General features: G+C 39.9%; 83 protein-coding genes. 30 read left to right on the top strand and 53 right to left on the bottom strand.

Annotated elements, in window-relative coordinates; all coding sequences use genetic code 11:
• Positions 1-440 precede the first annotated feature (440 nt).
• Together Q0590_RS27855 and Q0590_RS27850 are read left to right on the top strand one after the other, a co-directional pair.
• Complete coding sequence (locus Q0590_RS27855) at positions 441-656, top strand: hypothetical protein (protein WP_302040929.1); 216 nt, start codon at positions 441-443, stop codon at positions 654-656.
• A gap of 413 nt (positions 657-1,069) precedes the next feature.
• Positions 1,070-2,206 (top strand): hypothetical protein, encoded by a 1,137-nt coding sequence (locus Q0590_RS27850; RefSeq protein WP_302040928.1) that lies wholly within the window; start codon positions 1,070-1,072, stop codon positions 2,204-2,206.
• A 38-nt stretch (positions 2,207-2,244) separates the two neighbouring features.
• On the opposite strand, the gene Q0590_RS27845 is transcribed toward Q0590_RS27850, so the two are convergent.
• On the bottom strand, positions 2,245-3,015 hold the full coding sequence (locus Q0590_RS27845; RefSeq protein ID WP_302040927.1) for an alpha/beta fold hydrolase: 771 nt from the start codon (positions 3,013-3,015) through the stop codon (positions 2,245-2,247).
• Positions 3,016-3,081: 66 nt separating this feature from the next.
• Positions 3,082-4,125, bottom strand: a complete 1,044-nt coding sequence (gene selD / locus Q0590_RS27840) for a selenide, water dikinase SelD (RefSeq protein WP_302040926.1) — start codon at positions 4,123-4,125, stop codon at positions 3,082-3,084.
• 377 nt (positions 4,126-4,502) lie between these two features.
• Between selD and Q0590_RS27835 the strand changes: the two genes are divergently transcribed.
• Positions 4,503-7,832, top strand: a complete 3,330-nt coding sequence (locus Q0590_RS27835) for a TonB-dependent receptor (protein ID WP_302040925.1) — start codon at positions 4,503-4,505, stop codon at positions 7,830-7,832.
• Positions 7,833-7,921: 89 nt separating this feature from the next.
• On the opposite strand, the gene rfaD is transcribed toward Q0590_RS27835, so the two are convergent.
• Positions 7,922-8,887, bottom strand: coding sequence for an ADP-glyceromanno-heptose 6-epimerase (gene rfaD / locus Q0590_RS27830; protein ID WP_302040924.1), 966 nt, complete (start codon positions 8,885-8,887; stop codon positions 7,922-7,924).
• 123 nt (positions 8,888-9,010) lie between these two features.
• Between rfaD and Q0590_RS27825 the strand changes: the two genes are divergently transcribed.
• From Q0590_RS27825 to lpxB, 4 genes are all read left to right on the top strand, one after another.
• Positions 9,011-9,925 (top strand): ABC transporter substrate-binding protein, encoded by a 915-nt coding sequence (locus Q0590_RS27825; protein WP_302040923.1) that lies wholly within the window; start codon positions 9,011-9,013, stop codon positions 9,923-9,925.
• Complete coding sequence (locus tag Q0590_RS27820; protein WP_302040922.1) at positions 9,922-10,926, top strand: FecCD family ABC transporter permease; 1,005 nt, start codon at positions 9,922-9,924, stop codon at positions 10,924-10,926. Before Q0590_RS27825 ends, Q0590_RS27820 begins: the two co-directional genes overlap by 4 nt.
• A 160-nt stretch (positions 10,927-11,086) precedes the next feature.
• Positions 11,087-11,506 carry a 6-pyruvoyl trahydropterin synthase family protein gene (locus Q0590_RS27815; protein ID WP_302040921.1) on the top strand — a complete coding sequence of 140 codons (420 nt, stop codon included), beginning with the start codon at positions 11,087-11,089 and terminating at the stop codon, positions 11,504-11,506.
• 63 nt (positions 11,507-11,569) lie between these two features.
• The gene (gene lpxB / locus Q0590_RS27810) at positions 11,570-12,688 is read left to right on the top strand and encodes a lipid-A-disaccharide synthase (protein ID WP_302040920.1); all 1,119 of its coding nucleotides are present in this window, start codon (positions 11,570-11,572) and stop codon (positions 12,686-12,688) included.
• A 19-nt stretch (positions 12,689-12,707) separates the two neighbouring features.
• Here the strand turns inward: lpxB and Q0590_RS27805 are convergent, their stop codons facing one another.
• From Q0590_RS27805 to Q0590_RS27795, 3 genes are read right to left on the bottom strand one after another with little or no spacing between them, the layout of a single operon-like run.
• Positions 12,708-13,475, bottom strand: coding sequence for a TIGR03915 family putative DNA repair protein (locus Q0590_RS27805; protein ID WP_302040919.1), 768 nt, complete (start codon positions 13,473-13,475; stop codon positions 12,708-12,710).
• 52 nt (positions 13,476-13,527) lie between these two features.
• On the bottom strand, positions 13,528-14,346 hold the full coding sequence (locus Q0590_RS27800) for a metallophosphoesterase (RefSeq protein ID WP_302040918.1): 819 nt from the start codon (positions 14,344-14,346) through the stop codon (positions 13,528-13,530).
• Positions 14,347-14,365: 19 nt separating this feature from the next.
• The gene (locus tag Q0590_RS27795; protein WP_302040917.1) at positions 14,366-15,616 is read right to left on the bottom strand and encodes a putative DNA modification/repair radical SAM protein; all 1,251 of its coding nucleotides are present in this window, start codon (positions 15,614-15,616) and stop codon (positions 14,366-14,368) included.
• A gap of 175 nt (positions 15,617-15,791) precedes the next feature.
• Here Q0590_RS27795 and Q0590_RS27790 point away from each other — a divergent pair, with 175 nt between their 5' ends.
• A complete protein-coding gene (locus Q0590_RS27790; protein WP_302040916.1) occupies positions 15,792-16,874 on the top strand; it encodes an Ldh family oxidoreductase in 1,083 nt (360 codons plus the stop codon).
• Positions 16,875-17,345: 471 nt separating this feature from the next.
• Here Q0590_RS27790 and Q0590_RS27785 read toward each other — a convergent pair whose 3' ends face one another.
• The 13 genes from Q0590_RS27785 to Q0590_RS27725 form a co-directional block, all read right to left on the bottom strand.
• A complete protein-coding gene (locus Q0590_RS27785) occupies positions 17,346-18,326 on the bottom strand; it encodes an SDR family oxidoreductase (protein ID WP_302040915.1) in 981 nt (326 codons plus the stop codon).
• A gap of 81 nt (positions 18,327-18,407) precedes the next feature.
• Positions 18,408-19,457, bottom strand: coding sequence for a dTDP-glucose 4,6-dehydratase (gene rfbB / locus Q0590_RS27780; RefSeq protein ID WP_302040914.1), 1,050 nt, complete (start codon positions 19,455-19,457; stop codon positions 18,408-18,410).
• 56 nt (positions 19,458-19,513) lie between these two features.
• Positions 19,514-20,554, bottom strand: coding sequence for a UDP-glucose 4-epimerase GalE (gene galE, locus Q0590_RS27775; protein WP_302040913.1), 1,041 nt, complete (start codon positions 20,552-20,554; stop codon positions 19,514-19,516).
• A gap of 108 nt (positions 20,555-20,662) precedes the next feature.
• Positions 20,663-21,952 (bottom strand): nucleotide sugar dehydrogenase, encoded by a 1,290-nt coding sequence (locus Q0590_RS27770; protein WP_302040912.1) that lies wholly within the window; start codon positions 21,950-21,952, stop codon positions 20,663-20,665.
• 68 nt (positions 21,953-22,020) lie between these two features.
• Complete coding sequence (locus Q0590_RS27765) at positions 22,021-22,959, bottom strand: UDP-glucuronic acid decarboxylase family protein (RefSeq protein ID WP_302040911.1); 939 nt, start codon at positions 22,957-22,959, stop codon at positions 22,021-22,023.
• A 98-nt stretch (positions 22,960-23,057) separates the two neighbouring features.
• On the bottom strand, positions 23,058-24,389 hold the full coding sequence (locus tag Q0590_RS27760) for a UDP-glucose dehydrogenase family protein (protein WP_302040910.1): 1,332 nt from the start codon (positions 24,387-24,389) through the stop codon (positions 23,058-23,060).
• Positions 24,390-24,937: 548 nt separating this feature from the next.
• Entirely contained in the window at positions 24,938-26,281 is a 1,344-nt protein-coding gene (accC, locus tag Q0590_RS27755; RefSeq protein WP_302040909.1) for an acetyl-CoA carboxylase biotin carboxylase subunit, read from the bottom strand.
• Positions 26,282-26,382: 101 nt separating this feature from the next.
• Positions 26,383-26,877 carry an acetyl-CoA carboxylase biotin carboxyl carrier protein gene (accB, locus tag Q0590_RS27750; RefSeq protein ID WP_302040908.1) on the bottom strand — a complete coding sequence of 165 codons (495 nt, stop codon included), beginning with the start codon at positions 26,875-26,877 and terminating at the stop codon, positions 26,383-26,385.
• Between the two features lie 110 nt (positions 26,878-26,987).
• Entirely contained in the window at positions 26,988-27,551 is a 564-nt protein-coding gene (gene efp / locus Q0590_RS27745) for an elongation factor P (protein ID WP_302040907.1), read from the bottom strand.
• A 70-nt stretch (positions 27,552-27,621) separates the two neighbouring features.
• A complete protein-coding gene (locus Q0590_RS27740) occupies positions 27,622-28,623 on the bottom strand; it encodes a beta-ketoacyl-ACP synthase III (protein ID WP_302040906.1) in 1,002 nt (333 codons plus the stop codon).
• Positions 28,624-28,687: 64 nt separating this feature from the next.
• Complete coding sequence (plsX, locus tag Q0590_RS27735; RefSeq protein WP_302040905.1) at positions 28,688-29,629, bottom strand: phosphate acyltransferase PlsX; 942 nt, start codon at positions 29,627-29,629, stop codon at positions 28,688-28,690.
• A 96-nt stretch (positions 29,630-29,725) separates the two neighbouring features.
• A complete protein-coding gene (gene rpmF, locus Q0590_RS27730; RefSeq protein WP_302040904.1) occupies positions 29,726-29,920 on the bottom strand; it encodes a 50S ribosomal protein L32 in 195 nt (64 codons plus the stop codon).
• A gap of 78 nt (positions 29,921-29,998) precedes the next feature.
• Positions 29,999-30,511, bottom strand: coding sequence for a YceD family protein (locus Q0590_RS27725; protein ID WP_302040903.1), 513 nt, complete (start codon positions 30,509-30,511; stop codon positions 29,999-30,001).
• A gap of 459 nt (positions 30,512-30,970) precedes the next feature.
• Here Q0590_RS27725 and Q0590_RS27720 point away from each other — a divergent pair, with 459 nt between their 5' ends.
• Both Q0590_RS27720 and Q0590_RS27715 read left to right on the top strand, forming a co-directional pair.
• On the top strand, positions 30,971-31,417 hold the full coding sequence (locus tag Q0590_RS27720) for a response regulator (RefSeq protein WP_302040902.1): 447 nt from the start codon (positions 30,971-30,973) through the stop codon (positions 31,415-31,417).
• 47 nt (positions 31,418-31,464) lie between these two features.
• Positions 31,465-32,049: a DUF3347 domain-containing protein gene (locus Q0590_RS27715; protein ID WP_302040901.1), complete on the top strand. Its 585-nt coding sequence runs from the start codon at positions 31,465-31,467 to the stop codon at positions 32,047-32,049.
• Positions 32,050-32,121: 72 nt separating this feature from the next.
• On the opposite strand, the gene Q0590_RS27710 is transcribed toward Q0590_RS27715, so the two are convergent.
• The gene (locus tag Q0590_RS27710) at positions 32,122-33,543 is read right to left on the bottom strand and encodes a dihydrolipoamide acetyltransferase family protein (RefSeq protein ID WP_302040900.1); all 1,422 of its coding nucleotides are present in this window, start codon (positions 33,541-33,543) and stop codon (positions 32,122-32,124) included.
• 391 nt (positions 33,544-33,934) lie between these two features.
• Positions 33,935-35,179: a competence/damage-inducible protein A gene (locus Q0590_RS27705; RefSeq protein WP_302040899.1), complete on the bottom strand. Its 1,245-nt coding sequence runs from the start codon at positions 35,177-35,179 to the stop codon at positions 33,935-33,937.
• Between the two features lie 186 nt (positions 35,180-35,365).
• Between Q0590_RS27705 and uvsE the strand changes: the two genes are divergently transcribed.
• Complete coding sequence (gene uvsE, locus Q0590_RS27700) at positions 35,366-36,271, top strand: UV DNA damage repair endonuclease UvsE (protein WP_302040898.1); 906 nt, start codon at positions 35,366-35,368, stop codon at positions 36,269-36,271.
• Positions 36,272-36,462: 191 nt separating this feature from the next.
• Positions 36,463-37,602 (top strand): acyl-CoA dehydrogenase, encoded by a 1,140-nt coding sequence (locus Q0590_RS27695; protein WP_302040897.1) that lies wholly within the window; start codon positions 36,463-36,465, stop codon positions 37,600-37,602.
• 60 nt (positions 37,603-37,662) lie between these two features.
• Here Q0590_RS27695 and Q0590_RS27690 read toward each other — a convergent pair whose 3' ends face one another.
• The 3 genes from Q0590_RS27690 to upp form a co-directional block, all read right to left on the bottom strand.
• On the bottom strand, positions 37,663-38,652 hold the full coding sequence (locus Q0590_RS27690) for an NAD(P)H-quinone oxidoreductase (RefSeq protein ID WP_302040896.1): 990 nt from the start codon (positions 38,650-38,652) through the stop codon (positions 37,663-37,665).
• Between the two features lie 16 nt (positions 38,653-38,668).
• Positions 38,669-39,118 carry a small multi-drug export protein gene (locus Q0590_RS27685; protein ID WP_302040895.1) on the bottom strand — a complete coding sequence of 150 codons (450 nt, stop codon included), beginning with the start codon at positions 39,116-39,118 and terminating at the stop codon, positions 38,669-38,671.
• 190 nt (positions 39,119-39,308) lie between these two features.
• The gene (gene upp, locus Q0590_RS27680) at positions 39,309-39,953 is read right to left on the bottom strand and encodes a uracil phosphoribosyltransferase (RefSeq protein WP_302040894.1); all 645 of its coding nucleotides are present in this window, start codon (positions 39,951-39,953) and stop codon (positions 39,309-39,311) included.
• Between the two features lie 236 nt (positions 39,954-40,189).
• Here upp and Q0590_RS27675 point away from each other — a divergent pair, with 236 nt between their 5' ends.
• The 3 genes from Q0590_RS27675 (at position 40,190) to Q0590_RS27665 (ending at position 43,251) form a co-directional block, all read left to right on the top strand.
• A complete protein-coding gene (locus Q0590_RS27675; RefSeq protein ID WP_302040893.1) occupies positions 40,190-41,503 on the top strand; it encodes an alpha/beta hydrolase family protein in 1,314 nt (437 codons plus the stop codon).
• A gap of 175 nt (positions 41,504-41,678) precedes the next feature.
• Entirely contained in the window at positions 41,679-42,188 is a 510-nt protein-coding gene (locus Q0590_RS27670; protein ID WP_302040892.1) for a phosphoribosyltransferase family protein, read from the top strand.
• A 142-nt stretch (positions 42,189-42,330) separates the two neighbouring features.
• Positions 42,331-43,251, top strand: coding sequence for a mechanosensitive ion channel family protein (locus Q0590_RS27665; protein ID WP_302040891.1), 921 nt, complete (start codon positions 42,331-42,333; stop codon positions 43,249-43,251).
• Between the two features lie 33 nt (positions 43,252-43,284).
• Here Q0590_RS27665 and aroC read toward each other — a convergent pair whose 3' ends face one another.
• From aroC to cmk, 14 genes are all read right to left on the bottom strand, one after another.
• Complete coding sequence (aroC, locus tag Q0590_RS27660; RefSeq protein WP_302040890.1) at positions 43,285-44,361, bottom strand: chorismate synthase; 1,077 nt, start codon at positions 44,359-44,361, stop codon at positions 43,285-43,287.
• Positions 44,362-44,484: 123 nt separating this feature from the next.
• A complete protein-coding gene (locus Q0590_RS27655) occupies positions 44,485-45,930 on the bottom strand; it encodes a BatD family protein (RefSeq protein WP_302040889.1) in 1,446 nt (481 codons plus the stop codon).
• Between the two features lie 649 nt (positions 45,931-46,579).
• Entirely contained in the window at positions 46,580-47,017 is a 438-nt protein-coding gene (locus tag Q0590_RS27645) for a YbjN domain-containing protein (protein WP_302040887.1), read from the bottom strand.
• 83 nt (positions 47,018-47,100) lie between these two features.
• Entirely contained in the window at positions 47,101-47,763 is a 663-nt protein-coding gene (locus Q0590_RS27640; RefSeq protein ID WP_302040886.1) for a PspA/IM30 family protein, read from the bottom strand.
• Positions 47,764-47,913: 150 nt separating this feature from the next.
• Positions 47,914-49,155: a 3-phosphoshikimate 1-carboxyvinyltransferase gene (locus Q0590_RS27635; protein ID WP_302040885.1), complete on the bottom strand. Its 1,242-nt coding sequence runs from the start codon at positions 49,153-49,155 to the stop codon at positions 47,914-47,916.
• A 104-nt stretch (positions 49,156-49,259) separates the two neighbouring features.
• Positions 49,260-49,856 (bottom strand): hypothetical protein, encoded by a 597-nt coding sequence (locus Q0590_RS27630; protein ID WP_302040884.1) that lies wholly within the window; start codon positions 49,854-49,856, stop codon positions 49,260-49,262.
• Complete coding sequence (locus tag Q0590_RS27625; RefSeq protein WP_302040883.1) at positions 49,843-50,424, bottom strand: DUF502 domain-containing protein; 582 nt, start codon at positions 50,422-50,424, stop codon at positions 49,843-49,845. The genes Q0590_RS27630 and Q0590_RS27625 overlap by 14 nt, the downstream gene beginning before the upstream one ends.
• 87 nt (positions 50,425-50,511) lie before the next feature.
• On the bottom strand, positions 50,512-51,129 hold the full coding sequence (nqrE, locus tag Q0590_RS27620) for an NADH:ubiquinone reductase (Na(+)-transporting) subunit E (RefSeq protein WP_302040882.1): 618 nt from the start codon (positions 51,127-51,129) through the stop codon (positions 50,512-50,514).
• A 28-nt stretch (positions 51,130-51,157) separates the two neighbouring features.
• Complete coding sequence (locus tag Q0590_RS27615; RefSeq protein WP_302040881.1) at positions 51,158-51,835, bottom strand: NADH:ubiquinone reductase (Na(+)-transporting) subunit D; 678 nt, start codon at positions 51,833-51,835, stop codon at positions 51,158-51,160.
• A 2-nt stretch (positions 51,836-51,837) separates the two neighbouring features.
• Positions 51,838-52,575, bottom strand: a complete 738-nt coding sequence (gene nqrC / locus Q0590_RS27610; RefSeq protein ID WP_302040880.1) for an NADH:ubiquinone reductase (Na(+)-transporting) subunit C — start codon at positions 52,573-52,575, stop codon at positions 51,838-51,840.
• Positions 52,562-53,779 (bottom strand): NADH:ubiquinone reductase (Na(+)-transporting) subunit B, encoded by a 1,218-nt coding sequence (locus Q0590_RS27605; RefSeq protein ID WP_302040879.1) that lies wholly within the window; start codon positions 53,777-53,779, stop codon positions 52,562-52,564. Before Q0590_RS27605 ends, nqrC begins: the two co-directional genes overlap by 14 nt.
• Before the next feature lie 15 nt (positions 53,780-53,794).
• On the bottom strand, positions 53,795-55,159 hold the full coding sequence (locus Q0590_RS27600) for a Na(+)-translocating NADH-quinone reductase subunit A (RefSeq protein WP_302040878.1): 1,365 nt from the start codon (positions 55,157-55,159) through the stop codon (positions 53,795-53,797).
• A gap of 164 nt (positions 55,160-55,323) precedes the next feature.
• The gene (locus Q0590_RS27595; RefSeq protein ID WP_302040877.1) at positions 55,324-56,205 is read right to left on the bottom strand and encodes a 4-hydroxy-3-methylbut-2-enyl diphosphate reductase; all 882 of its coding nucleotides are present in this window, start codon (positions 56,203-56,205) and stop codon (positions 55,324-55,326) included.
• 96 nt (positions 56,206-56,301) lie between these two features.
• Positions 56,302-57,003, bottom strand: a complete 702-nt coding sequence (cmk, locus tag Q0590_RS27590; protein ID WP_302040876.1) for a (d)CMP kinase — start codon at positions 57,001-57,003, stop codon at positions 56,302-56,304.
• Positions 57,004-57,706: 703 nt separating this feature from the next.
• Between cmk and ade the strand changes: the two genes are divergently transcribed.
• On the top strand, positions 57,707-59,338 hold the full coding sequence (ade, locus tag Q0590_RS27585) for an adenine deaminase (RefSeq protein ID WP_302040875.1): 1,632 nt from the start codon (positions 57,707-57,709) through the stop codon (positions 59,336-59,338).
• Between the two features lies 1 nt (position 59,339).
• Here the strand turns inward: ade and Q0590_RS27580 are convergent, their stop codons facing one another.
• On the bottom strand, positions 59,340-60,545 hold the full coding sequence (locus Q0590_RS27580) for a helix-turn-helix domain-containing protein (RefSeq protein ID WP_302040874.1): 1,206 nt from the start codon (positions 60,543-60,545) through the stop codon (positions 59,340-59,342).
• A gap of 157 nt (positions 60,546-60,702) precedes the next feature.
• On the opposite strand from Q0590_RS27580, the gene Q0590_RS27575 reads away from it, so the two are divergent.
• Positions 60,703-63,492 carry a glycosyl hydrolase gene (locus Q0590_RS27575; RefSeq protein WP_302040873.1) on the top strand — a complete coding sequence of 930 codons (2,790 nt, stop codon included), beginning with the start codon at positions 60,703-60,705 and terminating at the stop codon, positions 63,490-63,492.
• A 20-nt stretch (positions 63,493-63,512) separates the two neighbouring features.
• On the opposite strand, the gene Q0590_RS27570 is transcribed toward Q0590_RS27575, so the two are convergent.
• The 3 genes from Q0590_RS27570 to Q0590_RS27560 form a co-directional block, all read right to left on the bottom strand.
• The gene (locus tag Q0590_RS27570) at positions 63,513-65,171 is read right to left on the bottom strand and encodes a hypothetical protein (RefSeq protein ID WP_302040872.1); all 1,659 of its coding nucleotides are present in this window, start codon (positions 65,169-65,171) and stop codon (positions 63,513-63,515) included.
• A complete protein-coding gene (locus Q0590_RS27565; protein WP_302040871.1) occupies positions 65,165-65,707 on the bottom strand; it encodes an RNA polymerase sigma factor in 543 nt (180 codons plus the stop codon). Before Q0590_RS27565 ends, Q0590_RS27570 begins: the two co-directional genes overlap by 7 nt.
• 82 nt (positions 65,708-65,789) lie before the next feature.
• Positions 65,790-66,479 carry an Ig-like domain-containing protein gene (locus Q0590_RS27560; protein ID WP_302040870.1) on the bottom strand — a complete coding sequence of 230 codons (690 nt, stop codon included), beginning with the start codon at positions 66,477-66,479 and terminating at the stop codon, positions 65,790-65,792.
• 504 nt (positions 66,480-66,983) lie between these two features.
• Between Q0590_RS27560 and Q0590_RS27555 the strand changes: the two genes are divergently transcribed.
• On the top strand, positions 66,984-69,050 hold the full coding sequence (locus tag Q0590_RS27555; RefSeq protein WP_302040869.1) for a PKD domain-containing protein: 2,067 nt from the start codon (positions 66,984-66,986) through the stop codon (positions 69,048-69,050).
• 782 nt (positions 69,051-69,832) lie between these two features.
• On the top strand, positions 69,833-71,104 hold the full coding sequence (locus Q0590_RS27550; RefSeq protein WP_302040868.1) for a glycosyltransferase family 61 protein: 1,272 nt from the start codon (positions 69,833-69,835) through the stop codon (positions 71,102-71,104).
• Positions 71,105-71,324: 220 nt separating this feature from the next.
• Here the strand turns inward: Q0590_RS27550 and Q0590_RS27545 are convergent, their stop codons facing one another.
• The 4 genes from Q0590_RS27545 to Q0590_RS27530 form a co-directional block, all read right to left on the bottom strand.
• Entirely contained in the window at positions 71,325-73,901 is a 2,577-nt protein-coding gene (locus Q0590_RS27545) for a polynucleotide kinase-phosphatase (RefSeq protein WP_302040867.1), read from the bottom strand.
• A 149-nt stretch (positions 73,902-74,050) separates the two neighbouring features.
• Positions 74,051-75,451, bottom strand: coding sequence for a 3' terminal RNA ribose 2'-O-methyltransferase Hen1 (locus Q0590_RS27540; protein WP_302040866.1), 1,401 nt, complete (start codon positions 75,449-75,451; stop codon positions 74,051-74,053).
• Between the two features lie 229 nt (positions 75,452-75,680).
• Complete coding sequence (locus Q0590_RS27535) at positions 75,681-78,074, bottom strand: ribonucleoside-diphosphate reductase subunit alpha (RefSeq protein WP_302040865.1); 2,394 nt, start codon at positions 78,072-78,074, stop codon at positions 75,681-75,683.
• A 244-nt stretch (positions 78,075-78,318) separates the two neighbouring features.
• Positions 78,319-79,299 carry a ribonucleoside-diphosphate reductase small subunit gene (locus Q0590_RS27530; RefSeq protein ID WP_302040864.1) on the bottom strand — a complete coding sequence of 327 codons (981 nt, stop codon included), beginning with the start codon at positions 79,297-79,299 and terminating at the stop codon, positions 78,319-78,321.
• A gap of 316 nt (positions 79,300-79,615) precedes the next feature.
• Between Q0590_RS27530 and rplU the strand changes: the two genes are divergently transcribed.
• The 4 genes from rplU to Q0590_RS27510 all read left to right on the top strand — a co-directional run bounded on the left by rplU (position 79,616) and on the right by Q0590_RS27510 (position 82,247).
• Positions 79,616-79,927: a 50S ribosomal protein L21 gene (gene rplU, locus Q0590_RS27525; RefSeq protein WP_302040863.1), complete on the top strand. Its 312-nt coding sequence runs from the start codon at positions 79,616-79,618 to the stop codon at positions 79,925-79,927.
• 32 nt (positions 79,928-79,959) lie between these two features.
• Positions 79,960-80,238: a 50S ribosomal protein L27 gene (gene rpmA, locus Q0590_RS27520; protein WP_302040862.1), complete on the top strand. Its 279-nt coding sequence runs from the start codon at positions 79,960-79,962 to the stop codon at positions 80,236-80,238.
• A gap of 191 nt (positions 80,239-80,429) precedes the next feature.
• The gene (locus tag Q0590_RS27515; protein WP_302040861.1) at positions 80,430-81,020 is read left to right on the top strand and encodes a NifU family protein; all 591 of its coding nucleotides are present in this window, start codon (positions 80,430-80,432) and stop codon (positions 81,018-81,020) included.
• Positions 81,021-81,245: 225 nt separating this feature from the next.
• On the top strand, positions 81,246-82,247 hold the full coding sequence (locus Q0590_RS27510; RefSeq protein WP_302040860.1) for a DUF1570 domain-containing protein: 1,002 nt from the start codon (positions 81,246-81,248) through the stop codon (positions 82,245-82,247).
• A 112-nt stretch (positions 82,248-82,359) separates the two neighbouring features.
• Here Q0590_RS27510 and cysN read toward each other — a convergent pair whose 3' ends face one another.
• Entirely contained in the window at positions 82,360-83,625 is a 1,266-nt protein-coding gene (cysN, locus tag Q0590_RS27505) for a sulfate adenylyltransferase subunit CysN (protein WP_302040859.1), read from the bottom strand.
• A gap of 515 nt (positions 83,626-84,140) precedes the next feature.
• Here cysN and Q0590_RS27500 point away from each other — a divergent pair.
• The 4 genes from Q0590_RS27500 to pbpC all read left to right on the top strand — a co-directional run bounded on the left by Q0590_RS27500 (position 84,141) and on the right by pbpC (position 95,031).
• Entirely contained in the window at positions 84,141-90,443 is a 6,303-nt protein-coding gene (locus tag Q0590_RS27500) for a HAMP domain-containing protein (protein ID WP_302040858.1), read from the top strand.
• A gap of 100 nt (positions 90,444-90,543) precedes the next feature.
• A complete protein-coding gene (locus Q0590_RS27495; protein WP_302040857.1) occupies positions 90,544-92,040 on the top strand; it encodes a sensor histidine kinase in 1,497 nt (498 codons plus the stop codon).
• 44 nt (positions 92,041-92,084) lie between these two features.
• Positions 92,085-92,513 (top strand): response regulator, encoded by a 429-nt coding sequence (locus Q0590_RS27490; RefSeq protein ID WP_302040856.1) that lies wholly within the window; start codon positions 92,085-92,087, stop codon positions 92,511-92,513.
• A 184-nt stretch (positions 92,514-92,697) separates the two neighbouring features.
• Positions 92,698-95,031, top strand: coding sequence for a penicillin-binding protein 1C (gene pbpC, locus Q0590_RS27485; protein WP_302040855.1), 2,334 nt, complete (start codon positions 92,698-92,700; stop codon positions 95,029-95,031).
• 42 nt (positions 95,032-95,073) lie between these two features.
• On the opposite strand, the gene Q0590_RS27480 is transcribed toward pbpC, so the two are convergent.
• Entirely contained in the window at positions 95,074-96,351 is a 1,278-nt protein-coding gene (locus tag Q0590_RS27480; RefSeq protein WP_302040854.1) for a PAS domain-containing sensor histidine kinase, read from the bottom strand.
• Between the two features lie 360 nt (positions 96,352-96,711).
• On the opposite strand from Q0590_RS27480, the gene Q0590_RS27475 reads away from it, so the two are divergent.
• Positions 96,712-97,251, top strand: a complete 540-nt coding sequence (locus tag Q0590_RS27475; protein WP_302040853.1) for a hypothetical protein — start codon at positions 96,712-96,714, stop codon at positions 97,249-97,251.
• A 57-nt stretch (positions 97,252-97,308) separates the two neighbouring features.
• Here the strand turns inward: Q0590_RS27475 and recO are convergent, their stop codons facing one another.
• The 4 genes from recO to Q0590_RS27455 all read right to left on the bottom strand — a co-directional run bounded on the left by recO (position 97,309) and on the right by Q0590_RS27455 (position 101,423).
• Entirely contained in the window at positions 97,309-97,995 is a 687-nt protein-coding gene (recO, locus tag Q0590_RS27470) for a DNA repair protein RecO (RefSeq protein ID WP_302040852.1), read from the bottom strand.
• 103 nt (positions 97,996-98,098) lie between these two features.
• Positions 98,099-100,408, bottom strand: a complete 2,310-nt coding sequence (porZ, locus tag Q0590_RS27465; protein WP_302040851.1) for a type IX secretion system anionic LPS delivery protein PorZ — start codon at positions 100,406-100,408, stop codon at positions 98,099-98,101.
• A 17-nt stretch (positions 100,409-100,425) separates the two neighbouring features.
• The gene (locus Q0590_RS27460; protein ID WP_302040850.1) at positions 100,426-101,034 is read right to left on the bottom strand and encodes a thymidine kinase; all 609 of its coding nucleotides are present in this window, start codon (positions 101,032-101,034) and stop codon (positions 100,426-100,428) included.
• A gap of 68 nt (positions 101,035-101,102) precedes the next feature.
• Positions 101,103-101,423: a 2Fe-2S iron-sulfur cluster-binding protein gene (locus Q0590_RS27455; RefSeq protein WP_302040849.1), complete on the bottom strand. Its 321-nt coding sequence runs from the start codon at positions 101,421-101,423 to the stop codon at positions 101,103-101,105.
• A gap of 147 nt (positions 101,424-101,570) precedes the next feature.
• Between Q0590_RS27455 and Q0590_RS27450 the strand changes: the two genes are divergently transcribed.
• Positions 101,571-102,692 (top strand): DUF8457 domain-containing protein, encoded by a 1,122-nt coding sequence (locus Q0590_RS27450; RefSeq protein WP_302040848.1) that lies wholly within the window; start codon positions 101,571-101,573, stop codon positions 102,690-102,692.
• A gap of 26 nt (positions 102,693-102,718) precedes the next feature.
• The gene (locus tag Q0590_RS27445) at positions 102,719-103,957 is read left to right on the top strand and encodes a sterol desaturase family protein (protein WP_302040847.1); all 1,239 of its coding nucleotides are present in this window, start codon (positions 102,719-102,721) and stop codon (positions 103,955-103,957) included.
• A gap of 11 nt (positions 103,958-103,968) precedes the next feature.
• Here Q0590_RS27445 and Q0590_RS27440 read toward each other — a convergent pair whose 3' ends face one another.
• Positions 103,969-104,817, bottom strand: coding sequence for a UDP-2,3-diacylglucosamine diphosphatase (locus Q0590_RS27440; RefSeq protein WP_302040846.1), 849 nt, complete (start codon positions 104,815-104,817; stop codon positions 103,969-103,971).
• Positions 104,818-105,499 lie beyond the last annotated feature (682 nt).

Raw genomic sequence — 105,499 nt, 5'->3', positions numbered from 1 at the left:
CCTATCAAAACAATTGGGATGGCACTTTTCAGGGAAAGCCCTTGATGGCCGAAGCCTATTACTTTGTTATTAAATCCAGTAAAGAAACGATTAAATCAGGTACTGTTACTATCATCCGGTAAGTGTTGTTGCTTTAGGTACGTCTGATTGAATTAAATATAAAATACAGCAGCCTTATATAAGGCTGCTGTATTTTATATTTATGAAAGAAGCCTAGTAAACTGAAGAAGCTACTAACCTATAAAATTCTATTTATTGAGTAAGAACATACACATACGCACGTACAGAGCACAACTAAAATTTATTGTATATTTGAGATGATTCAGCAGTACTTAATTGTATCTTCTATAAAAACGAATGCTATAAATATTTGCCAAATTATCTCTGTTTCTTTACACGAAAAATAGTAAATTTCTACCTAGCGACGTTACATTCATCACATGAAAAAAACGGTATCTTTCAAAAATATAGGCAAGAAAATTCAGGATTATCACTGGATTTATGTGAATATCAGCCCACAAGTAGCTAAGAGTTCGCTGGAGTCTTCTTATGGTAAAGATGCAGAGGAGATATTCAAAGGTCTGGAAGTATACCATCAATATGGGATGGACGTATATATGCGGCCAGGTGAAGATAAAGAATCTAATTCTCAATAGATTTATATTGTTCTTTTTCAGTGGGAAGTTGTATTTTACTGCTGATAGAAATAATTCGCGCAGGTTGTTTGTTTGGTGACAATAAATACCTACTGTACTATTCCCTTCATAAGCCATAGCCCTTATCACAATTACAGGTAACAGCAAATTCCTGTATTAGTTTATCTCAAGGATTTTATACAAAGCTGAATGCATCTAAAAAATCTAACCACCATAGCTTTGCATGAGAAATACGTAAAGTAAGGTATTCAGAAAAAGTAGATATATAGGAGAAAGTAATATATTTTGCCGCCAATATCTTAACTGCTTATTGATAGGTTATTCTATACTTAATTGGATAAAATTTCATTTTACAGCATTTTTCAGCAGAAAACTATCTTCGCTGTATAAGATTAGTAGAAAGAAGCTGCATCATGAAAAAGTTAATTCCATTTTTTGTATTACTCGCACTATTTGCCTGTAGTTCTGGCAAACAAGCGCTGCAAAAAGGCAACTACGAAGAATCTGTATTAAAAGCAATTAATAGACTCCGCAGTAATCCGGGACATAGCAAAGCCCGTGAAACCCTTAAAGAAGCATATGCCCTTACGCAGCAATATCACCTGGAACGTATAGCAACGCTAAAAGTATCCTCAGAGGCATTTCGATGGGAAAGTATACTTAATTCTTATACCACCCTTACATCGCTCCACAATGAAATTCAACGCTGCCCTGCCTGTTTGCAGATTACACCTAGCAGTAGATCTTACTTAAATGAAGCCAATCAGGCCAGATTCGAGGCCGCTGCTGAGCGTTATGAGGTAGGAAAAATAGTTTTTAAGCGTGACAATTCCAGGCAGAGTGCCAAAGAAGCTTATTTGCATTTTAAACGTGCGGCTGAACTGGTGCCGGATTATCAGGATGTACGGCAGCAGATGGATGATGCTCTATACTACGCTACACTCAAAATAGTATTGGAACAAATTCCGGTGCATTCCCGCTCGATGGGGTTGAGCAATGAGTTTTTTCAAAACAAAATAAATGAATTCGTTTCAAGCGCACGTATGAATGATTTTGTGCGATTTTATACACCGCAAGAGGCGAAGGCAGTTAAAGTTAAACAACCGGATCATGTAGTACGGCTTCAGTTTGATGATTTTGTAGTCGGGCAAATTTATATGAAAGAAAGTACAGAGAAAATCTCGCGCGATAGTGTAATTGTTGGCCAGGTAGAAGTAGAAGGTGTGAAGAAGAATGTATATGGTACAGTAACAGCTGAACTTACTACATTTAAAAAAACAGTGAGCTCTAAGGGATTACTTGATCTGCAGATATATGATCCTCTCGCACAGCGGATAATAAACCAGCAAAAAATGCCGGGTGAATTTGTATGGGCATCAGAGTGGGCCAACTTTAAAGGAGACGAACGGGCACTTACCAAAGACCAGATTGCCCGCTGTAAATTAAAAGAGGTACCACCACCGCCGCCACAAGATTTATTTCTGGAGTTTTGCAAACCTATCTATGGGCAGGTTACCAGCCATTTAGAGCGTTTTTACAGGTCATACTAACCTACCTGATTTTTATTGAGATGCCACAAAAACTGTTACTATGGCATCTCAATAAAATTATTGATAATGGAGAGGAATTCTTCGGGTTTTTCAGCATGCACCCAATGACCTGCCCCTGAAATTGTTTCTACGACAGCTCCTGGAAAAAACTGGTGAATAAGTGCTGTATCTTCCTTATTAATATAGTCAGATTTTGCCCCATTAATAAAAAGCACCGGCCGTTCAAACACATTATTTGTCTGGATGGCTTCGCCCACGTTTTCTATCTGATCGTTAATAACAGGCAAATTCAACCGCCAAGCAAAATTACCTTCCTCCGTACGATATAAATTCTTTAACAAAAACGCACGAACAGTAGAACTACGTTCGTATCTGGCTAGCTGCTCATCGGCTTCCTGACGGGAGGTAATAGTATGCAGGTTAATAGAAGTTAATCCTTCCAGGATACGATCATGGTGAACAGGATAATATTTAGGACAGATATCTACTACAATTAGTTTACTTAGCAAATGTGAATATTCCAGTGCTACATGCATAGCTACTTTACCCCCCATAGAATGGCCCATTAGTATGGGTTGTTCTATTTGATGCTGTTCTATAAATTTATGTACCTCTTCACGCATGACTTCATAGGTAAAGTTATCTGTATGTAGAGAGCGGCCATGGTTAGGAAGGTCTACTAAATAAACTTTAGATCGTTCACTAAGTACTTTGCCTATATTCTGCCAGTTATCAGACGAACCAAACAGACCATGAAGTATAATAATGGATTTTTCCCCGTTCCCAAGTTCTTTATGAAATAATTCCATGTATTGCTGTAGTAATTAAAGTAAAAGAAAATACAAATTAAGATTGGAAAAGCTTTATTATGTCCGCTAATCCTTTATTTCAATAAACACATCGCCAGCAGTATGCTCTGTTAAGTAGCCAAATGATTCCAGAGACAAATTTTTGCTGTGTAGCCATTTTTCAAATTCCTGCTGGTTGCTTTCTTCCACGGCTATTAACAGCCCGCCGCTTGTTTGTGGATCAGCTAAGATGAACTTATGATAATCACTAATTTTACCGATTTTATGTCCATAGCTATCCCAGTTACGGTGGGTACCGCCAGGTATACATTTTTGTTCAAGATATTCGGCCAGTACCGGAATTTTCGGGACTTTATTAAAATCAATAAATGCTTTCACTTTACTTCCTTCACAAACTTCGGATAGGTGTCCCAGTAAACCAAAGCCAGTAACATCAGTAAGTGCTTTTATATAGGGTAGTTTGCCCAGTTCGGCTCCTATTTTATTCAGTTGCACCATTTGCCGGGGAGCAATGGAAGCATGTTCGGCTTTCAACAAACCTTTTTTCTGGGCTGTGGTAAGTATGCCTACGCCTAATGGTTTTGTTAAATATAAGCGACACCCAGAAGTAGCTGTGTTATTCTGTTTTAAGTTACTAACTGCTACTTTGCCAGTAACAGCCAAGCCAAATATAGGTTCTGGACTATCAATACTGTGACCACCAGCCAGCGGAATACCCGCTTCGCGGCATATACTACGGCTACCTTCCAAAATTTGACGGGCAATTTCTGGAGGAAGTTTATCTATAGGAAAACCCAGGATTGCAATGGCCATTATAGGTTCGCCACCCATCGCATATACGTCACTGATGGCATTAGCAGAAGCAATGCGGCCGAAGTCAAAAGCGTCATCTACAATAGGCATGAAAAAATCCGTAGTACTGATAATAGCCTCACCATTGCCCATATCTAATACTGCAGCATCGTCTTTACTCTCGTTACCCACCAATAAATTATTGAAAGAGTCAGGAGTGAATTCAGACTTAAGAATAGCGTCTAATATTTTTGGTGAAATTTTACAGCCGCAGCCCGCGCCATGACTATATTGAGTGAGCCTGATAGTTTGCGTCATTAATTTTATAGAATAGAATTTTATTTGGATAAAATTGTAATAGCTAGAGTATTATTGTAAATAATTATAATTATTTTCTGAAAAACCAAATATTTTATATCATCAATTGTTTACTATTTCGTAATCTTGTTAGCAAATATTTAATAGTTTTCCTTTAAAAGTACGTAAGAATACCCATAAATTTGCACCGCAAAATAACGGGTTGAAATTAATTAACGTGAACCAGCCTTAGTTAATCTTCAATTACACTTAACCTACTATGCTGCTGATAAAACACATTACAACAGCTAAATGCCAGCTAAACAAGAACATCCAGCTCTCCGTTCATTCTATTAGCTTACCCTTACTTAACCTAATTAAACTTTAACCAATTTAACATGTACAAAAAAAATTTACTAGTAAGTTTATTGTTTCTGTTAGCAAGTACCTTAGGCAATTATTTATTTGCACAAGGAGTAACTACTGCTTCATTAAACGGAACAGTAACAGATGGGAGTGGAGAAACTTTACCTGGTGCTACAGTAATTGCTGTGCATACGCCAACAGGTACCCAGTACGGAACCGCCACTCTGCCAAGCGGGAGATATAATCTGCCTAACGTCCGTGTGGGAGGGCCTTACACCATTACTGTTAGCTATATAGGCTATCAAGATATTAAAAGAGAAGGCATTAACCTGTCGTTGGGTCAGAACCTGACTCTAGATTTTCAGTTACAAAGTTCTGATGTTCAATTAAGCGAAATAGTAGTAAGTGGCGACCGGAATAGTGTAATCAGTTCTGACCGTACAGGAGCAGCCACTGGTATTTCTAATGAGCAAATTACCCGGCTTCCTACGCTTAACAGAAGTTTTGATGATTTTACCCGGTTAGATCCCAGAGCCAATGGACAAAGCTTTGGCGGTAGAAACGGAGGGTATAACAACATTACTATTGATGGAGCACTATTTAACAATGCTTTTGGTTTAGCTTCTACGGTAGGTGGCCAGGCAAATGCACAGCCAATTAGTTTGGATGCCATAGAGGAAATACAAGTAAGTATAGCTCCATACGACGTACGTCAGGGAAGTTTTACAGGTGCAGGTATTAATGCAGTAACCCGTAGCGGTACAAATGAATTTAGCGGATCTGCCTATTACTTTACAAGAAACCAGAATTTTGTAGGCAAAAAAGTAGAAGGGCAAGAGCAGCCAATTGCAAAATTCAATCTGTATAATACCGGATTCAGAGTAGGTGGACCTATTGTAAAAAATAAGGTTTTCTTCTTTGTCAACGCTGAGATGGAAAGAAGAAATGACCCGCCAGTGGGTGGTTTCATAGCTTCCCGTCCAGGTTTAACAGCCTCCAACGTTTCGCAAGCCAGTGCTCAAGATTTAGAAGGCTTAAGTGCATTTCTGAGTGAGAGATACGGATACAATACCGGACCGTTTGAGAATTATGATTTAGAGCAGAATAGCGACAAAGCAACCGCCAGATTAGACTGGAACATTAACCAGAATCATAAACTGAATGTTAAATACAATTACCTGAAATCGTACCGCGATGTAAACCCCAGTACCAGTGGTGCCTTAGCAAATGGTGGTAATCCAACGAATACACACCTACCTTATTTAGCAGCCTATTATCGCATTAATAACAACCTGAACTCCGTTATTGCTGAATTAAACAGCAACTTCAGTAATAAATTTGCCAACAGCTTTACTGTAGGGTACAGCGGATTCAGGGATTTCAGAGAAAGCAGTGGTGGAGTATTTCCATTAGTGAATATTGGAAATGGTGCCGGCCAATCCTTTACTACTTTTGGGTATGAGCCTTTTTCAGCAAACAACATCTTAAATACGGATGTGTATCAGATATCTGACAATTTTACCATGTATGCTGGGAAACATGTATTCACACTAGGTACTTATAATGAATTCTACAAATTTGTGAATGGCTTTGCGCCAAACTATTACGGTGCCTACCAGTTTGCTTCACTAGCCGATTTCTACAGCAGTGCTACACAAATGCCAAATCCGGCTACAGGTACTATCGCTAATCCTACTCAATACCAGATCCAGTATTCTGCCTTGCCAGGTGGAGATTTTCCATTTGTGGATATAAAAGCGAGCCAGCTTGGATTTTATGCACAAGACGAATATTCTGTACTCAATAACTTAAAAATAACAGGTGGGCTACGAATAGATGTTCCTATTATCAACTCTGAAATTGGCCAAAATGAAGCGGCTGCCGCCTTAACTTTCCGCGATGGTGTACGGTTAAACACAGGCGAAGTTCAGAAAACTTCCATACTCTGGTCCCCAAGAATTGGTATCAACTACGATGTATTTGGCGATAAGAAAACACAAGTTCGTGGAGGTACAGGTATATTTACCGGACGGGTGCCATATGTATGGATATCTAATCAAGCAAGTAACAATGGGTTATTATTTGGTAGTGAATTCCTGACTAACCCTGCCAACAGGCCATTTACAGGGGATGTAAATGCCTACCGGCCTGTTGGTGCGGCAGCAAACACTTCTTATAACTTAGCTGTTACGGAACCAGGATTTAAGTTTCCACAAGTGTGGCGTTCTAATTTTGCTATAGACCAAGTATTACCATGGGGTTTAATTGCTACATTAGAAGGTATTTACACAAAAGATATAAATGGAGTGTATCATCAGAATGTAGCCTTACCTAATTCTCAAGTAACTGCAGCAGGACCTGATAACCGGCCTATTTATTACAGTGTAAATGCGGATGGAATTCCTACTTCGCCTAATAATACGTTATACCCACGTATTTCTGCGAACCAAGGAGGTAATACTGCAGCAAATCCAAATATTACCAATGCTATTCTGATGAGAAATACGAACAAAGGCTATAGTTACTCCTTTACTGGCCAATTGCAAAAAACATTTAGCAGTGGTTTATATGCAAGTATTGCCTATACGTATTCAGACTCCCGCTCAGTAAATGATGGTGGGTCTATTGCACAATCTATCTGGAGAGACAGAGTGGTTTCCGGAGATCCAAATCAGGATGTATTATCATATTCTAACTTCTTGCAGCGGCACAGAGTAGTGGGTGCAGCTTCTTACCGCAAAGAGTATTTAGGTTTTGCAGCTACTACCATCTCTTTGTTTTACACCGGAGCCCCGTATAATGTTAACTTTAGCACACGGTATTCTTACACATATTCCGGAGATATGAATGGCGATGGTAGTGGCGGTGGTGGTAACGACCTGATCTATGTGCCAAGAGACCAAAGCGAAATTGTATTGGAAGATATAGTTGCCAATAACAACGTAGTATTCTCAGCTGCTGAACAATGGACAGCTTTAGATGCATATATTGCCCAAGACAAATATCTGAGCAAAAGAAGAGGACAATATGCTGAGCGGAATGGTGCTGAAAATCCGTTCTTATCTACACTTGACCTGAAGTTGCTACAAGACTTTTATGTTAATGTAGGTGGTAAAAGAAATACTATCCAAGTAAGTCTTGATATTTTCAACTTTGGCAATATGCTGAATTCTAAATGGAGTGTTCCGCAAGAGCCATCTAGAAGGGCTTTATTAAACTTCAGAAGATATGATGGTCAAGGCCGTCCTGTATTTCAGTATGCGTTAAATAACGGTGAACCTTTAACTACCACTTTCCGTCCGCGAAGTGATATAAATGCCCGTTGGCAGATGCAGTTTGGTGTTAGATATATTTTTAACTAATAAAACAGTTTATAATACTGCACAATAAAAAAACCGGGGTTTTTAGCTCCGGTTTTTTTATTGTGCAGTATTCTTGTTATGATAAATAATTAATAATACTTCTGTTCAGCTAAATAATGTGCTACATAATCTTTTACTCCCGCTTCTAGTGTGTGAAAAGGTTTGCTATAACCAATAGAAAGTAGTTTACCCATGTTAGCCTCAGTAAAATACTGGTATTTGTCACGAATGTCTGCAGGAGTATCTATAAAGCTGATTTGCGGTTCCAGATTCATGGCATAAAATGTATTTTTGACTAAGTCAAGAAAAGTACGGGCCTTGCCGCTGCCTAAATTATATATACCAGAATTACGTCGGTGATGCATCAGGAACATACACACCTCTACCACATCTTTTACATACACAAAATCCCGCATTTGTTCACCATCTTTAAATTCCAGCTTATGTGAGCGGAATAATTTCATCTGCCCGGTTGATCTGATCTGATTATACGCATGGAAAATAACAGAGGCCATACGGCCCTTGTGGTATTCGTTAGGTCCGTAGACATTAAAAAATTTAAGTCCTGCCCAGAAAAAAGGTTTTTTTTCTTGGTTTAAAGCCCATATATCAAACTCATTTTTAGAGTCGCCATAAGGGTTTAAGGGTTTTAACTGTGGAATTAGGGTTTCATTGTCATTGTAACCCAATTCTCCCAGACCATAAGTAGCTGCGGAAGATGCATAGACCAGAGGTATTTGGTAGTCTATACATTTTTGCCAGATGGTTTTGCTGTAGTTTACATTCAAGGTATCGAATATAGCTTTATCAAACTCAGTAGTATCAGTGCGGGCACCAATATGAAAGATAAATTCTACATGCTGGTAATTTTTGTCGAGCCAGTCGAATAACTGATTACGGTCTACGCGTTCTTTTATTTTCTTGCCTTGCAGATTTATATTTTTCTTTTCATCGGAAAAAGAATCAACGGCAATTATATGATTAAAATTATCGGCATTTAACCGGCTAATAAGGCAGCTTCCAATAAATCCTGCGGCTCCTGTTACAATTATCATAGTATTGAATAAGTAGTAAAGACTAGTGATTAATAATACGTTGTTTGCATGGTCAATCTTTAGTAATCATTCGTCAATATTTAAAGTTTGGTATAAATTTACAAAAATAAGAATCCCTGCTTCATGAAAAGCTGCTTATATTACTGGATAGGCTTTTGGTTACTTTCTTTTTCTGCCTGTTCCTCTTCTTCAGATCAGCAATCTCAAGACAAAAAGATTATCTATGTGGATGACCTGCATAGGCAATTAGTAGTCAGTAACCCTCCAAAAAAGGTAATGGCTCTGGCACCCTCCATGACGGAGGTCTTATTTGCTATCTGCGATACCAATCAGATAGTGGCTATAACCCAAAATTGTAATTTCCCGGAAGCAGTAAAGACTAAACCTATAGTCAATAACTATCCTATGGATTATGAGGCGTTACTGCAGGTTAAACCAGACATGATTTTTACAGTAGAAGGTATTACGCCTGTAACCGATGCAGAACGGATGGCCCAGATGAACATTCCAGTATATTACCAGACGTATACAACCGTAGAGGATATATTGGAAGGAATGATTCGTATAGGAGAAATAATGGGCAGACAAGAACAGGCACAATCCCTGGTAGATTCATTGCGATCTATCAAACAGGAAATTAGCGGCAGAACCTCATCCCTGGAAAAACCCAGTGTACTAGCCATTACCTGGCAAGACCCTATTTATGCCTACGGTAAAAATACCATCTTTACCGATAAACTCCATATTGCCGGTGCTATAAATGCCATAGATACCGTTTTTGAAGCACCTTTCCCGGCATTAACCCGGGAGTACATTTTAAAGATTAATCCCGATGTACTTCTGGGAGGAAGTTTTGAGCATATGGATAGTACTTTCTTTCGTCTGTATCCGGAGTTGAGGAAGATAAATGCTTATAAAAGTAAAAAAATATATGCTGTTACGGATGATTTACAATCCCGCCCCAGTCCAAGGGTAATGCAGTCTATTTTGGAGATAGAACAACTAATACATCCAACTACTGCTACTACACTCAAGTGAAAATCTACCTGATTATTATCTTACTGGCTTTACTCACCCTTTTATTAGTACTGACTGGCTTATTTATCGGCAGTTTTGAAACAAGTCTGGAAACCATTAAGCAAACTATTTTCAATTTTAACCCGGATGATTCCACACAGTACGTAATTAGGTACTTGCGTTTGCCTAGGGTAGTAATGGCTTTTCTGGTAGGAGGGGCACTGGCATTGAGTGGGTATATTATTCAGGCGTTAGTAAATAACCCATTGGCAGATCCTTACATTCTGGGCACTGCTTCCGGTGCAGCCTTAGGAGCCAATATTGTATTTTTTGGTATAGTGCCCATTTCGTTAGCTGGTATATATCTGCCGCCAGTATTTGCTTTTTTAGGAGCTTTCGGCATAACATTTACTGCTATTGCCATTGCGTATAAGAAAGGGCGTATCATTCCTTCACAACTCCTGTTAGGGGGCATAGCTCTGTCCTCGCTGCTTACAGCTATTACAAGTCTGCTCACGTTCCTGTCAGATTCAGAAGGCAAACTAAAGACTATTATTTTTTGGACGCTAGGAAGCTTTGAACGTTCCCAGTGGGCAGATGTTCCGCTTTTAGGTATAGTCACTTTCTTTTTTGCACTATTATTTACCTTGCTTCATAAACAGATAGCTATTCTTTTATTAGGGGAAAGCCGGGCTTATCATCTGGGCCTAAATATTAGCCGCTTACGGTGGGTTATACTTACAGCCATGGCCTTAACTACAGGTGTGGCAGTAGCCACTGTTGGAACCATTGGTTTTGTAGGGCTGGTAATTCCGCATATTGTACGGGGAATTTTTGGTGCCAGCCACCGGTATAACGTCTTGTTTTCTACATGGATAGGTGGCATATTTATGTTAGCCTGCGATTTAATTACCAGAGTAGTATACCCACCTGCCGGATTGCCTATCGGTATTATTACCTCATTTATGGGGGTTCCCTTTTTTCTGTATTTGCTTTTGAAGAAAGATTACCGGTTTGAATAACTATTCTCTAGCATTGAATAGTCTATTTGTTAAAGACAGAAGGCTGCAGGCAATCGGGTAGCCATGTTGTTTTCCAGAGAATATCCCCGTAAATTTGCGGCCAGGTTTGAGTAGTATATTGCATTTCTCTTATTACTCTTACGATACTATTTATTCTACAATGGTTTACATCAGCAGAAAAGAGCATTTTAATGCAGCTCATAAATTGTACAATCCTAACTGGTCGCCGGAGAAAAACGCGGAAGTATTTGGCCCGTGTGCCAATGCTAACTGGCATGGCCATAACTTTGAGCTGATTGTAACTGTAAAGGGCAAACCTAATCCGGATACTGGTTTTGTAATGGACTTAAAAGAACTAAGCACCCTTATTAAAGAACTGGTAATCGACAAGGTAGATCACAAGAATCTGAACCTGGATGTAGAGTTTATGTATGGGAAAATGGCCAGCTGTGAAATATTCATCATGGAAATATGGAATATTCTGGCACCGGCCATTCAGCAAGCGGCTCCCTCTGCCCGTTTGCATAAACTCAAATTGTATGAGACTCCCCGCAACTTTGTTGAATACTATGGCGAGTAAACTTTTTCCTTAGCCCGCTAAACCTATACACGTGTCAGATTCAGTTTCTCAATCTTCAACCTAATGAAATATTATATTATAGCTGGCGAAAGATCGGGCGATTTACATGCTTCTAACTTAATAAAATCCATTAAGCAGGAAGATCCAGAAGCGCAGATACGTGCCTGGGGAGGAGATATGATGCAACAAGCCGGGGCTACGCTAGTGAAGCATTACAAAGATTTAGCTTTTATGGGCTTCTGGGAGGTAGCAAAAAATCTGCCCACCATTATGGGCTTTATGAAAGAATGCCAGAGAGATATAGTAGCCTATCAGCCGGATGTGGTGGTACTAGTGGATTATGCAGGTTTTAATATGCGTATTGCTAAGTTTGCGAAGAAGCAGGGCATACGGGTGTTTTATTATATTTCTCCCAAAGTGTGGGCCTGGAACCAATCAAGAGCATATAAGATCAAAGAAAATGTTGACCGGCTATTTGTTATCTTTCCTTTTGAAGTGGAATTTTTTAAAGGGTATGAGTATGAAGTAGACTATGTAGGAAATCCTTTATTAGATGCTATAGCTGCGTTTCAACCCAATCCTTTATTCAAGCAGGAAAATAACCTACCCGATAAACCAATTATTGCTTTATTGCCTGGAAGCCGCAAGCAAGAGGTAGAGAAGATGCTGGAAGTAATGTTGGGAGTTGTTTCTAAATTTAACCAGTTTCATTTTGTAATAGCCGCCATACGCAATCTGCCGGAATCTTTTTATGAACCATTTTCCAGAGTGCCTCATGTAAGTGTAGTATACGAACAAACATACGATCTACTGGCCCATGCAGAGGCTGCACTGGTTACCTCAGGTACGGCTACGCTGGAAACAGCTCTTTTCGAAGTACCCCAGGTAGTTTGTTATAAAACAGGTACCATTACGTATACCATAGCCAAATCATTAATTCAGATAGGATACATTTCTCTGGTGAATTTGATTGCAAATAAGGAGGTAGTAAAAGAATTGATTCAGGAAAATTTCAATGTGCCTGCTTTGGCCTATGAGCTAAAAAAAATTCTACCTGGCTCTGAGTATAGAACAGAACAGCTGACTGAATATAGTAAAATAAAACAGAAAATGGGGCAACCTGGTGCTTCAGAAAAAGCAGCAAAACTCATGGTATCCTATTTAACCGCAGGCCACAGGTAGTAAATAGTCTGGTGAAATGTTAATGAGGTTTCTTTTCTATAAGATATTTCCAGTACCGTACAGGCACGTTTTTCTTGTGTAGCTTCATGTTTCGCCTGGCAGGTATGTTTACATTCTTAAAATAGATTTTCCATAACAGCTGGTATAAGTCCTCCTGCTGATCCTGTATTTCGTCGGGTGCTTCTCTGTGTTTTGTCATTACTTCAAATTCAAAATATACTTCCTGTACCTGCTTTGTATCATAATGTATTCCATATTGCCGCCTTACATCATAAATAATCCATTCCTGGTCTGCGTAGCGACGCACAAAATGAGCTGTAATAAGGGGAATTACATTGAAGTCAGGATCAATATAGGCATAGAAAATACCATCCTGTAGTTTCTGAAAACGGACAAAGGCTTCAAAGCGATGTTTTTCGCGGAAAAGTTGCTTGCCAATTTGGGCTACCCGTAGTACAGCATGCGAACCATAGTTTTCCTCTACATTGTCAGCCGAAGCAAAAACTTCTCTGAAAAAGCCAAGCAGAATCTCCTCTGCTTCGGGTAGCTCCGATAGAAACACCGAATACACATTCACCAATGAAGAAACGGATACTTTTTTCTGTAAGCCTTTCCATACCCGGTTAGCTTTTGTAGCATCCGTACATATGTTCACTTGCTCACTGAATATATCAGGCAGAAAGATTTTATTGGAAACAATGCGGGCTTTCTCTGCTTTGCGTTCATATACTTCAAACACTGCTGTAAGCAAGCCTTCAAAAGTGCCATCATAGATGAATTGAATCATATAAACTTAAACAGTAAAATATATGAGTAGAATAACCTTATTTGTTTACAGATCATATATGAAATATAGTTATCTCGGCTCTTGCGCCAAAACGGATAGGCAATATACTTGTACCTACTCCTTTAGACACGTACAAATGGGGTGTAGTTGCTTTGTACCATCCACTCAGATAGTTGCCGCTGCCTGGTGGCACAAAAGGTGCAAAACCGAATAAGTTAACCTGTCCGCCATGCGTATGCCCTGATACTATTAAATCTATTCTCTCCTCTTTCTGTAATAGCTGAATTTGGTCTCTGTATTCAGGGCAATGATTTAACACGATATGGAAATCATTCTCTACCAAGCTTTTTCTCGCCAGCTCATAATTTGCCTGTCCGCCTATATAGTCATCAATTCCGGTAACAGAAATAGCTTTATTGCTAAACATGTATTTCCTGGATGCATTGATTAACAGCTCTCCATTGTATTTGTTGTAAAGCGAAGTAAGTTTATCTAAGTTAACTCCTCCCCAATATTCCCAATTGCCAAGAATAGCCACCTTTTTTATATTCAACTTGATTCCAGAAAGAAATTCTTCAAGCAATGGTAAGTTTTCATTCTTATCGATAGAATCGCCTGTAAAAAATACCAAATGCGGATTTATTTCATTTATCTTCTTGATGATGTACTGATGAGGATAGTTTATGGAAGTTAGATGCAAATCAGAGATTTGAACCAACAACAAACCTTGAAGTTTGCCACCAGATGTGGGTACAACGTATTCGTTTACTCGAACAAAAAACTTTTCTGCCCAAAAACTATCCGTCAGTAAAAGTCCGGTGCTTAGAAGAAAGCTATTTCTGATGAATTTTCTTCGGGTGTTTTTGCTCAAGTTCTCCTACTTAAAGATTTCAAAATAAGCTTAACTGCTGTGTTGGGGCAAACTTACTTTGGGATATGGATAGAATTTTGTTTTTAATTTTCTCCTCCGTCAGGTCACGGGTTTCGTACCCTTTGCTTTCGCATACCAAAAAGTATTTGGCTCTGTTAAGCATAACACCAAATTTTCGTAAATGCTCCATCCTTAGCTTTCCAAACTTACGGGCTGCTACAATTTTTTTAGCCGATTTTACGCCTAAACCAGGTATACGCAGAATTAGCTCATAATCTGCTTTATTTACATCCACTGGAAAAACGTGCATATTTCGTAGTGCCCAGGCTAATTTAGGGTCCATTTCCAATTCAAGATTCGGATGAGCTTCGTTTAACAGTTCATTCAGAGAAAATCCATAAAATCGTAAGAGCCAATCGGTTTGGTACAGGCGATTTTCGCGGATAACGGGTGGGGGAGTAGCTAAGGCAGGTAAACGAGCATCATTGCTTACCGGAACGTAGCCAGAATAATATACCCGCTTCAAATGAAAACTTTTATACAATTCATCCGCTTTTTGCATAATCTGCTGATCAGATTCAGGAGAAGCGCCAATAATCATTTGAGTACTTTGTCCGGCTGGAACAAAAAGGGGAGCTTTTTTATATACCTGAATTTCATGCCTGTTCTCCTCAATAGTCTTGCTGATATACGACATGGGCTTAATAATATCCGCTGTGTTTTTTTCTGGAGCTACCCGTTTTAAGCTCAGTTCAGAAGGCATTTCTATATTTACACTTAACCGATCTGCATATAGGCCGGCTTCCCTCATCAGTTCATCACTAGCGCCAGGAATAGATTTTAAGTGAATATAGCCGTTAAAATTATGTTCGGTACGCAGTTTTTTTGCTACTCGCGCCAAGCGTTCCATGGTATAATCCGGATTTTTAAAAATACCTGAGCTTAAAAACAAACCTTCAATATAATTTCTGCGGTAAAAATTAATTGTCAGATTTACTACCTCTTCTACTGTAAATGCTGCCCGTTTAATGTCATTACTTTTGCGGGTTACACAGTAGGCACAGTCATATATGCAGTAATTAGTCAGCAAAATCTTAAGCAGCGAAACACAGCGTCCATCTTCTGTAAACGAATGGCAAATTCCCATGCCAGTAGCATCTCCTAGGCCTTTGTTTTTATTTTCACGCTTACTTCCACTGGATGAACAAGAAACATCATATTTGGCAGCGTCTGCCAGAATCTCCAGCTTTTCCTGAATTCTATCGGACATGAACTATGTTAGAAAGTTTGTAAAATGAAGATAATCAATTAAAGAAGGAAGAGAGTATGGTAAGATAACAACAGAGTTGGTGATACGGTTTATAAAAACATGTATTTTTTCGCCTGAAAACTATAATAATTACTCAAATTAAAGTAATCTTGCCTGCCAAACGGCGAATACAAGCATGTATACGTATACCGAATTACAAGAATTTACCAGGCAGGTTTTTGTGAAAATGGGTTGCCCAGAGGAGGATGCCAGGCTGGCCGCTGAAATATTAGTTTCAGCTGATTTGCGTGGTATCGATTCGCATGGCGTAGCCAGGTTACCAGGGTATGTCAGGTTACAATCGTTGGACCGGGTAAATCCCAAACCAAACATCCGTATTGTACACCAGACACCTAGCACAGCCGTGATAGATGGAGATGCCGGTTTAGGATTGGTTGTGGCTCCAAAAGCTATGGAAATTGCCATTGAAAAAGCGCAACAAGTAGGTACAAGCTGGGTAGCTATACGGAACTCTAACCATTTTGGTATTGCCGGATATTATGCCATGATGGCTTTACAACACGATATGATTGGCTTGGCTATGACACATGCCGGGCCTTTGGTAGCGCCAACTTTTTCTCAAGATAAATTACTAGGTACCAATCCAATTGCCATTGCCATTCCGGCTGATAAGCAACCCCCTTTTGTAGCTGATTTTGCAACTACCACTGCTGCTTATGGTAAACTTGAGATACTACAGCGGAAAAGCCAGCCCACACCCACAGGCTGGGTGCAAAATGCGGAGGGAAAGCCTAGTACAGATGCCCATGCAGTAAAGAATGGCGGAGCGTTATTGCCTTTAGGCGGTGACCGGGAGCATGGTAGCCACAAAGGGTACTGCCTGGGTGCTATGGTAGATATTTTGTGTGGTGTATTATCGGGCGCAAACTACGGTCCGTGGGTGCCTCCGTTTGCTACTGCCGGATTTATGGGAACTGCTACACAGCTGGTAGGTGCTGGTACTGGGCATATGCTGGGAGCTATGCGTGTAGATGCTTTCCGCCCGGCTCAGGAATTTAAAGAGCACATGGATAACTGGATTAATACCTTCAGAGCAGCTAAACCTGTAGAAGGAGAGGCGTGTGTACAAATTCCGGGCGATGCAGAACGGATGATGGAGGCAGAAAGAAAAGAGAAAGGTATCCCTGTATTAGCTCCAGTGATAGAGAGTTTAAATGAAATAGCTACTAAATTCGGTTTACCTTTTAAACGTAACTGAAAAATTTAAAAATATTTTAAATTTTTTTTAAATCTGCGGTTACCTTTATTTACTTACATAGTATTAAGATTTGAATAATTCAGATTATTCATACACCTGTTTAACACTTATTTAGTAATTGAAAACCCTTTTCTGCTTGGAAAAGGGTTTTTTTATGTATGCAAAGCATAATCCGGAAATTTGTTTCATGTGTTAGTCAGGGTTATTTCTTTTGGTGATAAAAAAGTTTAACCAAACATTTACATTACCTTACATACTTTGTTAAAGGTGTTACCTTATCTTTTTGAGTGGTAACTATTATTTTTTTAGTTGATCTGCTGATAGAATTGAATATACTAGTTGATCCACCTAAAAAGTAAGCAAGCACTAGGGGGACTGCAGAAATAGTTATAGGTACATCTGGCTATAATAAATATTTCAGAAACTGTAGAAAAATTATCTGTAGACAGATACAGATACCTTTACTCATGTCTAAAGTTGAGTAAACCATTCAAACGTTCTTTGTAATCCCTCCTTTATTCTCACCTTTGGACTATAGCCTAAAAGAGTTTGGGCTTTTGAAATATCTGCTAAACTATTACGAATATCGCCTGAACGTTCTGGTACATATTGCGGAGTAATAGAGGATTTAGCTAATTGCTGGATATAATAAAATAATTGATTTAAAGATGTGCTCTCTCCTACGGCAATGTTATATACCTGATTGGTGGAAACGATGGGTGAAAAAAGAGCTTTTATATTAGCTTGTACTACATTTTCTACAAAGGTAAAATCTCGGGTTTGCTCTCCATCTCCATACATGGTAGGTTGTTTGTTTTCCAGCAAAGCTTGTATAAATAATGGAATAACGGCAGCATACGCTCCTTTGGGACTTTGCCTTGGGCCAAATACATTGAAATAGCGTAAACCAATAACTTCGAGCCCATAGGTTTTAGCAAATACATCTGCATAGAGTTCATTTACTAGTTTAGTCACTGCATAGGGAGATAAGGGTTTGCCAATGCGTGCTTCCACTTTGGGCAGTTCCTGGCTGTCGCCATAAACAGACGAAGAGGCTGCGTACACAAAACGTTTAACCTGGTTATCTTTGGCTGCCACCAGCATATTCAAAAAACCGTCAATATTTACCGCATTGGTTGTAGCAGGATCTTTAATGCTTCGGGGTACAGAGCCTAGCGCAGCTTCATGAAAAACGAAATCTATATTGCGGCAGGCTTGTTGGCAAGTTTGTACATTACAAATACTTCCGTTAATAAATTCAAGTTGCGGATTATTGGCAAAGCTGGCGAGGTTTTGTTGAAAGCCGGTAGATAAATCATCTAACACGCGTACTTTGCCTGCTTTGTGTTGCAGCAGGTATTCTACTAGATGTGAGCCAATAAAGCCTGCGCCTCCTGTTACTAAAAACTGATATTTGCTTAAATCTTCTACATGAAATGCGTTGTAGTACATACTTTTCTGCCCTTATACTGAATTTATACTTTGATGAGGGCTTGAAGTTACTGAAGATTACCGGCTATCACTGCATCAAGTTTATTTATATTGTTGTGCATAATAATTCTGGTAAGCTCCTGAAGTTACACTTTCAAGCCAGTTAGTATTAGTGAGGTACCAGTCTACCGTTTTTTCTAGCCCTTCTTCAAATTGTAGTGAAGGTTTCCAGCCTAGTTCATTCATTATTTTAGAAGCGTCAATGGCATAACGCAGGTCATGACCGGCTCTGTCTGTTACAAATGTGATTAATTTAGCAGATTCGCCTGCTGTTCGGCCCAACTTTTTATCCATTACCTGACAAAGCAAATGCACAATGTCGATATTACGCCACTCGTTAAATCCACCTATATTATAGGTTTCTCCCACTTTGCCCTTATGAAAAACGGTATCAATAGCACGGGCGTGATCTATTACATATAACCAGTCGCGGACATTTTCACCTTTCCCATACACAGGCAAAGGCTTGTTATTCCTTATATTATTAATACATAAAGGCAATAATTTTTCAGGAAACTGATTGGGGCCATAGTTATTAGAGCAGTTGGTAATAACAACTGGTAACTTATATGTATTATGATAAGCTCTTACTAAATGGTCGGAAGATGCTTTAGAGGCAGAATAAGGAGACTGAGGGTCATAAGGTGTTTGTTCAGTAAAAAACTCATCAGGATTGTGCAAAGATCCATACACTTCATCAGTAGACACATGGTAAAATAAATGATCAGCACTTGAGTTTTTCCATATAGCTTTTGCCGCATTTAGCAAGTTGGCCGTACCTACCACATTTGTATAAATGAAATCCATCGGATTACTGATAGACCGGTCTACGTGTGATTCTGCTGCTAGATGTATTACTGCATCGAATTGATGAGTAATAAATAATTCACTAACAAAATCAGCATCTACTATATCTCCTTTTACAAAGACATAGTTGGGCATGTGCTCTATATCTGAAAGGTTAGCCAGATTGCCTGCATAGGTAAGCTTATCCAGATTATATACCTGGTAATCTTCATAGCGGTTTACAAATAATCTAACAACATGCGATCCAATAAAGCCTGCGCCTCCGGTAATAAGGATTTTTTTCACTCTATGATAAATATAACTTTTAATTACTTTTAAAAGTAGACATATTAGCAATGAAATTATGTAGCTGTTTGCTCAGCTTTTTCTTTTAACTTCTGTTGCCAGTTCCACGCATCTTTTAAAGCATCGCGGAGAGTCAGACTTGACTGCCAACGAAGAACATCTCTGGCTTTATCTACTTCCGCATAAATTTGCTCAATATCCCCAGGTCTTCTTGGGCCAATTTTGTAATTTACTTTACGGCCTGTAACCATTTCAAAAGTTTTGATTACTTCAAGCACTGTATTGCCTGCACCAGTACCTACATTGAATACATCGTAGAATGGCGAAAGAGAAGTCCGGTCAAGCAACTCTAAGGCTTTTACATGTGCTTTAGCTAAATCTACTACATGTATATAATCACGAACACAGGTGCCATCTGACGTATTATAATCATTACCAAATACAGTCAATTGCGGCCGATGACCAGCAACAGTTTGCGTAATAAAAGGAATCAGGTTTCCAGGCGTACCTATGGGCAATTCGCCAATATTTCCTGATGGATGTGCACCTACCGGATTAAAATACCGTAACGCCACAGATTTTAATGGTTTGCCTGCCAGACCAATCTGCGCAAGTATATTTTCGCACAGTTGCTTGGTATTGCCATAGGGAGATTGTGCTGGCAATATGGGCGAATTTTCATTCACCGGTAATTTTTCAGGTTGACCATATACTGTACAAGAGGATGAAAATACCAAGTTTGGCACATTGTATTTCAGCATCATTTCAATAATCACCAGCAATGAATTTATATTATTCCGGTAGTATTTGATGGGCTGTTGTACAGATTCACCCACTGCTTTAAAAGCAGCAAAATGTATCACGCCTGTAATATCCTTTTCTCTAGCAAATATAGTTTCCATAACCTGCTGATTGTTGCAATCTGCCGGGTACCAGGAAACACTATCTCCAATTGTATTTTCTATGCCTTTTATAACGGATTGTTCAGAATTTGAAAAGTCATCTATAATAATAGGTTCAAAACCTGCCCGGTATAACTCTACCACTGTATGTGATCCTATAAATCCGGCACCTCCGGTTACTATGATTTTACTCATGATAAAATTTATTAAGTGAGATAAGCAATATTGCGTGCCTTACAGTAACATTATTAAAAGTATGAAGCAAACCATTTTAAATCGCAGTCTGAAGACCTGTTTGTATTTTTATAAAGACCAATAACGCAAATGCTTAATTTTATCTCTATAAATACCTTTGATATCAACAAACACAGCATCAGGCGCAGCTAAATTCTGAAAATAGCTTTCAGCACAGTTACTATATTCTTTGTGGCTTACAGCTAAGATAATAGCATCATAAGATGTATGTAACTGTTGAGTCAAACTAAATCCATATTCGTGCCTTAACTCTTCAGAGTCAGCATGAGGATCTATAACGTCAACTTTCACACCGAAGCTGAGCAATTCATTTACTACATCAGCCACTTTAGAGTTGCGTATATCTTCTACATTCTCTTTAAAGGTGGCACCCATTACTAACACCCTTGACTTTATGATGTCTTTACCCATTTTAGCCATCAGCTGGATGGTACGTTTAGCTACGTATGCTCCCATAGCATCATTTATATGCCGTCCACTGAGAATCACTTTAGGATCGTGGCCTAGTTCTTTGGATTTATAAGTCAGATAATATGGATCAACACCTATGCAATGGCCACCCACCAAACCCGGAGAAAATTTCAAGAAGTTCCATTTTGTGCCAGCTGCTTCTAATACTTCATACGTATTTATTTTAAGCTTGTCAAAAATCATTGACAATTCGTTCATCAACGCTATATTTAAATCACGCTGGGTATTTTCAATAATTTTAGCTGCTTCTGCTACTTTAATAGAGGAAGCTTTATGTACGCCTGCTTCTACTACTAATTCATATACTTTTGCTATTGTTTCCAACGACTCAGGGCCACAACCAGAAACTACCTTTGTGATTTTAGCTAATGTATGTTCTCGATCTCCCGGATTAATTCTTTCAGGTGAATACCCTACCTTAAAATCTTTCCGGAGAGTTAAACCTGATTCCTGCTCTAAGAGAGGGATACAATCTTCTTCTGTACAGCCAGGATACACAGTAGATTCAAAAACTACATAATCCCCCTTTTTTAATGCCTTACCTACTGTTCGGCTGGCTGATAGTAACGGTTTTAAGTCTGGCATTGAATGTGCGTCTATTGGAGTAGGCACAGCTACTATAAAAAATGAGGCTTCGCGTAAATCCTGAGGTTCATAAGTAAAAGAAATATCTGAGTTTTCAAAGTCAGTAGCAGATAATTCCCCACTTGGGTCAACGTTTTTACGCATTAATAGTACTCTGTCTTTGTTAATATCAAACCCAATAACTTTAATTTTCTTTGCAAAAGCCAGAGCAATGGGTAAACCCACGTATCCTAAACCAATAACGGCTAACCTTGCTTGTTTATTAATAAGTTCGTGAATCATATAAAATAAAAAACATTCAAGGCAAAGTTAGAGCCTTGAATGTTTAATTTACTATAAAAATTCAAATATTATTTCTTAACAGTGTTCTTAAAAAAATCGTAAGTAATTTTCAATCCTTCAGCTCTTGATATTTTTGGCTCCCAACCTAGAATTTCTTTAGCTCGGGTAATATCTGGTCTGCGCTGTTTAGGATCGTCTTTGGGTAATGGCTTATATGAAATTTTTTGAGTTGTTCCTGTTAGCTTTATTATTTCTTCAGCAAATTCTTTAATAGTGATCTCATCAGGATTTCCTATGTTTACCGGATATGAGTAGTCACTTAGCAGTAAGCGGTAAATTCCCTCTATCAGGTCATCTACATAGCAGAAAGAGCGTGTTTGGGAGCCATCACCAAATACAGTTAAATCCTCACCACGTATAGCCTGACCAATAAAGGCAGGAAGCGCCCTACCGTCGTCTAGCCTCATTCTGGGGCCATACGTATTAAAAATTCTGATGATACGGGTTTCTAAGCCATGATAGGTATGATAGGCCATAGTCATAGCTTCCTGGAAACGTTTTGCCTCATCGTATACGCCACGTGGGCCAATTGGATTAACGTTCCCCCAGTAATCTTCATTTTGCGGGTGTACATGAGGATCGCCATATACTTCTGAAGTTGAAGCAATGAGCATTCTAGCTTTTTTTGCTTTTGCCAATCCTAGCAAGTTATGAGTACCTAAAGAACCCACTTTCAACGTTTGAATGGGAATTTTTAAATAATCAATTGGACTGGCAGGCGAAGCAAAATGTAAAATATAATCTATATGCCCTTCCACGTGCACATAGTTAGATACGTCATGGTTATAAAATTCGAACTGTGGAAGTTTAAATAAATGTTCAATGTTGCGTAAAGATCCAGTAATTAGATTATCCATAGCAATAACATGGTAACCTTCTTTAATGAATCTGTCGCATAGATGAGAGCCCAAGAAGCCGGCACCGCCAGTAATAAGTACACGTTTCATAAAATAGTATGTACGTCAGATATAAAGTTAAGAGTAATAAAAATTTGCTCTGGTATATTGACCAGAGCAAATACAGAAGTATATCTCAATTGGGTGAATTAACTGTGAGTTAATACAGGTGTTAAAACGGCTTCGCGTCCTATGCTATAATATGTGTAGCCTAATTCCTTCATCTCCTGTAAGTCAAAGAGATTTCTTCCATCAAAAATAACTTTGTTTTTTAACAATTTACTCATAACATCAAAATCTGGTGTACGGAATAAAGGCCATTCAGTAACAACTAATAAGGCATCTGCGTTTTCAAGCGCTGAATATGGACCATCTGTTAATACGATTTTATCTCCTATTAATTTCCGTACATTCTCAGAAGCTTCCGGGTCATATGCTTTTATCTTGACACCCTCAGAAAGTAGAATTTTTATGTTTTCTAAAGCAGGAGCTTCCCTTATATCATCTGTATATGGTTTAAATGCCAATCCCCATACAGCAACAGTTTTTCCTTTGAGCTCGCCATTGAAATATTCTTTTATCCGGGGAATTAACTTAGTTTTCTGATTTTGGTTTACCTCCATTACAGATTGTAAAATACGAAAATCATAATCATAGTCGGCAGATGTTTTTGCCAATGCTTGCACATCTTTAGGGAAGCAGCTGCCACCATAGCCTATACCTGCAAAGAGAAAACGTTTACCTATTCTAGAGTCTGAACCAATACCCATACGAACAGCATCTACGTTAGCTCCTACCTTTTCACACAAATTAGCTATTTCGTTCATAAATGTGATTTTAGTAGCTAAAAACGCATTAGCAGCATATTTAGTCATTTCAGCAGAACGCTCATCCATAAATATGATTGGATTTCCCTGCCTTACTAAGGGGTTATAGAGATGAGAGAGTACTTTTTGAGCTTTTTCAGAAGTGGTACCGATTACTACTCTGTCAGGTTTCATAAAGTCTTCAACCGCCACTCCTTCACGCAAAAACTCAGGATTAGATACTACATCAAATTCTACTTTTGCATTTCGGGCTATACGCTCGTGTACCTTTTCAGCTGTACCTACCGGTACTGTGCTTTTATCTATAATAACTGTGTAATCCTCTAGTAGCGGGCCTAAGTCATCAGCAACTTTGAGTATATATTTCAAGTCTGCTGAACCATCCTCGCCGGGAGGAGTTGGTAGTGCTAAAAAGATAATCTGCGCATCTTTTATACCTTCCTCCAAGTTTGTTGTAAACTTTAAACGCTTGGCTTTGGTATTTCTGTCGAATAAAATATCTAAGCCGGGTTCATAAATTGGGATGATGCCATTTTTTAGCTTTTCTACTTTTTGAACATCGATGTCTACACAGGTTACGTCATTGCCTGTTTCAGCAAAACAAGTACCTGTTACTAAACCAACATAACCAGTTCCTACAACAGCTATTTTCATAATTGTTAAAAATAATGATTGTTAAATGCTTAATTATTAATGTTTGGATTATAAAAGTTCTGCCTGATTTTATAGATAAAAGGGCTTTATCATCTATGCAAAATCTTATCTGGTAAGTAAATGTATATAGTTATTCGGAGAAAGTATATTTTTTTTGTGCTTATTCTATAATTTCATTGATTATTACTAAAATTTATATTTTATCTTATAAGTATAGTTTTTACTTCCACCAATTATGTGAGTATAATTCGCTCGACTATTAGCATTTTACGGAGAAATATTACATACTTCTATACATACTATTTTGGTAGAATAAGTAAATCACGTTTTGTAACATTTATGATTTGCTTATAAAATGCAATTATAAAATGTTAGGTATATATCAATTACTATTTGATTATGATAGTGTACTTGTTGGCTATTTTTGTGTGGATTATTTAAGGATTTTGGAATAGCTAAATCCAGATATGGAAACTGTAAATGAATATTACAGCAATATAAACGTCAAAAAGACCTTTTAAGGGGTCTTTTTGACGTTAGTGAATAATTTACAATCCTGTAAAATCGAAAGTATCTAAATATGAGGTAGTGAATTTGCCGGATTTAAAACCTTCATCATCCATTAGTCTGATGTGGAAAGGAATAGTTGTTTTAATACCTTCAATTACAAATTCCTGAAGGGCTCTTTTCATCCGTACCAATGCTTCTTCACGTGATTGAGCACTAACGATTACTTTGGCAATCATAGAATCGTAGTTAGGTGGAATTGTGTATCCAGAATATACATGGCTATCAATCCGGACACCCCTGCCGCCAGGTAAATGTAGATTAGTGATTTTACCAGGTGATGGTCTGAAACCATTCGCAGGATCTTCAGCATTTATACGGCATTCTATGGCAAATAAATTTGGCTCATAGTTTTGCCCAGAAATGGGAATTCCGGCAGCTACTTTGATCTGTTCTTTAATTAAGTCGAAATCAGTTACTTCTTCGGTAATGGGATGCTCTACCTGGATACGGGTATTCATTTCCATAAAATAGAAATCGCCGTATTTATCTACTAAAAATTCAATGGTTCCGGCTCCTTCATAATTAATAGCTGAAGCACCTTTGATGGCAGCTTCGCCCATTTTTTTCCGAAGTTCCGGGGTAATAATTGGAGAGGGAGTTTCTTCTACTAATTTTTGATGCCTCCGTTGTATAGAACAGTCTCTTTCAGATAAGTGGCAGACTTTACCATATTTATCTCCCACAATTTGTATTTCTACATGCCTAGGCTCTTCTACATATTTCTCCAGATATAATCCATCATTCCCAAAAGCAGCAGCAGCTTCCATTCTGGCATCATTCCATGCTTTGTCAAATTCTTTTTCACTTTTGATAATACGCATTCCTTTGCCACCACCGCCAGCCGTAGCTTTAATTATAACCGGATACCGTATTTCTGCAGCTAATTTTTTACCTTGGCTAATTGATTCTAATAAGCCATTTGAACCGGGTATAGTAGGTACTCCTGCTTTTTTCATGGTATCTTTTGCAGAAGATTTATCGCCCATTGCATCTATCATGGCAGGCGAAGCACCAATAAATTTTATATTGTATTCTTCGCAGATTTTTGAAAACTCTGCATTCTCAGATAAAAAGCCATATCCTGGATGGATAGCATCGGCATTAGTAATTTCTGCAGCAGCAATTATATTAGGTATATTCAGGTAAGATTGTTTACTGGAAGGAGGACCGATACATACCGCTTCATCGGCAAATTTTACATGTAAGCTATCTTTGTCAGCAGTAGAGTAAACAGCTACTGTTTTTATGCCCATTTCCTTACAGGTACGGATTACACGTAGGGCAATTTCTCCTCTGTTGGCAATGAGAATTTTTTTAAACATAGTGGGACTTAATAGGTAAATTTGAAAATGCAACACTAAGCATGTATTTGCATAGCATCACCAATCCACAAATAATAAATTCTTAGATCATACCAAACTGCTTAGGATGGATCTACCAGGAACAGTGGCTGGTCATACTCTACAGGGGAAGCATTTTCAACCAATATTTTTACAATTTTGCCGGATACTTCCGATTCTATTTCATTGAAAAGTTTCATTGCCTCAATAATACAAACTGTTTGCCCCTTCTTTACATCATCGCCTACATTCACAAACATAGGTGCATCAGGATTTGATGAACGGTAGAATGTACCAATCATAGGAGATTTAATTGTAACATACTGCGCTTCATTCCCTGTTGAAGTAGTAGAAGCAGGAGGAGTAGCCGGTGCTTGAATGATCTGGGGTAGAGGTGCAGTAGCAACAGAAGGATTTGCCACAGGAGGAGCAGGCTGATAGACTGGCTCCGGAAATTTGTATTGAGGTGGAGAGTTACGCTTTACCTTTAGTTTAAATTGTTCTGTTTCAATATTTACTTCTTCGAGGCCTGACTTTGCAATAAAGTCTATTAATTCTTGTATCTCTTTGGCTTTCATGCGTTAAACAGTTATGTATCGATACACTGACTTAGTTCAAACATCGTAAGTATGTTACGAAGGTGCAAATAAACATCAAGTTCTGTTGAATTTCAAACAAGTGTTGTTTCTTATTTTACTCGTTCAACATATGCATAGGTACGTGTATCTACTCTAATTTTTTCGTCCTGGTCAATAAACAGCGGAACTCTTATGGTAGCTCCTGTTTCGAGGGTTGCTGGCTTACTGGCGTTTGTTGCTGTATCTCCTTTGATGCCAGGTTCTGTATAAGTAACAACTAATTCTACAAAAGATGGTAATTCGCAGCTTAAGGGAGTTTCCGTTTCTGCATGAAAGATAATTTCTACTTCCTGTCCATCTTTCATAAGGTCGGCATTAGGTACTAATTTTTCTTCCAATACTACCTGCTCAAAAGTGTTACTATCCATAAAATTATACCCAAAATCGTCTTTGTAAAGAAATTGATGGGGTCTTCTTTCTATTCTGGCAGTGGTTATTTGTACACCTGCGTTAAAGGTATTTTCAATAACTTTACCATTGGTCAGGTTCTTTAATTTCGTCCTTACAAAAGCACCGCCTTTTCCTGGTTTTACATGTTGAAATTCTACAATTGTGTATAGCCCATTGTTAAACTCTATACATAATCCGTTTTTAAAATCTGCAGTAGTGGCCATTTTAGGTATGAGCAGTTATTTAATTAAAAAATGTGTTGATAGAACTGGGTAATTTGCGTTTTATCGGTGGCTATTTATTCCCATCGTATGCCCACTTCAGGTAGGCAGATCCCCACGTAAAGCCTCCTCCAAATGCAGCAAACACAATATTGTCTCCTTTCCTGAGGAAAGATTCATATTCCCACAAGTTCAGAGGAATGGTGGCATTGGTAGTATTGCCAAACTTATCTATAGTTATCATTACTTTCTCAGGGCCAATGGCCATTCTATTAGCAGTAGCGTCTATAATACGCTTATTTGCCTGGTGTGGACAAAGCCAAGCTATATCATCGCCTGTTAATTTGTTCCGCTCCATTATCTGTGCGGAAACATCAGCCATGTTAGTAACAGCAAATTTGTAGACGGTAGAGCCTTCTTGATATATATAATGTTCACGGGCATCAATGGTAGCATGCGTGGGTGGCTTTACACTACCGCCTGCCTTCTGATATAAATGAGCAACGCCTGAACCATCTGTTTTAAGTACAGAGTCTATTAATCCGAGGCCTTCGTAATTTGGTTCCAGCAGCACTGCCCCAGCTCCATCTCCGAAAATAATACATGTGGAACGGTCCTGATAATCTACTATGGCGGACATTTTGTCGGAGCCAACTACAACTACTTTTTTGTATTTGCCAGTTTCAATAAACTGTGCTCCCGTTACCATCGAGTAGAGAAAACCTGAGCAAGCAGCCTGAACATCGTAGCTGAAAGCATTTTTTGCACCTACTTTATCGCAAATTAAATTGGCAGCCGCAGGAAAAACGTAATCGGGGGTAGTAGTAGCACAAATCAACAAGTCTATCTCTTCGGGATTTGTACCCGTCTTCTCTAGTAAGCCTTGTACAGCTTTTGCTCCCATAAATGAGCTGCCTAATCCCTCTCCTTTTAGAATATGCCTCTCTTTAATGCCGGTACGGGTTGTAATCCACTCATCGGTGGTATCTACTATTTTTTCCAGCTCAGCATTGGTTAAGATGTAATCCGGAACATATCCGCAAATACCTGTAATAGCGGCTGTTATTTTACTCATTTGATAAGTCTAAAGTGTGTATACAAGGGTATGTAAAAAGAGATACCTTTTAAAAGTATAAAATTTAGCTACTGAGTGCTTGTTTTATATTTAAATAGATGTTGGATTCTGCCATTTTTTTCGCCAGCAAAATCATGTTTTTAATGGCTAACGGAGAAGATACCCCATGTCCGATAACTACATTCCCGTTTACACCTAAAATGGGACTACCTCCAATAGCTTCGTAATTAAATTTGGCGAAAAACTCATCCTCTAACCCCCGCTTATGCATAACATCATACACGGATTCTGCCATTTTAAGAATGACATTTCCTGTATATCCATCACACACTATTACGTCTGCCTTATCTGAATAAACATCGCGTCCTTCAATGTTGCCAATAAAGTTGATCTTTGAATTAGCTTTTAACAACTGGTGAGTAGATTGCAGAATCTGAGTGCCTTTTTGCTCTTCTTCGCCAATGTTCATTAAGCCTACACGCGGGTTTTTAATCCCAAGAATATGCTTGGCATAAATGGAGCCGATAACAGCAAATTGTTCAAGTACATCAGGTTTACATTCAGCATTGGCTCCTATATCTAAAATTACGCCATAACTACCATCTTCTTTGGGAACATGGCTTGAAAGACATGGGCGCATAACTCCTTCTATAGCCTTAATGCTGAACATTGCCCCTACATGCATAGCACCAGTATTGCCAGCGCTACAAAATGCATTGACTTGTCCGGCTTTCAGCATACCATAGCCAATAGCAATGCTTGATTTAGTTTTTTGGGTAAGCGCTTTGGTAGGATGCTCTCCCATTTCAACTACTTCTTCGGCATGAATAATTTCGATATTGTTTGAAGCAAGCGTAGGCGTATGTAGCAGCTCCTGTATGACCTGTTCTTTACCAATCAGAATAAGTTTAACGTCTGAAGGAAGCTCTTCACTTGCCAGCAAGGTGCCTTCTATAACAGCCTGGGGAGCAAAGTCTCCTCCCATAGCATCTATGGCAATTTTCATGTAAAATGAATGGTTTGGTTAGAAAACATACAAAAATGAGTACATTCCAATAGGCATATACTCATTTTTGCATACACTCATTCGTATTTAAGAAAATTAAGCAATAGAGGTATAATTTTCTATGGCTACTTTGCCCTTGTAGTACAAATCGCCATTTACTACATACGCTCTATGATATAAATGAGGCTCGTTCGTGGTTGGGCAAATGGCAATTGTGCTTGCTGTTGCTTTATAATGAGTTCTTCTTTTATCCCTTCTAGTCTTCGAAATTTTTCGCTTTGGATGTGCCATTGTAGTATGATGTTATAAATCTTTTTGTTTTACTTGATAAACAAAACAATACAGACTATCATAGCCTGTATGTAGGTGTTAATTATCTTTTAAGTTTTTTAAAATCTGCCAGCGAGGGTCCATTGGTTCGTCAGAATCGGGCGTACTTTCCGAGTCAACTTCACCAGTAGTTCCGGAAGAGTATACCAGGATACCTTCTTCATTTTCTTCGAAATGGCCTTTTGCTAGCTTAGGATGCAGCTTTTTCATAGGTATAGCCAGACCAATAAACTCATAGATATACTGGGCTATATTTATCTGCTGCGTATCCCGCTTAATTATTTCTATTTCATCCGTCAGAACCTCATCCTGATCGCCAAATTTAAATATTAATTTTTGCTTAATATTAATTGGATAATCGAAGGGTTCCAATGTTCGATCGCATATAAGTTGTACGCTGCCAGTTATATGAAAGTGCAAAGACATCATGGTCTCTGACTTATCTAACGTCAGTTTTACTTTGAATGCTCCTTCCTCTATCAAACTATTCTCAAAATTACTGAAGAAAGCAGCGCCTGAATCGAATTCAAAGTCGTGCTTTTTATTGCTCAATCTTGATATTTCAATAGAGTATTCTTTTAAATCCTTCACGCTAAATACCTCCTGAATTTTAAGAGTGCAAATTTAGTAGATAATTTCTATTATTAAAAATAAGTATTCATATTTTAGTTTAATCTGCTTATAGACTGGTATCAGTTGCAGAATAGTATCATTCAAGGTTTTCTTTTAATAGCGCAATATCTTTTACCAAATACAAGTGTTATAATTATAGTTGGACATTGTTGGTTTGTTATACATCTCATTATCAAATGCTTACAATAATTAATTGATTGATGTTGCCAGGTAATTAAAATATAAGCAAGGTTCATACAGAAGTTTACGCTTAGAAACCGTTATGGACCAGCTTTGCTAAAAAAATCATTTGGTATTTTTACTATATTTGGGCTCAAAAGGATATGTGCTGCTTCATCTAACTATTGTGGACATTCTTTGGTATTACGGAAAAGGTACATGAGAACAATTAAGATTTTATTGGTAGAAGATAATCTGGCTGATAGCAGGCTGATACAAGAGGCTTTGAAGGAAGGAAATATCAGTCATACCTTATATAGTGTAAAGGACGGCGTACAAGCTATGGACTTTTTGTTCAAGCGTCCGCCGTTTACTGAAGCTGTTACACCGGATGTAGTTTTACTCGACTTAAATATACCACGGAAATCCGGGCAGGAGGTGTTGCAAGAGATTAAACAGGATGCCACACTGAAAGCTATACCTGTTGTAGTTATTACTACTTCCTCTTCAGAACAAGATGTAGCTAAGACATATGCAAGTGATGCTAACTGTTATATTACTAAGCCAGTAGATTTTGCCCAATTTGCTTATGTAATTAAAATAATTGATGATTTCTGGTTGTCGTCAATAAAATCAGGTGATGATTCTTCTGAGCCTGGTAGTTAATTCATTTACCAATAATTCATTAGTGTATAAACTAAACATATAATGCGATGAATAGGATAAAAAATAAGTTTATAATATGGGTGTGTTGTATAGGTAGCCTTGCCTGGGTAGCTTGTGACCAAACCAACAAAGAAACTACAACTGAAGGTACAACGGCTAAAATAAAACCAGCTATAGAAGTTCCGGATAATTTTCAATCACAACTGGATAATACCGTTAAAAGCTATTTATCTTTAAAAGATGCCCTGGTTGCTTCAGATACTACACAAGCAAGCGCCAAAGCAGGCGACTTGCTGATTACCTTAACTCAGGTAGATTCTACTGCGTTATCAGGTGAGGTAGCACAGAAATGGTCTACTTATAAAAACTCCTTATCCAGAGCTGCACAAACCGTACAGGCATCTCAAAAACTAGATGAACAGCGGCTCAGATTTGAAGATTTGTCTACTACTATGTATGCCATGGTGAATGAATTTGGGTCTGAAACTACCTTATACAAGCAATATTGCCCTATGGCTTTTGATGATAAGGGGGCTTTCTGGTTAAGTGCCCAGAGTGACATTAAGAATCCGTATTTTGGCGATGTGATGCTAACTTGCGGAGAAGTACAGGAAACCTTAGCTTTTGAATAACTAAATTAACTACTGCAAACCAAATCATTTATAAGTAAAAAAGGAACGTATTTGCAAACACGTTCCTTTTTTTTAGGAAAATACTTTTCGGTTTATGTCAAAATTTTCTAAGTAGTCAGCTACTTTTCTAACAAACATTCCACCCAAGGCTCCATCTACTACCCGGTGATCGTACGAGTGAGATAAAAACATAAAATGACGGATACCAATAGTATCGCCGGTGGGGGTTTCAATTACAGCTGGTTTCTTTTGTACAGCGCCAAAAGCCATAATAGCTATTTGCGGTTGCATAATAATAGGCGTGCCCATTACATTTCCGAAAGATCCAACATTGGAGGTGGTATATGTGCCATTTGCTAAATCGTCGGGTGTAAGCTTATTTTCACGGGCCTTGCGTGCCAGTTCATTTACCTTCTTAGTTAATCCCACCAGATTTAACTGATCTGCATTTTTAATATTCGGCACAATTAAGTTGCCACTAGGCAAAGCCACCGCCATACCAATATTTATATCCTTTTTAACTATAATTTTATCACCCTCAACAGAGGCATTTACCATTGGATAATCCTTCAGTGCTTTGGCTACGGCTTCTATAAAAATAGGCGTAAAAGTTATAGCATCTCCCTCCTTGTTCTTAAAGTCATTTTTTACCCGGTTGCGCCAGAATACAATATTCGTCACATCCGCTTCAACAAAAGAGGTAACGTGGGGGGAAATCCGTTTGGAGTCAACCATACGCTGGGCAATTACCTTTCGCATACGGTCCATTTCAATAATATCAGCTTGACCGGAATAAGATACTGAAACTGTAGGAGCAGAGGCAGAAGTGAAAGTGCGTTCAGTTTCTGGAGCACTGTTTTTTTGTTCTACTGTTTTCTCTGTTTCAGGCGCTTCCCGTTTGGTAGCAGGCAATTGTTTCTCGGTGACAACAGCTGTTGATGTAGTAACTGGAGCAGGGTTTTTCTGCCGGTTTGCCAGGTAGTTTAAAATATCTTTTTTGGTAACTCGATGATCGGCCCCAGAACCTGGAATATATTCCAGTTCTTCCATAGGAATGTTCTCTTCTCTGGCAATGGTAAGTACCAAAGGTGAATAAAACCTTCCGGATAATGGTTTTTCCAGCCGTGTGCTACCATTACTGGTAGATAATGAGTGTATTTGGCTTTCTAGTGCCCGGGCAGCATTTTCGTCAGCCTGAGAAGGGGATGGGTTGCCTGTAGCAGGTGATTCAGGTTTGGCAAGTGTTTCCTCTTGTGTGGTAGCTACAATGGCAATGGGTTTACCAACTTCTACTACTGCTCCTTCCTGGGCAAGTATCTCCTTTAATATTCCGGCATGAATAGCTGGAACTTCAGCATCTACTTTATCTGTAGCTACTTCCAACACTGGTTCATCTTGTTCAATTTTATCGCCTACTTTTTTTAACCATTTCAAGATGGTGCCTTCCATAACACTTTCGCCCATTTTAGGCATTACCATTTCTACTTGTGACATATTCGGCTTTGAGGTTAGGTTGCTGATGTATAATTTAATGGATGAATGTTTAGCCTATGTAAGCCAGAGCAATTCTTTATTGGTATCTATTTCTAGTACAAAAGTAGTATTTTTCAGTAAATATCTGAGTCAGGTAACGAGTTTCCCTATACCCGTTACCTGTATACTATGCATCAGGCAAGTAGTTATCTGCTTATTAGGTAAGTAGCTATAGCAACTTTTGGCAGAATTTAATGAAAATCAAATAAAATTTTTATCCTATTGCTTCCTTCGCTACATTCTGCAATCAGGTTTAGCCTACGATTCAGCCTATATGCAGGTATTGGTAAATTTAAGATGAAGAGTCTAATGATTCTTACTAAATTTTACAAATGAACACAAGTAAGTAGCCCTAATAAATACTTTGTCTTAATAAATTCAGAACATGTACGGCAGTAAGCTTGATATTCAGATCACGGTCGTTACCTAATTGCAACCTTCTGGCAACTGTTTGTTTGCCATCTGCATAAGCAATCCATACAGTGCCTACTGGCTTATCTTCACTGCCACCACTCGGGCCGGCAATACCACTACTAGCCATACCAATGCTTGTGTTAAATTTCAGCCGGACTTGTTGCGCCATTTCTTTTACCGTTTCTTCACTAACGGCACCATATTTTTCAAGGGTATTCCGGTTTACATCTAGTAAATTAATTTTAGCCTCATTGCTATAGGCAACTATGCTTCCCATAAAATACTGCGAACATCCTGCTACTGAGCCAAGGCTATAACTTATATAGCCCACTGAGCAACTCTCCGCTACGGCAATGGTATATCTGTGCTTGAGCAATAATTCGCTTGTTACTGATTCCAACGTGTCGTTATCGTAGCCATATATATAATCACTTACCAGGCTCTGAAGTTGGGTGGTTTGTGCTTCCACATCTGCTTGCAATGTGGCTAAATCTGTACCAGTGGCTGTTAACCGGAGCCGCACCTGACCCATCGTTGGTAAATAAGCCAGTTTTATATGAGGTGGCAAATTATCTTCCCATTGTTCTATTTTAGTAGCCAGAAAAGATTCCCCAATACCTACTGTTTTAATCATTTTGTGGTAGATAACTGGGGTTTCAAAGTGCTTTTGAAGTTTGCTGAGAATGGTGTCTGTCATCATGCCTTTCATCTCGTGGGGTACGCCAGGCATTGATACAAATACTTTCCCGTTTTTCTCAAACCACATACCTGGAGCCGTGCCCCGTTTGTTAGATATGAATGTACAGGTATCTGGTAAAGCAGCCTGAGAACGATTTATCTCCGTTAGTTCTTTTCCTTTACTTTTAAAATAGGCTGTTACTTCCATTAAGGCCTGCTCATGTATAACCAGGGTAGAATTGAAATATTGCGCCAGTACATTTTTAGTTATATCATCTTTTGTTGGGCCCAGGCCACCTGTAATTAGAATAATGTCTGCCCGGGACTCTGCCTCTTGGAGTATCTCTAAGATACGTTCTTTATCATCTCCTACAGAAGACTTTCTAACCGTACGAATGCCTAATTTGTCTAGTTCTGTACTAATCCACTGGGTATTTGTATCAGTAATCTGTCCGTATAAAATTTCATCGCCAATAGTAATTACTTCAGCCAGTATGTGTTTCATAGCGTTAAATGATCAGGTGTTTATCAAGCCAAAAGTAGTATTTTTTTCTGCTTTCTAAACCTGAACAAAAAACTACCCGTAAGGTTACATACTGGAGCAGAATAAGTAAAGTTATCGCTTGCAATTATGATGTGAAACACCTATACCCAGCTCCTGATTGTTAAAGATTAAGTAAAACGAGATACGATGAAACTACGGCACATTGGATATGCATGCATTAATATATGTTTGGATGAAACGACTAATCATACCTTCCGGCTTTCGAAACTTACGGAAGAACAGGCGATGGTAACCATTGCTAAAAACCTGGAAAGTTTGCAGAAAATCCTGTCATGGAATGTAGCACAGGGGATTAAGCTTTTCCGGGTAGGGTCATCTACTATTCCTTTTGCCTCCCATACATTATTTACGCTGGATTGGGAAACAATTTTTAAAGATAAACTACTGGAAATACGCCAGTATGTACAGGAAAATGGCTTACGGCTTTCCATGCACCCAGGGCAATATACCGTGCTTAATTCACTAAATCCAAAAGTAATTAGCGATTCTGTAAGAGAACTGGATTGGCAGGCAAGATTAATTAGTATACTTGACCCGGCACAAGGATTACTGGTATTGCATGTAGGGGGCGCCTATGGTGATAAACAAGCTGCTATCCGGCGGTTCGAAGAAAATTTCCATCAATACCTGACTCCATTAATACAACAACGGCTAACCCTGGAGAATGATGATACTACCTTCTCTGTAGATGATGTATTGCCTTTGTGCCAGAAATTAGGCATCCCCATGATATTCGATCTGTTCCACCACAAATGCTTCCACACTGGCGATGATTGGCAAGATGGTCTTACAGAAAAGCTGGAATTGATTGTAGACTCCTGGAAAGGTAGGGTACCAAAACTTCATTTGTCATCCCAAAAACCGGGTACCCGTACCTCGCATGCTGATTTAATAGAGCAACGAGATTTTGATGAGCTACAAGACTGGATGGACAACGTATACAACGAAGGGGTATATGATTTAATGATTGAGGCAAAGCTAAAAGAACAAGCTGTACAAGCCTTGCAACAACGCGCCTCCTATAGTTATTAAAGGCAGCACATTTACCTTTAGAGCACCATAATTATTTATGTAAGTATTTGTATGAAAATTAATTTATAGCTAAAGGAATATATTACTATTTAAAGTTGTTTTATAATATATCTAATAGAGGCTAGAAACGTATACATCTATATAGTGAAATTTTACAATTACCAGCTCTGCACACTTGAAAATATCTACTTATGATAACGGAAGTTACTGAAAACCAAGAAATGATTGCCCAGACGGTTAGAGAGTTTGCTACCAGGCATATTAAACCCTATGTGCGTAAATGGGATGACACCCAGGAATTTCCTATAGAAGTATTCAAACAACTCGGCGAACTAGGTCTGATGGGGGTACTTGTGCCTGTAGAGTATGGAGGTGCAGGACTAGGATATAAAGAATATGTTACAGCAATTGTAGAACTATCTAAAGTAGATGGATCAATTGGCTTATCTATGGCTGCGCATAATTCCTTATGCACCAATCATATCTTAATGTTTGGCAATGAAGATCAAAAACGGCAATACCTTCCAAAATTAACCACTGCCGAGTGGATTGGTGCATGGGGCCTTACAGAACCAAATACAGGTTCGGATGCTGGCAATATGCGTACGGTAGCTATACAAGATGGCGACTATTGGGTAATTAATGGTGCAAAAAATTTTATCACGCATGGCAAATCGGGTAATGTAGCTGTTATTATAGCCCGTACCGGAGAACAGGGAGATTCACGTGGAGCTACCGCTTTTGTAATAGAAAAGGGCACACCAGGTTTTTCAGCAGGAAAGAAAGAAGATAAATTAGGCATGCGTGCCTCAGAAACCACAGAGCTTATATTTCAGGATTGCCGGGTACATAAAAATCAGATTCTGGGTGAAGTTGGCGATGGATTTATTCAATCACTGAAAATTTTAGATGGTGGACGCATTTCTATTGCAGCTCTTAGTTTGGGTATTGCACAAGGAGCCTACGAAGCAGCCTTGCAATATTCCAAAGAACGCACCCAATTTGGGCAACCTATTTCCCACTTCCAGGGAATCGCTTTTAAGTTGGCCGATATGGCTACTGAAATTGAAGCTTCCCGCTTGCTTACTTTCCGGGCAGCAGATATAAAAGATACAGGCGGAGATGTGCGCCGCGAATCTGCAATGGCTAAGTATTATGCCTCTGAAACAGCTGTAAAAGTATCGACAGAGGCTGTTCAAATTTTCGGCGGATATGGCTATACAAAAGATTTTCCGGTGGAGAAATATTACCGCGATTCTAAACTTTGCACCATTGGGGAAGGAACGTCTGAAATACAAAAACTTGTAATTTCCAGAACCATACTTAAATAAAAACTTTCAGTAGATTACTTAAAGCCTTCATCCAATTCAGTAAATTAGGTGGAGGCTTTTTTATGAACCATGCCCAACCTTTAATACTATCTTCCCCGCATTTTTATTGCTTTCCATTAATCTGTGAGCTTCTTGTACCTGTGTCCAGTCCATAATACTATCTATTACAGGTTTTAATCTTCCATCCTTAAAGTGGGGAAAGGCAAAAGAAGTAAAGTCTTTGGTAAGTTTTATCTGATACTCCAGACTGCGGCTGCGTAAGGTAGAGCCTATAATAGATAGCCGTTTGGTGAGTATTTTCCGCAAGTCGAATTCATTTACTTTGCCACCCGATAAAGTAGCCAATAATACTAGTCTGCCATCCGTTGCCAACGAATCTATGTTTTGGGTGAAATAATTTGCCGCAATAAAATCTATAATTACATTTACACCCCGGCCTTCCGTTACATCAGCTACTACTTTACTAAAAGACTCCTTTTTATAATCAATTACATGAGTAGCCCCTAATTCTTTACATAAGCCATGTTTGGCCTCCGAGGCGGTTACTACTATTTCTGCACCCATCTGTTTAGCTAATTGAATAGCTGCTGTTCCTACGCCACTGGCCCCGGCATGAATTAAAATGGTTTCTGTAGCTTGTAAATTAGCCAGCCAACGTAGTGCCTGAAAGGCTGTTAAAAATACTTCTGGGATAGCTGCTGCCTGCTCCATAGACATTCCTTCGGGTATAGGGATTGCCATATCTTCATGTATAACTGCATATTGTGCATAGCCCCCTCCAGGCAGTAACCCAAACACAGCATCGCCTATGTTAAATTTTATAGCTTCATTCCCTAGTTCCACTACTCGTCCGGCTATTTCCAGGCCCAGAATGGGACTTGCCCCAGGTGGAGGCGGATATTTTCCCGCTCGTTGCAAGGTATCTGCCCGGTTTAAAGCGGTAGCTTCCACCTGCACCAGCAATTGACGGGCTGCAGGCACTGGCTTCTGCCAGCTTCCAATCTGTAATTGTTCGGGTCCGCCGGGTGATGGTACAACTACTGCTTGCATACTTGTCAAAGATGGATTACACTCTATGGAAAATAAATGAATTCAACTCATTAATAAATAATGAGAATATCACTCCCCAGAATAAAGCACTGCCTAGCATATAAAAAAAGATACGCTTTGCCGGTTCACCAAAAGAAATAGCCATAACGGTGCCGATAATCGGGCTAAAAAAAACCGGCGTGAGAAATGCCACCCCTTTTAAGCCATATTTTCGCCACATTCTTACCATCCGCCGGTTTTTGGGGGTAAAGAGCTTCTTTTTCTTTCTGAGTCTATGTAAAAAACGTTTGCGGGCATTCTCACCAAGTAGCGTAAGTACCACTACTGTGGTCATCATGCCGAGTACAGTAAAAATAAAAGTTTCCACCCAGGTTAATCCAGATGCTACACCTGACAAAGGGCCACCAATAAATTTTATCATACTGATCAGGTAAACGGCCAGATATTTTGCTGTTTGAGCTAACATTTTATTCCTAACACGTTAATTTTTAGAGTTACCATATTTTATCAATTTAAAAGCTGTTATTAGGTGTTCCGTAATTTAAAAATTGATATACCAACTAGTGCTATTAAATCCTTAGTACTTAAACGGACAATCTACCAGGATGGGTGTACTAAAGTGCTGATTACTAAGTGATACAAAAACTAAACGTTATTTACATTTTTGAGCCGAAAGCCAGATCTCCGGCATCGCCAAGCCCGGGTACTATGTAGGCTTTGTGATTGAGTTTTTCATCTATGGTGCCTAGCCAAAGCTTACAAAAAGGCAAATGCTCTTGTATGTAGGCAATACCCTCCTGGCTAGCCACCGCTGCTACCAGATGAGTGTGAGCAGGCGTACCATACTGTATTAAACTGTTATAGGCTTTTACAGCAGATTTACCTGTTGCCAGCATAGGGTCTATTAAGATCAGTGTTCGGCCGTTCAGATCTGGTGCTACAGCATAGTGTAGTTCTATATCGAAAGATTCGTCTTGCTTGTGTTTTCCGCGGTATGCACCTATGAAAGCACTGTCTGCTTTATCAAAATAATTGATAAACCCCTGAAATAAAGGTAGTCCGGCACGTAGTATAGTGGCTAATACAGGTTGCTGCTGCAAAAGAAGTGTATCTTTTGTACCCAACGGAGTAGTTACTTGTACTGGCACATAAACTAATGCTTTTGAAATCTCATATGCCAGCAGTTCACCCACCCGTTCCATGTTTCTGCGGAAACGCATGCTATCTTTTTGTACCTGTTCGTCTCTTAATTCCGCTATAAAATGATTGGCTAAGGAAGCTTTTTCGGTTAATACAAACATGGAAGTTGAGTTTTGAGTGGTGGCAATTTACACATTTGAAAGAAAAATATAGATTAGCAAGTATTTAAATTATAACATCTGATAAGCATTGCATTTTGGGTGTGCAGCCGGGAGCTCTAGTCAGATTTTTTGGGTACGAAAGAATACAAATCCGGCAAAAGCAGAAATGAAGTTGTAGAATTTTTGAATACTATTATCCGGAATATTCTATACTTTTGATTGAAAACCTATCCTAGATGAAAACTAGTAACCTACTCTGGCATACATTACTCCTGCTGCTTTTTTTGTGTTGGCAGCAACCGCAAGCTGTGCATGCACAGGCCTCTCATGAAGCATTTTTAGCCGGCGACTTATTGCCCGATGCACCAGAACTTGCGGTCCGGGGCACGTATAAGGTAGGTGTCCGTACGATAGATGTAGTAAATAAGGGCCAGCTAAATATTTTGAAAGCAGCCAATGGAACCGAACCCTTATATGACCGGGCTTTAAAACTAGAGATCTGGTATCCGGCACAAGTTACCGAAAAAAGTAAAGAAACAGTTGTGTATGAAAGTACGCTGGGAAGGGCAAATGATCCTAAAAGGCCGTTAATTCCGTTTACATTTACTGGCAGAGCCATACGGGATGCCGCTCCACAAACATCAGAAGGGGCCTTTCCCCTGGTAATTGTCTCACATGGTTATCCGGGGTCCAGGTTGTTGTTAACCTATCTTACCGAAAATTTAGCTTCGAAAGGATATGTAGTGGTAGCTATTGACCATACAGAATCTACGTATAAAGATGTAACAGGCTTTCAAAGTACCCTTCTTAACCGGCCGAAAGATATCCTTTTTGTACTAGAGTACATGGCCCAGGCAGGAAAAGAAAAATCAAATAGTTTTTTGTCAGGTCTGGCAGATGCCAATAATACGGCGTTAATAGGCTATTCTATGGGAGGCTATGGGGTATTGAATGTTGCCGGAGCCGGATTTAGCCCACAACTAACAACCTTCTTTAGCAGTATGACAGGCGGAAGCAAAGCAATAGATGTTCGCACAGCTAGTCATGCTGCTTATAAGGCTTCCATTGATCCCAGGGTAAAAGCTGTTGTAGCCTTTGCACCCTGGGGTATGGAACGGGGCGTTTGGGATGCAGAAGGATTGAAAGAGTTAAAAATTCCAACATTTTTTGTGGCCGGCAGCCAGGATGATATCTCCGGGTATGAAAAAGGAGTAAAAGCCATTTATGCTGGTGCAGTTAATGCAGACCGCTACCTGCTGACCTATATAAATGCCCGCCATAATGTAGCACCAAATCCACCGCCTTCTCAAACATTAAAGCCAGAGTTAATGGAGGACTATTATCACTATGCGGAACCGGCCTGGAATGAGCGGCGCATAAACAATATTAATCAGCATTTCGTAACTGCATTTTTAGGGATTCATTTGAAAAAGCAAGATTACCTCAAATACCTGCAAGTAGAAGAAGATGCCAATAAAGCTACTTGGCCTGGTTTCAAGCCGCGCACAGCTACAGGATTGGAATTGCTGCATACTTCACCTGCTAAGTAAGGCGTAAGGCTATTTAATAACAAGGTAAAAATAGATACCTTCAGTATTCAAAATCCGTACGATGCACATGTGTTTCTCTAGCTTGCGCTCTTAACATCAAAAGCCAGTTAGTTTCACTAATTTTGATATAATACACAATCTCACCAAGTAATTTGATATTAACGCATATAACTCTATGACCGCCACTTCCACGCTAATACTTACCCAAAAACAAACCTTGCAAAAAATAAAGCGCATAGCTTATGAGGTGTATGAGAATAATTTTCAGGAAGACGAAATCATCTTGGCAGGTATTTATGATAAAGGATATTTGTTTGCAAAATTGCTTCAACAAGAACTTAAGGCCATTTCTCCTATTAAGGTTACTTTGGTTAAAGTGAGCTTAGATAAGTTAGCACCCCTGCAAAGCGATATATTTCTGGATTGTGATACCAGTCTGCTGCGTAACAAGGTAGTTATTCTGTTAGATGATGTATTAAATACCGGCCGCACCCTGGTTTATAGTTTAAAACCTTTTCTTAATGTAGAAATAAAAAAACTAAGCACAGCCGTAATTGTAGACCGGAATCATAAACAATTTCCTATCTCAGCCGATTATATAGGATATGCTCTTTCAACCACTATTCAGGAACATATAGAAGTAGTATTGGAGGACGAAGAGCGGTTTGGTGTGTATTTAAGTTAAAAAATGCACATCTATTAAACCTATATCAATTATAGCAAAGCATACGTATGATACTTATGGGGTTTCCTGTGTGTCAGCAAGTAGCCGTGTCTTGTATTTCGTACTACCCTATAATTGATAGATCATATCTGTATTGTATCGCATGAATGAAACTATAAATGACGCTGTAAGCAAACTTTATCACAAACTTACCGACTGGGTAGAAAGTCTTATTCTGCTGCTGCCTAATTTGCTGATTGCCATAGTAGTGTTTCTACTATTGTATACAGCCGGCAAACTTATAAGAAAGGGATTAGCTAAGCCTTTGCACCGTTTCGTGCATAGCCGGGCTTTAGTGGATTTAGGGTTAAATATTATATCTATTGCATTTGTTGCCTTAGGGTTATTTGTTGCTTTAAGTATTATAGGCTTAGATAAGGCGGTAACATCTTTATTAGCGGGCGTAGGTATTGTAGGGTTGGCTTTAGGTTTTGCCTTTCAGGATATTGCCTCCAATTTTGTATCAGGTGTGTTAATGGCTATAAGTAAGCCTATTCAGATTGGTGATGTAATTCAATCCAACGACCATTTTGGTACAGTGATCAATATTAATTTACGAAGTACCATCATCCGTACCATGCAGGGGCAGCATGTGCATATTCCCAATAAAGACATCTATAATAAACCGATTGTCAACTATTCAGAGGAAGGCAAACGGCGGATAGACCTGAAGTGTGGGGTATCTTATGGCGATGACCTGGAAAAAGTAAAACGTGTAACTATTGAGGCCGTACAAACAATTGAACACATTCTACCTAACGAAGGGGTCACACTCTTTTTCAAGGAGTTTGGAGATTCTTCAATTAATTTTGAAATACGTTACTGGGTTGATTTTAAGAAACAACCAGACTACCTGGCTGCATTAAGTGATGGAATTATGCGTATAAAGAAAGCTTACGATGAAAATAATATTATGATTCCTTTTCCCATACGCACGCTGGATTTTGGCATTAAAGGTGGCGAAAAACTGAACGAGCAACTGCAAACGGTGCTATCAGAGAAAGCAAATGGAAAGCATAACTAAATCCGGATTAGCCAGTACTAACCCGGATCTATACTACCGGAGTTTACTGGTTGCATTTCTCAGGTAGAAATCTGCCAGCACTAACGCAGCCATGCCTTCAACAATAGGTACAGCCCGGGGCACCACACAAGGATCATGGCGGCCTTTTCCTGAAACAGTCACTGATTCGCCTTTTTCATTGATGCTTTCCTGATCACGCATAAGGGTTGCTACCGGCTTAAATGCTACATTAAAATATATATCGGCTCCATTAGAAATACCACCTTGTATGCCTCCGGAGTAATTTGTACGGGTTTTAACTTTCCCCTCTTCGGTATAAAAAGCATCATTATGTTCAGAGCCCAGCATTTGTACCCCTGCAAAGCCACTACCATATTCAAATCCCTTCACAGCATTAATGCTAAGCATAGCTTTGCCAAGTTCTGCGTGCAATTTATCAAAAACAGGTTCGCCCCAGCCGGCTGGAGTCCCCTTTATTACACAGGTGACTACTCCGCCAATAGAATCTCCATTTTTGCGGGTAGCATCTATGAGTGCAATCATTTCTTCTGCAATAGCTGGCTCCGGGCAACGAACAATGTTATTTTCTGTCAGAGATAAATCAAGTTGACTATATTCTTTTTCTAGTTTGACTTTTCCTACTTGCGAAACATATGCTTGAATGCGGATCCCTAAAGGGTGAAGCAGCAGTTTAGCCACAGCTCCGGAAGCTACCCTCGCCGCTGTTTCCCGGGCTGAACTGCGGCCCCCGCCGCGGTAGTCTCGTATACCATATTTTTCGGTATAAGTGTAGTCCGCGTGTGATGGGCGGAACTGATCAGCAATATGAGCATAGTCTTTACTTTTTGCGTCTTCATTCCAGATCATCAACGTAAGGGGAGTGCCAGTAGTCTTGCCATCAAATACACCTGATAGTATTTCAAACTCGTCTTTCTCTTTTCGCTGAGTAGTAATTTTAGACTGGCCAGGCTTCCGTCTATCGAGTTCTTGTTGAATAAAAGCTGTATCCAGAGGTAAACCTGCTGGGCATCCGTCAATTACTACGCCAATACCTGCACCATGAGACTCGCCAAAAGTGGTTATTCGGAATTGCTTACCGTATGTGTTCATAAATAAATATGCTGAGATATTGAGTTTCTAGTTGGCTCTACACCTGATAGCTGCAAAAGTAGCTATACTATTTTTCTGTTATATATATTATTGGTTAATAAATCCGGTATGCTGAAAAAAGTTTTACCGTTTGATGAAAAACAAACTTACCATAGTAATCAGCATCAGTAGAATGAGAATATTTGCTCCCATTTGTACCCATTTCCGGGTATGCATATCAACAACCTGGCTGCTTTCCTGCATCATATTTTTATACAGAGGCCCTAATTTGTTCAAAGAAATATCCGCATTTTTACGGCTTTCGCCAGTTACCTCTACAGCAATTGCAGATGAGAGTGTATCGTATTTTTGGGCTTTTGTGTCGAAATAAATCCATTCAAAATAGTTACGCATCACATATGTCCCCGGCTCCTTGGGCACTATCTGATATTGAAACGACTTAGTACCAGTAATTTTATCTTTTGTCCGGCTAATTTTTTCCAGGACTTTGGGTGGAAAAAAATCGAAATATTTATCAGAAACGGTTGGTTTAAAATGTACGGTAGAAAAATTTCCTTCTCCGGAAATGGTAAAATGATAATTAAAACTCTGCCCGGTAGTCAATTCACGGCTGCTAATAGCTTCTTTTACCCTGAAACCTCCTACGGAAACTTGTTCCCGTAGCGGATGTGGAGGCAAAGGTTTTACATTTACCTGCTTAGGCGTTGTGTAAAATGTTTCATACGTTGTTTTTCTACCAGTTTTGTTTGAAGTTGCCTTAGGCAGTGGCTGGTATTTAATCATGGTAAGCCCAACTTTGGGAAACGAAATAGGATTGGTATTAAGCGGATAATACACCGATTGATAAATAGCGTATCGTCTGTACTGTTTGTTGTTAACCGTTACCAGCGATTCTTGAAATTCTTCTATAGGAAAGTTTTCTTCCCAACAGTTACTCGGCCTTATTTTTTGCAATATTTCTACTAACTGCTCGTCAACTTTATACGAGACCAGGTCTGCTTTATTTGTTTGTGCTACATATAAGGCCAAGAGTAACATAAATCCTTCGCCCACATATACTTCATTGTTATCCAGAGACAGCGAAAAAAATGCATCTGCTTTTACATCTGCCGGTTGAGTTCTTTGCCGCTCTATTTCTACCAACTCCTCATATAGCTCATTATTAAGTGTATAATTGGGGTCTACCGGCGGCTCTACCTGTAAGGTGATGCCTTTAATAGGCACAAGCCTGTTGTTGACTGTCATTTGTGAGGGAGCTAATGTAAAGCTGCCTTCTTTTATAACCAGATAATTCTGACTAATAACTTGCGTGACAACTTTTTTGCCATTTACCATGTTGGTAGAAGTAGTAGAAGATACCTCCCGTTTGTGCAGGTTTGGATAGTCGGGAAAAGGAGAGTACTTGTTAGTAGCTGTTGGCCCTTTTATAATTAGTCTTAGGGTAAAAGGCTCATCCAGAGAAATAGTTCGTTTGGTGGTTTCTATACTTATTTCCTGTGCAACAGAAACGTGTAAAATCAAGTAAAAAGTAATAGATAAAACCCATACTTTTCCAGCCCTTATATCCATGTACAAATTTTATGAGTAAAACTGTAAAATTAAAATATTATTAAATTATAAATATTTTTTATCGAAATAATAATATTTTGTATATTTGCGCCCGGTTCTTACGTTAAAGTTTAGTAACATTAAAATAAATTTTAGCATTAACCGTATGTATAAATAAAGAGTGTGCTTTCTACTCATAGCAGTTGTAGGCGTATGAGGTACTTATGTAAATAACGTTAATCAGTTCAACCTCCAGACTTACTTACTACACCTTAGAGCGCGTATAAATAAAGGGTAACCAGCCTTTATGCTTTATAGGAATGGAAGTGAGTTTACAAATCAACAAACCATATAAGATCTTATGTTAGAGTACATGAAAATGATTCTGCAAAAAGTAAGCTTTGACAAGAGGCTATTTGAAAAGGAATTAAGAAAAGCTATTGCCTCCCTTATTAATGAAGAAATAAAAATATTAAAAGCGTGGTGTTACGAAAAGTTTGGACAAACATATTCAGCCATTCTACATACTTGTTTTTCTTCAGTCAGCATAAACTAATTATTGAATAAACTTATTCCTATGCAAAAGCCTCCGGTCTGGAGGCTTTTGTTTTTTTATAGCAGGCAGAGTACCTAGCAGCTGATACAGGTATCTTATAAACTCATACAGCCATTACACTTTTTGCGATTGAATTTTTTCGTCATACTCGTCGGCAATGGTAGCTACCGTCTGAATGGCCGCTGAAAATTCGTTAAAATCTATATTGGCTCCTGCCAGAGAATAAGAGAAGACTACCGAATTATCGAAGGTAATGCCAAAACTTCCAAAAGACAGCGTAGAGTTTAATCGTAATAATTCTTCCGACATTTCTTTTGTAAGAGTTACATCCTGGGCCAGATAAGAAAATACCTTTACCAGTACGTCTTCTGAATGCCAGGAAATTACCTGTACTTCTATTTGTACAGTGCCAAAAGTGAATGCATATAAGCCATCTACAATTACCAGTTCTTGCTCATCAAACAAGCGTGACAGATAAGAAGCTATTTTGGTTTGGGTGGCTTTAATCAATGTTTCGTTTACACCATCTTTTAGTAAGGCAAACTTAGGCATAGGGTTGGGATATTGAGTGAAAGATAAATTAGAAGTACGTAAGAGAGTAGTTTAAAAGTCTACCAATGAAGCAACTGTTTTGGCTATTTATTCAGCAGAGCTTTTAACTTGGCTAGTTCATCATCTACCTGATTGTTCTGCTGTAGTTCGGCAAACTGATCGTCAAGACTGGTGTTAGACGATGAGAGTTCAGTAAATGCCTGTGCCTCTGCTTCTGATTTTAACACCTTCTGTTCGAATTTATCAAATTTGGCAAAAGCATTGTCGTCGAAACCCCCCAGACTTTTAGCAATTTGTGTTTGTGCTTTGGCTTGCTGGCTACGGGCTATCAGGGTAGATTCTTTCATGCGGGCTTCGTCGAGTTTTGCTTTCAACTTATCTACTTGCGCGCGCATTTGTGCAGTGGTAGCACTAGCCGATTCATACATCTGTTTGTACTGAGCCAGCTGGGTGTCTACCTGTGATTTTTTTACCAGAGCCGTTTTAGCTAGCGATTCATTGCCTGCTTTTAGAGCAGTTATAGCCTTGCTTTGCATATCTTCTGACGAACTTTGAAGTTGCTGGTATTGCCTTTCCAGGCGCTTCTCATTTCCCATTGCCTGAGCTAATGCAGAGGTAGATTTTGTGAGAGCCTCCTGCATTTCTACCACCATCAGTTTAATCATTTTCTCCGGATCTTCTGCGCGGTCCAGTGTGTCGTTAATATTGGCTTTAAAGATATCGGCAATTCTGCTAAATATTCCCATAGGTTTGTGCAGTTTAGTACTATTGGTTTTTTAATGTTATTTATAAACTTTTTATAAGAAAAACAACCGCCTCACTAATTGGCTAATCTACGCTTGATCAGTATCAGCTGCTTATTGTTTTTTAAGCTATGCAGACAGTTTCCCACAACGTTAGTTTTCTGTGATGGTAAAACCGGCTTGTTTGAGATCCTGCCAGAAGCGGGGATACGATTTTACGACTACCTGCGGGTGCATAATCTGAACGTCTTGTAGCAGGGCGAGGGGCGCAAAAGCCATTGCCATCCGGTGATCGTCGTATGTTTCTACAGTTACTGGTTGTGCCGTAGGTTGCCAATCAGCTATGCGGGTTACTTCATATACTTCTTTCCCTGTTTCCTGCAAAGTAGCTCCGAACTTACTTAGTTCTTGTTGCAGGGCTTTTACCCGGTCGGTTTCCTTTATTTTTAAGCTTTCGATACCAGTTAAGGTTAGATGAATATTCTTTGCTGCACAAATAACTGCTACAGTCTGGGCAAGGTCTGGGCAGTGAGTAAAATCAACAGAAGTCTTTTCTACAGTAGCCGTTTTTGTCAATCTAACACCTCCTTCGACAAAGGTGGATTGTACGCCGAGTGGTTCCATAATGCCTGCAATGGCACTGTCGCCTTGCAGCGAGTGTGGTTTTAATCCTCTTAATTCTATTGCTGCATCTTCTGCCAGAGCAACAATGCTATACCAATAACTGGCAGCCGACCAATCGGATTCTACCCAAAACGTAGCAGGTTTATAAGTTTGACTGGAAATAGAAATAATATTGTCATTCCATTGAGAGTGTATACCGAAATGCTCCATCTGCTTCAACGTCATCTGGATATATGGCTTGGAGCCAACATGGCCGGTAAGTTTCAGCTTTAACCCACCGGGTAGGGCTGGGGCAATCATGAGTAATGCAGAAATATACTGGCTGCTTACATCTCCACGGATAGCTAATTCATTTACCCCATTATACACAAGGCTTTTAATATGAATAGGAGGGAAGCCTTCTTTGGCAAGGTATGAAATATTGGCTCCTAAGCTTCGCAGCGCATCTACCAGAATAGAAATCGGCCTTTCGCACATTCGTGCTGTGCCGGTAAGGATTTTATTTTTATTGGTAATGGCTACATATGCAGTCAGAAAGCGCATGGTGGTGCCTGCATCAATTACATCCAGTGTTTGTTCCTGGCTATGCAACAACCGCTGCATCGTTTGTGTGTCCCGCGCTTCAGATAAATTTTGCAACGTGCACTGATGGTTTGTAAGCGCATCAATAATTAAGGCTCGGTTACTTTCACTTTTTGAGGCGGGTAATAATACACTGGTTTGAATATTTCCGGAAGGCTTATGTAAAAGTAGGCTTTGGATGTCCGACATACTTTGTATAAATAAGGGTTGGTACTGGAATAAGTTGTTTCAAAATAATTATTATATATCCTAACCGGGCAAGCAGTTCCTTTCAGATTCCTATAACCCAGTCTTTAAAAAGTTTGTAAAATCTTTAATGTCCGGAAATTATTTACTTTTAAGGTTCTTTTTCTAAATAGCTTTAAAGCATTTCCTCCTAAAAACAAGGTACTACCTACTACCACTCCCGAACGGGATACGTGCGGTTTTTCTCCTCTAAAAATTGGATTAAATGTATCGGCCAGAAAATAAAGTATGCCGGCTTTGGGTAAAATGCGGGACGCTTGATATAAAAAACCATTTTCGCTGTGCCGGATAATTGCCCGAATATCTTTTATCGAAATATCTGTATCCCTCACCCGGATAGATGAATCACTCACTGCTTGAATAAGTGTACTATAGGTTGTTTTGTCTCCCTTCAGTTTGAAGATAATTTCGTCTCCGGTGTAATAGCGGATTCTTTTGATGCGGCCAGGTTTGTCCAGAACTAAATATTTGTCCTGGCCAACACTTTCAAAAGAAATGCAAAACAGAAGAAGCAGCCAGAACAGGCCATATATGTGTGATGTAGAAATTGGAAGATATCTTCTGCTAAAGCAAGTTCCTTGTTTGAACAGGAAAAGCAGATCCGGCACTTTGCAGCAAAATGTGATGCTTTCAAATTTCCTCATGTGTACTGTTATCAACTTGGGCAATTGATACGCTTGTAACGCCTCCGGACACAATAAACTTCATGATGTCGGCTCCTGAATTTTGTATCAGCACCACGTTCTCTTTGGGTACAATATATAAATCTCCGGAAAAATTGTAGGAGTGAGGTAAATATACGGCTATTTTTTCCTTAATCCCTATAGTACTTAAATCTTCCTGTGTGATAAAACCTAATTTTTGCAAGTCCGATCCTTTATTGATGGTAACAAGTACCGGTTGACTGAACTTCTTTTTATCACCTACAAAAGCAGAAATTAAATCTTTCACTGAGGAATAAATTATTCGTACCAACGGTAAGCGGTTCAGGAGCTTTTCGAAAAATTCCACTATAGGTTTGGCTATCAGGGTAGAACCAATGTATCCGATAGCTGTGATGCTAACGAGTATGATCAGTATTCCTGATCCTGGATATTTTAGTGATAATAAGCTATCTAACCATCTGACGGCGGCTACTAAAATATATATAGTAAGTCCTATGGGAATAACCAGCAGTAAGCCTCTGAAGAAGTATTTAATCAGTGTATTCATGAATAATTTGCTGTATCAGAATAAGAGTGCAAAAATAAAAAAGGCTCTGCATTAGCAAAGCCTTTCTAACAATATACGTCTGTTAAATTATACGGCAAATCCCATAAAGCTAAGGAAGCCTAAGGACATCAATCCTACAATTATAAATGTAATCCCTAATCCTCTTAATGGTTTGGGCACATTTGAATATTTCAGCTTCTCCCGGATAGCCGCTAAAGCGACAATAGCCAGTAACCAGCCGATACCCGAGCCAAAGCCAAATACGGAAGCCTCCGCTAAATTATAAGGACGGCCCTGCATAAACAGAGCGCCTCCTAAAATAGAACAGTTTACTGCAATCAGAGGTAGAAATATACCTAAAGCCCCATAAAGTGCCGGAGTAAACTTTTCAACAGCCATTTCAGTCAATTGCACAAAGGCAGCAATAACGGCAATGAACACGATAAAGCTTAAAAAGCTTAAATCAACACTAGCTAATGCAGGAATACCTGTCCAGGATAGTGCTCCTGGATTTAGTACATAATGTAGTAAGAGCCAGTTTAAGGGGATGGTTAATCCTAATACAAACACAACAGCCATACCTAAGCCAAAAGCTGTTTTTACATTCTTGGATACAGCCAAATATGAGCACATGCCTAAAAAGTAGGCAAATATCATATTGTCTATAAAAATAGACCGAATACCTATACTTATTAAACCTTCCATATGGATTTTTTTAATATTTAAAAATTACTTACTCTTCGGAGTACCCGTTTCGAGCCCGTTGTACCCATATAATCAGTCCTACAATAATACAAGCACCTGCAGGTAATAACATCAACCCATTACCCTGAAAAGGCAAACCAGTAGCAGCAAATACTTTGTACCCAAATATAGAACCTGAACCAAACAACTCCCGGAAAAAACCTACCAGAAGTAAGATTACACCATACCCTAATCCGTTGCCTAATCCATCCAGAAAAGACGGCCAGGGTTTATTAGCCATCGCATATGCTTCCAGGCGTCCCATTACAATACAATTAGTAATAATCAACCCTACATATACGGATAAACCTTTGGCAACATCGTACATATAAGCTCTTAAAAACTGGTCTACCAGAATTACCCATAGTGCTACTATTGCTAGCTGAACAATAATACGGATACGAGAAGGAATGGTATTCCTAAGCATGGAAATGAACAAGTTAGAAAAAGCCGTAACAAAGGTAAGACCTAAAGCCATTACTAGCGAAGTTTGCATAGTTACTGTTACAGCCAAGGCTGAACAAATACCTAATACCTGTACTGTTACAGGATTGTTAGTGTCCAATGGGTCAGATAGTAGTCTCCGGTTCTTTTTTGAGAACAAAGGTTCTGATTTTTCTTTTACAACAGCTGTGGCTGTTGATTTTTTTTCTGCAACTTCTGCCATAATTATTTATTTAAGTTGACCGCTTGTTTGTTAGAAGATTTAGATTTAAAGAAACTTTCATACGCTTTCAAATATTCTGTCAGCATATTATTTAGTCCTTTAGCAGTAATAGTAGCGCCGGACATACCATCTACTTTATGCGGGCTATCTGAATAGTCATTTCCTTCGCCTTTCATCATTTGCACAGCTACAATTTGAGAACCATCTGCTATTTTTTTGCCTACATAGCGTTGTTGTACTTCCTCCGTAGCTATACGGGCACCTAGGCCAGGTGTTTCTCCAGCATGTTCAAATCGTACTCCTTTTACTGTATTTAAATCTTTATCCAAGGCAATAAAACCCCATATATTATTCCATAAGCCATAGCCCCTCAAGGGTAATACATAGGAATCGATTACGTTGGGGTCGTTTTCAGATACAATTTCATATACTGGAAGCAAACGCTGCTCTACAGGTTTTTTATATTCCTCAACTACATCTACCTCTTCTACCTTTTTTCCGTCTACTACATTGCCTTTGGCATCTACTACATACGATTTTACACGTTGCTCATAAATAGCCGCTACATCATCACCTTTTTCTAAGGTAAATACTGATGAGAGAATACTTTCCTTTTGCTCAAGTTCAATATTGGCTTGTTGTAAAGGCTTCAGGCCTTCTGAAGCTACGGCAAGCAATACACCACATACTACCGTGAGTATGGTGGCGTACATTATAATATATCCGTTAGACTGTCGCACGTTTTAATCTCCTTTTCTTGTTAGCATCTACTACAAAATAATCAATAAGCGGGGCAAATACGTTCATTAGCAGTACTGCCAGCATAATTCCTTCCGGATACGCCGGATTAAACACTCTGATCAGGACTGTAAAAATACCAATAAGGGCTCCGTAAAACCATTTACCAGTTTCGGTTTGTGAAGCCGATACCGGATCCGTAGCCATATATACAGCGCCGAAAGCTAGGCCACCCATAACCAAGTGATAGTGTGCCGGAACTCCTAAAAAAGCGTTTCCTAAACCATTGGCAGCAAAAAGATTTAATAATAATCCCATGGCCCAAGCGCCAGCGAACACACTGAAAATAATTTTCCAGTTGCCTGTACCTGTGATTATCAGAATGGCTGCACCAATTAAACACATTAGTGTAGAAGTTTCGCCAATACAACCAGGAATGGCTCCAAAGAACATATTCCCGAAAGAGAATAAGTCAGGATACCAGGAATCGCTTAAGGCAGCTACGGCTCCATTTTGTACATCTACGGCAGCAACCGAGGCTTCGTTTAATACAGATAAGGCGGTAGCCCCGGAGTACCCGTCTACTGTTTTACTACCTACAGGTAAGTAAGTCCATACATTCCCGGAAAGTTCAGTTGGATAGGCAAAGTACAAGAATGCACGGGCGGTCATGGCAATGTTTAGGATGTTCATACCGGTGCCGCCAAATACTTCTTTCGCAATAAGTACGGCAAACACCGTTCCCAGAGCTACTTGCCACAACGGGATAGTAACAGGCAGAATCAGGGGGATAAGGATACCTGTTACCAGGAAGCCCTCATTGATGGGGTGTTTTCGCCACAATGAGAAAATTACCTCTACAATACCACCGGCTGTGTAAGCTACAATAACTACTGGTAAAACTAACTTTGCGCCTAACAAAAATTTGGTTAGAAAATCGGCTTGCTCACCGGTAGCTATGTAATGCTGATGCCCTACATTCCACATCCCAAAGAAAAGCGTTGGTAAAATGGCAATTACTACGGTCATCATATACCTTTTCAGGTCAATCGCATCGCGTACCTGCACCCCTTTGGCAGGAGTTGTATGATCAGGTACAAACATAAAAGTTTCAGCTGCCTCAAATAGGTAATGAAACTTCCCATACTTGCCTCCTTCAGCGAAGTGAGGTTTTTGTTTATCCAATAAACTGCGTAACGCTTTCATGTATACTAATTAAACTTAACTATTTCTTATCATATCTAATCCTTCCCGGATCATGGCCTGTACGTCATTCTTAGACACATCAATAAATTCACACAGCGCAAAGTCCTCTTCAGCTACTTCATAAATACCCAAGGCTTCCATAGCATCGTAATCGTTGGCAAGTATGGCTTTAAGTAATACTACCGGATATATATCCATTGGTAATACTTTTTCCATGGCTCCAGTTTGTACAAAGGGGCGTTCTTCTCCATGAAGATTTGTGTCCAGTACATATTCTTTGTTGGGGCTAAGGAAAGACAGCAAGCCGAATGCTTTATGAAAGCTATATTTCTTAGGATCTGGCGTGATCCAGCCAAGGAATTCAGAGTAATTACCTTCGGGAATAACAGTAAGCATATTGTGGTAAAAACCCAGGTAGTCATCGGCGGCTATCTTCTCACCTGAAAGGATGTTACCTGATATATACCTAACATTATTACTCTTGACATTGTTCTCGACAAAGCGCTTAATATTGGCACCAATATATGTCCGGTAATAGCTAGGATTTTTTACTTCTGAACCGGCTACGGCTATAATCTTGGAGGCATCGTAGCGGCCTTCCAGAAATAATTTACCTATCTGAATAACCCCGTACGGATTAATTGTCCATACGGTATCGCCTTTATTAATAGGACTGATATGGTGAATCTGAATGCCAACATTGCCTGCCGGATGCGGACCAGAGAATTTGTTTACTTCAATACCTTTTACTTGGGCAAAAACCGGTGGTACCTCTGCATCACCTTTTATACCTAAGTGTACTTTTCCGGGTGTTAATTTTGTCAGGGCCTGTAATCCTGCCATGAAGTATTGCTCTTGCCCTTGAAAGATAAATTCATAAGCGGGAGCCAGTGGGCTGGAGTCGAAACCGGAAATGAATATATTTTTGGGAGTGTCTGCCGGATTTGCCAGAATAGCATACGGACGCTGAATAAAATTGACAAAGGTGCCGCTTTCGCATAAGGCATCTAGGATAGTATCCCGGGATAAGCCATCAATCTGGGAGGCAGAATACCTGGGAAACGATGCATATTCTATCTGCTGATCGGCCAGAATGGTAATTTGTAGAATCCTGCGTTTCTCGCCTCTCTTTACCTCTACTACTTCCCCGCTTACAGGAGATACAAATTTAACTTTTTCGTGTTTCTTGTCGTAAAATAGTGGAGTACCAGCTTTTACCTTTTCTCCTTCATTTACCAAGTTTTTGGCTCTTTGCAAGCCCATAAAATCGGAGGGTTTCAGAGCAAAGGTTTCCGGCTGCCGCGCATCCGTTATTTTTTTTTCTGCTTTCCCTGCCAACTTTATATCCAAACCCCTGTTCAGCTTGACAACTTTTGACATATGTGTATATACTATATCTTCTTAACGTTTTTTATAAAACCATGCAAAATTAGTACATTTTTCTATAAATAAAACCAAAGAGACATTCATTTACAGAAATATATAGGATAATAATAATGGATGAGACAGTAAAGAAGAAATCTATAAAATACTTGATTTTTACGCTATACAGTCAGGTCTCGTATGTGGCGGGCTACATTCTCCATTAACCACATAGGCGTAGAGGTAGCTCCACAAATACCTACCGAATCTCCGGCCTTAAACCATGCCGAGTCTATTTCAAGTTCATTTTCTATAAAGTAGCTTCTTGGGTTTTCCTGGCGGCAAACTTCAAAAAGTGCTTTTCCATTAGAGCTTTTTTTCCCGCTGACAAAAATAATGATCTGATGTTCATGAGAGAATTTCTGCAACTGTGGCTCACGGTTAGATACTTGGCGGCAAATACTATCATTTGCATCAAAAAAAGCGCCCTTTTCCGGTAAGGATTCTTGCTGAATTCTGGACTCAATCAGATCCTTCATTTTATAAAATCCTTTGGTGCTTTTAGTGGTCTGGCTAAATAAGGTAACCGGGCGGCCATAATCTATGTTTTCCAGGTCTTCTTCTGAAGATACCACAATAGCTTCATCTCTTGTTTGCCCGGTCAGGCCAATTACTTCGGCATGCCCTTTCTGGCCGTAAATTACAACCTGTCCCTTTACTTCTGCCATTTTATCGTACGCATGTTTTACACGGTTCTGTAGTTTAAGAACTACCGGGCAAGAAGCATCTATTAATTCAATATTATTTTTAAGGGCTAGTTGGTAAGTCTCCGGAGGTTCGCCATGTGCACGAATCAATACTTTGCAATCTTTTAATTCCTGTAACTGTTCCCTTGTAATTATTCGCAGCCCTTTTTCATGCAGCCTTTTTACCTCCATGCTGTTATGTACAATATCTCCCAGGCAATACAAGGTGTCGGTGTGTTCCATTTCCTCTTCTGCCATTTGAATGGCATACTCTACTCCAAAACAATATCCTGAATTCTTATCTATGGTTACTTTCATTAGGAATATAGAAATTTAAAGATCAGCAGCCAGTAAGAGCTATGTGTTGATTAACTGCAAGGTGTCTTACTATCTGCCACCGGTATCGAAAAATCATTATTTGTGAGTCCCGTTGTATGATTGAATCATGCGGCTGTTAGCCAGGTTAATAACAAATTCTATTTGCTCGTCAATAGTAATAGCTGTATTATCTAATAAATACGCATCGTCAGCCATACGCAACGGATTTTGTTTTCTGGTCGTATCCAGATGGTCGCGCATCTGTAAGTTTTTAATGATCTCTTCTATATCTACCAGTTCATTCTTCTCCAGTAACTCTTCTTGCCTGCGTTGTGCGCGAACCATAATATCGGCTGTCATAAAAATCTTAAGTTCAGCATCTGGAAAAACACAGGTACCAATGTCCCGGCCATCCATCACCAATCCGCGCTTTTTACCCATTTGCTGCTGCAGATACACCATTGCTTTTCTTACTTCCGGAACAGCGCTTACTTCACTTACCTTCTGAGAAATGTACATTTTCCGTATCTCTTCTTCAACATTTAAACCATTGAGATAAGTTTCGTTTTTCTCGGTTTTAGGATTGTGAACGAACTGAATATGTATATTGGCCAGTGCCTGAGAAACCTGGTATGGATTAGTAGAAGAGATATGGTTATCGCAAAAATACAATGTTACGGCCCGGTACATGGCTCCGGAATCTATGTATATATAACCCAAGCGGCTGGCTACCATTTTAGCTGTAGTGCTTTTACCACAGGCTGAGTATCCATCAATAGCTATGATTATTTTCTTCATTACAGTTGGTTTTACTTCACAAGCATCTGCAAACAATGTATCGTTTTATCTATATAAAAGGTTGAACTTGTAAAGAAAAATTCAATAAGATAAATATATTCTTCCTGATCAGGTAATGCCCGGTTAATTAAAACAGTTGCAAATATAGTATGCTTGCTTTACTCTGCGTATACATTCTAAGATATTTTTACAATTGCCTATTATTTTATATAATATACTGATTTATAGAAAATTATATCATATATGCAGCAATGTCTGGAAAATACCTAAAACGTAAGAAGGCAAGCACACCCGGCGTAGGTATACTTGCCTTAAATAAAAATATGGCAGAAAGAAAATGTTACTTTTTATAGGCTCTTGGAGTAGAACCAGGCATTTTTTTGTAAGATTTCGGCTGCCACGACTGCTGCATAGGCGTATATCTAACGCAGGATGATAAAAACGAAATCAAACACAAGAGAACTAATAGCTTTTTCATCACTTATTTAAAATTATTGTACACCTGCTTAACACTTATTTAATATATTGAACTAGAAGTGTATAGGATGCAAAGTATTTACTTTGATGGTATTATTGCCCGCCAATTTGTAGGCTATCCGTCTGGTGTATGAAAAAAGTTGAAAAAGCCTGCCGTCTCATGCGTAGGTGAAGGGCTATAATTTTTTACGATCAACAATTAATAGGTTAATTAAACAATGCCTGTATGAAAAATACTTTTGAAATAAAAGGCCAGGTAGTAGATGTAGTAGCTAGGAGAATATATTCTGGAGTTATCTATGTCCACAAAGGCATCATTGAAAGAATAGAGGAAAGTACCCAGGAACATGGACCTTATATTTTGCCAGGTTTTATAGATGCGCATGTACACATTGAAAGTTCAATGCTGACGCCTAGTCAATTTGCCCGCTTTGCCGTAGTGCATGGAACGGTAGGCACGATTTCCGACCCACATGAAATTGGCAATGTGCTGGGTGTTGAAGGTGTACAATACATGATTGATAATGGCAACCAGGTGCCTTTTAAATTTTATTTTGGTGCCCCATCCTGTGTACCGGCCACTACCTTTGAAACCGCAGGAGCCACCATTACTGCAGCTGATATTGAAGTATTATTTAAGCAGAAAAATATAAAATACCTGGCAGAAATGATGAACTGGCCAGGCGTATTGTACCAGGACCCGGATGTGATGGCTAAAATTGCCCTGGCTCAACAATATAACAAACCTGTAGATGGCCATGCTCCTGGCCTGAAAGGAGAACTAGCCCGGAATTATATAGCGGCTGGCATCAGTACAGATCATGAATGTTTTACGGCAGAAGAAGCATTGGATAAACTGAATGCAGGAATGAAAATATTGATACGGGAGGGAAGTGCGGCTAAAAACTTTGAGGCATTAATAGAACTGATGCACGAACATGGGGAGCAGATGATGTTTTGCTCAGATGATAAGCACCCGGATAGCCTGGTAGCCGGACATATCAATGAGCTTGTAAAAAGGGCTGTGGCCAGAGGGATAGATGTTTTTAAGGTGTTACAAGCCGCTTGTGTGAATCCGGTAAAGCATTATGGACTGGAAGTAGGTTTATTGCAGGCAGGCGATCCGGCTGATTTTATCCTGGTAAACAACCTCACTGATTTTGCTATCTTACAAACCTATATAGATGGAGAAATGGTAGCAGAAAAGGGAGATTCGTATGTTCCATCGTTGCCAAGTAAAATTGTCAATCACTTTACTGCTTCTAAAAAAGCACCTGAAGCATTTGCTGTTCCAACCAAAGGTGGACAACTCCGGGTGATGGAAGCTTTGGATGGGCAGTTAATTACCAACGCATTGTTTTTCCCGCCAACAATAGTAAACGGCTATGTAGAGTCAGATACGAACAGTGATATTTTAAAATTAGCAGTCGTCAACCGGTATACAGATGCGCCACCAGTCGTAGCCTTTATCAAAAATTTTGGATTGAAAAAAGGGGCTATTGCCTCTTCTGTAGCCCATGATTCTCATAATATTATTGCTGTAGGTGTGGACAATGAATCTATTGCCAGAGCCGTAAATGCACTGATAGAAGTAAAAGGAGGTATTGCGGTAGTAGATGGGGATATACATGAGGTGCTACCTTTGCCCATCGCCGGCCTTATGACCGGAGAAGACGGATATGCAGTAGCCAGGCAATACGAACAACTGGATAAATTAGCTAAGGCTATGGGAAGCACGCTGCAATCTCCTTTTATGACCTTATCTTTTATGGCATTGCTGGTAATTCCTTCTTTGAAGCTCAGCGACAAAGGGTTGTTTGATGGAGATAAATTTGTTTTTACGCCTGTATGGGCTTAGCTTATGCCAGTTTTTGAGGTTGTAGAGAAACATATTCTTTAGGTGTAATACCAGTGCTGTTTTTAAACACCCGTTGAAAAGTAGCCTGGGAGTTAAAACCGCACTCCAAGGCAATACCGGAAATAGTCAAGTGTTCGTTTCCTTTCTCCAGCAGCCGTTTTTTTACTTCTTCAACTCTATATTCATTTACGAATTCATTAAAACTTTTATTTAAGTGATTATTGAGAATAAAAGAAACCGTTTTCTGAGCCATGCCAGTGTGCGCCGATACAGCATTTACATTCAGCGAAGGTTCCAGGTAAAGTTTGTCCACTTCCATGGATTTTTTTAGCATAGAAATATATGTTGCTACCTCTGCATCTGAAAACGATAATGTAGATACCGGTAGTTTATGAGGCCCGTTTGGAGAAGCAGAGTCTTTGTTGATTGATGGTACAGCTATGGCATGTACATACAGGTACCCCTTAAGTCCTAACCCGTAAATAAGTATAGCTAGTGGAATATATATCGGATAATAACTCATTGTATCCAATAAAGGGCCACGGGTAGATGGGATAATATAGGGTATCAGGAAAATAAACCAGATGCCTTGAAATACTAGAAAACTGTTTAAAAATAAATGTATCCATTTACGTTGAACAGCACTAATTTGAATAGCTTCATCTGAGTTGCGTGTAATTGTCTGCCTGAGGTATCTTTTTGCCAACACCAGATACAAGGTGATAGAAAGCCAGCGGGGAATGTCTGAGTATGTATTATAGGAGTCAACAAAATGGCCCCATCTTGGGCCATCTTCTTGCTGTACGAAGCCCATTAGCAAGCCTGCCAGAAATATCCAGACCGCAATAGTAGACACCCAGTCAAGTATAACAGGAGAGAAATGCCATTTTTGTTCCTTAGTTAGCGTGAAGTCTGGTGTGATTAACGATTGTATGTAGAAGTAAATAAGCGGACCCATAGGCATAGCCATTACAAATGGAAATACCTGTTCTATAATTCGTACAACTCGAGATTTAGCATACCAGGCTTCTGTCATGTACAAGTTTGTGCAGGCCAAGGTCATCAGCAGAATAAGGGTAGCCAATAACCGGTTAGATGTTTTGTTGCCCTTTTTACTGAAGTATAACAAAGCACACAAAATATAGCCTTGTAGAATGCCCAGCAGAATAATCATATTCCATACTTCTGCTCCTGTAATGACTGTCATGGGTTAAAAATTTGAAGGTTTGATGGCTTACCTGTAAAGAATAGGGCATATATTATCGGCTGCCGGATAATTTTACCACTATCCTTGCAAAATCAACCCTAGCTAGCGTATGCTTCGCTAAGTAATTTATATATTTTTATAGAAATAATCTTGTTCTATGCGCAGACTTTTTCAACTATGCTTTTTCTTATGGCTGACCGGGCACATTTCAACCAGTATAGCTCAGATAGGTACCCCAGTCAGAGAAGGCAAACCCTGGGCCTATTGGTGGTGGATGGGCAATGCAGTTACAAAAGAGGGAATAAAACAGAACCTGGAAGCCTATGCAAAAGCAGGATTAGGCGGTTTGCACATTATTCCCATTTATGGGGTGAAAGGATATGAAGCACACTATATACCCTATTTGAGTCCGCCATGGATGGATATATTGCAGTATACTATAGAGGAAGCCAAGAAATTAAACATGGGTATTGACATTTCAATGGGCACTGGTTGGCCGTTCGGTGGGCCTGTGGTAAACAAAGAAACCATGGCTAAAAAATTTATGGTGAAAGAATATGCAATTCCTGCCGGAAAAGCTTTTACTCAGGCGGTACAGACTGATTCCACTAATAAAGATGCCTCTTTGCAAATTCTTTCTCTGTATACAGCCAAAGAAGAATTTCTACAAGAGGTAACAAAGACTATCGATGCAAAAGGGACTATTTACCTGAAACCTGGCCCAGAAAACAGGAAATTATATGCCCTGTATTCTGTACCTACCGGACAAAAAGTAAAAAGAGCAGCTCCCGGTGGCGAAGGATATGTGCTAGATTACTTTAGTAAAACGGCTCTCCAAAGCTACACTGCACCTTTCGAACAAGCTTTTGGCAAATTCAAAACGGATAAATACAAGGTAAGGTCATTTTATAATGATTCTTATGAAGTATACGGAGCCAACTGGACTGATGATTTTCTACAGGAATTCAAACAACGGCGCGGATATGAATTCAATAGGTATATACACCTATTGAATGATACAGTTTTTTCTGATGAGGAAAGAAGAGTACTAAACGATTATCAGGAAACTATTTCCGATTTGTTGCTCGATAATTTTACTATACCCTGGGCCGCCTGGTGTAAAGAACGTGGGCTCATCACCCGTAACCAGGCGCATGGTTCTCCGGGAAACATTCTGGATTATTATGCAGCGGTAGATATTCCGGAAACGGAATCGTTTGGTAGCAAACAGTTTGCTATTCCGCTTTACCGGCTTGATAAGGATTTTGATGAAAAACGCTACGGAAAACCCAACCGGCTTACCATGAAATTTGCTTCTTCGGCGGCCCATATAACTGGAAAGCCGCTGGTTAGTGCCGAAACATCTACTTGGCTGGGCGACCATTTTAAAGTGGCTCCTTCACAAATTAAACCGCTGTTGGATGAACAATTTACTGCCGGGGTGAATCATATTTTCTTTCATGGAATTACCTATTCTCCTCTGGAAGCACCTTGGCCGGGATGGCTTTTTTATGCCTCTACCAATTATGCTCCCAGCTCTCATTTCTGGGAATACATGCCCGAAATAACTGGCTATATCAGCCGCATACAATCTGTTATGCAACAAGCCAAGCCAGATAACAATGTACTGCTTTATTTTCCGATTTACGATTTATGGAACAAGCCTAAAGGTAAAACAATGGTACAGTTGCTAGATGTGCATTATGCATCCAATGAATGGCTGCTGAATGCCAGTGTAGGCAAAACAGGACAGCAATTGTTAGACAACGGCTACCAGTTCGATTATATCTCCGACCGGCAACTGCAACAATTACAAACCAATACGCAAGGCCAGTTGCTGACAAAAGCTGCTATTCCTTATCAGACGCTGGTTATTCCGGCTTGTACCAATATGCCGCTGGAAACCATGCAGGCTATTTTGAGGCTGGTAGAAAAAGGAGCAAAGGTGGTATTTATGGAGAATTTTCCCCGAACCGTACCCGGTTTTCATCAATATGTATCCAAAGAACAGGAACTGCAAAAGTTGAAAAGTAGGTTATCTGCTTTTCAAAATCAATCGTCAGCCGCTGGTAAGGGGAGAGTTAGTATAGCCCAGTCACCGGAAAAGGCACTACCCCAACTGGCCACTCAGCGGGAAAGTTTAGCGGATCATCAACTAAGTTTTATCCGGAAAAATCATTTGGGAGGGAAGGTATATTTTATCGCCAATCTGCAAAATAGCTTTAAGGCCGATACGATACAGCTACATACGGGCGCAGAAAGTGTGGAAATGTACAATCCGCTGACACAAGAAAAAGGAATAATTGATTTTAAAAAGGTAGATGATCATACAATTAAACTATATCTGGCCTTGTCTCCAGGGCAATCTTGTATACTGACTACCTTTACTACTGAGCAAAAGGGCAATCCTTGGGTGTATCATCGGCCGAAGCTGGCAGCAGAACCTATGGTATTATCTGGTAAATGGAGCCTGCAATTCAAAAAAGGCGAACCTAAACTACCTGCTCCGGTTACCACAGACAACCTAACTTCCTGGACAGAGTTGGGAGATTCGGCCACCCAGTATTTCAGTGGTACCGGCATGTATACTTTAAATTTTTCTCTTCCAGCTCAGGCAGACAGAACGAATGGCTTTCTGCTTGATCTAGGTGACGTACGGGAAATGGCAAAGGTAACTTTAAATGGGGTTAATTTGGGCAATGTGTGGTCATTGCCTTTCCAGTTATATGTTAAACCAGGTATACTGCCACAAAAAAACACGCTGGAAATTGCCGTTACTAATTTATCAGCTAATCGCATCCGGTACCTGGATCAGCAGCAAGTTGAATGGAAGAAATTTCATGAAATAAACTTTGTCAATATCCGCTACGAACCTTTTGATGCAGCAAAATGGCAACCGGTAGAATCAGGCTTGTTAGGTCCGGTAAAACTGATTCCGCTGCAATAACTATTCATCGAACTATTCTATTATTTCAGCCGCCTTTTTACTTGTACATGAATACCTAGTGAATAAGGTTGCAAACCAAAAGGCTCTCTGGCTTTGAAAGTAGAGCCCAGAAAATAGTTGAGGGTTGGCATGAACATCAATTCATATTTTTCCATCACTTGCAGGGAATAGCCAGCCCCTATGAGTAAGTTATAGTTCGTCTGTTCCAGTATGTTTTCTTTGGAAGGGAAATTAATTGTTTTAGATTCCTGTCCATTTATCACTTCTGTGGTCTGGCCTTTTACCAGCAGGTTTATACCGCCGTTCATGGTAATATTGAACCGGCGGCGGTGATTTTGCCAGAAGTAGTAAGTTGCGCCTAACCGCCAGCCTCCATAGGCATACGAACTAACCAGTTGGCGGTTTCCTGAGGCATACACGGCTGTTAGTTGAATCTGTTGCCCGTCACTGGAACCTTTCCGGAGTAAAGTATCTACTTTGCCTGTAGTATACGAATAGGCTACATTCTCTTTCAACTGCATAAAAGCCAGACTGCTTTCCAGATACAAACGGTTAGTAATAGCTTTACTTACACTTATGCCCAGTTCATATCCCATTCTTTCCGAGCCAGATTTAGGCCGGGTGGTAAGATTCTCAATATAAATATCATCCGAACTGCTAGGCGTAACAATCCGGAAGGAATATCTGGGAGAGAAAAACAAACCGACAGTCCATTCTTTTGAACCCTTGCTGCCGGGCGGAGTAACAATAATTGTTTCTTTAGCCTGAGAAGCGGTATCTGGTTCAAGTACTACACTTGCCGTATCCGGAGCAGGTATGCCAACAGGTGTTTCGACTAAGGGCGAAGTTGTAGGATCAGTATTGGTGAATTCAGCAGACCTATCTTGTTCCAGGTCAGCAGGAGTATTTAGTTTTTCCTGGCTGGGTGGCTTTATGGATAAGGTGTTTTCGCTGAATGAGCTAGGGCCCGTTTTATCCGAATTTGTCTGCTGCTTTTTAGTCGTTACCTCAGTATTTGCTATCTCAATGTCTGGTTTAGTAGATTTGCCTTGCATCAAGTTGTGGCCAGGCAAGGAGTTGTTTTCCAGCTTTTCTTTATGTTTAGGCTGAAATTCCGGCTTGGTTTTCTTGTCCGGATTACCGGGCATACTGGCTATTTTGCCTGTATTAGCCTCTATAAGTAGAATGGAGTCTTCTTTGAGTGTTATTCCTTTTGTTATAGGAGCTTTAATATTTGGTTGTGAAAGCAGGTTATTTTTAGAAATACGATTTATTGGTGAAGCTGCCTTTTCCAGATCAGGTTTAATTCCTTCAGCGTTTGGCTTTGTTTCCGCCGAAGGAAGCAAATGTTCTGGTTCACTAATAGACAATGCAGGTTGATCCTTCTGTGTGGAATGGGTTGAGTGATCTTGTTTTTCGATGGGTTTCGGTGTTTGTGCAAGTGAAGGTACATGAGCACTAGCTGATGGTGCAGCTGTATGTATCGGTAGCTTGTCCCAAAAGAAATACACGCTTATGGCTGATAGTATCAATAAAGCAGAACTCAACCACCAGAAAAATCGCCAGCGGTGGCGTGGCTTAATTTCTGCCTGAATAGCTGCCCAGGCTTTAACAGGGGGCTCTTCATCCAACTCCAGCATTTTACGCCGGATATTTTCCAGTTCTTTATCGTTCAGCATTTTTCCTTCATTGAATAAGTAAGCAGAATTTTCTTCAGGTAACTTTTAGCCTTGGCCAGTTGCGATTTAGAGGTGCCTTCTGCAATACCAAGCATTTCACTGATCTCCCGGTGGGTATATCCTTCTACTTCATATAAGTTAAATACCAGCTTGTATCCTTCCGGAAGTTGATCAATTAACAAGAGCAATTCTTTGCCAGAAATATCACTAACAATATCTTCTTCAGAAGGGGAGCTTTCTTCAATAGTACTATAATCGACTTGCTCCTGGTATTTCCGGCTTTTATGATACTGATTAATAGCTGTGTTTACAAAAATGCGTCTCATCCAGCCTTCAAATGATCCGCCACTGTAGCTATGGATGTGTTTGAATACTTTTACAAATGCCTCCTGAAAAATATCCTCTGCCTCAAAGCGGGATTTCGTATACCGGATACAGACGGCCATCATGCGCCGGGAATAAAGTTGATACAGTTTTTCCTGGAACAATGCTTTTCCCTGCTTGCAACCTGCTACAATTTCCTGCTCGGAGTACACGTGTGTTATAGAATATATAAGGGTTTTGTTTTCAGTAACTAGGTGGCTGCAATTATACTATAGGTAAATAACCCGGTAGTAGTTATTTTACTGTCACTTTTACTACCATCTCTAAATAGTTGCCATAGTAATTATCAGGATCAGGATGTATTCTATATGTAAAAGAATCTTCTCCGGTAAAATTTTTAGGTGGAGTGTAGATATATATTAAATTCTTAAAGCCACCTGCGTATGCTACACTTTCATAGGTGCCCTTTTCTGGCTTAAAGACACTCCAACCGCCTACCCCCGGGCATATCATATCGTTCATAAATATTCTAATAGACTTTGGTGTATTTTTAGTGGTTTCTATGGAGTCAGCTCCTAATACAGTAGTACAATTGTTAGGGTCTAATGGCCGTTCTACAAACAAGCGGATTTTCTCTGATTTACATATCTCCGGGCTACATACCGTATACATCAAGCTATCCGTTCCGAAAAAGTTAGTATCAGGTTTATAATACGTGTCTCCATCAGCTTCTACGGATAATTGCCCATGCATAGGCTTATCGAACATTACATTGGCACTTCCTTTTATACTATCATTAATTAAAGGGTCAAGTCTGTTTATCCAAGCGCCGGAATTGTAAAAGTAAATATCGTCTGGGTATAATTGGAAATCCTGGAATGCAATTGGCAATACATCATCCATCACCTTATCGCAGCTTATAGCTAACAAAATACTTCCTGTCAGCAAAAATAGCTTTTGAAGTTTTGAGAAGTAGCCTTTCATTATGAGTGGTAAATAGTGCGTTCTGATGGTAAGACAAGCAAGGTATCTCAAGGGTTGCCTGGCCTTTATCTTTTCCTAAATTTTACTGAAGCCTTTTTCTAATAAAATGTACAACTACCCAACAGTGTTTCTACTATGAATCGAGTAAAGCGAATGCTTTTTAGTAATTCAGAATTGAGCTTGATGGCCGTGCAGTATAGCCGGAAATGATCAGTAAAAAAAATGAAATTATTTTTTTCTTTCAGGCAACCCTTCAAAATAAGGCCTTGTCTTATCAGTAGACAAAGCTTAATACACAAAGAAATACTTACTTTTTCTGGTAAATCCTGCGCAGGGGCCTCCTTAAGTTTAAAAGACCTATTACTGGTCAGTCTTGTATAAACCTTAACCCATTAACTAATTTCTGATTTATGGCTTTAGCCTTAGCTATTGCTTGATATAGCTATGCCGGCTAGTTGCTTGCTTTTACTAATAAACACCCTATGTTCTTAAACAATTTATACAATGACACCCTTTATTAAACAGTTTGTTACAAAACTATTTTCACACAAACCCTTTACAGTACATGTATGGTGGCCTTCCAATGCTTCTTTACATACAATACTTAACAAAGCCTCAGTACTTTTACTAACAGCTATTATTACTTTAGCTGCTTGCAAAAAAGATGATGAACTAAAACCTGCTCCAGAGCCGCAAGCCAAAGTTACGGCCAGTGCCGGTGCAGACCAGACTATAAAATCTGGACAGGTAGTAGCATTAGATGGCAGTGCATCCAAAGACAGCAAAGGTACAGCTCTAAGCTATGCCTGGATTTTTACGAAGAAACCAGCTGGCAGCACTACTTTGCTTGTTAATGGAACAGCTGCAAAAGCTAGTTTTACAGCAGACGTAGCCGGGGAATATGAGCTGGAACTCACCGTAGCTAACATCCATGGGCAAGCGAAAGATAACGTGCTAATTACTGTAACCCCACCAGATTTAGTTGCCTTAAGTGGAGAAATAACTACAGACCGTATACTGGAAAACATCAATCCAGATCCTACAAAACCCGACTACCTGGTTACAGATCATCTTCTGCTGAAAGCCAAACTCACAGTGAAACCAGGAGTAATTATTGAATTTGAAAATGACAAAGGGTTACATGTTTTCCCGCAGGGTACGTTAGTTGCAAAAGGCACCCAAGCTGAAAGAATTGTTTTTACCGGAAAAACTAAAACAGCCGGTTTCTGGAAAGGTATATTATTAGAAAGTAACAACGAGTTGAATGAGTTAGATTTTGCTGCCATAGAATTTGCTGGCAGCAGCAGTTTTATGCAACTACAGGCAGATATTCGAGCTAATCTAACTTTAGTAAGTAGTACAAATGCAGCATCTTCTATTAAAGTAGCCAATACACTTTTTGCTTTCAGTGGCGGCTATGGGATGTATGTACAAGGAATGTCGGAGCTGAATGGCTTCTCTACCAATGTGTTCAGCAAAAATACTGGTAGTGCCCTATATGTGCCCGCCCGGCAAGTTCATAAGCTGGATGCTGCGTCTGTTTTTACAGGAAATAATGGCTATAATGGCGTAGAAACAAGTGGTATAATAAACCATTTTACGGAAGTAACCTGGCCCGATCTGACTGATAACGGCAGTTATTATGTTACTGGCGACATTTCTGTGCAATCTGGGTTGCAACTAGCACAAGGTGTAAGCCTGGAGTTCATGCAGGGACTGGTGATGCGGGTAGAGAACAATGGCTATTTATATGCAGCTGGTGAGCTGACTAACAAAATTACCTTTACTGCCCGTACTAAAACAGCCAATCTTCATTGGGGAGGTATTGTATTTAACACAGCACACGAACAGAATAAACTGGTATTTGCAGAGGTTTCCTATGCTGGTAATAAAGAGGTAGATACCTATAAAGCTAATGTTGTGGTAGGTGCCGGTGGTAACGTGTCTATTCAGCAATCAGTCCTTACAAATAGTTTAGGCTGGGGTATTGTTGCTTTTACACATCAGGGGGCTCTCCTTAATACCGATGCCGGAACCTCAAACACATTTAGTAATATGGTACAGGGAAACATAAAATTAACATCTGTTGAAGTACCTGCTGTAACTCTTGCCGGAGAATGGCTGGATGATTGGAGTTTTAAACGGGAGTATGCACTGGATGAAAAGTTCTATGACCGGCAGGCTAATAAATGGTTCCGTGGAGCAGCCGATCCCTGGACGATGAATCCACATGCCGGGTTTGGCTTAAAAATTAAGGAGGATGGCAGCTATATATGGACAATTGCTGAATATGGCCCGCAGGCTGGCTGTGGTAACCCTTATTCAGCCGAATACATTACCGGAACAGTAACGCAGGCTGCAAACATGCTTACTTTTCAGGAAAGCTACTGGCGCAGCAAATTTTACAACCCCTGCGATACCAGCCAGAGCGTAGACCTGGAAGTGCAGCCAGGCGGTATGACTCTCCGTTACGAAATCACCCAGCTACATGACGCTGTTACCGGACAACCTTTCTGGCAACTGAAAATTTTCAATCCTGACAATACTTCATTCAACTATTATAGACACTGATGGGCTATCGTGTATACCTGGTAGCCATAAGAGTAATCAGGTATACACGATAGAATTTATATGCGATTACCCGAAGGAATAGGGAATAATTAACTGGTTCATTCTAACAAGCTTGGCTTTTTTATCGCCTTATGGTTGGCCATTTATGCCTGCTTTAGCTGCTAAATGTACAGTAACTAAATTATATAAAGTCAAGTATAAGTAGATAGCTGGCAACCTAGGTAGGCAAATAAATATTAGTTTGCAGTAAAAGTATTCGAGTTGATTGTAGTCTTGAGGCTAGTAATAAGTAAGTACAATTGTGTTGAAAAATTTATGATCGTATTCCTTTATAATGTGAAGATATTTACCTAAATATACAAACGAAACCAGCATGTTTTGCCAATCTGGTACCTTTATTGTGGCAACTTCACTAGCGTATACAGATGGCTTATTTTGATTAAACTATTTTTTAAGATAAATAAACATCATTTGTCATACTACCGTTAGCTGAAACTACTTTTTATTCGATAACTCAGAGGCGAGAATTCAGATCGGCTATTATTTAGCTATGCTAACAACTTAACATGATACTACAAGCCTAATTAAATTCAAGTACTATTAGTCAACGGTTAAATTACAGGAAAGCAGGATTGTTTTGTGTAAATGTGCTGTGCCATGATGTTTACATTTAGGGTTTGCAGCCATTAAAACTAATGTAGCCTATATTATATATAAATAAGTATAGGTTTTTAAAGCTTTAATCTTGTAGCGCATATGTTTCAGTTGTCATTTTACTATTTATGACCAAACTACTACCAAAAATCACCAACAGGCTGACACGCCTCATGGAACAAACCATTCCCTACAACCTTCGCTACCGGCCTACAGGCACTTATTGTACCAGCGAAGAGTTTTGTAAAGCCAACAGTACAGATGCACGTTGTATAAGCCTGTACCCTGAGCTTACAACTAAGTTAAAAGTACCTGAGTCTTTATATCAAGCTTTATCGGCATATAAAGTGTACGATGGAGACGCAGCGGATGATCCGTGTACATTAGCTGTAACCACCCATTACCAGGTGGTAAAAGTGCCCAATGGACGTATATTTACAGATAATGTAGGGACAATAGCTGTTATAAGTGCAGATAATAAGCTGATTAACGATGTGTCTTTCCAATACAATCCTAGCAAAGGTCCGGACCCGGTTAATGCAGTTTTTAAACAAAAGTATTTTAAAGAACCTGTATATTACAAAGGCACTGTATTTACGGCGTTAACTGGCGGAGGAGCCGTAAATAATTATGGACACTGGCTAATTGACGTACTGCCACGTATTTTTCTGTTAAAAGAAAGTGGATTGTTTAATACAGTGGACTGGTTTGTATTACCTAATTATGCCCATGACTATCATAAAGACTCGTTGAAAATGCTTGGTATAGATGAGCACAAAATCATCAATGGGCAGCTGGTGCATCATCTGCAGGCAGATACAATTATAGCTTCTACGGCTCCACGTGGAAAGCGGAGTTTTCTTATTCCGGATTGGGTTACAACCCTTCATCGCAAATACTTTCTGACCGAAGAAATACTGGATGATAAGCCATCTCCGGCTATGATATACATTAGCCGCAAAGATTCCAACTTACGCATAGTAACTAATGAAGATAGTGTAATTAACGTACTTAAGGCGGATGGCTTCGAAACCATTTTATCTAGTAAGTTATCTTTCAAAGAAAAAATTAACCTTTTTTATAAAGCAAAAGTTATTGTGTCTGCCAGCAGTGCTGGGCTGGGCAGTTTATTCTATGCAAATCCGCAAGCCAAGGTACTGGAAATATTTTCGCAGGGATTTGTTCATACGCACTATTACAATATGGCCAAATCGGTAGGGATGAACTATTATTATCTTATCTGCAAACATCCTTCGCCAGCTACGACTAGTAAAGAGGGTGAACGGGAAGATATAACAGTGGATATAGATAAATTGAAGCAAAAAGTACAGGAGATGTTGAGTACTGGCCCTAATGCAAGTGACATTATTCCGGGATTAACGTTCCGGATGTATTTGTAACATACCCTTCACAAATTTACAAGAGGCCATACCCTGTCTAAATGGTATGGCCTCTTTGCTACTGTACTGCATCAAAATATTCGTCATTTGGCGCATCTTTTGATAAAGAGCTTCCTTTACAATTTTAAGTTGAAAACTTATTTCCTTTGTAGGCAGATGGCTGGCAATAAAAAGATTTAAGAATAAACCTGCTAGGAATATATATTGTAAGGTTGTGCTTTTATAATCTGGGATCAATAGGTTCGCTCTCCAAAGCTAATACACCAAATACACATTCATGCACATTGCGTAAAGGCTCTTTCCTGGCAAATCTTTCTAACCCCTCCATCCCTAAAGCAAATTCCCGTAAGGCTAAAGACCGCTTTCCCGATAAACCTCTGGACCGTAAACGTTGCAAATGTTGAGGAGCTGTATATTCCGGGCCATAAATTATCCGTAAATATTCTTTTCCCCGGCATTTAACGGCAGGCTGCACAAGTCCTTTGCTGCCTTTGCTAATGAAATTCAGCGGTTTTACCACCATTCCTTCACCACCTGTAGCAGTAAGCTTCTCCCACCAAGTAATGCCTTGCTGGTATTGCTGTTCATCTGTCAAATCTAGTACCTGATAGGGAGTGGCCATTAAAAAATCCGGATCAGCTTCACAGATAGCTTTTATGGTTGACATATGCCACACATGATCTTTATCTGTATGCACAGCATCTTCTGTAGCCAGAATGTGAAAAGGAGCTAGCTTGTAATCTTCTATAGAAGTTACGCTCCAGCAGTAACGTCTGTAAGCTTCGGAGTATTTCTGTGTCAGTTCTCTTCGCTGTGAATATTCATTGAGCAATTGCGAAACATCTATACCTCGTTCACTGGTTTGATATAGTACATCCACCACATCAGGCAAAGCGGCACCGGCAGCAGTTCCCACAGAGGCATACTGGTTTTGTAACAAAGCCAGTGCTTTAGCTGACCAGGGCATTAGCTCACAATCCAGGCATACCCAGGTTGTTTGAAACCTCTCCCAGAAATGGCTCTTATCCAACGCATTTTTTAGCCGTTGCATAAACGCTTGTTCCAAAGCAGAGTCATTAAAGAAGTTCCGGCCGGTACGGGTATAACAAGTGCCAATGCCTTCGTTATGTACACCAAACCGGCTTAGTGCCGCTGCTTCATCCCGGCAAATAACCACCACTGCCCGAGAACCCATATGTTTTTCCTGACACACTACTTGTGTAATACCTTGTCTGGCGTAATACTCTAATGCTTCTTTCGGATGCTCCAGATACTCGGGCAACTTACTTGTTTCACAAGGCGACATAGTAGGAGGAAGGTAGATAAGCCATTTGGGATTTACAGCAAAACGGCTCATTACCTCCAGGGCAGCAATAGTATTCTCTTCCCGGATGGTTACCGTATGGGCTAAGCTGGTAGAAATTATCCGCTTCCCTGTTACTTCTTCAATATCCAGTACATCATCTTCTTGCTGTTGCGCACGTAAAGCCTGGGCTTTACGTTTTTCATAATCCAGTGGCTTGGCCGATTCATAATATACTTGCTTGGCAGGTATGCTTACCAGTTCTTTTTCCGGATAACGCAGGGCAGTTAAAGCGCCGCCAAATACACAGCCAGTGTCAATGTCAATGGTATTATTCAGCCATTCCGGCTCCGGTACGGGTGTATGGCCATATACTACCATAGCTTTTCCCCGGTAGTCGGCCGCCCAGTTATAGCGTACAGGTAAGCCAAATTCATCGGTTTCTCCGGTAGTCTCTCCATATAAACAAAAAGCCCGAACAGCTCCGGAACCTCTGCCTTGCATTTCTGCCCGTAAGCCAGCATGTGCCACTACCAGGTTTCCATGGTCTAGTACATAGTGGCTGACTAGTTTATCCAAAAATACATCTACTATCCGGATAAATTCTTCCGGCTCGTGTGCCAGTTGCTCCATGGTAAGTGCCAGGCCATGCTTTAGTTGTACATTTCTGCCCGATAGCTTTTGGTGCAGTTTCATATCATGGTTGCCAGGTACACACAAGGCAGTATTCGCATTTACCATACTCATGACTACCTTTAGTACTTGTGGAGAGGCAGGGCCGCGGTCTACCAGGTCACCCAGGAAGATGGCTTTCCTTCCGGCAGGTGGTGTTACAACAAACCCAAAGTTTTGTCTAGTAGCTTCTACCTGTTCTACTTTATATTCCAATCTCTCTAATAGAAGCATTAGTTCATCGAAACAACCATGAATATCTCCGATGATATCAAACGGTCCTGTTTCTGCTTTTTTATTATTATGCAATGGGTCCCGTACAATTTGTTCTACCGCATTTGTTTCTTCTTCAGAACTTAATATATGTACATGCCTGAATCCTTCCCCTTTTAGGTTTCTTAACGATTTTCTTAACTGCTGCCTATGCTGTGCTATTACATGTTTTCCAAAATTTCTGTCAGGACGTAGATTGTTACGTTCATAACAAACTTTTTCGGGCATGTCTAATACAATAGCTACAGGCAGCACATGATATTCTCTAGCCAATTGGATAAGGTGTTTTCTACTCTCCGGCTGAACATTGGTGGCATCTACTACGGTAAGCAAACCTCGTTTTAATCGTTTAGCTACTATATAATGGAGTAGTTCAAACGCATCTGCAGTAGCCGCCTGATTGTTTTCATCATCGGAAACGATACCGCGGCAGGCATCGGACGAAACTACTTCTGTAGATTTAAAATGTTTGCGGGCAAAAGAGGATTTTCCGGAGCCAGAAGCACCAATTAATACGACTAAGGAAAGTTCTGGAATTTGTATATACATGAGGAATGGATGCTTAAATAAAGTAAAAGCTATTTTGTTAGTTTACTGAGTATATAGGTTAGGCAGATCGCAAAAAGTATAAATGATCTTAATTGGACAGAGCTTTTTATTTTGCTCCTTCCTAAGTAGAATAGCTGGTTAGCAAGAACTTACCTAGGTATAGTCTCAAAGATGGCCATTTGCGAAGAGGCGCCTACCATAACATCTTCTGGGCCAACAGGCAGAAAGTGTACCTGGTAATGATACACAGAAGCTACATTTTTTGCCCATACTTCAAACTCAGCCCTTGTCCATTCAAAACGGTGGTCAGCATGGCGAAATGTGCCCGCTGTAAGCGTTTCATATTTCTGATTATATTCCGCATTAGGTGTGGTAAGTACAATGGTACCTGGTTTGGCAAATCCGAACACTACCCGTTCAAAAGTAGCTAGGCGGGATTTATTTAAGTGTTCAATTACTTCAACAATAGCCGCTGCATCGTATCCTGCCAGACGTTTATCTCTGTACAACAATGAGCCTTGAATCAGTTTAATACGTTCCTTTTGCTTTTCTGGCAAGCGGTCCAGTTTTAAGCGGTCTCTGGCATTTTCCAGTGATTGGAATGAAACATCCATTCCCAGGATTTCTTCAAATTGCTTCTCCAGCAGGAGTAATCTTAGTAGTTTTCCTTCGCCACAACCCAGATCCAGAACCCGTTTGGCTCCACTTTTTACCAACTGCTCTACTGTTAAAGCCAGACGTTGTTCGTGTAGGGTTTTCTTTTTTTCTATGATTTCAGCAGGTAACTCTTCCTCAAGGCCAACTTCTGCTTGTTCTTCTGCGCTAAGTATGGCTAAGGCATATTTGGTAAGGGGAGCCAGATTCTTTAAATACCTCCTGGTAATTTGCTCCCGTTCCGGATGAGTTTGCAGCCATCCTTCGCCTTTATCAAGAAGTTTTTCAATTTCATGCTCGCCTACCCAATAATGTTTATCATTGTCCAGTACCGGAATGAGTACATACAGATGGGATAATACATTTTTTAACCGGATAGTATGTGTCAGTTTAACTGTGAAATACCGGCTTTCTCCCCACTCCGGGAAGTTAGAATCTAGGGGGTGATGTGTAGCTTGCACTTGGTAGCCTAAAGGTTCAAATAGCTTCCGCAAAAAGTATTCGCCGCCTTTGCAGGGAAGTACAGAAATAGTTACTTCCACCGGTAGGGATGTGTTGACCAGTTCAGGCCTGTCTTTGCAGGTACCATTCATTGCTGTAGCAAAAGCTCTGGCAATGGCCACACTCATAAAAGAAGAAGCCACATAGGGGCGGTCGTTTACATACTGTTCCAGAGCAAATCCTTCGCCGGACGGCCCTTTGGCATTCCGCACCAGGCCAACAGGATCGATATCCAACAATAAAGCTATAGTACATTTCTCTTCAGTAGCTTCGGGATAAAAAATGTGGGCTTTGCCCTGCGAAAGCTCTACTGATTGTACCTTATCAGGATGTTTATATAACAAATAGCCTAAATCAGTAGCTGGCTGGTGTGTAGTGGAAATAGTTAAAAGCATAATTTAGATTGACGAAATCGGAAAGTGTGGAAATTTTGAGATTTTACCAAGTCGTTTTTATACTACCTATTGCAGGCTTTAGAAATTTTGAACGTTTTTTGGAATCTTAATGTGGGTAAAAGGAGATAATAAGAAAAATTTCTACCTATAGACAAACAGTATAAAAACAAAAAGCGCAGCCAGGGGCTGCGCTTTTTGTGTGCAATAGAGTACAGAACATTTATCTTTACTAGCTTCCGCAGGCCTCGCATCCTTCCGGATCGTCCAGGGAGCAGGTCATGTCATTGGCATTTTGCTCTTTCGCGCGAACCATTTCGTCCTGGCTTAGGAGTACGGGTTGCAAGGCTACTTCGGCTTGTTTTTCTACTACAGTAAACTTCACCGCATCGGCAGCTGCTTTGGTACGCAGGTAATACATACCAGTCTTCAGGCCTTTTTTCCAGGCGTAGAAGTGCATAGAAGTCAGCTTTCCGAAGTTCGGGTCCTGAATGTGGATGTTCAGGCTTTGGCTCTGGCAGATGAAGGCACCCCGGTCAGCAGCCATATCTATAATGGTTTTCTGCTTAATTTCCCATACAGTTTTGTACAGGTCTTTAATATGCTGTGGTATTTCAGGGATATTTTGAATAGAACCGTTAGACTTAATTACTTTGTTCTTCATCTGCTCATTCCACAGGTTCAGCCGTACCAGGTCTTTTAATAGATGTTTGTTCACCACAGTAAACTCACCTGACAGTACACGGCGGGTGTAAATGTTGGAAGTATAGGGTTCAAAACATTCATTGTTACCTAATATCTGAGAGGTAGAAGCAGTAGGCATAGGAGCCAGCAATAAAGAGTTGCGTACACCATACTGCTTAATTTCTTTACGTAAGCCATTCCAGTCCCAACGGCCAGATTTGGGTTCTACACCCCACATATCAAACTGGAAGATGCCTTTAGAAATAGGCGAGCCTTTAAACGTTTCGTATGGACCATGTTTCTTGGCTAGTTCCATAGAAGCGGTTAGTGCGCCAAAATAAATAGTTTCAAAAATATCACGGTTTAGCCCTTGCGCTTCATCTGACTCGAAAGGCATACGCAGCATAATAAAGGCATCTGCCAATCCTTGTACACCTAAGCCAATAGGGCGGTGGCGCATGTTGGAGTTTCTGGCTTGCGGAACCGGATAGTAATTAATATCTATGATCTTGTTCAGGTTTTTAGTAGCTACTTTGGTAACTTCTAATAACTGCTGGTGGTCGAATTTGCCATCTACTACAAATTTTGGCAAGGCAATAGAAGCCAGGTTACAAACAGCTACTTCGTCATTGGAGGTATACTCCATGATTTCGGTACACAGGTTGGAAGATTTAATGGTACCCAGGTTCTTTTGGTTAGACTTGCGGTTGGCGTGGTCTTTAAACAAAACATACGGTGTACCTGTTTCTGTCTGCGATTCCAGAATTTCAAACCACAATTCCTGTGCTTTTATAGTTTTACGGGCTCTGCCTTCGCGTTCGTATTTTTCATACAATTTTTCGAAGTCATCGCCATAGCAATCGGCCAAGCCAGGGCATTCGTTGGGGCACATCAGCGACCAGGTGCTGTTCTCTTCTACCCGCTTCATGAACAGGTCAGGAATCCAAAGAGCATAGAACAGGTCACGGGCACGTAATTCTTCTTTGCCGTGGTTCTTTTTCAGATCCAGGAATTCAAAAATATCTGCATGCCAAGGCTCTAAATAGATAGCAAAAGCGCCTTTGCGTTTACCGCCCCCCTGGTCTACATAACGGGCTGTGTCATTAAACACTTTCAGCATGGGAATGATACCATTAGACGTGCCATTGGTACCTTTGATATAAGAACCAGTAGCCCGTACATTATGGATGCTTAAACCAATACCGCCAGCAGACTGGGAAATTTTAGCGCATTGCTTTAATGTATCATAAATTCCATCAATACTGTCGTTCTGCATGGTAAGCAGGAAACAGCTGGAAAGTTGCGGTTTCGGTGTACCTGCGTTGAACAGGGTAGGCGTAGCATGGGTAAACCATTTCTCTGACAGCAGATTGTAGGTTTCAATAGCTGCTTCCATATCATCCATATGAATGCCTACGGCCACACGCATCAGCATTTGCTGCGGACGTTCGGCTACTTTGCCATCAATTCTCAACAAATACGACTTTTCTAAGGTTTTGAAACCAAAATAATCGTAGCTAAAATCACGGTCGTAGATAATACTTGAATCCAAAAGAGCTGCATTCTTCCGCACCACTTCATATACCTCCTTAGAGATCATCGAAGCATTCTCACCAGTTTTTGGATCTATATAGGTGTAAAGCCTTTTCATGGTGTTGGAAAAAGACTTGCTGGTGGTTTTATGCAAGTTAGACACAGCAATACGCGCGGCTAATATGGCATAATCCGGGTGCGTGGTAGTCATGGAAGCCGCTGTTTCGGCTGCCAAATTATCAAGTTCAGCTGTGGTTACGCCATCATATAAGCCGGCAATTACTTTTTTAGCAATTTCTACTGGCTGTACATAGTTAGTATCTAAACCATAACTAAGCCTTTCAATTCTGGCTGTGATCTTGTCGAACTTGACAGACTCGCGTCTTCCGTCTCTTTTGATTACAAACATAGATTTAAGGTTATGGGTGAATGAATAATAAAATCTATTGATCCATGCATTTTAAGTGTATTACGTAACTTAAAACGAATGTGTCATGAAAGTAACTAAATTTTTTTGTTAAATTTTAATATATGGATACAAAAAAAAGAAATATACTTTTATAAGGAAAGTGATTAGGGAATGATAAGGGAAAATTAAAAGCCCTACTATAGAAAGTAAAGCAGGGCTTTTACAACCAGTTTACAAAAAGCTTCTAGAAGTCTTCATCTAAACTGAATTTTACTGATTCTTTTTCATTCATTACGCCAGCCTTCTGGTATTCGGCTACGCGGTTTTCAAAGAAGTTAGTTTTGCCCTGGAGAGAGATAGCATCCATAAAATCGAACGGATTGGCAGTATTGTAATACTTGGCATATCCTAAGCGGGTAAGCCAGAAATCGGCTACATACTCTATATATTGTGACATTAAGTTGGCATTCATACCGATCAAACCAACTGGTAATGCTTCTGTTATAAATTCCTTTTCAATTGCTACTGCGTCTGTTATAATTTCATATACACGTTCCTGTGATACTTTGTTTACTATATAATTATTATATAGCAGGCAAGCAAATTCGCAGTGCAATCCTTCGTCGCGGGAGATCAGCTGGTTAGAGAAGCTTAGCCCAGGCATCAACCCTCTTTTCTTCAGCCAGAAGATGGAACAGAAACTACCAGAGAAAAATATCCCTTCTACCGCTGCAAATGCAATTAAGCGTTCGATAAAGCTCCCACTCTCAATCCACTTCAATGCCCATTCACCTTTTTTACCTACACATGGCACAGTTTCCAGGGCATTAAATAATTTATCTTTCTCTCTGGAATCTTTAATATAGGTATCTATTAATAAGGAGTAGGTTTCTGAGTGGATATTTTCCATCATAATCTGGAACCCATAAAAACACTTAGCTTCCGGAAACTGCACTTCATTCATAAAGTTAGTTGCCAGGTTTTCATTTACAATTCCGTCGCTAGCTGCAAAGAAGGCCAATACATGTGAAATAAAATGCCTTTCGCCATCATTCAGCTTTTCCCAGTCTTTGAGGTCAGGGGAGAGGTCTATTTCTTCGGCTGTCCAGAAACTGGCTTCGGCCTGCTTATACATTTTCCAAATATCGTCGTGCTGAATCGGAAAAAGTACAAAGCGGTTTTTGTTTTCCTGCAATAGTGGCTCGTTATTGAGAGGTTGGCTCATAGAAGTATAGGTTTAATGGTATTGGAAATATTGATTGGGGTAATTCTACGCTACATTTATATACCAGACAAACAAAACCCCAAAAAGTTCTACTACAAAAATAGGATACACATTAGAATTGTTTTCAACAAATTAATGTGGATAACTGCTGGATAAGATGTGGATAAGTGTGCACAACCAGTTAATTTTTTGTATTTCAATACATTGATATCCAGGTGTATATTAAAAAATATTTAATTGTAGCTGAATCACTTTGTAATTAGGGATCTTATTTCTAGATTTGCAGTCCATTTTCAAAAAGTTAACAAACAATTACATGTACGCAATTGTAGATATCGCAGGTCAGCAATTTAAAGTAGAAAAAGATCGGTTTCTTTATGTCCACAGGTTGGCAGGAGAAGCAGGCGCTGGCATTGTGTTCGACAAAGTATTACTTGTCGATAATGGCGGGGAGATATCCGTAGGTGCGCCTACTGTCTCGGGAGCCTCAATTTCCGGAAAAATTCTGGAACACGTAAAAGGTGAAAAAGTAATCGTCTTCAAAAAAAGAAGAAGAAAAGGTTACCGTAAAAAGATAGGTCATCGTCAGCAGTTCACCAAAGTTCTGATCGAAGACATTACCTTGTAGTAAATCGCAAAAGCTAAAAACTTTATAATACCATGGCACACAAAAAAGGCGCGGGTAGTTCCCGTAACGGTAGAGAATCGCACAGTAAACGTCTGGGCGTAAAGATATATGGCGGACAAGTTGCCAAAGCCGGCAATATTATTATACGCCAGAGAGGTACAAAACATCACCCTGGAATTAATGTAGGCATTGGTAAAGACCATACCTTGTTTGCATTGGTAGACGGTACTGTTTTGTTCAAGAAAGGTATAAAAGACAGATCAGTTGTTCATATCATAGCGGCAGAAGAAGTAGCCGTAGCCGCTGAATAACTTTGCATACACATATAAAAAGAGGCTGCCCCATCCGGCAGCCTCTTTTTATTTATAGCTCTATAGGAAATCCGCCAGGCAAGCAATCTTATTTTTTAGACAGAAATTGCAGAGGAAAAGAACTAAATTTGAAAATCAGTCCTTGCATAGATACATAGAACTGCTTTGCACACACTTTAATTATTACGTATATGTTAAAAAAATATGTAAATGTTTATACGGAATCCAATCCCAACCCCAACTCTATGAAGTTTGTGTTGAACTACATGCTGGTTCCTGACAATACTTCCATTGACTTTCCGGATGCACAAAGTGCCACAGATTCTCCGCTGGCTATAGCTCTTTTTGAGCTTCCTTATGTAAGAAGAGTATTCTTAATGAACAATTTTGTAACGGTTACAAAGGATGAGAGCACTTCATGGGACGATGTACTACTACCCCTGAAAAAGTTTATAAAAGAATATATGGAAGATAACCGGCCTATTCTAACGGCAAAGAGGGTAGAGGAGTATAAGTCTTCTGAAGCGGCAGGTACAGACCAAGACCCGGAAGTAGTACAGAAAATCAAGCATTTGTTAGATGAATACGTCCGTCCGGCAGTTGAATCGGATGGAGGAGCCATTAATTTTCATTCTTACCATGAAGGTACCGTAAAAGTGTTGTTACAGGGATCTTGCAGCGGTTGCCCATCGTCTACTCTTACATTAAAGGCAGGAATTGAGAATTTACTTAAGCGAATGTTACCGGATGAAGTGAAAGAAGTAGTAGCCGAAGGAGTTTAATCCAAATAATTATTAGAAAAATACTGGAAACACACGTTTCTGGCACGCCCTGTGATACTAGTAAATTACCCATTTATTAGTATCACAGGGCGTAACTTTTCTGTTTCAGCAGAATATTGCTGGTGTATGATATAGCCAAATTTTAGCCTGCAAAAAAAAGAAATATGTACTAACTATGTAATACTAATTTTCAGAGTTCAATATATTATTTCTTGATTGTTTGCCATGTTTATCGCCCCATTGCTGCCTAAAAGAGTTTTTCTCGGTTTAAGTCTAATTGTTTCTTCGTGTTTTGTAACAAATAGTTGTACAACTGCTTCTCAATCTGCATCAAAAGACGCCAGACATTATGAAACAGCTGCTACTGCAAAATATGCCAGCTATAAAGTTGCTGAGCCACCTATCGAGGTAATTGCAGAAGATTTTCAGCTGGATGCAGAGTCTAACGTTAAAATAAGAAGAGGGGTTAACTTTTTGTACAACTTTTATGAAACAAAATTTGCCTACCAGTTTCCGCCAAGTTTGGTTGTGAAAATCAGGGTGTTTGAAGACATAAATGCTTATAAAAAATATATCCGCAAAGCATCCCCAAGTACTACTGGTTCTAATATTGGTTTATATATTCATAGCTTAAAAGAAGCTGTAGTATGGAAGAACAAAAATGAAGATCAGTTTCTGAGTACCTTGTTTCATGAAACCAGCCATCTGCTGCTGAGAAGCAATGCTGAAAATTGTCCGAAATGGATTAACGAAGGATTATCTGAGTATTTCGAGAACATGGATGTATCTGGTAAAGAAGTACAGATTAAGCCGCAGATCATTAAAGACGAGAAAACAAAAAAATGGCTGGAGACTGGCAAAATGCCTGAGTTACAAGCCTATTTAGGTAAATACAATGAAGAGTGGGATAAAGAAAATAATTTATCTGACCAACCACGTGCCCTGGCCTGGTCTATGGTTTACTTCTTAATGTCCAACAACGAAGGACAAGCCTTTATTAAAGATTGTCTTCACTATTTTTATAAGAAACAATCGGATAAACTAGCTTCCGTACGGGCAATTGATATTTATTATCCGGGTCAGCACAGTAAGTTTGAGAAAGACTGGAAAAACTGGATTCCAACTGAGAAACAAAATCAGGTATTGGTTATCGAACGTCCCAAGCCGGAAATAAAGGAATCTAAGACATCAAAATTGATGAAAAAGGTGTTAAGTATTGTCAACTAAACTATCATCCATATTAAATAAAAAGGGAGCAGAAAAATTACTGCTCCCTTTTTATGTTATGTAAGATTTTTGTAAAAATTTAAACAAAGTAACAAAATAGCCAAATTCCTGTTTAAATGATCATTCCGGCAGCTACGGTTTCATTAGTAAATTCATCTACCAGAATGAGGCTACCTGTAAAACGGTTCCGGCTATAACTATCGTACAAGAGTGGTTGAGTAGTACGAATCAATACACGGCCAATATCATTCAGCCCAATCGTACGGTCGTCTTCTACCCGGTGCAAGGTGTTAATGTTTATTTTATAGCGTACATCTTTTACCACACAGCGGGCTTCTTTGGTAGTATGCCTGATGCCATACTTACCTCCCGGTTGTAGTTTTTTCTCATTCAGCCAGCAAAGCATTATTTCAATATCCTGGCTTACCTCCGGCTGGTTATTGGGTTTTACAAGCATGTCTCCCCGGCTTATATCAATTTCATCATTCAAGGTCATTACGACTGACATCGGAGGAAAAGCCTCTGTCACCGGGCCATCAAATGTTTCAATGCTTTTAATAGTAGTAGTAAAACCGGAAGGTAAAGCCATTACTTCGTCTCCTGCTTTGAATATACCTCCTTCAACACGTCCAGCATATCCCCGGAAATCATGATATTGTTCGGATTGTGGCCGGATCACCCATTGTACCGGAAAACGGCTATCCACATGATTGAGGTCACTGGCAATATGTACATTTTCTAACGTATACATTAACGTAGATCCACCATACCAATCCATCCGGGTAGATTTATCCACCACATTATCGCCATTTAAGGCACTTATAGGGATGTAGTGAATATCCGGAACAGAAAGCTTAGAAGCAAATGCCTGAAAATCGGCTTTTATTTTCTCAAATATTTCCTGCTTGTACTCTACCAGGTCCATTTTATTCACGCACAGCACTAAATGCTTTATTTGTAGCAAAGATGCAATAAATGCATGGCGGCAGGTTTGTTCTACTACCCCATGGCGGGCATCTACCAATACAATGGCTAAGTTAGCCGTAGAAGCTCCCGTAACCATGTTGCGGGTATATTGGATATGGCCCGGAGTATCGGCAATAATAAATTTACGCTTTGGCGTAGCAAAGTACCGGTAAGCTACATCAATAGTAATTCCCTGTTCACGTTCTGCCCGGAGGCCATCTGTCAGCAAAGCCAGATTCACATATCCATCACCGCGTTGCTTGCTGCTTCGTTCAATAGCTTCCAGCTGATCTTCAAAAATAGATTTAGAATCGTACAATAACCGGCCAATAAGAGTACTCTTACCGTCGTCCACGCTGCCTGCAGTAGTAAACCGCAGCAGGTCCATATCCAGATAGTTTGTTTGTGTCATAGTTGCAAAATAGAATAGTTAGCTTATCAGAAGCAAATAGGTACTCTGATGAAATATATCAAAACGACTTATACAATACAGGAAGTCTGGCAGGAAATAACCGGATGCCTGCCCTAATCAAGCCTCGCCATACAATATCCTGGCAAAGATATAGAATTCAAAAGAAATCTATAGAATCAGTAGAGTTAAATAAATCAAGCATATTCTTTTTCAACTAGCTAACTTAGGGAAATAAGTATTGATATAAAGAAAAGTCTTATTTGTTATTCATAATTGTAATGAACAGTTTCTCTCTTTTTACTCAAAAACTTACTTCCAAGCTATATGCCTCTCAGCATAACAGATAATATCTGTAAATTGCTATGTTTTTATAGGTAGAAAAAATACGTACTCCAGTGATTGATACCTACACTGGATGGCTTCTAACAGTAAATCTATAAAAACCAAAATACTACTAACATTTATAAAAATTTTGCTACTTTGAGCATTCTTAATCCAGCCTAAATCATCTGTGAATGGAAACACATATAAGTAATGGAGTGCAGGAAGATTCTAACTTTCTGGACAATAAAGAACTATTAAGAGTCTTAATGGAAGTGAAGAATGGAAATTTTTCCGTTCGCATGCCTATAGACCAATATGGGATTAGTGGTAAAATCTGTGATACGCTTAATGATATTATAGAGCTGAATGAACGCATGATGAATGAGTTCACTAAAGCAGGCAATACCATTGGTAAACAAGGGAAACTTACCCAACGGCTGGAGCTTAGCGATGCCCGCGGCTCCTGGAGCACAGGCATAGATACTATTAATACCTTGGTGTCTGATCTGGTACATCCAACAATAGAAATAGCCCATGTAATCAGTTCGGTGGCAAAAGGTAATCTTTCGCAGGAAATGCCTATGGAGATAGAGGGAAATGTACTGCAAGGAGAGTTCCGCCGCATTGGCCAGGAGGTAAACGACATGGTAAAGCAGTTGAACCTATTTTCCATGGAAGTAACCAGGGTAGCCAGAGAAGTAGGTTCCGAAGGAAAATTAGGTGGGCAGGCAACCGTAAAAGGGGTAGGTGGCGTGTGGAAAGACTTAACGGACTCCGTAAACCAGATGGCCGGAAACCTGACCAACCAGGTACGGAATATTGCGGATGTAACGACTGCTATTGCTAAGGGAGACCTTTCCAAAAAGATTACCGTAGAAGCCCGGGGTGAATTACAGGAAGTAAAGAACACGATCAACACGATGGTGGATCAGCTCAACTCCTTCTCCTCAGAGGTAACCCGGGTGGCGCTAGAGGTAGGAACCGAAGGAAAACTAGGTGGACAAGCAACAGTAAGGGGCGTGGGTGGCGTGTGGAAAGACCTAACGGATTCAGTAAACCAGATGGCTGGAAACTTAACAGCCCAGGTGCGGAATATTGCCGGGGTAACAACGGCCGTGGCAAGAGGGGATTTGTCTAAGAAAATAACGGTAGATGCCAAGGGTGAGTTGTTGGAGTTGAAGAACACAATTAATACAATGGTGGATCAGCTCAACTCTTTCTCTTCAGAAGTAACGCGTGTGGCCAGGGAGGTAGGTTCGGAAGGAAAGCTAGGTGGACAAGCAGAAGTAAAAGGGGTGGCTGGTGTATGGAAAGATTTAACAGATAACGTAAACCAGCTGGCTGGTAACTTAACCGTACAGCTGCGTGACGTATCTAAGGTGGCAACCGCAATTGCCAGTGGTGACTTAACACAAAAAATTACGGTGGATGTAAAAGGGGAAATCCTGGAGATCAAGAACGTAATTAACACGATGGTGGATCAGCTCAACTCCTTCTCCTCAGAGGTAACCCGGGTAGCATTAGAGGTAGGTACGGAAGGAAAACTAGGAGGGCAAGCACAAGTAAAAGGGGTAGGTGGCGTGTGGAAAGACTTAACGGATTCAGTAAACCAGATGGCCGGAAACCTGACTAACCAGGTGCGGAATATTGCCGGGGTAACCACAGCCGTAGCCAATGGTGACTTGTCTCGTAAAATTACGGTGGATGTAAAAGGGGAGATGCTGGAGTTGAAAAACACCATTAACACGATGGTGGATCAGCTCAACTCTTTTGGTTCCGAGGTAACCCGGGTAGCCTTGGAAGTAGGTACGGAAGGAAAATTAGGTGGGCAGGCGACCGTAAAAGGCGTGGGTGGCGTGTGGAAAGACCTAACGGATTCTGTAAACCAGATGGCTGGAAACTTAACAGCCCAGGTGCGGAATATTGCCGGGGTAACAACGGCCGTAGCAACTGGAGACTTGTCTAAGAAAATCACGGTAGATGCCAAGGGAGAGTTGTTGGAGTTGAAAAACACGATCAACACGATGGTGGATCAGTTGAACTCTTTCTCTTCAGAGGTAACCAGGGTGGCTAGAGAGGTAGGTTCAGAGGGGCAATTAGGTGGGCAAGCCAACGTGCCTGGCGTAGGCGGTACCTGGAAAGACTTAACGGATTCTGTAAACCAGATGGCTTCCAACCTAACGAACCAGGTGCGGAATATTGCGGATGTAACGACTGCCGTAGCCAAAGGTGACTTATCTAAGAAAATTGCGGTAGACGTAAAAGGGGAGATGCTGGAGTTGAAAAACACGATCAACACGATGGTGGATCAGCTCAACTCTTTCGGTTCGGAGGTAACCCGGGTAGCTAGAGAGGTAGGTTCAGAAGGGCAGTTGGGTGGACAGGCTAACGTACCTGGCGTAGGCGGTACCTGGAAAGATTTAACGGACTCTGTAAACAAAATGGCCGATAACCTGACAAACCAGGTGCGGAATATTGCAGAAGTAACGACTGCCGTAGCCAAGGGTGATTTGTCAAAGAAGATTACCGTGGACGTAAAAGGGGAGATGCTGGAATTGAAAAACACGATCAACACGATGGTGGATCAATTAAACTCCTTTGCTTCGGAGGTAACCAGGGTGGCAAGTGAGGTAGGCTCCGAAGGTAGATTAGGCGGGCAGGCGACAGTAAAAGGCGTAGGGGGTGTATGGAAAGACTTGACCGACTCGGTAAATAAAATGGCTGGTAACTTAACTTCCCAGCTCAGAAATATAGCTGACGTTTCTATTGCCGTGGCTAACGGTGACTTGTCTAAAAAAATTACCGTAGACGTACGGGGCGAAATTCTTCAGTTGAAAGAAACTATCAACACGATGGTGGATCAGTTGAGAGGTTTTGCTTCTGAAGTAACGCGTGTGGCCAGAGAGGTGGGAACCGATGGAAAACTGGGTGGACAGGCATTCGTTCCTGGGGTGGCTGGTACCTGGAAAGATTTAACGGACTCGGTAAACCAGATGTCTGGTAACTTAACCTCACAAGTACGGAATATTGCTGAGGTAACCAAAGCGGTAGCCAGCGGTGACTTGTCCAAAACGGTGGTTATCGACGTGAAGGGAGAAATGATGGACTTGAAGAACACCATTAATACGATGGTGGATCAGTTAAACTCCTTTGCTTCGGAGGTAACCAGAGTAGCTAGGGAGGTAGGAACGGAAGGAAAGTTGGGTGGGCAGGCGACAGTAAAAGGCGTAGGAGGTGTGTGGAAAGACTTGACCGACTCAGTAAACCAGATGGCTTCTAACTTAACAGGCCAGGTGCGGGGTATATCCAAAGTTGTAACGTCTGTAGCAAAAGGTAATTTAAAGCAAAAGCTGTCAATTAACGCTTTAGGGGAGTTAGCCCAGCTGACAGATACTATTAATGAGATGATTGATACCCTAGCGGTATTTGCGGATCAGGTAACTACCGTTGCCAGGGAAGTAGGGGTAGAAGGCCGGTTAGGTGGTCAGGCCAGCGTACCCGGAGCTTCCGGAACCTGGAAAGACTTAACAGAGAACGTAAACCAGCTGGCAGCTAACTTAACTACTCAGGTACGTTCTATTTCTGAAGTAGCTTCTGCGGTAACAAAAGGGGACTTAACCAGAACTATCCGGGTAGATGCCAAAGGAGAGTTGGAAGCCCTAAAAGATACCATTAACCAGATGATTGCCAACCTGAAGGAAACTACCTTACGGAACCAGGAGCAAGACTGGCTGAAATCTAACCTGGCTAAATTCACCCAGATGCTTCAGGGCCAGAAAGACCTGAATACGGTAACCAACCGGATTCTTTCCGAATTGGCGCAGGTAGTATTTGCCCCCTATGGTGCCTTCTATATTCTCCAGCAGAATGAGGATATGCAGAATAAACTCAAATTATTTGCTGCCTATGCCTATAAAGAAGATAAAAATGTGCCGAAAGAATTTGCTATTGGCGAAGGTCTGGTTGGGCAATGCGCCGTTGAAAAAGAAAGAATTCTGCTAACCAATGTACCAAGCGAATATATTAAAATCAGTTCGGCATTGGGTGAAGCCAAACCACTAAGTTTAATTGTATTGCCGGTATTGTTCGAAACAGAAGTAAAAGCCGTAATAGAACTTGCTTCTTTTGAATCCTTTAGCCAGACTCACCTTGACTTCCTGAGCCAGTTGACAGAAAGTATTGGTATTGTACTGAATACCATTCAGACAAATAGCCGTACTGAAGAGCTGCTTACACAATCGCAGTCCTTGGCCGATGAGTTACGGAGAACAAACGAAGAATTGCAAGACAAAGCATTGCTGCTGGTAAAACAGAAAGAAGAAGTAGAAGCCAAAAACAAAGAGGTAGAAGAAGCCCGCCGCTCACTGGAAGAAAAAGCGGAACAGCTGACCATAACTTCTAAGTACAAATCGGAGTTCTTGGCCAATATGTCGCACGAATTGCGGACACCACTGAATAGTTTGCTCATTCTGGCACAACAGTTATATGAAAATCCGGAAGGAAACCTTTCTGAAAAACAAGTCCGCTTCGCTAAAACCATTCACTCCTGCGGCGACGACTTAATACAATTGATTAATGACATTCTGGATCTTTCTAAGATCGAATCCGGATTTATTACCGCTGAATTTTTACCGGTTCGTTTCAGAGAGGTTAGCTCATTTGTAGAAACTACCTTTAAGCCAATTTCTGAAGCTAAGCACTTACGGTTTAATGTAGTAATAGACAATAACGTACCCGAAGTATTGCAGACAGACGTGCAGCGGCTAAATCAGATTCTTAAAAACCTGCTTTCTAACGCCTTTAAATTCACAGAAAAAGGGGAAGTTAAGCTTAGAATTTATAAAGCCGAGCGGAACTGGAAAATGCGGAACAGCAGTCTGGAGAATGCCAAAAACGTGGTGGCCTTTGCCATTTCCGATACAGGTATTGGTATTCCCAGAGATAAGCAGAACATTATATTTGAGGCCTTCCAACAAGCAGAAGGCTCTACCAGCCGTAAGTATGGCGGTACCGGTTTAGGGTTATCTATTAGCCGGGGTCTGGCAGAATTGCTGGGCGGAACAATTGAACTGGAAAGCCATGTAAACCAGGGTAGCACCTTTACCTTATTCCTGCCTTTAGAAGGGGCTCCAATAGGCGAGAAGGAAATGATTAATAAGTTGCTAGCAGGCAACAAAGCATCTGATATGGATAAGTCTCTGGTAAAATCACTTACTTCTGTTCCCGGTGCTGGTGCCTCTTCCATAGAGAATAAGCATCTGGAAGCGGTGAATGAAATGATTAACGATTTAGGTGATGACCGGACAAATATTCAAGCACAGGACAAAGTATTATTGGTGGTAGAAGATGATACCCGTTTTGCCAGAATAATGATTGAACAAGCGCATGAATGGGGAATGAAAGCCGTAATTGCCACAAACCACAGTGAAGTATTTGGCTTTGTTAATTTATACAACCCAGTTGCCATTACCCTGGATATCAAACTGCCGGATACAAGTGGCTGGAAGGTACTGGATCTGTTCAAAAGTGATCTTAACTACCGGCATATCCCAGTTTACCTGATTTCAGGTGAAGAAAACAGAAGCCTGGCATACAAACGTGGGGCAAAAGGTTTCTTCTTAAAACCGTTGAAAAATGATGATCTGAAAATTCTTTTCAAAGATATTGAAGAAGCTTCCAGTAAGAAGGTGAAAAACCTACTGGTGATAGAAGATAATGAAATGGATTCTTCAGGCATTGTAAAAATGTTGCAAGGGGTAAATACCAAGATCACCATTGCCGAAACAGCCAAGAAAGCCATACAATTGCTACAGAAAAAGAGCTACGACTGTATTATTCTTGATTATATGTTGCCCGATATGTCTGGTATTGAATTAATAAAGAAGATTAATGTAGAAAAGCGGGAGCAGCAAATTCCATTAATTGTTTACTCAGCCAAAGAGTTCTCGGACAAAGAAACAGCTCAATTACGGCAGCTGGCCAAAAATATAATCTTAAAAGATGTTAAGTCGCTGGATTTATTACTAGAGGAAACCATAAAACATCTGCACCTGGATCACAAAGCATTACCTACACAACAGCGGAAATTAATAGAGGGCATCCGCTTGAAAGAAGATGTGCTGGTAGGCAAAAATATTCTGGTAGTAGATGATGATGTACGTAACCTGTTTGCACTCACTACCGCTTTTGAACGCTATAACATCAATGCTATTACCGCAGAAAGTGGAAAAGAAGCCATTCAGATTCTGAATGAAAACAGCAATATAGATATTGTTCTGATGGATATTATGATGCCGGAGATGGATGGCTACGAAACCACCCAGAAGATACGGCGGGAAAATAAAAACAGTACCTTGCCTATTATTGCCGTTACTGCCAAAGCCATGAAAGGCGACCGCCAGAAATGTATAGAGGCAGGCGCTTCCGATTATATTACCAAACCGGTAAAAATAGATCAGTTATTGTCGCTGATGCGCATCTGGTTATATAAATAAATTTGTTTTTAGTTCACTGTCGGCAGTCCAATGGAAGAAGTAGGTTACACTTCTTCCATTGGACTATCGTCTGTGGGTTGTAAACAGCTAAAGCCCCGTTATGAAAATTGCTAGCCTTATATTCGTTGGATTTACGGTAATCCTGCTGCTTTTCTCTATTACTACCTATGTAAATTACCGCCAATCAGTGAAAGTGCAAGAAAACACCGAGTGGGTGCAACGTTCGCAGCTGGTGATCAGGCAGGCAGCCCGGCTACACCGGAATATCACAGAGATGGAAAGTAGCCTGAGAGGGTATCTGTTAACCGACGAACCCACTTTTCTGGAACCTTTCGACTCAGCCGCTTCAGAGAATAAGCAATTGTACACCGAGCTAAAAACCCAGGTAGAACATAACCTGTTTCAGGAGAAAAGATTAGCCGATATTGAGCAGCTGGAAACACGCTGGCAAATGGAGGTTGCCAAACCCCTAATTCAGGCAAAGAAGAATGCTTTTATGTCTGACAGTGCCCGGCAGGTTTTTTCTAATATGTATTCTGATAAAATAAAGAAAGGATCGGAAAGGATAATTAACAATCAGATCAGGCAGAAATTTAAAGAATTCAATAATTATGAATACGATTTGCGGGAAGTCAGGCGGGCTACGTTAGGCGATTCTGTAGAAGATACCGAAGCTATTTCTTTCGTGTTAACTACCTTATCTATTATTCTTGGTCTGGCTATTGCCTTTTATATCAGCCTTACCATTTCGCGGCGCATCAACACAATGGTGCAACTGGCCGATAGAATTGCCAGTGGTAATTTTGGCATTTTTATACAGGATTCCTCCAGAGACGAACTAGGCCACCTGGCAAAATCATTAAATAGCATGACCAAAACACTGAGTGAAAACATATCACAATTAGAACGGAAAAACGAAGAGTTGGACAGGTTTGCTTATGTAGTTTCTCATGATTTAAAAGCTCCTTTACGGGGAATCGAGAATATTTCCTATTGTCTGGAAGAAGATTATGGAGACGAAATGCCCGTGCAAGTAAAAGATTATCTTTCCCTGATGAGAGGCCGTATTCACCGGATGGAAAATATGATTAAAGGTATCCTGGAACTTTCCAGAATTGGGCGCCAAAAAAATCCGGTAGAAGTAGTGAACACCAAGTTAATGTTGCAGGAAATTGTAGAAATGCTCTCCCCTCAAACTGGTTTGCAGGTTTTTGTTCAGCCAGATATGCCTGTTATAGAAACGGAAAAAATTCCTCTTCAACAGGTTTTTATCAACCTCATCAGCAATTCTGTAAAATACCACCACCAGAAAAATGGAAAAGTTATTGTTGGCTGTGAAGAAAAAGAAGATTGCTATGAGTTTTTCGTAACCGACGACGGGCCAGGGATTGAGCCTAAATATCACGAGAAAATATTTATTATTTTTCAAACATTGAAAGAACGCGATGCGTTTGAGAGTACAGGGGTAGGTCTGGCCATTGTTAAAAAAATACTGGATGATAAAAAGTGTACGATAAAAGTCTTGTCTGAAATCGGGAATGGTGCTACGTTTGTATTTACATGGCCCAAACATGTAGTAGATCATATTTCTTCATAGTGCAGGTAGTGTATTTGCTAGCTGTATTTTAAAAGCCTTATACTATGATTGATAAAATTGCCAACATTCTTTTAGTAGAAGACGATTACCTGGACAGCATGATTGTGGAGCGTAATCTGCGCAAAATGAATGTACTCCATAAATTATTTATTGCGCGTAACGGGCAGGAAGCATTAGATATGCTGCGCGGAAACGGATATGAGAAAATCAGTCCGCTTCCCAGCATTATTATGCTTGATATAAACATGCCCCGGATGAATGGACTAGAATTCTTAAGTGAACTGCGTTCAGATTCAGCATTTAAAGATATTAAAGTATTTATTATGACCACTTCCGATCAGGAAGAGGACCGTACCGCTTCTGAAAAAATGGGAGTTTCCGGTTATATTGTGAAACCATTCAATCTGAATAATTCATCTTCTTCCAAAGATAGTTTCAATCTGTTTATTGACTTGATGAACTTGAAAAAGTAGCAGCCGATTCTACAGCTTCTAGTATCTTCTGAAAATCAGTGTTTCTTTAATGATGTTCATTGCCTGAATTTTGGCTGTTACATAGTAGTATCAGAATTTTTAGGCGAAGGGATGCATTGTTTTTGCAGCAATTGCACAGGAACTTCTGACAGATATTCTGTACCTTAGGGGTGTGTTAGCTACTATGTTTCCGCGGGCTAAAGTCTTGCTACTAAAGCAATTGTTAAAAGGTATTCTAGCCTTAGCAGGAGTTGTTTTTGTGATATTCCTGTTTCTGCACTTGTTGTTTCCTCTGAAAAAAACCATTTCTTATTCGCAGATCATTACTGCCCGGAATGGTACGGTCATGCATGCTTTTTTGAGTCCGGATGATAAATGGCGGCTAAAAACAGAACTCTCAGAAATTATTCCGCAACTGCGTAAAACAATTATTTATAAGGAAGATAAGTATTTCTATTATCATCCGGGTATAAATCCAGTAGCTGTAGTTCGTGCTGCTTTCAACAACTTATTAACCGGTAAAACTACTTCCGGAGCTTCTACCATAACCATGCAGGTAGCCAGGCTAATGGCTCCTAAAGAACGGACATATGCTAACAAATTCATAGAACTCTTCAGGGCATTGCAACTGGAATGGCTATATAGTAAAGAAGAAATTCTGCAATTGTACCTGAATCTGGTACCGTATGGAGGCAACATAGAAGGCGTAAAATCGGCTTCCTTATTATATTTTGGCCAGTTACCAGATAAGTTAAGTCTGGCCCAGATAGCTACTTTAGCTATAGTGCCAAACCGGCCTACATCGCTTGGTTTAGGTAAGAATGAACTTATGTTGGTGCAGGAGCGAAACAAATGGCTGAAGCGTTTTGCCGCTAATCAATTGTTCTCCCCGAAAGAAATAGTCGATGCCTTGGCCGAACCTTTAGCTGCCAAACGTCGGCCCTTTCCTAAAATAGCTCCTCACTTGGCTAACCGGATGAAATATGAGCAGCCAGAAGTAACTAACATACATACAAGCCTTAATCTACCTATACAAGACAAAGTACAGAGCCTTGCCTATAATTACCACAAGCGCTTGCAACGGTACAATATTAATAACATAGCTGTGCTCGTGCTAAATAACCGGACCATGGAAGTAGAAGCCTATATAGGTTCTCCTGATTATGCAAATAATACGCATGCCGGGCAGGTAGATGGAGTAAGAGCTATCCGGTCACCGGGTAGTACATTGAAACCGTTAGTATATGCACTGGGGATAGATCAGGGAAATATTACTCCAAAAACCATGATAGCGGATGTGCCCAGTAATTTTGCCGGCTACAACCCAGATAACTTTGATAAGAAATTCAATGGAATGATAAGTGTAGAAAAAGCATTGTCTTTTTCTTTGAATATACCTGCTGTAAAGGTGCTTCACGAAACAGGTTTACCGCTGTTTATAGAAAAATTAAACCAGGCCCATTTTGAGCAAATAAAAAAAGACCAGAATAAATTAGGTTTATCTGTCATTTTAGGTGGATGTGGTGTTACTCTGGAAGAACTTACTGGTTTGTATGCGGCCTTTGCTAATGGAGGAATGTATAAACCCATTGTATATACGCTTCCAGCCAAGCCTGCTTCTCTTGATTCTCTGCATAGCATCCGCATTGTATCGCCGGAAGCCGCTTTTATGATTAATGAAATACTGACTCAGGCTACCCGGCCAGACTTACCTAACAACTACCAAAGCAGTTACCATATACCGAAAGTTGCCTGGAAAACTGGTACTTCCTATGGGCGGAGGGATGCCTGGAGCATTGGCTACAATGCTCGCTATACGGTAGGCGTATGGGTGGGCAATGCCAGTGGAGAGGGCATCAGAGAGTTAACAGGAGCCGATATAGCTACCCCCCTGTTGTTCAATATATTCAACTCTATAGATTATAATTCTGCTAACCGCTGGTTTACGGCTCCCAAAGATTTAAAAGTCCGTTTGGTATGTGCCGAGAGTGGATTAGCACCCGGCGATTTTTGCCAGCATCAAGTTGCCGATTATTTCATTCCGCTAATATCGGATACAAAAAAATGCATGCATATTAAACAAGTAGCTGTACAGGCAAATGAAGCCTATTCGTATTGCACATCGTGCTTGCCGCAAAATGGATATAAACAGAAAATTTATCCGAATTATTCGCCGGAAGTAGTGGCCTATTATGAACATACAGGACTGGCTTACCAGAAAATTCCTCCCCATAATCCGGCTTGCACACGTATTTTTGACGATCAGGCACCACAAATAGTGTCACCAGCCAATGGACGCGAGTATATCTTAGACAGCAAATCTGCCGAACTTATGCTAAGCTGTCAGGCAGACAATGAAATAAAAAAAGTATACTGGTATATCAACGACCACTTATATACATCAGCGGGTGCCGCAGAGAAAGTGTTTTTCAAACCAATAGCCGGTACAGTAAAAATATCATGTAGCGACGATAAAGGCCGGAATTCAGACGTGCAGATTACAGTAAGAGAAGAATAAAGAATCCGGTTTACAAATGTTTAAAATTTATATAGGTGTAGCTTAGCAGGGAATCCGGATTTCAAACACTGTTTCATCGGGGTTATCGGCCAGAAATACTACTTCTCCATCCAATTTTTTTACGGCAGTTTGTGCAATATATAAACCAAGCCCTGATCCTTTGGAAAGCTCCGTGCCCCGGAAGAACAGGTTAAAAATCTTATCTTTGAGTGACTGGGGAATGCCAATGCCATTGTCGCGTACATAAATAATCAGCTGATTTTTTACAGAAGTAGCCATTATTTTTACATAAGGGCATTTATTCCTTGTAACATCTGCATATTTTATGCTGTTCTCAATAATGTTTTCCAGCGCAAGTTCAACTATATTTTTGTCACTTCTGATAATCGTCTGTGGGGGTATCAGGTTTTCAATGGCTATGTGTTGGTTAACATTATTTTCTTTGGTAAGCCGGATAATTTCTTCTGTTAAACTATATAAATTAATTTCTTCACTTTCGGGGGAATATTCTTTCAGGTTATTCACACTTAATAATCTTTTCAGCATATTATCCAGAAGAATAGCCGTATCATGAATTAAATGGTCGTATTCCTCCCGGTGAATAGATATTCTGTCAAGCAACACCAGGTTAGAAAGACCAATCAAGCGGGCCAAAGGACCCCGTAAATCGTGTGAGGCACGGTACACAAAATTGTTAAGTTCATTTACAGCAAGTTTAATTTCCTCTTGTGTTTTTACGCGTTGCGTTACATCAAAAGATAATACCAGTTTTGCTGCTACACCATTGAGTTCAATCGGATGCGAGTTGATTTCTACATATAAGATATTCCCATTCTTTTTTAAGTGCCGCCATACACCTGAGAAGGTGAAACGGTCATTGTGATCTTTATGTATATTTTCTGTTAGGAGGGAATAATCTTCTTTTGGCCGGATATCAAGTAGATTCATAGAAAGAAACTGCTCGCGGGAGTATCCGTAGGTAGCTACAGCAGCATTGTTCACCATCAGAAATTGCAGCGTTTTCATATCATATACCCACATCGGGATAGGATTATTATCGAACATCAGCTTGAATTTTGCTTCTGCCGCTGTTACCAGCTTTTCCCCGGCGCGCAATTGACGGTTGTGAGACTGTAAGATAATAAAGATAAAAAATGCCGAGAAAGCTGCGAATAATATTCCTTTGATAATCGAGATATATAAGAATGCTTCTGTATTCCTGAATAAGTAATTAATTAATGCATCAGACAAAACAATCCAGCAGAGGCCAAAGGCAAAAAATAAAAAGGCCGTACGTTTGGGTAATAATGAATATTCCATTTTCACGTCGTCTACAATTTTCTGAACTGCAAATAGATAGTAGGCATAGAGGAACAGCTATAATTAAAGCTAAAAAGATATTTACTTATACAGTTCATTGATTAACAATTAGTTAAAAGTTTTGTTTAAGCATATTGCCTGTATTTTATAGCTTGGCCTATAGAGCAGCAATTGAAAAATTTAGCCAAAATTAACATATAAAAATCACCTATGAACTATAAATTACTAGGAAAAAGTAGGCTCAGCGTCTTGGAGATATGTTTGACAACAAAAACTATATATATCAAGATGAACAGAAAGCAAAATTCTAAACCTCTGTAGCCTTTTTTAGTTCTTGTATTAGAAACAACTGCAGAAGCTATGGCTACAACAAACAATGCTACAGAAGCAAAGTATGATAAACCTGAACTCCGGGAGAAAATTAAAGAAGAGCTGCTGAAATCTGATAAAGGCGGAAAGCCTGGACAATGGTCGGCCCGTAAAAGTCAGCTGCTGGTAAAAGAATATGAAAAACAAGGAGGCAGCTATCTAGAGAAAAAAGATAAGGCAGCGCACTCTTTGGAGGAATGGACAAAACAAGAGTGGCAAACAAAAGATGGTAAAACACAGGCCAGGCAAAATGGTAAAACCAAAAGATACTTACCAAAAAAGGTTTGGGATAAGCTATCCGATGAAGAAAGGAAAGAGGCAGAAACAGCTAAAGTAAAAGGTTCTAAAACAGGCGAACAACATATTGCCTACTCTAAAGCAGTAATAAAAGCTATAGAAGAAGTAAAAACTGAAGCTTCAACCAAACAAACAAAAGAAGAGCTATACAAACAAGCTCAGAAATTGAATATTGAAGGCCGCAGCAAAATGACCAAAGAGCAGCTAAAAAAAGCAATAGACAAAGTAAAGTAAAATAATCTTTCTCAGTTTAGAGAAACTATTCCTCTCAACGGTAAATATTGGAAGAGATTAGATCATAATTTCTTTCAATATTTGCAATGAACGTACTTCACCAAAATTTTCTACGTGCAGGCTATAAAAACGAAGGACATATTCCAGTATCTGCCGGCGGATAGTATTGGATACAGCTACATATTCATTGTAGCGGTTTATAATTAAACTATTCAAGGCCTGTTTTTCCTCATCTGTAGCTGCATATATTCGTATGGCTCCGACCTGATCCAGTATTTCATCCGATTCTTGTGGCGCAAAACCCAGGTACCTGCTTAGTTTTAGCAGAAATTGAATAGGGAAGTTTTCATACCCTTTCTCATGATGATCCAAGTATAAGATGGAGGTAAGCAAAAACTGGAACATATCGTGGTTAGGTGTTTCCTCTTTCAGGGTTTTATTCAGAACTTCTGTCATAAAAATTGCAATGCCTGACTTAATAAAATGGTAGGGAAGTGTCTGAAAGGCGGTATGGCATTTGATCTCAGAAATACGGAAAATATCTCCGGTATCTCTGTGGTACACCACTAGGTCCAGTAGGGTAAGAGGCTGGAACAGGGCGATTTTATTTTTAGATTTTGCACTTCGTACCCCATTTTCAATATAGGTTTGTATGCCAAATTCTTCTGTATATATTTTTACTATGATAGAAGTTTCCCGGTATTTAATATAGTTAATAACAATCCCTCTGGTTTTATGAAGCATGGTATAAAGTGCTGATTAAAATGGCAAATAAGCTAATACGTGGCTTACTGCTAAGGTAAAACATATAATTGCCGGCTGAGGTTCTGCTGCAAGATGGATAGAATTATTCAATAACGGCCATTTTCGTCACCAGGGTCTCATTCCCTTCAGCATCGGAACTGTAGATTAGGTAAATCCCGGTGGCGGCCCTGCGGCCAGTATAATCCTGTACATTCCATACGGCGGTGCTTCCTTGTGCCCGCGTTTGGTATACTAGCCGCCCACTTATATCTGTAATTTTAACAAGGGCATTGTTCACAAGCCCAGAGATACCCACTAATCCGGTAAAATCGGGTCTGACGGGATTTGGAAAAACTTTTACATGGGTATGGGTGGCTTCTCCTTCTGTAGCACTGCCCCGGTAAGAAATAAGCCCTTTATCAGTAGCTATAAATACTTCTCCAGTAGCCGGTTGAATAGCAATATCCAGAATGTTGTCAGATAGCAAAGGGCTGTTTTGCGTGGTAAAATGATGGATCAGTTCAGTGGCATCTGCATTGAAAAGCCATACTCCATTTCGTGTACCAATCCATTTGCGGTTTCCCCCATCTATGGCAATGGCACTGACTACTTCATTACTTAACAAAGGCCGCCGTTCAAAAATAGGTGTTAACGCATCAAAAGCCATACTATTAAAAACGGAAAATGGATTAAAATATAAGGCTACTCCCCGGTCTGTACCCACCCATACCTGACCTTCCTTATCTTTGACCAGGGCATTCACTGTGTTACTTGGCAGGCCTCCTTGCCCAAGCACAGTAGATAAATAGCGGCTTCTTGTTTCTTTTTCATCAAATACCCAAATGCCCCCCCCAGGAGGTGCCAGACGTATCCATTTATAATTACTATCATCTACAAGTACTGACAAGGGCCGACGGGCAGCTGTATTATTGAAGATATAGGATTGCCAGGTGTTATCTGTTTTTTTTACGTATAAAGAAGGTTGATCTGCAGCCGCTCCAAAACTAGTTATCCAGGTATTTCCTGCGGCATCTACCGCTAAACCGGTAATGGCTAAGCTTCCATCGGTGTTTGGTTGCAGAGGTGAATTGCTAGCATTTATCGTTTCAAAAGTTCCATCCGCATTGGCTACCAGTAACCCCTCGCCAAATGAACCTATATACAATTTATTATCTGTTGAATTATAGGCCGCTGAAACCAGATCTTTAACCGGCGGAATGCGGTAAGCAGGCTCATTACTTGTACTGGTATAATTTACCCAGCCAGTTGAGGTGAACACAGAAAAGCCAGAAGTCTGGTTGAGTGGTAAAAAAGAACCGGAAGTGAATCCGCCAGATAAAGCCACTATACTTTTATTGTAGCTTGCTAAGCTCCAGGTGCTACTGCTAGCAGGCCCGTTGGGAATAAACGATTGAAATTCTCCCGCATAATTACTTATAAGTCCATTGGTGGCATCGGCTATCCACAACTTACCTGTTTCATCATAAATTGCTTTCTGCGGATTAAGTATTAATGGATGTACAATTTCCTGTATAAGGTTGTTCTCAGCTATACTAACTATTTTACCTTGCGCAGAAATGAGTATCGTATTATTGGAAGCCTGTATAGAATTTACCTGAGTAATACTGGGCATATTTACTTTTTGCCAGTTTCCATTTTCAAAAAAATAGACCCCCTCGTTTACTAAACTGGCATATACCTGCTCACCCCTGCTGGCAATGGAATTACTTAATACAGATGGAATGCCTTCAGCGAGCCCATATCTTCGCCAGTTACTGAAATCCAATAAGTTCACGCCAGTAACAGGAGCCGCTAGTATTCCCCGAGCTGTAGCCAGAAACAGAGTGTTACTGGTAATAGTACTGGCATTTACCGCTAGGTTACTTCCATTAGCCCCTATGTTTCTATAAGTTTCACGGATTTCCTGCCGCTGTATATCTAGCACAACTACGCCAAAGTTGGCAGATAAATAAGCCAGATTACCGGCAAAATAAATATGGTTGATTTGTTTATTGGCTATATCTGCCGACGTAGCAATATCATCTATGTTAGTAATGGTGTTGTTTTGTAGTAAATCTATATTGCCATTGCGGTAAGCAACAAGTAAGGTTTGAGTGGTCTCATTATATGCTACTTGCGAAACTTCTGTATCACTGAAACCATCTGATCGGGAAAGAATTGTGCTGCTGGAGGTATTTCTGTCAAAAGAGAAAAAACCAGTAGCGGAGGCGGCATAAATCTCTCCAGGTGTAAGAGCCAGGGTAGAAACACTACGGTACGATAGATGTGTACGCCAGGAGCCTATCGGAATATCCTGTGCCAGACTAGTAAAAGCAAGAAGTACTAGGCTTAACAATCCTATAAATTGTATAAGAGTACTTTTTACCAGTTTACGATGAAATATGCTACGCATGAGCTGTCACGGCTTATTCAATATTTTAGATTGCTTTTTGCCATGCCTTCGTTAAAACATCGACGGCATCTGGCTTCATAACTTTCAGTTTCGCCTAGCAATACTTTTTCTTTAGAAGGAACCAGTCTATAAGAGAAAGAAGCCACACTTCCACAAACGGCACAAATAGCATGCACTTTGGTTACAAATTCTGCTACAGCCATTAAGGCAGGCACACAGGCAAAAGGTTTACCCTGAAAATCCATATCCAGGCCTGCTACAATTACGCGCTTTCCGGAATTAGCTAATGATATGCATACTTCTACAATTCCTTCATCAAAAAACTGTGTTTCATCAATCCCTACCACATCACTGTTGCCAGCCAGTAAAATCATTTCGTGGGGAGCATAAATAGGCGTAGACCGGATAGAGTTGGCATCATGTGAAACCACATCTATATCATGATACCGGGTGTCTATAGCAGGTTTAAAAATTTCTACATTTTGTTTAGCAATTTGTGCCCGCTTCAGCCGCCTGATCAATTCTTCTGTTTTTCCAGAAAACATAGACCCACAAATTACTTCAATCCAGCCAGTCCGGCTGATTCTTCCTTGCTGATACCTTCCCAGATGAGGTTCTATAAACATAAAGGAATTTGCAAATTTACGCGTAAAAAATTTTGAAAATCTTTGGTATACATTATTAACTAGTCAGCTTATTTAATATAGTGCATATGTGGGAGCTGGCATTCGGGTGGAACTTCTGCGAGTATATCGCCATAGGCATAGCTCTGGCAGGTTAACCGTTCATTCTCTACTAATCTTCCCTGATTTTTGAATTTTAGTTCGGCAGCCGAAAACGGGCTTATGTTTTCCATTCCTGCTAATATTCGAATTCGGCAGGTGGTGCATCTTCCTTTGCCCCCACACGCATGCATCCAGTCAATATAGTCATCCTGTATATGCTTTAATAAACTTTTATTGGATGTTAATGGAATGCTTTTATTGGCCAGATTGCGTATAATAAGTTTTGACATAAATTGATAACTTTACAAAACAAATGAAATACATCTGCATTTAAAAATTCTTCTTTGCAAAGGAGAGCAAGCAGGGTGTATTCTTTGCCTTCGTGCAATACCTATTGAGATTTTCATAATCAACTGTAACAGATCAAAATTCAGCGAATGAGTAAACTAAAGGAGTTAGCTTTAGAAAATTATAGTAAGGCGTATGCCAGAAAAGTGGTTGCAGATTTTTTTTCTGCTCATGAACTCATGCAGGGTAAGCAGATACTTACATTTACCGAAATAAGCCAGGTAAATATGTTTGTGCTACAACATCTGTTCACCAGCTGGCAGGAAGAAACAGCCAAGCTGCAAAGCCCCTACTTCGATTATCAGGCGTATGAAGTAAAAGAGGCCTTGCAACAATTTATGAACACCGTGTCTAAGCATATAGCCATCCGGCGTGAGCATCTGGAGCCGCTGGTGAACTATGCTGTAAAATCTACCCTGGTTTTGTTGTTGGCCCCTCAGGAATTTTTTGCACAACTGATCCGGAAAGAAGGGTTTACCATCAATATTTCTCAATTGCAGGAGGTAGCTAAATATATTCAGATTAATAAGAGCCTCTTAACTTCTTTTCTTAATAGACTAACTAGTGTAGCTGATCAAGAGTTGCCTGTTAATCAAGCCTTGCGTGTACTGGAAGAAGTATGCCAGGAAAGAAGGGATGAACTAGAATCACCAGATCAGTACCTGGATGTTTTTTCCAGAAAGATACCTGTCTACAAAGAAGATTTACTTGAAACGCCGGCACCAGTAGAACAAAAACCAGTGGCACCAGTCGTAAATAATTTCGGAGTAGATATTGAGCAGTTTGTAAAAGCCGTAAATAATTCTCCTGTAACTACACCTACGCCACCCATACCAGCTGAGCCAGTAAAACCAGTGAGTGACCAGGTGAAAGCAGCCAGCCTGCATGAGAAATTTATGCGCGAGCAAGTAACCTTAAATGACCGCCTGAAGCAAGAACCTAAACCCACGCTACTAGACAAGGTTCAAAAAACCCGTATACAAGATATTAAAAGTGCCATTTCATTGAATCAACGGTTTTTATTTATAAATGCATTATTTAAAGGAGATGGTACCGCATTTAACCAGGCTTTACAAGAAATAGATCAGTGCCAGGATTATCAAACAGCCAGTAGCCTGTTGAAGGAAAAATATGCCGCTAAGTATGGCTGGGACATGAAAAGTGAAGAAGTAGATAGTTTTATTGAAGTAGTAGAACGGAAATTTTACTAACTTACTAGAGTAAAATACTATGTACGATGAACCCGAATCCTATTGTTTTATCTATTCCTATATTTTTTATTCTGATAGGTGTAGAGTTACTGGTTGAACGGTTCCGCCACCAGAAGCTATACCGGCTGAACGATGCCATAACCAATATCAGCTGCGGTATTGGCGAGCAGGTAACAGGGGTGTTTATGAAGTTATTCGTTGTAGCTATCTATCAGTTCTGCTATGAGAACTATGCATTCTTTCAAATTCCGACCAACTGGCTAACAGGTATTATTTTATTTGTTGCTGTGGATTTTTTCTATTATTGGTTTCACCGGTACAGCCACGAAATTAATTTATTCTGGGGTGGTCATGTCGTACATCATCAAAGTGAAGAATACAACTTGTCGGTAGCTTTACGGCAAGGCTGGTTACAAAAAGTATTTTCGTTTGCCTTTTATCTTCCGCTGGCTTTTATTGGATTTGATACGTTACTCTTTGTTACTGTTTCTTCCTTTGTTACGTTGTACCAGTTCTGGATTCATACCAAAGCTATCCATAAACTAGGCTGGCTGGAATACATTTTAAATACGCCTTCCCATCACCGGGTGCATCACGGCGTTAATCCCAAATACATTGACAAAAACCATGGAGGTACCTTTATTATCTGGGATAGAATGTTTGGTACGTTTCAGGAGGAGGAAGAAGAACCAATCTATGGAATTACCAAACCGCTTAATAGCTGGAACCCAGTATGGGCAAACTTGCAGCATTTTGTTGATATGCTCACCTTATTAAAGCAAGTCCCCAACTGGAAAGATAAACTAAAAGTCTTATTTATGCCGCCAGGTTGGCGCCCCGACTACTTAGGCGGCAGGATGGCAGTATCAGAAGTTGACAGAACATTATATAAAAAATACGATACGCCGGTACCGCATAAGTTAAATTATTATGTATTCTTTCAATATCTGTTTACTGTAGCAGGTGCAGCTGTGTTTCTTTTTAAAGCAGAACAAATGCCTATGGCCATGAAAGCTATATCCGCTATACTTATTGTAGCAGCCATTGTAAACTGTGGAGCTTTGTTTGAATTGAGAAAATGGGTGTATGTAGCCGAGTTTGCCAGAATTAGTTGCACTGTAGCTTTCATCTGGATTGTAACCAATAATTATCCTGCTGTATTAGTAGTAGCCATAGGTTTATTTCTGGTTTCCAGTATTTGGTTGATCAAACTCCGGAATTTATTCTTTCAACCTTCCATGGTTCAGAACCGTGAACTCGCATAATTTGTGAGAGGCTAAGATACTTTTTTGGAACGATTGAGAAAATTGAGCTGATTTATAAAGTCAATGGGTTCTTCCTCTTCTGTAAGCTCATCCAATTCTTCTTCACTGTATGCTGCTGAGGTATGCGTTTCATTATAATAAATCAAGTCCCATTCCCCATCTTCATCCTGTACTAATGCACTGAGGGATTCTACCCAGTCACCAGAGTTTAAATAGAGTACATCATCCAGTTGTTTAATAGCCGGCTGGTGAATATGGCCACAAATAATACCCTCACAATTTTTGACGCGGGCAACTTCTGCAAGTTGAGTTTCATAATCGGAAATATAAGATACAGCCGACTTAACTTTTAACTTTATCATTTGCGATAAAGAATAGTAAGGAAGTCCACGGGTGGTGCGGTAATTATTATATAATTTATTTACCCACAATAAAAAAGTATACCCTATATCGCCAAGTTTAGCAATCCACTTGAGTTTTGTAGTAATAGAATCAAATATATCGCCATGCGTTACATAGTATTTTTTATTACCACTTTTAAGCACATAATCCCGTTGAATAGAAAAGTTACCCACTTTTAACGGAAGAATTTGGTCTAAGAAATCATCGTGGTTTCCACGTATATAGATCACTTTAGTATTATGTTCTTCAATCATTTTAAGGACACGTTTAAAAAAACGGGTATGCTTCTTTTTCCAGGTCCCATATTTCTTTAGTTGCCATCCATCAATGATGTCTCCGTTCAGAATTAACTTTTCGCAGGTATGCTGCTTTAAAAAGTTCGTTAATTCTTTGGCTTTAGATCCGGAAGTGCCTAAATGTACATCCGAAATAACAATAGTCTTAAAGTGAGTTTTCAATAGCTTGGTTTTGATACAAAGCTAATTGCTACGTATAAACAAAACATTATCAAGGTTTTAATTATGTACTAAACTTTCTATTATAGTATGTAGTTAATAAAAACTTATGCTAGACAGAGATAACATTTAAGTAATGTACAATCAAATAAGAGCTATTTATTCTAGATACTAGAAAAGAAAAAATTGACATAATTGTTGCATTAACAAACACAGTGTATTATTTTTGAAACCCTTTTCTATATTAATTTCATATTATGTAAGAGAAGGAAAAAATAATTGCTAAAGGATTTGGAAAGGTAAGAGGAGTAGGGTAGGATTGCAACCCGTTTGAGAAGCGAGCGGGCATCTGAGGGGCAGGGGGGCCAGGGTAAGAGAGCCAAGGCAAAAAAAGTGTAAAAAAATTGCTTATTGGATTTGGGGGAAAACAAAAAGTAGGGTATGTTTGCAGCCCGTTTGAAGAGAAAGAGAAGCGAAGGAAAGAGGGGAAGGAAAGGAATAAAATATTTTTCTTTACAAATTTGGAAACCTAAAACAAAGCAGCTAGATTTGCAATCCTTTTGAGAAAGAGAGTCTAGCAAGCGGGGGGATAGGGAAGTAAAAGTTTATACGAAGTAGATTAGTTTACGAGTAAAATAGTTTTAGGTTTGTAAAAACCACCATCTTAGCAAGTAGTGCTGAGAAG

This window comes from Rhodocytophaga aerolata (assembly GCF_030503435.1).
In the GTDB taxonomy this organism is placed as follows: Bacteria; Bacteroidota; Bacteroidia; order Cytophagales; family 172606-1; genus Rhodocytophaga; species Rhodocytophaga aerolata.
The sequence above is the reverse complement of the archived record's forward strand: the minus strand, read 5'-3'. Positions and strand labels throughout refer to the sequence as shown.

Bases quoted from the DNA above. Each gene is read 5' to 3' on its own strand.
- Q0590_RS27670 (WP_302040892.1), top strand. From the start codon at position 41,679: ATGACCGCCACTTCCACGCTAATACTTACCCAAAAACAAACCTTGCAA.
- porZ (WP_302040851.1), bottom strand. From the start codon at position 100,408: ATGCGTAGCATATTTCATCGTAAACTGGTAAAAAGTACTCTTATACAA.
- Q0590_RS27790 (WP_302040916.1), top strand. From the start codon at position 15,792: ATGTATACGTATACCGAATTACAAGAATTTACCAGGCAGGTTTTTGTG.
- Q0590_RS27665 (WP_302040891.1), top strand. From the start codon at position 42,331: ATGAATGAAACTATAAATGACGCTGTAAGCAAACTTTATCACAAACTT.
- Q0590_RS27625 (WP_302040883.1), bottom strand. From the start codon at position 50,424: ATGAATACACTGATTAAATACTTCTTCAGAGGCTTACTGCTGGTTATT.
- Q0590_RS27545 (WP_302040867.1), bottom strand. From the start codon at position 73,901: ATGTATATACAAATTCCAGAACTTTCCTTAGTCGTATTAATTGGTGCT.
- Q0590_RS27560 (WP_302040870.1), bottom strand. From the start codon at position 66,479: ATGAAAGGCTACTTCTCAAAACTTCAAAAGCTATTTTTGCTGACAGGA.
- aroC (WP_302040890.1), bottom strand. From the start codon at position 44,361: ATGAACACATACGGTAAGCAATTCCGAATAACCACTTTTGGCGAGTCT.
- Q0590_RS27640 (WP_302040886.1), bottom strand. From the start codon at position 47,763: ATGGGAATATTTAGCAGAATTGCCGATATCTTTAAAGCCAATATTAAC.
- Q0590_RS27595 (WP_302040877.1), bottom strand. From the start codon at position 56,205: ATGAAAGTAACCATAGATAAGAATTCAGGATATTGTTTTGGAGTAGAG.
- Q0590_RS27615 (WP_302040881.1), bottom strand. From the start codon at position 51,835: ATGGCAGAAGTTGCAGAAAAAAAATCAACAGCCACAGCTGTTGTAAAA.
- Q0590_RS27475 (WP_302040853.1), top strand. From the start codon at position 96,712: ATGGCTACAACAAACAATGCTACAGAAGCAAAGTATGATAAACCTGAA.
- Q0590_RS27490 (WP_302040856.1), top strand. From the start codon at position 92,085: ATGATTGATAAAATTGCCAACATTCTTTTAGTAGAAGACGATTACCTG.
- selD (WP_302040926.1), bottom strand. From the start codon at position 4,125: ATGACGCAAACTATCAGGCTCACTCAATATAGTCATGGCGCGGGCTGC.
- Q0590_RS27705 (WP_302040899.1), bottom strand. From the start codon at position 35,179: ATGAAACACATACTGGCTGAAGTAATTACTATTGGCGATGAAATTTTA.
- lpxB (WP_302040920.1), top strand. From the start codon at position 11,570: ATGAAATATTATATTATAGCTGGCGAAAGATCGGGCGATTTACATGCT.
- Q0590_RS27740 (WP_302040906.1), bottom strand. From the start codon at position 28,623: ATGAGTAAAATAACAGCCGCTATTACAGGTATTTGCGGATATGTTCCG.
- Q0590_RS27710 (WP_302040900.1), bottom strand. From the start codon at position 33,543: ATGTCACAAGTAGAAATGGTAATGCCTAAAATGGGCGAAAGTGTTATG.
- rpmA (WP_302040862.1), top strand. From the start codon at position 79,960: ATGGCACACAAAAAAGGCGCGGGTAGTTCCCGTAACGGTAGAGAATCG.
- Q0590_RS27630 (WP_302040884.1), bottom strand. From the start codon at position 49,856: ATGAGGAAATTTGAAAGCATCACATTTTGCTGCAAAGTGCCGGATCTG.
- recO (WP_302040852.1), bottom strand. From the start codon at position 97,995: ATGCTTCATAAAACCAGAGGGATTGTTATTAACTATATTAAATACCGG.
- rpmF (WP_302040904.1), bottom strand. From the start codon at position 29,920: ATGGCACATCCAAAGCGAAAAATTTCGAAGACTAGAAGGGATAAAAGA.
- Q0590_RS27715 (WP_302040901.1), top strand. From the start codon at position 31,465: ATGAATAGGATAAAAAATAAGTTTATAATATGGGTGTGTTGTATAGGT.
- accC (WP_302040909.1), bottom strand. From the start codon at position 26,281: ATGTTTAAAAAAATTCTCATTGCCAACAGAGGAGAAATTGCCCTACGT.
- plsX (WP_302040905.1), bottom strand. From the start codon at position 29,629: ATGAAAATTGCCATAGATGCTATGGGAGGAGACTTTGCTCCCCAGGCT.
- rfaD (WP_302040924.1), bottom strand. From the start codon at position 8,887: ATGATAATTGTAACAGGAGCCGCAGGATTTATTGGAAGCTGCCTTATT.
- Q0590_RS27815 (WP_302040921.1), top strand. From the start codon at position 11,087: ATGGTTTACATCAGCAGAAAAGAGCATTTTAATGCAGCTCATAAATTG.
- Q0590_RS27600 (WP_302040878.1), bottom strand. From the start codon at position 55,159: ATGTCAAAAGTTGTCAAGCTGAACAGGGGTTTGGATATAAAGTTGGCA.
- Q0590_RS27690 (WP_302040896.1), bottom strand. From the start codon at position 38,652: ATGCAAGCAGTAGTTGTACCATCACCCGGCGGACCCGAACAATTACAG.
- Q0590_RS27855 (WP_302040929.1), top strand. From the start codon at position 441: ATGAAAAAAACGGTATCTTTCAAAAATATAGGCAAGAAAATTCAGGAT.
- Q0590_RS27785 (WP_302040915.1), bottom strand. From the start codon at position 18,326: ATGTACTACAACGCATTTCATGTAGAAGATTTAAGCAAATATCAGTTT.
- Q0590_RS27605 (WP_302040879.1), bottom strand. From the start codon at position 53,779: ATGAAAGCGTTACGCAGTTTATTGGATAAACAAAAACCTCACTTCGCT.
- Q0590_RS27515 (WP_302040861.1), top strand. From the start codon at position 80,430: ATGTTAAAAAAATATGTAAATGTTTATACGGAATCCAATCCCAACCCC.
- Q0590_RS27510 (WP_302040860.1), top strand. From the start codon at position 81,246: ATGTTTATCGCCCCATTGCTGCCTAAAAGAGTTTTTCTCGGTTTAAGT.
- Q0590_RS27555 (WP_302040869.1), top strand. From the start codon at position 66,984: ATGACACCCTTTATTAAACAGTTTGTTACAAAACTATTTTCACACAAA.
- Q0590_RS27770 (WP_302040912.1), bottom strand. From the start codon at position 21,952: ATGATTCACGAACTTATTAATAAACAAGCAAGGTTAGCCGTTATTGGT.
- Q0590_RS27655 (WP_302040889.1), bottom strand. From the start codon at position 45,930: ATGGATATAAGGGCTGGAAAAGTATGGGTTTTATCTATTACTTTTTAC.
- Q0590_RS27495 (WP_302040857.1), top strand. From the start codon at position 90,544: ATGAAAATTGCTAGCCTTATATTCGTTGGATTTACGGTAATCCTGCTG.
- Q0590_RS27445 (WP_302040847.1), top strand. From the start codon at position 102,719: ATGAACCCGAATCCTATTGTTTTATCTATTCCTATATTTTTTATTCTG.
- Q0590_RS27480 (WP_302040854.1), bottom strand. From the start codon at position 96,351: ATGGAATATTCATTATTACCCAAACGTACGGCCTTTTTATTTTTTGCC.
- uvsE (WP_302040898.1), top strand. From the start codon at position 35,366: ATGAAACTACGGCACATTGGATATGCATGCATTAATATATGTTTGGAT.
- Q0590_RS27550 (WP_302040868.1), top strand. From the start codon at position 69,833: ATGACCAAACTACTACCAAAAATCACCAACAGGCTGACACGCCTCATG.
- Q0590_RS27685 (WP_302040895.1), bottom strand. From the start codon at position 39,118: ATGTTAGCTCAAACAGCAAAATATCTGGCCGTTTACCTGATCAGTATG.
- Q0590_RS27530 (WP_302040864.1), bottom strand. From the start codon at position 79,299: ATGAGCCAACCTCTCAATAACGAGCCACTATTGCAGGAAAACAAAAAC.
- Q0590_RS27455 (WP_302040849.1), bottom strand. From the start codon at position 101,423: ATGTCAAAACTTATTATACGCAATCTGGCCAATAAAAGCATTCCATTA.
- Q0590_RS27720 (WP_302040902.1), top strand. From the start codon at position 30,971: ATGAGAACAATTAAGATTTTATTGGTAGAAGATAATCTGGCTGATAGC.
- Q0590_RS27535 (WP_302040865.1), bottom strand. From the start codon at position 78,074: ATGTTTGTAATCAAAAGAGACGGAAGACGCGAGTCTGTCAAGTTCGAC.
- Q0590_RS27765 (WP_302040911.1), bottom strand. From the start codon at position 22,959: ATGAAACGTGTACTTATTACTGGCGGTGCCGGCTTCTTGGGCTCTCAT.
- Q0590_RS27570 (WP_302040872.1), bottom strand. From the start codon at position 65,171: ATGCTGAACGATAAAGAACTGGAAAATATCCGGCGTAAAATGCTGGAG.
- accB (WP_302040908.1), bottom strand. From the start codon at position 26,877: ATGAAAGCCAAAGAGATACAAGAATTAATAGACTTTATTGCAAAGTCA.
- Q0590_RS27540 (WP_302040866.1), bottom strand. From the start codon at position 75,451: ATGCTTTTAACTATTTCCACTACACACCAGCCAGCTACTGATTTAGGC.
- Q0590_RS27575 (WP_302040873.1), top strand. From the start codon at position 60,703: ATGCGCAGACTTTTTCAACTATGCTTTTTCTTATGGCTGACCGGGCAC.
- efp (WP_302040907.1), bottom strand. From the start codon at position 27,551: ATGGCCACTACTGCAGATTTTAAAAACGGATTATGTATAGAGTTTAAC.
- Q0590_RS27835 (WP_302040925.1), top strand. From the start codon at position 4,503: ATGTACAAAAAAAATTTACTAGTAAGTTTATTGTTTCTGTTAGCAAGT.
- nqrE (WP_302040882.1), bottom strand. From the start codon at position 51,129: ATGGAAGGTTTAATAAGTATAGGTATTCGGTCTATTTTTATAGACAAT.
- ade (WP_302040875.1), top strand. From the start codon at position 57,707: ATGAAAAATACTTTTGAAATAAAAGGCCAGGTAGTAGATGTAGTAGCT.
- Q0590_RS27460 (WP_302040850.1), bottom strand. From the start codon at position 101,034: ATGTTTATAGAACCTCATCTGGGAAGGTATCAGCAAGGAAGAATCAGC.
- Q0590_RS27675 (WP_302040893.1), top strand. From the start codon at position 40,190: ATGAAAACTAGTAACCTACTCTGGCATACATTACTCCTGCTGCTTTTT.
- rplU (WP_302040863.1), top strand. From the start codon at position 79,616: ATGTACGCAATTGTAGATATCGCAGGTCAGCAATTTAAAGTAGAAAAA.
- Q0590_RS27450 (WP_302040848.1), top strand. From the start codon at position 101,571: ATGAGTAAACTAAAGGAGTTAGCTTTAGAAAATTATAGTAAGGCGTAT.
- Q0590_RS27795 (WP_302040917.1), bottom strand. From the start codon at position 15,616: ATGTCCGATAGAATTCAGGAAAAGCTGGAGATTCTGGCAGACGCTGCC.
- Q0590_RS27500 (WP_302040858.1), top strand. From the start codon at position 84,141: ATGGAAACACATATAAGTAATGGAGTGCAGGAAGATTCTAACTTTCTG.
- Q0590_RS27695 (WP_302040897.1), top strand. From the start codon at position 36,463: ATGATAACGGAAGTTACTGAAAACCAAGAAATGATTGCCCAGACGGTT.
- cysN (WP_302040859.1), bottom strand. From the start codon at position 83,625: ATGACACAAACAAACTATCTGGATATGGACCTGCTGCGGTTTACTACT.
- Q0590_RS27760 (WP_302040910.1), bottom strand. From the start codon at position 24,389: ATGAAAATAGCTGTTGTAGGAACTGGTTATGTTGGTTTAGTAACAGGT.
- Q0590_RS27805 (WP_302040919.1), bottom strand. From the start codon at position 13,475: ATGATTCAATTCATCTATGATGGCACTTTTGAAGGCTTGCTTACAGCA.
- Q0590_RS27635 (WP_302040885.1), bottom strand. From the start codon at position 49,155: ATGTCGGACATCCAAAGCCTACTTTTACATAAGCCTTCCGGAAATATT.
- Q0590_RS27825 (WP_302040923.1), top strand. From the start codon at position 9,011: ATGAAAAGCTGCTTATATTACTGGATAGGCTTTTGGTTACTTTCTTTT.
- cmk (WP_302040876.1), bottom strand. From the start codon at position 57,003: ATGAAGAAAATAATCATAGCTATTGATGGATACTCAGCCTGTGGTAAA.
- Q0590_RS27850 (WP_302040928.1), top strand. From the start codon at position 1,070: ATGAAAAAGTTAATTCCATTTTTTGTATTACTCGCACTATTTGCCTGT.
- Q0590_RS27580 (WP_302040874.1), bottom strand. From the start codon at position 60,545: ATGACAGTCATTACAGGAGCAGAAGTATGGAATATGATTATTCTGCTG.
- Q0590_RS27645 (WP_302040887.1), bottom strand. From the start codon at position 47,017: ATGCCTAAGTTTGCCTTACTAAAAGATGGTGTAAACGAAACATTGATT.
- upp (WP_302040894.1), bottom strand. From the start codon at position 39,953: ATGTTTGTATTAACCGAAAAAGCTTCCTTAGCCAATCATTTTATAGCG.
- Q0590_RS27845 (WP_302040927.1), bottom strand. From the start codon at position 3,015: ATGGAATTATTTCATAAAGAACTTGGGAACGGGGAAAAATCCATTATT.
- pbpC (WP_302040855.1), top strand. From the start codon at position 92,698: ATGTTTCCGCGGGCTAAAGTCTTGCTACTAAAGCAATTGTTAAAAGGT.
- galE (WP_302040913.1), bottom strand. From the start codon at position 20,554: ATGAGTAAAATCATAGTAACCGGAGGTGCCGGATTTATAGGATCACAT.